Here is a 115343-nt window from a genome sequence, read left to right on the forward strand (position 1 = left end):
GTGGCGGGTGCGGGCTGCGCCGCCCGGGGCGGGAGGCGGGGGGCACGGGTGCGACACGCCGGGTGCGTATTACCTCGCGTGACGCCCGGTGACCTCCGCTTGCACCCGGTGAAGCGGCGTAACGCGCGGGACAGCGCCGACGGGATGCCGCTCCCTAACGTTGCCGGCACCCCCTACCCGAAGCACCCGAAACAGGAGAACCCATGTCCCGTCCCGCATCGCGAATCGTCGCCGGTGCCACCGCGTTGCTCATCGCCGCGGCAACCCTCGCCGCGTGCGCGTCGCAGCAGCCCGCCACCGGCGGCTCCAGCACCGAGGCCGGCGAACCGGTCACCGGCGGCACCCTGACCTACCTGGAGTACCAGACGTACACCAACCTCTACCCGCCGCAGGCCGGGTTCTACCCCAACGGCGGTCTCGTGAACAACATCACGGCCCGGCTGACGTGGCAGAACCCCGAGACGCTCGAGATCGAGCCGTGGGTGGCCACCGACTGGACGGTGAACGAGGATGCCACCGAGTACACGTTCGACCTCCGCGACGACGTGACGTTCTCCGACGGCACCCCGGTGGATGCCGCCGCCGTCGCGAAGAACTTCGACACCTACGGCCTCGGCAACGCCGACCTCGGGCTGACGGTGTCGGAGGCGATCAACAACTACGCCTCCAGCGAGGTGGTCGACGCCGACACCGTGGCGTTCCGCTTCTCGGCGCCGGCCCCCGGGTTCCTGCAGGCGACGTCGACGATCAACTCCGGGCTGCTGTCGCCGGCGACCCTCGATCGCTCGCTCGAAGAGCTCGGCGCGGGCAATGCGACCGACATCGTGGGTTCAGGACCGTTCGTCATCACCGACGAGAAGCTCGGCACGGAGCTCACCCTCGAAGCACGCGACGACTACGACTGGGCGCCGCCGAGCTTCGAGCATCAGGGCCGGGCCTACCTGGATGAGATCCACCTCATCGTCACGCCCGAGGACTCGGTGCGCATCGGGTCGCTCCTGGCGGGCCAGGCGGACTACATCCGGTACGTGCAGGCCTTCGACGAGGCCCGCGTCGAGTCGAGCGGTTTCGACCTCTACGCTCCGCAGACGCGCGGCGTCAACAACGCCCTGAGCCTGCGGTTCACCAACCCGCTGCTGAGCGACATCCGCGTGCGCCAGGCGCTCGTCGCCGGCGTCGACAGCCAGGAGGTCGTCGACACGGTGTTCACCGAGAACTATCCGCGGGCCACGTCCGCCCTCAGCTCCTCGGCGCTCGGCTACAAGGACGAGTCGGAGTACTACGCGTACGACCCCGACAAGGCCGAGGAGCTGCTCGAGGAGGCGGGCTGGGAGCCCGGCGCCGACGGCATCCGTGAGAAGGACGGACAGCGCCTGTCGCTGGACGTCTACGAGGCCAAAGCGCAGCCTCTCTCGAAGCAGACCCTCGAGCTCGTCTCGCAGCAGCTGAAGAAGATCGGCGTCGAGCTCAACGTCAAGTCAGCCGATGCCGGCTCGTACGCCGAGGACATCAAGGATCCGCTCAAGACGCCGCTCTACCACTCGATGGTCGGGCGCGCGGACCTCGACGTCATCAAGAGCCAGTACTACACGAAGAACCGCAACACGCTGCTCTCCGACGACGCCGAGCTCGACCGCCTGCTGGAGGTGGTCGCCTCCACCGCCGACCCCGACGAGCGCATCGCGGCGTCGCAGGCCGTGCAGGACTATCTCGCGGAGCAGGCGTACGTCATCCCGCTGTTCGAGGAGCCGCAGGTCTACGGCGCAGCCCCTCATGTCCACGGCATCGAGTTCGAGTCGGTCGCACGTCCGCAGTTCTACGACGTGTGGCTCGACGAGACGCAGTAGGACGCGGGAGCTGAGCCGATGAGCTACGCGCTCCGACGCGCTGGGCAGGCCGCGATCGTCCTGATCGCGGCCTTCACGGCCACCTTCATCCTGCTGCAGCTGCTGCCGGGTGACGCGATCCTGATCAAGTACGACAACCCGGAGCTGGGATTGACGCCCGAGCAGATCGAGTCGATCCGGGTGGCCTACGGCGCGGACTCGCCGTGGTGGGAGCAGTACTGGGCCACCTTGACCGGCTACGCACATGGCGACTTCGGCTACTCGACCCAGTACGGGACGGGCGTCCTCCAGCTCATCGGCGAAGCGCTGGGGCCGACGGCCGCGCTGGCCACGCTCGGGTTCGCGCTGGCCGCGGTCATCGCATTCGCCATCGCGTTCCTCTCGACGCTCACCCCGTTCGGGTGGCTGCGGCGGGCGCTGCAGGCCCTCCCGGGGGTGTTCGTGGCGGTGCCGGTGTTCTGGCTCGGCATCCTTCTCATCCAGGTCTTCTCGTTCGGTCTCGGGTGGGTCCCGATCGTCGGCGCCGACCCGGTCACCGGACTCGTCCTCCCGGTCATCACCCTGGCGGTGCCGATCTCGGCGCCGCTCGCGCAGATCCTGGTGCGCAGCATCGATGACGTGCAGCTGCAGCCGTTCGTGACGGTGGTGCGCGCGAAGGGCGCGTCGCCCTCGTGGGTGCTGTGGCGCTCGGTCGCGCGCAACGCGCTGCTTCCCACGCTCACGATCGCGGGAGTGCTCTTCGGTGAACTCATCGGCGGCGCGGTCGTGACCGAGACGGTGTTCGGCCGCCCGGGCATCGGCCGGGTCACCGAGCAGGCGGTCGCCAACCAGGACATCCCCGTGCTGCAGGGCGTGGTCGTGCTCGCCGCGCTGACCTTCGTCGTCGTCAACCTCGTCGTGGACCTCCTCTACCCGGTGCTCGATCCCCGGCTGCGCAGCGGTGCACGCGCGGCCCGTACCCCGTCCGCCCCCGCGCTCCAGGAGGCCACCGCATGAGCGTTCCCGCCCTCACCCTCGACCATGTCCCACTTCCTGTCGTTCGAGGCCCCTCCAGACGACCAGAAGCGGGACATGCTCCCCGGATCTCGGGACATGCTCCACGGATCTCGGGCCATGCTCCCGGGATCTCGGGACATGCCGCACGGCGAGAGGGGGCGAAGCGATGAGCAGCCAGCTGACGACGCCGGTGACGGATGCCGAGACCGCCCTCGCAGCCTCCGACGAGGCATCCGGAACCGTTCTCGACCCCCTTGCACGGGATGCCGGCGCTCCGGTCGGCCTGCCCGCACGACGGTCTTCGGCGGCGCGCCTCTTCGCGCGTGGGCTCCGGCCGTCGTGGACGCTCGTCGTCGCGGTGGCGGTCATCGCGGTGGCCGTGCTGTGGGCCGTCGCACCGTGGCTCTTCACGTCGTATGACCCGATCGTCGGGGTCCCCGCCGAGAAGCTGCTGCCGCCGAGCGCCGCCCACTGGTTCGGCACCGACGCGATCGGCCGCGACCTGTACGCCCGCGTCGTGTACGGGGCGATCCACTCGCTCTCGGGCGCACTCATCGCCGTCACGGTCGGGCTCGCCGCCGGAACGGTCATCGGCGTCGTCGCGGGCTCGGTCGGCGGGTGGCTCGACGACGTGCTCATGCGTCTGGTCGACGTGCTGCTGTCGATCCCGGGCCTCCTGCTGATGCTGTCGGTGATCATCCTGCTGGGCTTCGGCACCGTGAACGCGGCCATCGCCGTGGGCGTCGTCAGCGTGGCATCGTTCGCGCGGCTGTCGCGGTCGGAGGTCGTGCGGGTGCGCCGCACGGACTACGTCGAGGCCGCGTTCGGCAGCGGGGGCTCGTTCGTCTCGGTGCTCCGCCGGCACGTCCTGCCCAACTCGCTCACCGCCGTCGTGGGACTCGCGGCTCTGCAGTTCGGCACGGCCATCCTCGCGATCTCGACGCTCGGTTTCCTCGGCTACGGTGCCCCGCCGCCGACGCCCGAGTGGGGTCTGCTCATCGCCGAGGGCCGCAACTACGTGGCGACGGCGTGGTGGCTGACCACGCTGCCGGGCCTCGTGGTGCTCGTAGTCGTGCTGAGCGCCAATCGCATCAGCCAGTCGATCGGAAGGGGAGCGCGATGAGCGTCCTGGAGCTGCAGGGACTGCGGGTGTCGTACCGGTCGCGCACCGCGCGACGAGAGGTGGTTCACGGCGTGGACCTGTCGGTCGCCGAGGGCGAGGTCGTCGCCCTGGTCGGGGAATCCGGGTCCGGCAAGTCGACGACGGCGCACGCCGTGATCGGTCTGCTGCCCGAGGGCGGTCGCGTCGACGGCGGGTCGATCGCCATCGGCGGCGTCGACATCACCCCGTGGAGCCAGAAGCGCCTGCGCGCGGTGCGCGGGGCGCAAGTCGGCCTCGTGCCTCAGGACCCGGCATCCTCTCTCGACCCGGTACGGCCGATCGGCGTGCAGGTGGGCGAGATCCTGCGTCTGCATGGCGTGCGGGATGCCTCGACCCGTCGCGGCCGCGTGCTCGAGCTGCTCGAGCGTGTCGGCCTGGACGACCCGGTCCTGCGGGCCCGGCAGCATCCCCACGAGCTGTCGGGCGGCATGCGTCAGCGCGTGCTGATCGCCACCGCGATCGCGCTGCGGCCGCGGCTGATCATTGCCGACGAGCCGACCAGCGCGCTGGATGCCACCGTTCAGCGGCGCATCCTCGACCTCATCGACGATCTCCGCCGCGAGGAGGGCACATCGGTGCTCCTGGTCACGCACGATCTCGGGGTCGCAGCCGACCGCGCCCAGCGGATCGTCGTGCTGAACCAGGGCCGGGTGGTCGAGCACGGGCCGAGCTCGCGCATCCTGTCGTCCCCACAGGATCCCTACACGCGTCAGCTTCTCGCCGACGCTCCGGCGCTCGCGGCGGACGGCTTCCGGCGTCCCGCACCGCCGCTCTTCCTGCGGGATGCCGCGGCCGCCGCGGCGGAGGACCCGTACGCCATCACCGCCGAAGGCCTCGTCAAGGAGTTCAAGGTAGCGGGGCGCGGTCGTGAGCCCTTCCGGGCGGTGGACGACGTGTCCTTCCAGGTGCGGCGGGGGACGACGCATGCGCTCGTCGGCGAGTCCGGGTCGGGCAAGACCACGACCGCGCGCCTGATCACCCGATTCCTCCAGCCGGACGCCGGGCGCATCGAGCTCGACGGTGCCGACATCGCGGGCCTGCGGGGCGACGCGCTGCGGCAGCTGCGTCGCCGTGTGCAGCTGGTGTACCAGAACCCGTTCTCGTCGCTGGACCCGCGGCAGAGCGTCGCGCAGATCGTGGCCGAGCCGCTGCACAACTTCCGGGAAGGCTCGCGCACGGATCGCGCGGCGAGGGTCGCGGAGCTCGTCGACCGGGTCGCACTGCCCCTCGACGCGCTGGAGCGTTCGCCGCGGGAGCTGTCGGGAGGCCAGCGCCAGCGCGTGGCGATCGCACGCGCGCTCGCGATCCGCCCGGAGGTCGTCGTGCTCGACGAGGCCGTGTCGGCGCTCGACGTCACCGTTCAGGCACGGATCCTCGAACTGCTCGAGACGCTGCAGCAGGAGCTGGGCCTGACCTACCTGTTCATCTCCCACGACCTGGCCGTGGTGCGTCGTATCAGCCACACCGTGTCGGTCATGCGTCGGGGCCGGGTTGTGGAGTCCGGCAGCACCGAGGAGATCTTCACCACCCCTGTTCACGACTACACGCGCGAGCTGCTGGCAGCCGTGCCCGGACGATCGGAGGTCGCGGCATGACCGTGTCGTCTCTCGCCTTCTTCACCCGCCTCCTCGACGAGGCGCCCGCCGCCGAGCGCTATCGCCTCGCTACCGACCAGATCCGTCATGCGGAGCGGTTCGGCATCGCTCGCGCCTGGGTCGCCCAGCATCACTTCCGCGCCGCGGAGGGCGGCCTTCCGGCGCCATTCGTGTTCCTGGCCCACGTCGCCGCGGCGACCACGGAGATCCGCCTCGGCACCGGCGTCGTGACGCTGCCGTTGGAGGATCCGGTCCGCGTCGCCGAGGACGCCGTCGTGGCGGACCTGCTCTCGGGCGGTCGCATCGACCTGGGCCTGGGCAGCGGCGGCACGCCGTCGTCGTTCGTCCCCTTCGGGCAGGACGTCGCAGACAAGGCGGCCGTCTACGAGGCCAAGCTCGCCGTCCTGCTCGACGCGCTCGCGGGTCGCGAGATCGGCGGCGGGAACACCCTCCACCCGGCCGCGGTGCCGGTCGGGGATGCCGCGCCGCTGGCCGATCGGGTATGGCAGGCCACCTTCTCTCCCGGCGGGGGCACGCGCGCCGGAGTCCATGGCCACGGACTGCTGCTCTCGCGCACCCAGCCGCGTCCCGCCGAGGCCCCGCGCGCCGCGCTCGCCGACCTGCAGCACCCCATCATCGACCGGTACCTCGATGCGCTGCCCAGCGGCGTTCCGCCGCGGGTCACGGCATCCCGCACCGTCTTCGTCGCCGACGACCGCGCCGACGCCCTGCGGTTCGCCGAGGCGGGTCTGCGCCGGGCGGCCGAGGGCTTCCGGCGGTCGGGACAGCACATCCCCGGGGACACGCTGCAGGACCTCATCGTCGCAACCGACACGCACCTCGGCACCCCCGAGGACGTCGTCGCCTCTCTCGCCGGCGACAGCACCCTCGAGCGAGCCACGGAGGTGGCGTTCCAGGTGCACTCCGTCGACGCGCCGCACGACTTCGTGCTGCGGTCGATCGAGCTGTTCGCCACGGAGGTGGCTCCGGCCCTGGGCTGGGGCATCCGCGATCAGTCCCTCGAACCACTCGGACGTCTGGGAAAGGAGACCCCATGACCACCGCGACCATCGACGTCGTCGACGAGCTCGCCGGCGTGCGCGCCGGAGACGCGCTCGACACACTGCGCCGACGGAGGCCCGTCACCCGAGAGCAGCTGCAGGCGAGCTACGACGCCCTCTTCGCCCCGCGGGACGACAGCGCCTTCCCGCGTGCGGAGCGTCTGCTCGTCGCCGCGTTCGCGACCCGCTCCACCGCCGATGACGCCACGGCGCGCTTCTACGCGGACGCCGCGCGGGATGCCGACTTCCCACGTGCGGCGCTCGTACTGGCCGAGGCATCCGCCGCCGCGACCGCCGGTCCGTTCGGCACCTACCGCGAGGAGGGCCTGCGGACGGAGAGCACTGATGGGCGTCGCTACGAGCCGAGCCTTGCCGCCCGCGACGCGCTCGGCGAGCGCCTGGCTGCCGCGCTCGTGCACACCCACCTGCTGACGTTCCGGCCGCGCGAGGCGGACGACGCCGCTCAGGCTCGCCTGCTCGATGCCGGCTGGAACCCCGACGGGATCGTCACCCTGTCGCAGCTCGTCTCGTTCCTCGCCTTCCAACAGCGCGTGGCCGCCGGGCTCCGCGCCATCGCCCGCACCCAGGAGGTCCCCGCATGACCGGCACCACGACCGACACCGCCGCCGGGCCCCTCGTCTCATCCCACGGCGCGCCGTACCCGCACGCGTTCACGCGCGCCGAGGTGGGCTGGCTCCCGTGGCTGGCGCCGCTTGCCGTCGACGAGCTCACCGAACGGCACTATGACGGACTGGTCGACCGGCCGCGTGCGGGGAGCGACTACTTCCGGCTGCTCGCGCGCGACCCGGAGATCCTTCGCGCCCGCACGCTCGTCGACAAGGACATCTTCTACAACACCGCCGAGGGACTCCCGCGCGCCGAACGCGAGCTGGCAGCGACCGCCGCCTCTCGGGTGAACGGCTGCGTCTTCTGCGCGTCGGTGCATTCGCGTTTCGCCGCCCACTACTCGAAGGCGCCCGACCTCGTCGACCGGCTGTTGGTCGAAGGCATCGGGGCGCAGCTCGGGGAGCGGTGGGACGCGATCGTCGCGGCGGCGGCCGCGCTCACCGCCACGCCCCTGGCGTTCGACGACAGTCACGTCCAGCGGCTGCGGGCCGTCGGCCTCGACGAGCTGGAGATCGCCGACGTCGTGCACGGTGCCGCGTTCTTCAATTGGGCCAACCGGCTCATGCTGTCGATCGGACGGCCGGTCGCGCCGCCGGAGGAGCTCTCATGACCGGGCTCGAGGTGCTCGACGAGGTGCCCGAGCCGCGGCTGCGGGTCGTCGGAGTCTCGGGGTCGCTTCAGGCGCCGAGCCGTACGACGGCGCTGGTGCGCTCGGTCCTCGACGAGCTGAGTGGCCGCGTACCCGCGGAGACCCGACTCATCGAGGTCGCCGCTCTGGGGCCGGGCTTCGCCGGGGCGCTGCGGCGCGCCGACGTCGCCCCCGAGGTGGAGGCGGCGCTGCGGGCCATCGAATCCGCCGACCTGCTGGTGGTGGCCAGCCCCGTCTACCGCGCGTCGTTCACGGGACTGTTCAAGCATCTCTTCGACTTCGTCGGCCAGTACGAACTGGTCGGGACGCCGGTGCTGCTGGCGGCCACCGGCGGGGGAGAGCGGCACGCCCTCATCATCGAGCATCAGCTGCGCCCGCTCTTCGGGTTCTTCCAGGCCCTGACGCTGCCGATCGGGGTGTACGCGTCCGACGACGACTTCGCCGAGCATGAGCTGGTCTCGCCGGAGGTGGTGCGCCGCGTGCGACAGGCGGTCGACCGGTCCCTGCCGCTCGTGGAGCAGGCGGCGCTCGTGCGCACGTCGGAGTACGTCGCCACCTGGTGACACGGCGCCGCGTGGGGCGGCGGCATCCTCTCCCGTCCCACGCGGCTCGACGCGCGCCCGCGCAGCGTCTAGACTGGCGCCCGTGTTGACCTGTCGGTGTTGTCGCCTCTGCCGTTGAAGCCCCGCTTCACGCAGACCTCCGCGACCCCGACCGCATCCCGCGCATGAGCGCGGCAACACCACAGGACCCATCGTGCGCTACGCCGAAAACGTCGCCGACCTCGTCGGCAACACCCCTCTCGTCCGCCTGACCCGCGTCACCGACGGCATCGCCGCGACGGTGCTCGCCAAGGTCGAGTACTTCAACCCCGGTGGCTCCGCCAAGGACCGCATCGCCCGCCGCATCATCGACGCCGCCGAGCGCGACGGGCAGCTGCGGCCCGGAGGCACCATCGTCGAGCCCACCAGCGGCAACACCGGCGTGGGACTCGCGCTGGTGGCCCTGCAGCGCGGCTACCGCATGATCTTCGTCGTGCCCGACAAGTTCGCCGGGCCCAAGGTCGACGTGCTGCGCGCCTACGGGGCTGAGGTCGTCGTGACCGACACCAGCGTGCCACCCGAGGACCCGCGGTCGTACTACAGCGTGTCGGACCGTCTGGTGCGCGAGATCCCTGGGGCGTTCAAGCCCAACCAGTTCGCCAATCCGAACGGCCCGCGAAGCCACTACGAGACGACCGGCCCCGAGATCTGGCGCGACACAGACGGACGCGTGACCCACTTCGTCGCCGGGATCGGCACCGGCGGCACCATCACCGGCACCGGCCGGTACCTCCACGAGGTCTCGCACGGCGCCGTGCGCGTGATCGGGGCCGACCCGGAGGGCTCGATCTACTCGGGCGGGCCGGTGCACGGGTATCTCGTCGAAGGGGTCGGCGAGGACTTCTGGCCCGACAGCTACGACCCCTCGGTACCCGACGAGATCCACCGGATCTCCGATGCGGAGTCGTTCGCGATGACCCGCCGCCTGGCCCGCGAGGAAGGACTCCTCGTCGGCGGGTCCAGCGGCATGGCGGTCGCCGCCGCGCTGCGCACAGCGCGCGATCTGCCGGCCGACGCCGTCGTCGTCGTGCTGCTTCCCGACCACGGCCGCGGCTACCTCAACCGGTTCTACGACGACGACTGGATGCTCGAGCACGGCTTCGAACTCGGCGCCCCGGCATCCCCCTCCCCGCGCGAAGCCCCGGGTTCGTCGGCAGGCCCGGGTTCGTCGGCGGGCCCGGCCCCATCCCGCGAGACTTCAGTGGAGCGCCGAGACAGCGGTCCGCAGGCGCAGTCTCGGCGCTCGGTTGAAGTCTCGCGGGTAGGAGACGGCCGGGCGCGGGCGACCGGCGGCAACGCGTCAGCCGACGAACCGGCGACGACCCACCACGAAGGAGCACGAGCATGACCGAGCCCACCGCAGACTCCGGCTTCGAGACGCGTGCCGTCCATGCCGGGCAGGCCTTCGACCCCACGACGGGCGCCGTGATCCCGCCCGTGCACTTCTCCACGACCTACGCGCAGGACGGCATCGGCGGCCTCCGCGGGGGATACGAGTACGGTCGCAGCGGCAACCCGACCCGCATCGCCCTGGAGACCCAGCTCGCGGCGCTGGAGGGCGGCGCCCACGCGCTGTCGTTCGCCTCGGGGCTGGCGGCAGAGGACGCCCTGCTGCGGGCGGCGCTGAAACCCGGCGACGAGGTGCTGCTCGGCAACGACGTGTACGGGGGGACGTACCGGCTCATCGCGCGCGTGCTCGGCGGCTGGGGCGTGGGCGTGCGGGTGGTCGACATGAGCGACCTCGACGCGGTGCGCGCCGCGCTCGAGGAGCGTCCCGCACGCATCGTCTGGGTGGAGACGCCGAGCAACCCGTTGCTGCGGATCACCGACATCGCGGGCCTCGCGCGACTCGGGCGGGATGCCGGTGCACTCGTCGTCGTCGACAACACCTTCGCCTCGCCCGCCCTTCAGCGACCGCTGTCACTCGGCGCCGACGTCGTGGTGCACTCCACCACGAAATACCTCGGCGGCCACTCGGACGTCGTCGGCGGTGCACTCGTGCTCGACGACGACGCGCTGCACGAGCAGGTGAAGTTCCTCCAGTTCGCCGTGGGTGCGGTCTCGGGTCCGCTCGACGCGTGGCTGACGACCCGCGGCATCAAGACGCTCGCGCTGCGCATGCAGCGCCACAGCGAGAACGCGCAGGCGGTGGCCGAGTTTCTCGCGGGACACGGCTCCGTCGCGCGCGTGTACTACCCGGGCCTGCCCTCGCATCCGGGACACGAGTTGGCCGCGTCGCAGATGAGCGGGTTCGGCGGCATCGTCTCGGTCACGCTCGCGGATGCCGCATCCGCACGCCGGTTCGCCGAATCGACGCGCCTGTTCCAACTCGCCGAGTCTCTCGGCGGCGTCGAGTCCCTCATGAACTACCCCGATGCGATGACCCACGCTTCGGTGCGCGGCACGGAGCTCGCCGTTCCGCCGGAGGTCGTGCGCCTCTCGGTCGGCATCGAGTCCGCGTCCGACCTCATCGCCGACCTCGATCAGGCCCTCGCCCGCCTCTGACGACGGCGGTCGGCACGGCCCGCCGTCGGACGTAGCCGGGCCCTTCCCGCTGTCGAGCTTCGGGTTTGGGGCGCACCCCAACGGTTCGGGGCGCGAGAAGTCCGCCCCGAACGGGCGCGACGCGCCCCAAACCGTGCGTGGGTGCCGGAGGGGAGCTCGGTCGTGGGGCTCGGACGCAGCTGGGGCCGCCGAGGCCGCAGGCGCCCCGGCCCCTCGGGTTTGGGGCGCACCCCAACGGTTCGGGGCGCGAGAAGTCCGCCCCGAACCGGCGCCGCGCGCCCAAACCGTGCGGGGGAGGGGAGCTGGGTCGGGGCTCGGACGCAGCTGGGGCCGCCGAGGCCGCAGGCACCGCCGGCCCCTCGGGTTTGGGGCGCGTCGCAACGGTTTGGGGCGCGAGAAGTCCGCCCTGAACGGGCGCGACGCGCCCCAAACCGTGCGTGGGTGCCGGAGGGTAGCTCGGTCGGGGCTCGGACGCAGCTGGGGCCGCCGAGGCCGCAGGCGCCCCAGGCCCCTCGGGTTTGGGGCGCGTCTCAACGGTTCGGGGCCCGAGAAGTTCGCCCCGAACGGGAGCGACGCGCCCCAAACCCTGCGGGGGGTGCGCACACGAGCTCGGTCGTAGGGCTCGGACGCAGCTGGAGCCGCCGAGGCCGCGCGCCGCAAACCCTGCGGGGGCGCGCGCACGAGCTCGGTCGTAGGCTCGAACGCATGAGTGCGAGTCCCGGCATCCGTTCGTCCGTACTGGCGGAGCCGCTGCGCATCGGCACGACAACGGTGCCGAACCGCATCATGCAGACGGCGCACTCGAAGCAGTACTCGGACCGCGTCGAGTCCGACCGCGAGACGGCGTACTACGTCCGGCGGGCGCGCGGCGGGTGCGGCCTCTTCGTCGCCGGCAACCACTTCGTCCACCCCACCGGGTCGATCCGGGGATTCGAGGACGCGTACCGGCCCGAGGGCGTGGCCGCGTCCAAGAAGATGACGGATGCCGTGCACGAGGCGGGTGCGCGGATCTTCGTGCAGCTCAACCACCACGGCGCCCAGGCGCAGCCGGACGGTCCGGACGGCCCGCGCGCGGTCTACGCGCCCTCGCGTCTGCTCTCACCGTCGACGGCGCACGCCACGCGCGAGATGGACCACGCCGACATTGCGGCGTTCGTGGCGGGCTGGGCGCTCTCGGCCGAGCACGCCCGCGAGGGCGGATTCGACGGCGTCGAGATCCACATGGCCCACGGCTACCTGCTGCACCAGTTCCTCTCGCCGCTGTACAACGCCCGCAGCGACGAGTACGGCGGCGACCTCGAGGGTCGCACCCGCTTCCCGCGCGAGGTGCTGCGCGCGGTGCGTGCGCGGGTGGGCGACGATTTCACCGTCGGCATCCGGATCGTCGCCAACGAGCTCCACCCAGACGGCATCGACGGCGCCGGCATGCGCGAGGTGATCGCGCGGCTGCGCGCGGAGGCGCGTATCGACTTCCTCGATCTCGCGGCGGGCGGGTATCACAACGTCCATTACGTCTTCCCCTCATCGCCCATGCCGTTCGCCTGGCTGCGTGATGACGTCGCCGCCGTCAAGTCCGCCAACCCCGATGTGCCGGTGTTCGGCGTGGGTGCGGCGACGTCCGTCGAGGAGGCCGAAGAGGTCGTCGCCTCCGGCATCGCCGACATGGTGGCCCTGACGCGCGCCCAGATCGCCGACCCCGATCTCGGCCGAAAGCTCACCGGTCGTGAGCCGGTCGACGGCGCCGAGCGCGGCATCCGTCATTGCATCCGGCTGAATCAGGGATGCCTCGGCCGCGGCAGCCGCGGACTGGCGATGTCGTGCACGGTGAACCCGATTGCCGGGCGTGAGCTCGAACGGGGTCCGCGCCCGCGCACCTCCACGCCGCAGCGGTGGGTCGTCGTGGGCGGAGGACCTGCGGGAATGCGCGCGGCGGTGGAACTGGCCGTCGACGGACATGCGGTCACACTCTGGGAGCGTGCGGACGAGCTCGGCGGCCAGCTGCAGCTGGCGCGCCGCGTGCCGGGGCGGGAGAGCGTCGGGTTGCTCGTGGACGACCTCACGCGCGACCTCGCCGCCACGGGGGTGGAGGTCCGTCTCGGCGTCGAGGCCACGGTCGACGCGCTGCGTGCCGAGCGAGCCGACGGGATCGTCGTGGCCACCGGGGCTCGCGCTCCCGGGTCGACGTCCCTTGCGCTCGGCGGGGCCTATGCCGGAGGCTTCCCGGCAGGCGCGACCATCGACGCCTTCGCCGCGGCATCCCTCGTCCCCGGGATGCCGGGGGCGGGCGTCGAGAACGCCGCAGCCACGCTCGGCCGACGGATCGCGGTCGTGGACGCCGACGGCACCGCGTACGCGGCGGGGATCGTGCTGTCGCTCCTGCCGCACGTCGACGAGCTCGAGCTCATCACACCGTTCGAGTCGGTGTTCCCGCACATCGGCGCGGGATACGACCGGCCGCTGCTGCTGGAGCGTCTGGGGTCGCACCGTGGCTTCCGGCGGCGCACATCCCATCTGGTCGAGCGCGTCGACGACGATGCGGTGCTCGTGCGCGACGCGCTGACCGGCGTCGTCGAGAAAGTCGGCGGGATCGGGGCTGTGGTCGCGGTCGAGCCGCGGGAGCCGGTGCGTATCCCGGGGCTCACGGACGGAACGGATGCCGCGACCCGTGTCGTCACGATCGGCGACGCGTTCGCCCCGCGCACGATCGACGCGGCCGTCTTCGAGGCGGTGGAACTGGCGTACGACGTCGCGGGTCTCGCCCGGCTTCGAGGCTGACCGGCGCCGGTCCCGCGAGCCGCGACGCGGCTCGCCGAGCCCGCCAGGGCGCGGCCCGACCCACAGGATGGGCGCAGCCCCGGCGAAGGGTGGTGGCTACGCTGGGCGCGTGGACCCCGTCGCCGCAACGCTCGTCATCCTGGTCCTCGCGGTGGTCGCCTTCGTCAGCAACCGCGTGCCGATCGGCGTCGTCGCGATCGGGGTCGCGCTGGCGCTCTTCTTCACCGGCGTGCTCACCCTGCCCGAGGCTCTGGCGGGGTTCGGCGACCCGACCGTGCTGTTCATCGCGGCGCTGTTCGTGGTCAGCGAGTCGCTCGATGCCACCGGTGTCACCGCCTGGGCCGGGCAACTGGTGATCGGCCGCGCCGGCACTCGGCGGACGACGCTCACGCTGGTCATCACGCTGCTCGTGGCGGGGCTGACCGCTCTCATCAGCATCAACGGCGCGGTCGCCGCGCTGCTGCCGTTGGTCGTCGTGGTCGCGGCGCGAGCGGGCATCGCGGCATCGAAGCTGCTCATGCCGCTCGCCTTCGCCGCATCGGCTGGCTCACTGCTGCTGCTCACGGGGACGCCCGTCAACATCCTGGTGTCGCAGTTCGCCGCGGACGGCGGCGGGCGCCCGTTCGGCTTCTTCGAGTTCGCCCTGGCCGGCATCCCCGTCGTGATCGGGACGGTCGTGATCCTGCTGCTCGGCGGTCGGCTGCTGCCGGACCGCACCGGTGCGCTGATGCCGGTGGATCTGGTGCGACACGTGCGACTGCTGCGCCAGCAGTATTCGCTCACGCTCGACACCGGCACCCTGCTGGGTCCGACGACGGGAGTGACCGAGGTCGTCGTCGCGCCTCGGTCTCCGCTCATCGGCGTGCACGTCTGCGTCGGCATGACGACCTCGGACGGCGACCTCGTCGTGCTGGGAGCGCGCCGCGGCGACGAACCCCTCAAGGACACGGAGTTCCAGGTGCAGGCGGGGGACGCGCTGCTGCTGCAGGGCACATGGGACGACCTCGTGCGGCGCACGAGCGGAACCGGGGTGCTCGCCGTCGACGATCCAGCGCAGCTGCGACGGTCCGTGCCGCTCGGACGCGGCGCCAAGCGTGCGATCGGCATCCTGCTGGCCATGGTCATCCTGCTGGCCACCGGACTCGTACCGCCGGCGGTCGCGGCGCTGCTGGCCGCGTGTGCCCTGGTCGTGAGCCGCACAGTCACCGCGACGCAGGCCTACCACGCCGTCTCGTGGACGACGATCGTTCTCATCGCCGGCATGATCCCGCTGTCGACCGCGTTCATCACCACGGGCACGGCAGACCTCGTGGCGAACGGGATGCTGTCGCTTCTGGGCGATGCCGGTCCTCACGTCGCACTGCTCGCCCTCTGTGGGCTGACCCTGGTGCTGGGGCAGCTCATCAGCAACACCGCGACCGTGCTGATCGTGGCGCCCATCGCGATCGCGGTCGCGCAGGCGCTGGACCTGTCGGTGCAGCCCTTCATGATGGCGCTCACCGTTGTCGGCGCCGCTGCCTTCCTCACGCCCATCGCGACGCCCGCCAACCTCATGGTGATGGAGCCGGCGGGGTACCGCTTCAGCGACTACTGGCGCCTCGGCCTGCCGCTCGCGGTCTTCTTCCTGGCGGTGGCGGTGCTGTATGTACCGCTCATCTGGCCTTTCTGATCCGCCGCGGTCTCGGTCCGCGGCAGCGGCCGCCGCCCGTGCCCGCCTCGGCCGTGCGCGCCGCGGCCGCCCGTGCCCGCCGGTGGCCCGCCGCGGGCCTGGCCGCCGGCCTCGGCCGCCCGTGCGCGACCGCCCGTGCCCGCCGCGGCCGCCCGCGCCCGCCGATGGCCGCCCGTGCCCGCCCGCGGATCCGTTCAACAGGTCAACCGGGCCTCCGCAGGAGGGCCGAGGGCGTGAACGTCCTGTGGAAGCGCGGTTGACGTGTGGGATGACGCGGGCTCACGCGTGCTCGGCCCGAGGGCGTGCACGGGGGTTCGGCGCAGCCGCCGGCCCGCCCGCTGCGTGCGCCGGTGCCCGCCCGCGGATCCTTCAACAGGTCGACCGGCCCTCCACAGGAGGGCCGAGGGCGTGAACGTCCTGTGGAGGCGCGGTTGACCTGTGGGATGACGCGCACTCGCACGCGCACTCGCACTCGCACGCGCCCTCACGCGCGCACTCGCACGCGCACGCGCATGCGCACCCGCACTCGCACTCACGCGCGCCTGGCCGCGCGTCGCCCCGGGTGGCCGCCCCGGGCGCGCGCCCGACGTGGGATCAGGCGGCCGACCAGCCGCCGTCGCTGGGCAGGATGACGCCGTTGATGTTGACGCCGTCGTCGCTGAGCAGGAACGTGATCGACGCGGCCAGCGCGTCGGCCTCGACGGGCGTCGGCATGACGGCCATCGCGGCCTGGACGCGCTGGGCTCCCAGCGGCGACGCGAACGACGCCTCGATGTTGGTGATGGTCGGTCCGGGGGCGACGGCGTTGACCCGGATGCCGCTCGGGCCGTACATGAACGCGCTCGACTTCGTCAGGCCGGCGACGGCGTGCTTGGAGGCGGTGTAGGCAGCCCCGGCCGCGGAGCCGCGCAGTGCCGCCTCCGACGCGGTGTTCACGATCGAGCCCGCGCCCTGGGCGAGCATGCCAGGGATGACGGCGCGCATGAGCTTCATCGTGCCCTCGACGTTGACCCGGAACACCCGCTGCCATACCGCGTCGGTTACTTCGCCGACCGGCGTCATGTCGTCCATGATCCCGGCGATGTTGGCGAGGCCGTCGACGGTGTCGCCGGCGGCCTCGAGGATCCGTGCGATGTCGGCGTCGTCGGTGATGTCGGCGACGAGCGGCAGGATGTCGGCGCCGGGGTGGTCTGCGGCAAAGGCGTCCAGGCGCGCCTGGCTGACGTCGACGGCCACGACCCGGCCGCCCTCGCGAGCGACACGGGAGGCGGTCGCCCGCCCGATACCCGAGCCCGCGCCCGTCACGATAACGGTCTTGCCGGCGAACCGCCCCTCGTCCACACGCTCCGTCCACGTGCGCACCGCGACCGCGGGGGCGGACGGCGCGTCGGATCCCGCGGAAGCCGGGTTGATGGTGTTCATATTGCGATCCTCTCTACCGGACAACTATGTCCGGTAATAGGCTACACCCGTGCCGAGCCCAGCGACACCCTCTGTGCCACGCCGCGAGAACCGTGGTCCCGCCGCCGCCGCGGACAACCGGCGTGCGCTGATCGAGGCGGCACGGGAGGTGTACGCGGAGGGCGGCCTGGGTGCCCCCTTCAGCGCGGTCGCCAAGCGAGCGGGGGTCGGTCAGGGGAGCCTGTACCGCCACTTCCCGGATCGCACGGCGCTGGCCGTCGCCGTCTTCGAAGACAACGTGCGGGACCTCGAGGAGTACACCGCCAGGCCGGAGCGGACCATCGACGATCTGCTGGATCGCGTCGTGGATCAGGCTGTCGTCTCGACGGCGTTCATCGAGCTGCTGACCGCCGACCTCTCCGACGCGCGGACGGCGGCGCTGGGGGCGCGATTCCGGGCGCTGGTGGAGCGGCTGGTCGCCCGTGATCGCGCCGCGGGGCGCGTGGGCCACCACATCGAGACGGAGGATGTGACGATGGCGACCGGGATGCTGGCTATGGAGCTCGCCCGCACCCCGCCGGGCCAGCGTGCCGAGGTCGCCAGGCGAGCGCGCCGCCTCTTCACCGCGGCACTCGCGCCCAGGTGAACCGGGTTATGCTCTGGCCATGGGCAGGTTCATCTACGACACCAACACCAACTCGGTCGACATCGAAGACCGCACGCTCGCGCATCTGCGCATCGTCATGATGAACAAGCTCCGCCGCTCGGAGCCGTTCATGTTCGACGTCGAGATCGGCGACGGCAGCGGCCGCCGCAGCTTCTGGATCCACCCCTCGGTGCCGATCCAGTTCCACTTCTTCGGCAGCCGTCAGCCGCGCATCAACCGGCTCTGGGTCGAGGAGCTCATGCTCGCGGCGAGCGGGCCGAACGGTCTGACCATCCTGCCCGAGCCCGAAGACGACGAGCCGCCGACCCTCGAGGGGTGAACCTCAGGACTTGACGTCCTCCGCCTTGATCTCGGATCCGCCGACCGTGAGCCGGTCGACATCCAGGCTCTCGACGTCCACGTTGCCGAGCGACACGTTCGGGCTACCGGCGTCCTGCTGCCCAGGCTCGGGCGCTGCCACGGGCACCGGACCGGTGTCGAAGTGCTCGGCGATGAGCATGATGCCGCCGGTGGAGCTCGCAGAGTTCGCGAGCTCCTCGATCCACTCTCGGCTCAGCTCGGCCGGCTCGGGGTCGTCGAACACGAACCGCAGCGGGATCGACGGGTGCAGCCAGATCGTGCTGCGTCCTCGCGGCTGGTCGTCGGGATGCCTCCAGGACACCGTGAAGCTCTCGTCGCGCCGCAGCTTGGTCGCGATCACGACCTTCAGGTGTGCCAGTGCCCGGTCCTCGATATGGATCGGCATCGCGCCGCCGCCGTAGTAGATGGTGCCCACGGGCCAACCATAACCCCTTCGCCGGGTTCCCGCTCACCGCACTGCGGCGTCATGTGGAGCCCCGGATGATGAGGCGGGTGGGAAGCACCAGGGGAGCGGAAGGCAGCGGCGCGCCGGCCGCGGCATCCGCCAGTGCGCCCACCGCTGCCGCAGCCATCTCGCGGATCGGCTGACGCACGGTCGTCAGAGGCGGTGTCAGCCATCGTGCGCCACGCAGGTCGTCGAACCCCACGATCAGGACGTCGTCGGGGATGCGTCGCCCGGTCGCGGCCGCCGCAGCATAGACGCCCGCGGCCATCTCGTCGGAGCACGCGAACACTCCGAGCCGCTCGCCCGGACGCAGACCCCGCAGGAGGGGCATGATGGCCTCGCGCGCGCCCGGCCCGCTCCAGTCGGCCTGCAAGGCGACCAGGTCCGCGCCGGGGAGCGCGAGCCGCAAGCCCTCGCGGAAGCCGGTGTTGCGAGCCCGGCCGTACCGGTACGGCGGCGAACCGAGGACGATCGCGAAGCGCGTCGCTCCGCGCTCCACGAGGTGCTCCGCCGCTGCCATGCCGCCGTCCCGATCCGTCGTCCGTACGCTCGGCAGCCCGTGCGTGGTCTCGGCCTGCGGGTCCATGAGTACGAGTGGGATGGGCCCCCGTGCCGCCGCGACTGCGTCGAGGGGCGAGGCGCCGGGCGGGGATGCCGTGAGCGAGGCGAGCTGCGAGGCCGTCGGCGAGATGAGCCCCAGCACGACTCCGGCCGAGCCCCGGCGCCTGATGCGCGCCGGCCAGTCGTCGTCGGGGGTGTCGCGCTCCTGCGTGAGCACCAGGTCGTACCCCGCCTCGGCGGCGGCGCTGCGGGCGCCCGCGGTGACCTCGTCGGAGTACGGGGTGTGGAACCACCCGAGAACGAGGTCGAGCAGACGGCCGGCGCCGGGCGGACGGCCGCCCGCAGCGGTGTCCCGTGCGTAGCGCAGCGTGCTCGCCGATGCGAGCACGCGACGACGGGTGGCGGGCGCAAGATCCCCTCGACCCGACAGCGCGCGTGAAGCCGTGCCGACGCTCACACCGGCGTGCGCCGCGACATCGGCGAGGGTCACACGAGCCATGAGTCAAGTTTTGCGCAACTTCCTCGACCGCCGCCACGCGCAATGGCATCGTCGGTGCCTGGAAAGGGCCACCTCGATGACGACGACACCCCCGCTGCGGATCGCGCTGATCGGCACCGGCTTCATGGGCCGCATGCACACGCAGGCCTGGCGTACCGCCCCTCGCTTCTTCGACCTCCCGCGCGCGCCGCGTCCTGTGCTGCTGGTCGGGCGGCGCCCCGAGGCGACAGCCGAGGCCGCCGACCGGTGGGAGTGGCCGGAGCACACCACGGACTGGCGGGAGGCCGTGGACCGCGATGACATCGACGCGATCGACATCTGCACTCCCGGAGACACCCACGCCGAGATCGCCGTGGCCGCGCTGGCTGCCGGCAAGCACGTGCTGTGCGAGAAGCCGCTGGCCAACACCGTGGCCGAAGCGCAGGACATGACGGATGCCGCGACCGCGGCCGACGCGGGCGTCATCGCGATGTGCGGCTTCAGCTACCGGCGCACACCCGCCCTCGCGCTCGCGCGCGAGCTCATCGCGCAAGGCCGCATCGGCGAGATCCGCCATGTGCGGGCGCAGTACCTGCAGGACTGGCTGAGCGATGCCGATGCTCCCCACACCTGGCGACTCGACCGCGCTCGCGCCGGCTCCGGCGCTCTGGGCGACATCGGCGCCCACAGCATCGACACGGCGCAGTGGCTGACCGGTCAGGACATCGCGGCGGTCTCGGCCACCACGCGCACCTTCGTCACCTCCCGCCCGCGCCGGTCCGCGGTGGAGGGTCTGGGCGGAGTGGCCGCCGACACGACGGACCGGCTGCCCGTCACGGTCGACGACGCGGCGGCCTTCACCGCCCGCTTCGACGGCGGTGCCTTCGGCGTCTTCGAAGCCACCCGCATGGCCACCGGCCGCCGCAACGCGAACCGCATCGAGATCAACGGCGACCGCGGGGCGATCGCGTTCGACTTCGAGCGCATGAACGAGCTGGAGGTGTACGACGCCGCCGCCGATGTCGCACAGGGCTTCCGGCGCGTGCAGGTGACCGAGGCGCAGCATCCGTACGCCGGCGCGTGGTGGCCAGCCGGACACGGGCTGGGTTACGAGCACCTGTTCACTCATCAAGCCGTCGACTTCGTCCGGGCGATCGCCGGTGAGATCCCGGTCTCGCCGAGCTTCGCCGACGCGGCCCAGGTGCAGCGCGTGCTCGCCGCGGTCGAGCAGAGCGCCGCTACCGACAGCATCCTCACGCCGGTTTCGGTCGTCGAGCGAGCCCAGCGAGACGAAACGCCGTCGAACAACTCAGAAGGGAACCCCGCATGACCCGCACCGCCCTCGTCGTCCGTGGCGGATGGGAAGGACACCATCCCGTCGAGGCGACCGAGCTGTTCCTCCCGTTCCTCCGCGACAGCGGCTTCGAGGTCACCGTCGAGGAGGACCCCGAGGTGTACGCCGACGCCGATCGAATGGGTGCCACGGACCTCGTGCTGCAGTCCGTCACCATGTCGCAGGCATCCCAGGAGGCGATCCGCGGCCTGCGCGACGCGGTCGCGGCGGGGACCGGGCTCGCCGGCTGGCACGGCGGCATCGCCGACTCCTACCGTGCCAGCTCGGACTACCTGCAGCTGGTGGGCGGACAGTTCGCGACCCATCCGTCCAAGCACCCGGACGAGGTGCATGGCGATCAGTCCGACAACTACCTGGAGTACACGGTCGAGATCACCGACCTCGGCCGCACGCACGACATCACCGCCGGCATCGATGATTTCCAGCTCGTCACCGAGCAGTACTGGGTGCTCCACGACGACCTGATCGACGTGCTGGCGACGACCACCCATCCCGTCCAGCCGTACCATCCGTGGCATCGCCCGATCACCTCGCCCGCCGTGTGGACGCGCGAGTGGGGTCAGGGGCGTGTGTTCGTCGCGACCCCCGGGCACAGCCTGGATGTGCTGCAGGATCCGAATGTGCGGACGATCATCGAGCGGGGGATGCTGTGGGCGGCGCGGTGACCGGGGTCGGCATCGTCGGGCTGGGCTACATCTCCGGCCAGTACCTGCAGACGCTGCTCCCGGCATCCCGTGTGCGGATCGTCGCGGTCGCCGACCTCGACCCGGCACGGGCTGAGGCCGCTGCCGAGCAGATCCCCGGTTGCCGGGCGCTGACGACCGAAGAGCTCGTCGCGGACCCTGCCGTCGAGGTGGTCCTCAACCTGACGATCCCCGCCGCCCACGCCGAAGTGGCGCTGGCCGCCATCGCCCACGGCAAGGCGGTGTACGGCGAGAAGCCGCTGGCCGCGACGCTCGCCGACGCGACGCGCATCATGGATGCCGCGACCGCTGCGGGCGTCCGCGTCGGCTCCGCCCCCGACACGGTGCTCGGCACCGGCGTTCAGACCGCCCGTGCCGCCGTCGACGACGGTCGCATCGGCCGTCCGGTGTCGGCGTCGGCGATGTGGATCTCGCCGGGGCACGAGGCGTGGCATCCGCACCCCGACTTCTATTACCGCGAGGGCGGGGGCCCGCTGCTGGACATGGGGCCCTACTACGTCACGTCGCTCGTGCAGCTGCTCGGGCCGGTGAGCGCCGTCTCGGGAGCCGGTTCACGCTCCCGCGACCAGCGCGTCATCGCGTCGGGGCCCCGCGCGGGCGAGAGCATCGATGTCGAGGTCGACACGCACCTGACCGGCATCCTGCACCACGCATCCGGAGCGATCTCCACGATCACCATGAGCTTCGACGGCGTACGGTCCACGGCCGCCCCGATCGAGGTGCACGGGGTCGAGGGGTCCCTTCTCGTTCCCGACCCCAACATGTTCGACGGCGACGTGCAGCTGCACCCTCGCGGTGACCAGTGGTCGACGCTCGAGCCGTCGGCCGGGTACGCGGACTCGGGCCGCGGGATCGGGCTGCTCGACTTCGTGGCCGGTCCCGGGCGCGCCGACGGCGCGATGGCCCTGCACGTGCTCGAGATCATGACCGCCTTGGCCGTGTCGGCGGCCTCCGGCGCGCGAGAGAAGCTCCGCACCTCGGTCGAGCGTCCGTCGCTGGTGCCCCTGACCTCCGCCGAGACCTGGACGAGCCTGTGACCGCCGCGCGCGTCGTCGTCGACCTCGACGTCCCCGGTGATGTCATCAGCCGGCATCTCTACGGGCATTTCGCCGAGCACCTGGGGCGGTGCATCTACGGAGGGTTCTGGGTGGGTGAGGACTCGCCGATCCCGAACGTGCGCGGCATCCGCTCCGATGTCGTGGACGCGCTCCGTGCCCTCGGCATCCCGAATCTGCGCTGGCCGGGCGGGTGCTTCGCCGACGAGTATCACTGGCGCGACGGCATCGGTCCGCGTGAGAGCCGGCCGCAGATGGTGAACACGCACTGGGGCGACGTGGTGGAGAACAACCACTTCGGCACCCACGAGTTCATGGACCTGTGCGAGCTGCTCGGGGCCGACGCATACGTCAACGGCAACGTGGGCAGCGGCACCGTGCGGGAGATGAGCGAGTGGATCGAGTACCTCACGCGCGACGGCGACAGCCCCATGGCGCGACTGCGGCGCGAGAACGGCCGCGATGAGCCGTGGCGGGTGCCGTTCTGGGGCATCGGCAACGAGGCGTGGGGCTGTGGCGGGAACATGACGGCGCAGCAGTACGCCGCCGAGGCGCGCCGGTACGGGACGTTCTGCCGGGATCACGGCGACAACCGGCTCTACCGCATCGCTGCCGGCGCCGCCGACGATGACCTCGTGTGGACGCGCACGCTCATGGAATCGCTCGGATGCCTCACCTGCTCGCAGCAGCCGGCCCCGGTGTTCCAGGCGATCTCGTTCCACTACTACACGCATTCCGGAACCGGCATACGTACGGAGCCGGCGACGGAGTTCTCACCGGAGCAGTTCTACGGGACGATGCGGAAGGCGCTCGACATCGAGCGCGTCATCCGCGGCCACGAGGCGGTCATGGACTCCTACGACCCCGACCGCAAGATCGGTCTCGTGCTCGACGAGTGGGGCACGTGGTGGGACGTCGAGCCGGGCACGAACCCGGGCTTCCTCTTCCAGCAGAACACGGTGCGCGACGCGCTCGTCGCGGCGGTGCACTTCGACGCCTTCCACCGGCACGCCGGGCGGCTGGTCATGGCGAACATCGCGCAGACGGTCAACGTGCTGCAGGCGATGATCCTCACCGACGACGACGGTGCGATGGTGCTCACGCCGACGTATCACGTGTTCGAGATGAACCGCGGCCACCACGACGCCACGGCGCTCGCGGCGCACGTGCTCGACGCACCGGTCGTGGCGGGCGACGTGCCCGGGCTGTCGGCATCCGCCTCGACGCGCGACGGCTCAGCGCTGCTGTCGCTGTCGAACCTGTCGCTCGATGAGCCGCTCGACGTGCGCGTGGATCTCCGCGGGCGGGGTGCCGCCGTGCGCCGGGCCCGCGTGCTGAGCGGGACGGATGCCGCTGCGCACAACACGCCCGAGACGCCGGACGCCGTCGCCCCGGTGCCGTTGCCGGCCGCCATCGATGCCGGGGTGCTCGCCGTCACGCTGCCGCCCCACTCGTTCGCGACGGTCGAGCTGATCTCGCGTAACCGCGCTCCCGGGGTCGGGGGCGGGGCGGGCCAGCCGGGGCCGGGGCGGGGCATCCTGTTGCCGCGGTCGTTCAATAGTCAACCGCGCGTGCAGGATGCCCGGGCGCGGGTGGTCCTGTGGAACGCCGGTTGACCTGTGAACGCTGAGGTACGGGAACGCATGCCGATTGGCTGCGCCCGGGGCCGCCTGGGCGGCATCCGCTTGCGTGTTCGCTCAACAGGTCAACCGCGCGTGTGCAGGATGCCCGGGGTCGTGGTGGTCCTGTGGAAGGCCGGTTGACCTGTTGAACGGTGAGTTGGCCGGAACGACGGATGCCGGCGTGCCTGAGTCCGTCGCGTGTTCGTTCAACAGGTCAACCGCGCGTGTGCAGGATGCCCGGGGTCATGGCGGTCCTGTGGAACGCCGGTTGACCTGTTGACGGGCGGCCGCGCAAGGACGGATGCCCGGCGCCCCAGTCCGTCGCGTGTTCGTTCAACAGGTCAACCGCGCTTATGCAGGATGCCCGGGGCCGTGGTGGTCCTGTGGAAGGCCGGTTGACCTGTTGAACGGTGAGTTGACGGGCGGCGGCACAACGACGGATGCCGGCGTGCCTCAGTCCGCAGCGTGTTCGTTCAACAGGTCAACCGCGCGTGTGCAGGATGCCCGGGGTCGTGGTGGTCCTGCGGAACGCCGGTTGACCTGTTGACGGGCGGCCGCGCAAGGACGGATGCCGGCGCGCCCCAGTCCGTCGCGTGTTCGTTCAACAGGTCAACCGCGCGTGTGCAGGATGCCCGGGGTCGTGGTGGTCCTGTGGAAGGCCGGTTGACCTGTTGAACGGCGAGTGGCGGGACCGAGCGCGACGGGTCAGCGCGGCTCGGGCACGAGTGGGACGACGTCGGCGGTGGCCAGCCGTCCGGATTGCGCGGTCACCGGCTGCACCGGTCCGGTGAGGCCGATCCGCACCTCCGTCTCGCGTTCCGCGCAGGAAGGCCCGACCCACAGGTCCACGTCTCCGGGCTCGACGATGCGATGTCCGTCCCGACCGGTGAACGCCAGTCGCGCCGCGGGCACCGCGAACGTCACGGTCGCCGACGCCCCCGGCTCGAGCGTCACCCGCTGGTAGGCGAGGAGCTGGGCCACAGGCCGGGTGACCGACCCCACGAGGTCTCGCGCATAGAGCTGGACGACGTCCGTTCCGGCGCGATCGCCGGTGTTCGTCACCCGCACGCTCGCCGTGATGGTCCCGTCCGTGGGGGTCGGCGATGCGGTGAGGTCGTCGTGGGCGAACGTCGTGTACGTCAGCCCGAACCCGAAGGGGAGCGCCGGCGTGTTGTCGGCGCTGGTGATCTCGGTCGGCCCTCCGAGCACGGGGTGCAGGTAGGTGTACGGCTGGGCGCCGGCCGATCGGGGCAGCGACACCGGGAGCCGGCCGGATGGCGAGCGGTCGCCCGCGATGATGCCCGCCAGGGCCGGGGCGCCCTCCTCGCCGGGGAAGAAGGCCTGAAGCACCGCGGCGGCAGCGGACGGTCCTTGCAGCATCCACCCGATGGCGTACGGGCGGCCCGAGACGACCACCACGACAGTGGGGGTGCCGGTCGCGATGACTGCCTCGACCAGGCGCCGCTGCACTCCCGGCAGCTCCAGGTCGTCGACGTCGTTCCCCTCGCCGACGGTGCCACGCCCGAACAGCCCGGCCCGGTCGCCGACGACCACGACGGCGACGTCCGCCTCGGTCGCGGCATCCACCGCGGCCGCGATGCCCGCCGGGTCGGGGTCCTCCACGTCGCAGCCGCGCTCGACGAGGACCGCGGCATCCGGGAACTGCGCCCGCAGCGACTGCGCGATCGTGGGGATCTCGAAGCCGAGCAACACGCCGGGATGGTGTGCCAGCACGTGGTTGGCGAACGAGTAGCAGCCCATCAGCGACTCCGCCGCATCGGCGTTCGGACCGAGCAGCGCGATCGTTCGCGGCGCAGCCAGCGGAAGCACGCCGTCGTTGCGCAGCAGCACGATGGACTCCTCCGCAGCGCGGCGGGCAAGCTCCCGCAGCTCGGGTCCATCCAGGTCGACGGCGGCCGGCGGCGCGGAGGAGTCCTCGTCGAGAAGGCCGAGCTCCTCCTTCTGCGAGAGCACCCGCAGCACGGCGCGGTCGACGAGAGCCACCTCGTCCGGGTACGCGGCGAGGCGCTCGCGCAACGGCTCGACGAAGGCGTCGCCGGTGGGCAGCTCGACGTCGATCCCGGCGCGCAGCGCAAGCACGGCCGCCTCGCCCAGATCCGCCGCGACGCCGTGCAGCGTGTGCAGGAAGGCGACCGAGAAGTAGTCCGCCACGACCGTGCCGTCGAATCCCCACTCGTCGCGGAGGATGCCGGTGAGAAGCCCCTCGTCCGACGCGACCGGGACACCGTCGATCTCGGCGTACGAGTTCATGACCGACCGCACCCCGCCGTCGCGCACGGCCATCTCGAACGGCGGCAGCATGAGGTCCTGGAGCCGGCGCCGGCCCATGTGGACCGGCGCGTGGTTGCGGCCGGCCTGCGACGCGGAGTATCCCGCGAAGTGCTTCAGCGTCGCGTGGACGCCGGCAGACTGCACGCCGCGCACGTACGCGGTGCCGATCGTGCCGACGACGTAGGGGTCCTCGGCGATGCACTCGTCCACGCGGCCCCAACGCGGGTCGGTCACGACATCGAGCACCGGCGCCAGACCCTGGTGGATGCCGAGCTGCGCCATGGTGCGTCCGATCGCCGCACCGATCTCCTCGGTCAGGTCGGGGTCGAAGGCTGCGCCCCACGCCAGCGGGGTGGGGAACGTCGCCGCCTTCCACGCCGCGAGGCCGGTCAGGCACTCCTCGTGCACGATGGCGGGGATGCCGAGCCTCGTCTCCTCCCGAAGCCTGCGCTGCTCGCGCCAGAGCCACTCCGCACGTTCGACCGGGTCCACCGGCCGCGTGCCGTAGACGCGGGTGAGGTGCCCGATGCCGTGGGTCACGGCATCCTCGTATCGGGTCGAGGTCGCCATCTCGTTGGCCATCGGCGCGACGATCTCGTCGCCCTGGTCCACCCAGTACCCGACCAGCTGGGCGAGCTTCTCCTCAAGGGTCATCTGCGCGTGCAACGACCGCACCCGCTCGGAGACCGGCGGGAAATCCACCCCGCTCATCCCTTGACCGCCCCCGTGAGACCGCCGACGATGCGACGCTCGAACAGGCTGAAGAACGCCAGCGCCGGGATCATCGACAGCGACGTGAAGGCGAGCACCTTGGCCGTATCGACCGAGTACTGCGACGAGAACGCCTGCACACCCAGCGGCAGCGTGAAGTTCGCGCTGTCGTTGAGGAGGAACAGGGGCAGCAGGTAGCTGTTCCAGCTGCCGATGAAGGCGAGGATGCCGACGGTGATGACGCCCGGGACAGCCAGCGGCAGCACCATGCGCCAGAAGAAGCCCAGACGGCTGCAGCCATCGATGAACGCCGCCTCTTCGATCTCGTCGGGGATCGCGCGGAGGAACGGCACCAGGATGATGATCGTCGTCGGCAGCGCGAACGCGATCTGGGGAAGGATGACCCCGCCGAGGGAGTTGATGAGCCCGATGTCGCGCACGACGATGTACAGGGGCGTGATGGCGACGGTGATCGGGAACATGAGGCCGGCCGCGAACAGGGCATACATGGCGCCCCGGCCGCGGAAGCGGTACCGCGCGAGCACGTAGCTGGCCATGAGGCCCAGCGCGATGACGCCCGCGGTCGTGGCGACCGCGACGATGGCGGAGTTGAGCACCTGCTGCCAGAACACGCCGCCGGTCAGCACACCGAGGTAGTTGGCCCACACCCACGGGTCGGGCAGGCCTCCCGGGTCCGTCGTGATCTGCGAGTTGGTGCGGAATCCGCCGAGGATGATGTAGATGACCGGCCCGAGCATCAGCGCGATCACGACGAGCGCGACGAACCACACGGCCGGCGTCGCGCGGCGCATCCGCTGGCGCCGGGGAGCCGGCAGCTCGACGGTCGCCAATGCGGCGGTAGTCATTCGGCGTTCCTTTCGGTGAGGGCGCCCGCCGTGTCGCGGCGAAGCACGAAGCGCTGGTAGACGAGGGCGACGATGAGGGAGATGAGGAAGATCACCACGGCGACGGCGTTGCCGTAGCCGAAGTTGCCGGCGTTGCGGCCGTTGGCCACCATGTAGGTCGCCATCGTCGAGGTGCCCGCCACCGGCGCGACGTACTGCCCCCAGATGATGTAGACGAGATCGAAGAGCTGCAGCGCCCCGATGATGGACAGGAACGCCCAAATGCGCAGGGTCGGCCCGAGCAGCGGGATCGTGATCCGGCGCTGGATCTGCCAGTAGGTGGCGCCATCGATGGCGGCGGCCTCGTAGAGCTCGTCCGGAATGCCTTGCAGACCTGCGAGGAAGAGGATGACCGCGAAGCCCACGTACTTCCAGGTCAGGATCGCGACGAGCGTCCAGATCGCGATGTTCGGGTCGGAGAGCCAGTCGTGGGCGAGCCCTGACAGGCCCCACTTCTCGAGCACGCCGTTCAGGCCGCCGTTGGTGGCCAGCATCAGGCTGAACCCGGTGCCCACGACGACCTCGGCGATGACGTACGGCACGAAGATGAGCACACGGATCACGGACTGCCCGCGCATCTTGCGATTGAGCAGGAGCGCCAGCAGCAGCGCGAGCGGTCCCTGGATGAGGAGCGACGTGACCACGATGAACGCGTTGTGGCCCAGTGCCTCGAGGAATTCGGGGTCGGTGAGGATCGTGATGTAGTTCTTCAACCCGATGAAGTCGACCGCCGGCCCATAGCCGTGCCAGTTGAAGAACCCGTAGTACGCCGCCATGACGACGGGGAAGATGACGAACCCGACGAAGAAGACCATGGCCGGTCCGGCCAGGATCGCGATCTCCAGTCGGCCCTTCCACCCGAGTCCTCGCGGTCGGCGGCGCGGCGACGCCGAGGGCGGCGGTGTGACGCCGCCGCCCCCGGAACGCTGCGCGAGATCCGTCTCCGGGCGATCGTCCGTCTTCGGTGTCTCGCTTGTCTGCATGGGGTGTCGTCCTAGCCCTTCGCGCCGGCCTGGTTGACCGCGTCGATGAGCTCCTGCGGGGAGCTCTGACCGGCCAGCATGTCGACGACGGCCACGTTCAGTGCGTTCCCGACGTTCTGGCCGAGCACCGTGTCGAGCCACTGCGAGACGAACGGCGCCTTGTTGTAGGCCTCGAGGATCTGCTGGAGGTACGGCTCAGTGACGGCCTTCTGCGCTTCGGCGTTGACCGGCGGCGACGAGAACGCCTTGTAGTAGGCCGTCTGCTGGTCGTTCGAGGCGATGAAGTTCAGGAAGTCGACGCACTCCTTCGGAGCCTGAGCGGCGCACGAGTAGCCGTCGAGACCACCCATGATCGATCCGGGCTCGCCCTTGCCGCCGGGCACCTCGGGGAAGGGGTACCAGGCGAGGTCGGGAAGCGGCTTCTCGTCCGGCGTGAGCGAAGCGATCACGCCCGGGTCCCAGGCGCCCATGAGCTCGCCGGCGGCCTTGTGGTTGGCGACCAGACCGGCCGAGCTGCCCGCGCCCTGCTGAGCCGAGGTCGTCAGGAAGCCCTCGTTGAACGGCTCGGTGGCGGCGAACTCCTCGAGATCCTCAGCGGCCTTGAGCCAGCACGGGTCGCTGAAGTCCTTCGAGTCCCCGGTCTCCTCCACGGTCTTGGGAGCGCACTCGCGCAGCGCGAACCAGTAGAACCAGTGCGCGGCGGGCCATGCGTCCTTCGCGCCGAGGGCGAGCGGAGCGACGCCGGTCGCCTTGAGCTTGTCGTTCGCGGCGACGAGCTCGTCGATCGTCGTCGGGTTCTCGGTGATGCCGGCGGCGGTGTAGAGGTCCTGGCTGTAGAAGATCCCACCGGGCAGAACCGACAGCGGCATCGCCCAGATCTTGTCCTGGTAGGTCTCGGCCTTGAAAGAGCCCTCGGAGATGTTCTCTTTGGCCTCGCCCTCGATCTTCCCGGTGAGGTCCATCAGCTGACCGGCCTGCACCATGGCGGCCATCTTGCCGCCGCCGCGCTGCAGGAAGATGTCCGGCGGGTCGCCCGCGTTCAACGAGGTCTGCAGCTTGCCGTCGAGGTCCTCGTTCTGGATCGACTGCATCTTGATCTTGACGTTGGGGTTCTCTTCCTCGAACGCGGCGATCGCGTCCTTCCAGAACTGCTGACCCGGGCCGGTCGTGGAGTTCTGCCAGAGCGTCATCTCCACCGTGCCGTCGCCGTTGTCGCTCGATCCACCGGCGCTGCAGCCGGCGAGCGCGAGCACGCCGGCGACGAGCGCCGCAGATCCGGCGAGGATTCTGTTGCCCTTCATGTGATTCCCGTTCTCTTCGTTGAGGCGCACCTCTGCTGTGCGGTGCGTTGGTCGGCGCGATTGCGCATCGCGCTGTCGGCGTGCGAGCCGAGCGAGAAAAGTCTCAGCGGGCAACAAATCGTTGTCAAACGTTTTCGAAAACGATTTCCAATCCGTTACGCTTTCGAGATCATGAAGCGCCGGCCCACCATCACCGACGTCGCCGCCGCTGCCGGCGTCTCGGTCGCGACCGTTTCGAAGGCGGTTAACGGGCGGTACGGGGTCGCCAGCGAGACCGTCGACCGCGTGCTCGCCGTCGTCGCTGAGCTCGGGTACGAATCGAGCCTCATCGCCAGCAGCATGCGCTCGCGCACGACAGGCGTCATCGGCGTGCTGGTGGCCGACTTCGAGCCGTTCAGCGCGGAGATCCTCAAAGGCGTGGGCGAGGCACTGCGCGACTCGCGCTACGACCTGCTCGCCTACTCCGGCTCCCACGGCGCAGCGGAGGGATGGGAGCGCCGCTCGTTGTCGCGCCTGAGCGGCACCCTGGTGGACGGCGCCATCATGGTCACCCCGACGGTGGTGAACGTCAGCACGGAGGTGCCGCTGGTCGCCATCGACCCCCACACCGGCCCGGCAGACCTCCCCACGGTCGAATGCGACAGCTACGGCGGTGCGCTGCAGGCCACGCGGTACCTCCTGGAGCTCGGCCACACCCGCATCGGCTTCATCGCCGGCCGGCCCGATCTGCGCTCGTCGATCGCCCGTGATGCCGGTTACCGGCGGGCACTCACCGACGCGGGGCTCACGCTGGATCCGGCTCTCGTGGGTTCGGGCAGCTATCAGCCCGATGCGGTTCGCGTGGCCGCCGTCGAGATGCTGCGCCGGGGGGACCGGCCTACGGCGATCTTCGCCGCGAACGACATCTCTGCCATGGAGATCGTGAAGGTCGCCGCGGAGCTCGGGATCGACGTGCCCCGCGACCTTTCGGTCATCGGGTTCGACGACATCCCCGAGGCTTCCAAGACCACGCCGGCGCTCACGACGGTCCGCCAGCCCATGCAGACGCTCGGTGCCGAGGCGGCACGTCTGCTGCTCACCCTGATGGACGGTCACGCCCCCGCGGCCACCCGCGTGACGCTGCCCACGAGACTCGTGCCGCGCGCCACGACGGCGCCGCCCGCCTGAACGGGAGGGCTCAGCCCGGCGAGAAACCCGCGGGGTCGCGCAGCAGGTCGCTGAACGCGGCCTCGGCGGCGCCGATGAGGAGCCGATCCTGCCCGAGCGCCGCCGGCCGGATCTCGAGGTCCTCGCCGTTGGCGGGCATGGTCTGCGCGACCACGGCGCGGGTGAAGCCGTCGAGGTCGTCCGTCGCGAGCATCGCGAGGAATCCGCCGAGCACGACCACCGCGGGATTGAGGACGTTCACCGCGTTGGCCAGCGCAGTGGCGAGGATGCGGCGCTGCCGCGCGACCTCGTCCCGCACCTCGGGGCTGGTCGATGACCGGAGCATGTCGGCCAGCGCCGGCTCGTCGGCGTTGTCGTGCCCGAGGACGGCGAGCAGGCGCGCGCGGCTGACCTCGTCCTCGAGCACCCCGTCCCCGGCGCGGCGGTCGGCGGGGGAGGCGATCCCCGGCCGGTTCTGGCCGAACTCGCCGGAGTAGCCGCGTGCGCCGGAAACCGGCATCCCCTGCACGATGAGTCCCCCGCCGATGCCGCTGGCGCCGCCGTTCAGGTAGACGACGTCGTCGATGCCCCGCGCGGCACCGAACAGGTGCTCGGCGAGCACGCCCATCGTCGCGTCGTTGCCGACCACCGTGGGAAGACCGGTGGCCGTCTCGACCAGCTCCCGCAGGGCGGTGTCGGTCCAGCGCAGGTGGGGCGCATCGCGGACCAGGCCGTCCGAGGCACGCACGAGGCCCGGAACGGCGATTCCCACCCCGGCGAGGGCGGCATCCGCGAGATCGCCGGCGCGCCATGAGTCGAGGCGCTCGCCGATGAGCTCCGCGGTGCGCTCCGGGCCGATGAGGCCCGTCATCTCGACGCGCTCGCGTCGGCGCACCGTCCCGTCCAGGCCCACCGCCGCGATCGTGAGCGCGTCGACCTCGGGGTTGACCGCGATGGCGGTCACCCGCGGGTGCGCCGCGACGAGGGGGGAGGGGCGTCCGACGCGGCGACTCGGGTCCGGCGCGCGCTCCTCCACGAGCCCGAGGCTGACGAGGTCGCCCACGAGGTCCGCGATGGTGGAGCGATTCAGACCCGTCATGCCCGTCAGCGTCGCCCGGGACACCGGACCCTCGAGATGTGCCAGCCGCAGCAGCCGCGAGAGGTTGGCTTGGCGGCTGCCGACGGGCTCGTTCATACCCTCACTGTAGAGGGGCATAGCCGCCGGTCCCCGTCTCATCGCGGCAGGGGTTGCGCTCGGAGAGACGACGCGAAACAATGCGGGAAAGCGGTTGCCCATTGTGGATCGGCGCGATGAGCACCCATTCCCCTCAAACTCGAAGGAGAGTGCGAAGTGCGAACCACACCGCGGAAGCTCGTTCCGCTGACCGTGGCGCTGGCCGTCTGCATCCCCATGGTGGGCGTGAGTCCCGCCGTGGCCGTGGAGCCGGCGAAACGGCCGGCTGAAGCGGCATCCGACCTGCGTCCGATGGAGTATCTGACGCGGGGCCTCGTCGCCGCCCAGGGCGCGGAAGGCATCTTCCTGAGCTGGCGATTCTTGGGCGACGAACCTGACGGCATCTCATGGAACGTCTACCGCAAGGACGGCGACGCCGGCTTCCAGAAGATCGCGACGATCGCGCCGCGAGACGTCCAGCCCGAGAGCGACTACGACACGAACCCCGGTGTGGTGAAGGAGGACGTCACTCCGTCCAACTACACCGACCCCGACGGGACGGTGGCCTCAGTGTACGAGGTGGCGCCGGTCATCGATGGCGTCGAAGGCCTGCGCGCCGGCATGAGCGCACCGATGCTGTCGAGCCTGCCGGGCCAATCGGGGCAGGCCGGTCGGGGCGCCGTGCACTACATCCCGTTGAAGCCGGCCCCCGCACCCGTGCCGCTGGCCCACTTCACGTACCGTGGCCACCGGTTCGGCCCCGGCACGAACCTCAACGCCGCTGACATGGTGATCCCCGATACGGGCGGGCAGAACTGGTATGTGGTGGACATGGACCTGCTGCGGGCATTCCGTGAGCCGCACGACGCCAAGACGCCCGTCACGGCCGAGCAGCTGAGCGGCTGGGTCGCCGCGCTCAACGAGCACAACTCCGAGAACTGGCAGCCCAGCGCTCCGCTGAGCGCCGACGGTCTCATCGGCGACGCCCTGTACGCGGAGCTGGAGGGAAAGTTCATCCAGTACGTCGAGCAGCTCGACAGCGGCACGAAGCTCCCGTATGCGAAGACGCAATCCGGCGCGATCTACACGTCGCAGAGCGCCCCGTACTCGACGCACGACATGACTGTGGGCGACTTCGACGGAGACGGCGAGTACGAGATCGTCGTGAAGTGGCGCAGCACGCAGGTCGACCCGATGTACTCGGAGCCGATCTTCGGCGGCAGCAACACCACCACCGCGCCGGAGTACATCGACGTGTACAAGCAGGACGGCACGCTGCTGTTCCGCGTCGACATGGGCTACAACGTGCGGTCGGCCAACGACCACGAGACGACGCTGTTCGCCGAGGACTTCGACGGCGACGGCACGTCCGAGCTCATGCTGAAGACCGCGCTCGGCACGCGGATCGGCAACTGGGACGAGGCGACGCAGTCGGTCGTCTACCCGGACTCCGGCGTGGTCGGCGGGGAAGATGGCCTGCAGGCGACCACCGATAAGTTCAAGGAGTACTTCGCCACCGGAAACGAGCAGGCGCTGGACACCTACTGGTCGCTGCTAAACAGCTTCAGCATCTCGTACCGCAGCCCCACCGCCGGCGGCGGCAACGACGGACCGAACGATCCGGCACTGAAGCGGTGGATCAAGACGTACCACGTGGGTCCCATCGGCCCGGCGAAGGACGACCAGGAATTCTTCTCGGCCTTCGAATGGGATGCCGCGTCAGGCAAGGGCGTGCTCGTGGACAGCGAGCGGTACCCGTTCCCGTACGAGGCGAGCGTCGACGGCGAGAACTGGGCGATGACCCCAGCCACGCAACGCGGCAACTACTCGTACCTGGCCTTTCCCGGGCCCGGCGCGGGCACCTCGGCGAACGACTACAAGGCGCAGATCATGGCGGAGTCCGAGGCCTACTGGCTGGAGCACCCGTGGAAAGCCGCTTCGTACGGCGATGCACAGGGCAACCGGGCCAACCGTTACGTCGGTGTGGTGGCGGCCCTCGACGGGGTCAACAAGTACGCAGTCTCGCAGCGCGGCTACTACCACCGCACGACCCTCGCCGCCTTCGACATCGTGGACGGCCAGGTGCACCTGCAGGCGAGCTTCGACTCGGCGGACCCGCAGTACTGGTCGCTGGGCGGCACCGCCTACGACTACCAGAACCGTGGGAACCACTTCACGACGTCGGCCGACCTGGACGGCGACGGCTGGGACGAGGTGGTGCTCAAGGCGATGGTCCTGGGCCTGAACGCCGACAAGACCAAGATCCTGCCGAAGGTGCTCAACGGCGATGTGATGCCGACGATCGAGGGCCAGGACGGGGTTCCGCCGGTCCCGGGTGAATTCCAGTTCGCCACCGACGAGGTCCGCAACAACCCGGAGAACGTCTGGGCGCCTCTTCGCCACGGTGACCGCAGCGCGCTGCTGCCGGTCGACAAGGATGACAACATCCGCGAGTGGTCCGGCATGGAGGAGCATCTGCTCGACGACATCCGCACCGGCGTGCACAGCGGCTGGCTTCCCGGTCCTGCCGGCTACGACCCGATGAAGGGCAAGCGGCTGAACGAGAACGGTGAGATCGTCTACGAGAACTCGCTCCTCTACGGCGTCTACGCCGCCAGCGATGACGAGGGCAGTGTCGCGGGCAACTTCTCGAATCGCTGGCCTGGAGCCCAGGCGGGATCCGCCGGAGTCACTCGTGAGGTGCGCAGCATGGTCACCGGCGAGGTGCTGACGACTACGTCCAGCGCTCGCGGCATCCCGCAGGGTCAGAACGCCATCTGGTTCGGCGGCGGTCTGACGCACATGGGGGTCAATGGGGCGACGATCAACAGCATCGACGACCTGACCTTCACGCCGACGTCGTACCTCGCGACCGGCCTTACGTCGACGGGCAACAAGAGCACCCCGACGCTCAAGGCCGATCTGTTCGGCGACTGGCGCGAGGAGCTGGTGCTGCGCGCCAGCGGCAACCGGCTGGGCATCGTCACGACGCTGGCCCCCACCGAGTACGGCATCCGCACGCTGATGCACGACCCGATGTACCGCAACGGCGTGGCCAACAAGAACACCGGCTACGACCAGGTCGGCTTCGCCAGCTTCTACCTCGGCGACGAGGCGGAGCTGCCGTCGCAGCGCACCGATATCGCGGTGCCGTCGATGCTGCCGTCGCAGGTGACCGTGTCGGTGCCGCGCACCGAGGTCGTCTCGAAGCAGCGGGTGCCCGTCACGGTCTCGGTGGATGCCCCCATCACGGTCAGCGGCGCGACGGTGCGACTCCTGCTGGACGGCACGCCCGTCGGGGAGCCGGTCGAGCTCGACAAGCGCGGCGTCGCCCGGTTGCACATCGGACCGCTGGAGGCGGGGACGCACCAGCTCACGGCCGAGTTCACCGGGGTGCCGCGAAGCGGAGCCGGCGTCGACGGCGTGGCACCCTCGGTGAGTGAGCCGGTCACCCTGACGGTGCGAGCCGTCGGGCCCGGCAAAGGCTGAGCACACCCTGACGCGGTGGGGTCGGTTCGGACCGGCCCCACCGCGTACGTGGATCCAGGCGCTGGCGCCTTCCGTGCCGGCCGGGGTCAGGGGTCGGGAGGGGTCGGCGCGCTCGGGGTTGACGGGCGAGAGCCACCCGATCGCCGTCGCGAAGTCCAGCGTCTGCAGCACCTCGACGGCGCGGTCGTATCGCGGTCCCGCGAGCACGACGAACACGGCGCCGACCACGTCGATGAAGCCGACCGCGTCACCGCCGACGGTGACCAGGTACCGATCGATGTCGACGCGGTCCCATTGCACGTTCGCCGACTCGGGCGCGGGCGGCTGCGGCCGACGGCTCGGCAGTTCCTTCAGCGACGGCACCGTCCGCGAACGCAGTGCGCCCCGTCGTACCGGAGAGGTCGGTCTCTCGAGCACCATCGGGATCTCCTCTCCTCGTGAATGATCCTGGTCCCACCAAGATTTCGGTGCACGGGGCTTGACGCGCGCGGCACCGTACGGGTAGGGCGTCGCGGAGCCCAGGGGGAACGGATGCCGGCGCTGCGCTGCTCGCGCTGGACGCGGCATCCGTTCTGGTATAGGTTGTCGTCAGCAACATTTCCCGCAAAGGAGCGTCATGCCCACCCCCACTCGCGACGACAAGTTCTCGTTCGGACTCTGGACGATCGGCTACAACGGCACCGATCCCTTCGGCGGCCCGACCCGGCCCGCGCTGGACGTCGTGCACGCCGTCGAGAAGCTCGCCGAGCTCGGCGCCTACGGTCTGACGTTCCATGACGACGACCTGTTCGCCTTCGGCTCGAGCGACGCCGAGCGTCAGACGCAGATCGACCGCCTCAAGGGCGCGCTGGCCGACACCGGCCTCATCGTGCCGATGGTCACGACCAACCTCTTCTCCGCTCCTGTGTTCAAGGACGGCGGCTTCACCTCCAACGACCGCGCCGTGCGCCGGTACGCGCTGCGCAAGGTCTTCCGCCAGCTCGACCTCGGCGCCGAGCTCGGTGCCAAGACCTTCGTCATGTGGGGCGGGCGCGAGGGCGCCGAGTACGACTCGGCGAAGGACATCCGTGCGGCGCTGGAGCGCTACCGCGAGGCCGTCAACATCCTGGGACAGTACGTCGTCGACAAGGGCTACGACATCCGCTTCGCGATCGAGCCGAAGCCGAACGAGCCCCGCGGCGACATCCTGCTGCCGACCCTGGGTCACGCCATCGCGTTCATCGACTCGCTCGAGCGCCCGGAGCTGGTGGGCCTGAACCCCGAGGTCGGCCACGAGCAGATGGCCGGTCTCAACTTCGCGGCCGGCATCGCACAGGCGCTGTACCACGGCAAGCTCTTCCACATCGACCTGAACGGTCAGCGCGGCATCAAGTACGACCAGGACCTGGTCTTCGGCCACGGCGACCTGCACAACGCGTTCGCGCTGGTGGACCTGCTCGAGAACGGCGGCCCCGGCGGTGTGCCGGCGTACGACGGCCCCCGCCACTTCGACTACAAGCCCTCGCGCACCGAGGACGAGACCGGCGTGTGGGATTCCGCCGCCGCCAACATGCGCACCTACCTGCTGCTCAAGGAGCGTGCCGCGGCCTTCCGCGCCGATCCCGAGGTGCAGGAGGCGCTCGAGGCCGCACGCGTTCCCGAACTCTCGGTGCCGACGCTCGGCGAGGGCGAGACCTACGAGGACTTCCTCGCCGACCGCTCCGCTTATGAGGACTTCGACGCGAACGCCTACCTGGGCGGCAAGGGCTTCGGGTTCGTCCGGCTGCAGCAGCTCGCGACCGAGCACCTGCTCGGCGCCCGCGGCTGACCCTCCGGTCCCCCCCGGTCTCCACCCGAACCCGAACCCGAACCCTCCGTCTCCGCGAGACTTCATCGGGGCGCCCAGACTGCATGCGAGTGCTGCAGTCTCGGCGCCCCACTGAAGTCTCGCGGGGAGGACACGCGTGAAGGAGCGCACATGAGCCTCGTCATGGGAGTCGACTCGTCGACCCAGTCGTGCAAGGTCGTGATCACGGACTCCGAGGCGGGCACCGTCGTCCGGCAGGGACGCGCGTCGCACCCCGACGGCACGTCGGTGGACCCCCAGGCCTGGTGGACGGCGCTGCAGACGGCGATCGCCGACGCGGGCGGCCTCGACGACGTCGAGGCGTGGGCGATCGGCGGACAGCAGCACGGCATGGTCGTGCTCGACGCCGACGGGCGGGTGATCCGCGACGCGCTGCTGTGGAACGACACCCGGTCCGCCGGCGCGGCCGCCGACCTGACGGCCGAGTTCGGCGCCGAGGAGCTCGCCCGTCGCACGGGCCTCGTGCCCGTGGCATCCTTCACGATCACGAAGCTGCGCTGGCTGCGCGACCAGGAGCCCGACAACGCCGCGCGCGTCGCGGCCGTCGCCCTGCCGCACGACTGGCTGACGTGGCGGCTGCGCGGCTTCGGCCCCGAGGGCGAGGCACCCCGCGGCCCCGTGCTCGACGAGCTCATCACCGACCGCTCCGACGCCTCGGGGACCGGGTACTGGAACCCCCAGACCGGTGGCTACGACCGCGAGCTGCTGATCGCCGCGCTCGGGCGCGACGCCGTTCTGCCGCGCGTGCTCGGACCGGACGAGTGGGTGACGGATGCCGCCGGCCGGCGTGTCGGCGGGGGTGCCGGCGACAACGCGGGCGCAGCCCTGGGGCTCGGGGCCGGGCCCGGCGACGTGGTGGTGTCGATCGGCACGAGCGGGACGGTCTTCGCGGTGAGCGAGGAGCGCACGATCGACCCCACCGGGACGGTCGCGGGCTTCGCGGACTGCACCGGCCGGTTCCTCCCGCTGGTGGCGACGCTCAACGCCGCCCGCGTGCTCGACGCGATCGCTCGCCTCCTCGGCGTCGACCACGCCGAGCTCTCCCGCCTCGCTCTCGCGGCCGAACCCGGCGCCGGCGGACTGACCCTGGTGCCGTACTTCGAGGGCGAGCGCACCCCGAACCTTCCCGACGCGACTGCGTCGCTGACGGGCATGACGCTCGCCTCGACGACCCGCGAGAACCTGGCGCGCGCCGCCGTGGAGGGCATGCTGTCCGGTCTGGCGGCGGGCCTGGAGGCCCTCCGCGGTCTCGGGGTGCCGCTGGAGCGCGCGCTGCTCGTGGGCGGCGGCGCGCAGTCCGAAGCGGTGCGGCAGATCGCTCCGCTCGTGCTCGGGCTGCCGGTCGAGGTGCCGGAGCCCGGAGAGTACGTCGCGCGAGGAGCGGCACGGCAGGCGGCATCCGTTCTCGCGTCCTGAGGTCGCTGCGCCGGGCGGCCGGGACCATGCAGACCGCCGCGGTGCAGATGCATCGAACGACCGATGTATCGCGGTGGGCGGCATCCGTGTCTTCCCTGTATGGACGCAGCGATGGTCGCCGGCACGGTCTCGACCGTGTTGTTCGCCATGGCGAACCTGCCGATGGTGATCAAGGCGCTGCGCTCGCGCGATCTCCGCTCGTACAGCGCGAGCGCGCTCGTCCTCGGCAACGCCGGCAACGTCGTCCATACGGTGTACGTGTTGAGCCTGCCGTTCGGCCCGATCTGGGTGCTGCACGGGTTCTATCTCGTGACGATGGCGATCATGCTGATCCTCTTCGCGGTGTCGGCGCACACGTCGCCCCCAGAGGGGGTGCCGCAGCCGTCGTCCCGCCGCTTCGCGCGTCGTGCGGCGGTACCATTCCGGCATGGCGGACACCACCGCCGTGCTCGAGAGGGCGCGAGCGGCATATCGGTCCGGTGACTGGAAGACGGCGCGTGACGGGTTCACGGTGGCGCGTGCCGATGATGCGGCCACCGGTGCCGACCTGCGGGCGCTGGCATCGTGCGAATGGTGGCTGGGCGACCAGCGCTCCTGCCTCGAGCACCTCGAGGCCGCGTTCCGAGTGCTCTCCCGCGACGGTGACGAGGTGGCGGCGGCGGAGACGGCGCTCGTCATCGCGCAGGTGCGCCTGACATGAGCACGCCGGTGGCCGCGTCGGCTGAGCGCACGTCCGGCATCCGCAGCGTGCCGACGAGTACGTGGCAGACGACGGATGCCGCGACCGATGTCGCCCGCCTCGCCTCTCGGCGAGCAGGTGCACCGAATCGTGCAGATGCGTGGCGAACGGGATTGCGCGGTTCTGCCGACGCGCGTGCCCCTCACGCTCCCTAGCGTCGCTCTCAGACGCAACGCACCCACCAAGGAGACGACATGTCGACGACGGGCGAGACCACGCATTCCACCTCGATAGAAGCCCCCGCGACCGCGGCATCGGCCGATCCGGAGGCAGCGGAAGGGGCGGCCGCAGCCGCGTTCGCGGACCGGATCATGGGCGCCACGCTCGGATGGTTCGACCTGATGGCGATCCATCTCGGCTCGCAGCTCGGCTGGTATGCCGAGCTGGCAAGAACCGACGGCCTGGCCGCCACCGAGCTCGCCGAGCGCACCGGCTCCGACGCCCGCTACGCCCGTGAGTGGCTGGAGCAGCAGGCGGCGAGCGGCATCCTTCGCGTTCGAGAAGCCGGCGACCTCGCGGCCCGTCCGCTCGTCGCGGCGGCTGACATCGAGACGGTGGCGCAAAGCACGAGCGGAGTGGCCGATTCGGCCTCCGACCGGCGATTCCTTCTCGCTCCCGGCGTCGCGGAAGTGCTGCTCGATCACCGGAGCCTGTCGTTTCTCGAGCCGCTGGCGCGGATGGCAGCCGCTTCGGCCGTCCAGCTGGACGCCCTCGTGGAGGTGTATCGTTCCGGCGGTGGCGTGAGCTGGGAGCAGCTGGGCCGGCACGCGCGAGAGGCGCAGGCAGACATGAATCGGCCGTGGTTCGATCGGCTGCCCGACGTCGTGGCTGGTATCGAGCGCGTGGATGAGGTCCTCAGGCGACCGGGCGCGCGCATCGCCGACCTGGGCTCTGGAGGAGGGTGGTCGTCGATCGCGCTGGCCCGCGCGTATCCCGACCTTCACGTGGTGGGCTTCGACATCGACCAGCCGTCGGTCGAGGCGGCGCGGCGGAACGCTGCGGCGGCCGGAGTGGAGGACCGCGTGCAGTTCCTGCTGCGCGACGCGGCGCAGGTCTCCGCAGAGGGGCCCTTCGACGGCGTCTTCGCGTTCGAGTGCCTTCACGACATGCCGCATCCCGTCCAGGTCCTGACCGCGGCACGGCAAGCGGTGACTGCCGACGGGTTCGTCGTGATCATGGACGAGGCCGCGCAGGAGCGGTTCGCTCCGAACGCGGGCGACCTCGAGCGGCTGCTGTACGGGTTCAGCCTGTTCGTCTGCCTCCCCGACGGCATGTCGCATCAGCCTTCGGCCGGCACCGGCACGGTGATGCGGCCAGCGACCCTGCGCGACTACGCACGGGCGGCCGGATGGAGTGACATCCGCGTCGTCGTCCCCGAGTTCGGGCTCTGGCGGTTCTACGAACTGGTGTGAGCCGCGCGTCCCGAGCAGGTCTCGACGGCCTCCGCCGGACCAGCCGCCTGCGAAGGTGGTGGGCGCGTGCGCCCGGACGCGAGAATGGGCGGATGCCGCACGCCGACGCCGATTCGGAGCTCGACGAGATCGCGGGGGAGCTGTACACGCTCCCGCCCGCCCAGTTCACCGCGGCGCGCAACGCGCGCGCGAGTGACGCCGCCCCGGCCCTCGCGAAGCGCATCAAGGCCCTCCGCAAGCCGACGGTGGCGGCGTGGACGGTGAACCTCCTCGCCCGGGAGGGTCAGCTTGCTGACGCCGTCGAGCTGTCGGGTGCGCTGCGCGAGGCGCAGGAAGACCTCGACGCCGCCGAACTCTCGCGGCTCGGACGCCAGCGGCGGCAGCTGGTGGCCGCCCTGGCCAAGCAGGCGGTGGCCCTGGCCGAACAGGCGGGCGGCAGTGTGAGCGCGGCCGCGCGGGAAGACGTCGAGAAGACCATCAACGCGGCGGTGATGGATGCCGCTGCCGCCGCCGCGGTGCTGACCGGCCGTCTGATCACGCCCCTGGAGGCCGGCGACATCGAGCCGGGCGCGCTCGCCGAGGCCGTGGGCGGATCGCTGCCGGGGGTGAAGGCGCCGCGGCCGCGCGACGATCTCGCCGAGCGGCGCGCACGCAAAGCCGCCGAGAAGGCCGCTCGCGAGGCGGAACGGCTGGCGAACGAGGCCGAACGCGAGCTCGCCCGTGTCGATGCGCGTCGCGCGAAGGCGCAGGAGCGAGTGGACCACGTGCGCGAGCGGATGGACGATCTGCGCCGCGATCTGGAGGCGCTGGAGGCCGACGAGAAGTCAGCGCAGGAAAAGCTCGACGCCGTCGAGGAGGAGCGGGCGCAGGCGGCCGCCAAGGCGAGGGAGGCGGCGAAGGAGTCCGAGCGTGCGCACCGTGCGCTCGACGAGACCTGACGCACGAGCGATGGTGCACGTCGAAAGCCGGGGCGGCTTCACAGGACTCTCGTAGCCGTCCTGCCTACGGTGGGGATCATGGCGACTCCCGCACCGCTGGTGCCCGCGACGACGTCCGACGAAGGCGAGATCACTGTCTCTCCGAGCGAGCTGCGCGAGATCCGCGACGAGCTGCAGCGCTTCATGATGGAGTACCGGTTCGGTCTGCAGGAGGTCGAGACGAAGATCGGCATCCTGCGCGACGAGTTCCTGCTCACGCACGACTACAACCCGATCGAGCACGTCTCCAGCCGCGTCAAGTCGCCGGACAGCCTGGTCGAGAAGGTGCAGCGCAAGGGCATCGACGGCGACTTCGCCTCGATCCGCCGGCACATCACCGACATCGCCGGCATCCGCATCACCTGCAGCTTCACCGCTGACGTGTACCGGCTGTTCGACCTGCTCACCGCGCAGGACGACGTGCGCGTCATCCAGGTGAAGGACTACATCGCCGCCCCCAAGCCGAACGGCTACAAGAGCCTGCACGTGATCCTCGAGGTGCCGGTGTTCCTGTCCACCGGGCGCATCGAGGTGCCCGTCGAGGTGCAGTTCCGCACGATCGCGATGGATTTCTGGGCGAGCCTCGAGCACAAGATCTACTACAAGTACGCCACGCGGGTGCCCGAGGAGCTGCTGGCGAGCCTGAAGGATGCCGCCGACACGGCGGCCGAGCTCGATGCCCGTATGGAGCGCCTGCACCGGCAGATCCGCGGCGGCAGCGCGCGCCACGCCGCACCCGTGGCCGCCCGCGAGATCGCCGCCGGCGGGACGGCGCCCGCACCGGCGAGCCCGCCACCGGCCGTGCAGGATGAGAGCGGAATCCAGCCCGTCTGACCGATCAGCTCTCGAGCACCGCGGCGGCGGTGGTCAGGTACTCGTCCACGGATCGCGGGCCGAAGACGGCGGTGTTGGCGATGTAGCCCTGCGCCAGGGCTGCGATGGAGCGAGCGGTCTCTTCGGCCAGCGCCACGGCATCCTTCCCGTCGGCTTGAGCCTCCGCCCAGCCTCCGATGGCCACGGTGAGCGAGCGGCGCAGGCGGCCGGCCGTTCGGAGCATCTCTTCGCGGATGCCCGGATCGACCATGGCCTCGCCCCAGAACTGGAGCACGAGCGCCGGCGAGAGCCCCTGCTCGTCGAAGACCGACAGCATGCCCTGCAGTGCAGTGCGAGGCGACACCGCTTCGCCCCGTTCTCCCGCGGCCTCCAGCGCGTCGATCCGGGGCAGGAGGAAGCGACCGACGATGTAACGGGCGAGCTCGGCCTTGTTCGAGAAGTGGGAGTAGATGGCGCCGGTGGAAAGACCCGACTCCTCGACGATGTCGGCGATCGACGTGTCGCGAACGCCGTTGCGCTCGAGGCATCGCAGCGCGGCCCGGGCGATCTCGTCGCGCCGCGCCTCTCGGTACTGTTCCGATACTTTCGGCATGGAAACAGAATACTGATTCTGTTATTCTCACAAACAGAATATTCATTCTGTTTAGGAGGATGCGATGAGCACTCACACCGAGGCGCGTCCGCAGGACGCTCGCGTGCGGCCCACCCGCTGGAGCTTCGCCGCGCTGTTCGGGCTGATCGGGGCTGTCGTGGTGGGCATCGTCGTCATGGCGTTCGTGTGGCCGGCCGCCACCTCTCAGCCGCAGAACCTGCCGGTGGGCATCTCCGGACCCGCCGAGGCCGTGAACGCCGTCGAAGACAAGCTGGCCGAGCAGGATCCGGCGCCCTTCGTCCTGAACGAGGTCGACTCGCGGGAGGATGCGGTATCCCGCATCCAGTCGCGCGAGCTCTATGGGGCGATCCTCCTCGGTGATCAGCCGGAGGTGCTGATCGCCACCGCCGCGAGTCCGGTCGCCGCGCAGGGGCTTCGCGGCGTCGCCACGCAGCTGCAGCTGCAGATCGACACGATGGCGCAGTCCGCCCTCACGGAGCAGTTGACGGCGATCACGACGGCTCTCGCGTCGGGGCAGCTCCCGCAGCTTCCGCCCGGGGCGGGCCAGGGCGCGGCGCCCGAGGTCCCGACCGTCGAAGTCACCGACCTCGTGCCGCTCGCGGACGGGGACGCGACCGGCGCCGGGCTCGCGGCATCGGTGTTCCCTCTGGTGCTCGGCGGCATGATCGGCGGCATCGTGCTCGCACTGCGGGTGCAGGGAGCGGGACGGCGTCTGGTGGGGCTCGTGGTCTTCGGCGCCGCGGCCGGCGCCCTCATCACGCTCGTCATGCAGACATGGTTCGGCATCCTGGAGGGCGACTGGCTGCTCAACGCGGCGGTGATCGGGCTCGGAGTCAGCGCCACCAGTGCACTGATCATCGGACTGGCCTCTCTGATGGGACCGGCCGGCATCGTCGTCGCGGCGGTCATCACGATGCTCATCGCGAATCCCATCGCCGGCGCCGCCGCACCGCCGCAGTTCCTGCCGGTGCCGTGGGGTGAGATCGGGCAGTACTTCGTGCCGGGCGCGTCGGCGACGCTGCTGCGGTCGGTGGTGTACTTCCCGGATGCCGCGACCGCCGCGCAATGGCTGGTGCTGGCTGCATGGCTGGTCGCCGGGGTGATCCTGGCCCTCGTCGGCCACCACCGAACGCGCGCCGAGCTGACCCCGCGGGCGCGCGAGCTGGAGGGCTGAGCGCTCGGCGGGCGAGGCGAGGTGCCCGGCCGCGCCCCGCGGCGACCCGCGGCGCGGTAGCGTCACAGCGATGAGACCCTCGCCACCGCGGGCTCGCCGCCTGAGCTTCGCCGCAGCCTTCGTGGCCGCGACGCTCGCGGTCCTGGGCGGCGTCGTGGCCGCCGAACAGGTGCGGTTCGTCGGCGACGCTCTGGAGCGGCCCGGTCTGGACGCGTTCTACGCACAGCCGGCGGGCGCGAGCGAGGGCGCCCCTGGGTCGATCGTCAAGATCGACGCGCTGATGGGGGCGCCCTTCGCCAGTCGTGCCTGGCGCATCATGTATCGCACCACCGATGTGCATGGCGATCCGGCGGTGGCGACCGGCGTGCTGGTGGTGCCGCTCACGCCGGCGCCGCCGCGCGGCCGCACGGTGGTCTCGTGGGGCCATCCGACAACGGGCGCCGCGCGAGGATGTGCGCCGTCGTACGGGTTCGATCCGTTCCTCGGCATCGAGGGTCTGCGTTCCCTGCTGGATCGCGGCTACGCCGTCGTGGCCACGGACTATGTCGGCATGGGCACCGCCGGCACGGATTCGTACCTGGTGGGGGTGACGGGCGGCAACGCGGTGCTGGATGCCGCGCGAGCCGCGGGGGCGGTCGCAGACGCGCGCGCCAGCGACCGAGTCGTGCTCTGGGGGCATTCGCAGGGCGGCCAGGCGGTGCTCTTCGCCGCGCAGCGCGCGGCCGACTACGCGCCGGAGCTCTCGGTGCTGGCCGTCGCCGCCGCCGCACCCGCGGCCGATCTGCCGGGTCTCATGAGCGCGCATCTCGACGACATCTCGGGCGTCACCATCGGCGCATACGCGTTCACCGCCTACGCGGAGGTGTACCCCGCAGCGTCGTTGGACGACATCTTGACCCCGCGGGCCCAGGCGGTGGTCCCGCGGATGAACGAGCTCTGCCTGCTGTCGCACCTGCGCGAGCTGCATCGGATCGGCGCGCCCCTCGTGGGCGACTTCACCACCAGCGACCCGACGAGCACCGAGCCGTGGGCCACGCTGCTGGCCGAGAACTCCGCGGGCGAGACCACCTTCGCCGCGCCGCTGTTCCTCGCGCAGGGGCTGCGGGACGAGCTGGTCGTCCCCGCCGACACCGCCCAGTTCGCCGACGCCGAGGCATCCCGCGGGATGGACGTGACTTACCACGAGATCCCGTTCGCCGACCACGGGACGGTGGCCTACCTCGCCCTTCCGGCGATGCTGCGCTGGCTGGACCGGGTCGCATTCGGGTGAGGGCCGATGGCTAGTCTGATCGCGTGGAATCGCCTCAACCGCTGACGCTGCTGCTGATCCCGCTGCTGGCGGTCCTCGCGCCCCTGCTGGCCCGCGGGCTCGGCCGGTGGATGCGGATCCCCGTGGTGGTCTTCGAGCTGGTGCTGGGCATCCTTATCGGTCCGGCGGTGCTCGGCTGGGCGCAGCCCGGTGCATTCGTGGCGACCCTGTCGGAGTTCGGCCTGGCGATGCTGTTCTTCGTGGCCGGCACCGAGATCGAGTTCGGGGCCTTCCGTGGCCGGCTCGGTCGTCGCGCGACGGCGGGCTGGCTCATCAGCCTGGTCGTGGGAGTGGCCGCCGGTTTCGTGCTGGCACCCGGGGAGGCCGCGATCGTCATCGGCATCGCTCTCTGCTCCACGGCCCTCGGCACGCTGCTTCCGATGCTCCGCGACGCCGGTGAGCTGCGCACGCCGTTCGGTCAGGCGGTGGCCGCTGTCGGCGCCGTGGGGGAGTTCGGACCTCTCATCGCCATCTCGCTCTTCCTCGGCGGGCGCCAGCTCGGCGTCGCCACGATCGTGCTGGCGGCCTTCGCCGCCGTCGCCGCCCTGGGCATCTGGCTGGCCTTCCAGCTGCCGCGGGGCGCCATGCACGCGTTCGTGAGCTCGACGCTGCACACATCCGGGCAGTTCGCGATCCGGGTGGTCTTCCTCATTCTGTGCGCACTCATCGCTCTCAGCATCGTGCTCGACCTCGACATGCTGCTGGGAGCGTTCGCGGCCGGGATCATCTGGCGCCTCATCATGCGCGACGCCTCGGAAGCCGATCGTGAGGCGGTCGAGAGCAAGATCGAGGGGGTAGCCTTCGGCTTCCTCGTGCCCGTGTTCTTCATCTACACCGGCGTCACGTTCGACCTGCAGGCCCTGCTGGAGCAGCCCGTGCTGTTCCTGTTGCTGCCGGTGGCGCTCATCGGACTGCTGTTGGTGCGGGGGCTGCCGTCCATGCTCGCCGCTCCGGCGGGCTCCTCGCGGCGGGAACGCCTGTCGATCGCGCTGCTGGGCGCGACCGGGCTGCCGATCATCGTCGCGGTGACGGGAATCGGCGTGGACGAGGGCATCCTCTCCACCACGCAGCAGACCGTCCTGGTGGCGGCGGGCATGCTGTCGGTGCTGCTGTTCCCGCTGATCGGGATGGCCCTGCGCGGTGAGAGGGTCACCGCCCGGGCGGCACTCGAGGATGACATGGCATGACCGTTGAAGAGGTGTTCGACGCGGCGCGCCGACGGCTCGCCGACGCGCCGCGCGAGGCCCTGGGCGAGCTCGTCGTGCCGCGGCGGATCCTGGGCGTCGCGCGGGCCCCGCGCATCGAGCGTCGCGGCGCCGCATGGCACCTGGGCGTGCTGCTGCTCACCGACGATGCCGTGCTCGCGACCGGTGACATCATCCGGGCCCGGCAGGAGGCGCGACGCGGTTACACCGCCGAATCGCAGCGGCGCCGCGCGGAGCTGGCCGCGGCGGCGCGACGCGGCGGGTTCGCCGAGGGTGAGACCGTGCACATCGGCTGGCGACCGCTCGCCCTCGACGCCTTCGAGACCGGCACGTTCTCGAAGCACGAGCCGACCGGTCCGCTCATCCGGACGGGCGAGGGGCTCGGGGTGCGCTGGAGCGCGTCGGGTGCGCCCGTGCCGCTGGAGGCCTACGTCGCCGAGCGCGTGGCGCTGCTGCTGGATCCGCCGCCCGGAGCGTGAGGTCGCGGGAGTGCCGGCGGGCGGCGCCACGGTCCTCTCGCCGCACCGGCCATATCGGCCCCGGCCGGCGCTGTCAATGACGTCGTACCACGCTCGGTCGGCTCCTAGGTTGTCAGCATGGGCGCGCGAGATGTGATGCGGCAGATCCTGGTGATCTGCGCGTTCTGCTTCATGATCGTCGCGGCCATGGTCGGCACGGGCCTGCTCGGAGGAACGCCCGTGCAGGACCTGCAGGACGGCGCCCTCGACGCCGACGCCTCGTTCCTGGCGCCCGCGCGGCCGGCGTTCATGATCTGGTCGGCGATCTACCTGGGGCTGCTCGCCTACACGGTGTGGCAGGCGCTGCCGCGACAGCGCTCCAGCGAGCGGCAGCGGGTGCTCGGCTGGCTGATCGCGGGGACGATGGTGCTCAACGGTCTGTGGCTCGTGGCCGCGCAGTTCGGCTCGCTGGCCCTGACCGTGCTGGCGATCATCGTGCTGCTGGCCCTGCTGGGCGTGACGTTCCATCGCACCGTCATCGACCCCGCCGACGGCTGGGCCGACCGCGTGCTCGTCGACGGGGTGACCGGGCTGCACCTCGGCTGGGTGACTCTCGCCACCGTGGCCAATATCGCCGCGTGGCTGACCTCGATCGGTGAACCGGACTGGGAAGCGGCGGCCGACCTGTGGGGCGTCGTCGTCCTCGTCCTGGTGGGAGTCATCGGTCTGGGCATCACGGCGGCGAGCGGGTGGCGCATCGCGCCGGCGCTCGCGATGTCGTGGGGACTGTCGTGGCTCGGTGTCGCGCGGCTGACGGGCGAACCGCCGAGTGCCGTGATCGGGGTGACGGCGTTCGTCGTCGGGGCGATCATCCTGGTGACCGCCGCAATCGGCACGGTGATCCGGGAAGCGGCCGCCGTGCGCAACGCGAGCGCGTGACTACGCTGCCGCGAAGCGCGCGGCGAAGGCCTGCAGCAGTCGCGCGGGTTCGGTGACGGATGCCGCGAGCACGCGGCCCGCGATGGCGTCGAAGCGGTCCGCTTCGAAGTAACCGTCGTTGCGGTACACGGCCATACGCTCGGTGAACGCCTTGGTCGTCGGCTCCGGGTGGAACTGGGTCGCGTAGAGCCTGTCGCCCACGCGATACGCCTGCACGGGGCATCCGTCGTTCGACGCCAGCAGCGTCGCAGCCGGAGGGAGCCGCTCGGTGCCCTCCTTGTGCGCGGTGAGCGCTGTGAACCGGTTGGCGAGGCTCCCGAAGACCGGATCGGTGGCCGCCGCCGCGGTGAGCTCGATGGTGACGGGGCCGGTGTCTTCGGGAAAGGCGCGGCTGACCGAGCCGCCCAGGGCCCGCGTGGCGATGCCGATGCCGTAGCAGGTGAACAGCGCCGCCGGTCCGTCACCGGCCGCCGTCCGCTCGGCGATGCGGGTGAGGTCGCCCTCGAGGCGCCGCTGCGTCTGCGTCTTCGTCGATTCGGGGTCGGCGACGTTGAACGGGCTGCCGCCCACGAGGAAGCCCGCATAGCGGTCGAAGGCGTCGTCGGGAAGCGGCTCGTTGACGAGGTCGTGGTGTTCCAGCCGGCTCTCCTCCAGGCGCATCGCCGTACGGAAGGACTCGTACTCGGCAGCCGCTGCACCCTGCTGCGGGCGCACGCAGACATAAAGCAGTGGCGCGGCGGTCATGCTCGAATTCTAAGTCGCCGGTCTCCAGCGCGCGCCGCGCGAAACTTCATCGCGAGGGGATGTATCAGGCCCGGACTACCGCCCTCTGGCATGGTGTGGACAGAATGGGCGCTATGACGCATGCGGGCGCCGATGCTGGGCTCCCGCGGCTGGAGGATGCGCACGACGCATCCGCCCGCGCGCGGCCGGAAGCTCCGTTCGATGCGCTGGGGATCGTGGGGACGGCGAGTGGAGGGCCCGTGGGAACGGCACATGGGGAGACGGTGGAGAGCGTCGGCTCGGGGGAGCCGGCGCGATGGGAGCGCGCCGCGGCGCTGTTCCTGCGATGGCGCGAGGGCGACAGCCGGGCCATGGACGAGCTCGTCCGCCTGATGACGCCGCCGCTGTGGCACGTCGTGCGCGCGTACGGTCTGGACCACGCCCTCGCGCAGGACGTGGTGCAGACGACATGGCTGACGCTCGTGCGCCGTCACGAGACCATCCACGACCCGCTCGCGGTGTCGGGGTGGCTCACGATGTGCGCGCGTCGGGAGGCGTGGCGGGTCGGCAAGCAGCATCGTCGCGCGGATGCCACCGAGGCCGAGTCGCTGGAACCGCACCTGCCCGTTCACGAATCCGCCGAGCACACCGCCGCTCAGGACGACGAGACGCGTCGCCTGTGGACCGCGGTGGGAACGCTCAACGACCGATGCCAGCGCCTGCTGCGGATCGTCGCGTTCGAAGATCGTCCCGACTACGCCCGGATCGCAGAGGACCTGGCGATGCCCATCGGATCGATCGGACCGACCCGCCAGCGCTGCCTCGCCAAGCTTCGCGCCGTCCTCGAGGACGACGGATGGAGGGGGGACGACCAGTGATGGACACTGAGGACTTCGCGGCCGATGCCGCGCTCTTCGCGCGCATGCGCCGCATGTGGGAGGACGTGGATCCGGTGCCCGCCGACCTCGTCGACCGGATGGTGGCCGCCGTCGCGGTCGAGGACCTTTCGCGCGAGTATGCGCTGCTGACCCTCGTCGAGGGGACGCTGGCCGCGGTGCGCGGCGAGGCCGATACGGCGACGCTGCAGTTCAGCGACGGCACCACGAGCGTGCTGCTGCACGTGACGGTCACCGAGGGCGGCGGCCGGCGCGTGGACGGCTGGGTGGATGCCGCGGCCCTGGCCATCCGCCTGGTGCAGGGGGAGCGCGAGTGGTCCGCCGACCCCGGGGAGCACGGCCGCTTCGCCTTCGACGAGGTCACGCCGGGGATGGCGCGACTGCGACTGGTGGTGCGCGACGCGGACGGGGCGCTGCGCGACTTCCAGACGCCGCAGTTCGAAGTCTGACACGCACGAATCCGGATGCCGCAGCCTGGGGGCTGCGGCAGTCCGCTGTCTGAAAGGGGAACCACATGACCGACCTGCCTCCGGAGGCGCCCGGCGAAGAAGCCGGCCGTCCGCTCGACTGGCGCGCACGCTACGACGCGGCGCGGGCACGCGGCATCCCGCTGGATCCCCGCAGCGAGCCGGTGCCCGGTGTGAACGCCTATCCGACCGCCTACGACTCCGACCACCTCATCGTCACCGCGACGGACCGCCTCGCGGACGTGCTGGGCGAACTGCGCCTGGCGGCGTCGGACTTCGGATGGGGCATCGAGCTGGAGCGGGTGAGCGGCGAGACCGAGACGCTCGAGGCCGCCGTCGCCCGTGCACAGGCCGGTCGGGACCGCTTCAACCTGCCGACGTTCTATCGCGTGCGCATCTTCCCGCAGCCGAGGGCCGACAAGGACGACGAGCCGGTCCCGCCCATCGATGCGTGGCGACTGCTCCAGCGGGCGCGTGCCCGCTTCGGGCGCGATTTCCCCGGCGCATCCCTCGATCACGTGCTGTCGGTCGATCCGCTGCAGGTGAACCCGTTCGGCAAGACGAATCCCTTCGGGAAGACCAACCCCTTCGGCAAGACGAATCCCTTCGGGAAGACCAATGCTCCCGGCATCGAGAGCTATGCCGATCCGGGCAGTGGCGGACGTCAGGTCGTCGGCTATGTCGGACCCGCCCCCACGCGTCCACGGCTGCCCAAAGGCGGACGCCGCCCGGTCATCGCCGTGCTCGACACCGGATGCGGCGCCCATGACTGGCTCCCGGACGACATCGTCGATCGGCACCCGGTGGTCGACGGGACGCCGGTCGGGATCACCGACCCGGCGACCGATCCTGAAACGCATGGCGACATCTCGGGGCCCTTCGACGGCGGGATCGACGAGGCCGCCGGCCACGGCACGTTCATCGCCGGCATCATCCGTCAGGTCGCGCCCGAAGCCGACATCATCTCGGTCCGCGTGGCGGACAGCCAGGGCACGGTGCTGGAGAGCCAGTTCATGGTGGCGGTGCGCAGCATCGTGAAGTGGATGTCGATGAGTGCTGAGGAGGGCGGTCGCGCGATCGACGTGCTGAACCTCTCGCTGAGCTATTACCACGAGACCCCCGAGGACGAGCTCTTCGACCGGACCCTCAGCGAGCTGCTAGTGGCGGCGCGGCGGCTGGGCTGTGCGGTGGTCTGCTCGGCGGGAAACGAGGCGACCGATCGCCCTGCCTTCCCCGCCGCGCTGTGGGCGTGGCCGCACGCGGACTTCATCGTCGATGATCCCGCCGACGCCGCCCCGCACCTGTCGGTCGGTGCCCTGAACCCCAACGGCACGATGGCGCTGTTCAGCAACATCGGCCCCTGGGTGCGCACCTGTGCGCCCGGTGTGGCGGTGCTCAGCACATCCCCGCCCTTCGAAGGCGGCGTTGAGCCCGGATCGCGCGACGACCGGTGGGGAGTGCGACGCGAGACGATCGATCCCGACGACTTCAGCGGCGGCTTCGCGATGTGGAGCGGCACCTCCTTCGCTGCGCCATTCGTGGCCGCGTTGCTCGCCCGGCGCATCGCGGCCGCCCTCGCGCGAGGACAGCTTCAGCGTGCAGACGAACGCGTTGCGGCGATCAGGGAAGCAGAGGAACGGGTCCTCGAGGAGTTGTCCCGGCTGGGTCCGCGCAAGAGCTGAACCCGCGTCGCGCTCGCCCGGCTGACGCGGAGGGCCGGACCACGACAGTATGGGATCGTGCCGCCCTCAGCAGACGCGCTTCACCGAGAGGCCGTCGTCCTCGCCAACCGTGGTCGGTTCGCACAAGGACGCCGTCTCCTTGCGCGGGCCGCATCGTTGACGGACGACCCCGACGTGCTCGGGCGGATCGCAGGAACGAAGGCGTACATCGTCGCTCGCACGGGCGATCTCGCGGAGGCCAAGCGCATCTGCAGCGCCGCCCTCGAGATCCCTCACCTCGCCGCGCACACCCGCGCGATCCTGGCGGGCCAGATGGGGGCGCTGTGCGAGCAGGCGGGTGAGTTCGATGAGGCCGAGCGTTGGCTCACTCGCGGCCTCGAAGGGCTGGACGACGACCCGGTCGCACGGGCCAACCTCCTGGTGAACCGGAGTCTCATCAACATGCGCCGCCGGGCACTCCCAGAGGCAAGCGCGGATGCATCCGCCGCCACCGCGATCTTCGCGGCGTCCGGCATGAGGACCGATGAGGCGCAGGCGCGCCACAACGAGGGGTACATCGCCCTGCTCGAAGGGGATCTCATCCACGCGAACCAGCTCATGCTCGCGGCGCGGGCGACGCTGGCACCGTTGTCGGCGGTGAACGCCGCGATCTGCGACGCCGATCGCGCAGAGGTGCTGCGAGATGCCGGGCTGACGACAGAGGCTGAGGAGAATCTGCGTCGGACGGCCGCCATCTTCGGAACGCACCGGATGCCGCAGGCCCGGGGCGAGGCGGAGTTCCACCTGGCATGCTCGCTCCTGACCCACGATCCCGCCGCGGCCCGGGTCGTCGCGCGCGCCGCGGTGCGGCGGTTCCGGGCGCTGGGCAACGGTGCGTGGGCAGCACGCGCGGAGGGGGTGCGGCTGAGAGCCGAGCTCGCCGGCAGCCGGGTCACGCGACGCGGGGCACGGGTGTCGGGACATCGCAGGCCGCCGGCCCGGGAGGTGGTGGAGGCGACGGCATCGGAACTGGAAGCCCACGGTTTGCGCAGCGAGGCGGCAGCGCTGCGGATGACCCACGTCCTGGCGACATCCAGAAGGGCGGGCGTGCGCGATCGCGCGCCGATCCGCGTGCCGCATTCGGCCTCCATGGAGGTGCGGCTGCTCGCCCATGAGGCCCGTGCCGCGCGCGCCGGGGCAGCGGGGCGTCATGCTGAGGCACGGCGGCATGCCGCGGCGGGACTGGACGTCCTGAGCCGCTGGCAGGAGTCCTTCGGCAGTCTCGACCTGCAGACGGCGATCGCGATGCACAGCAACGGGCTGATGTTCGCGGGACTGGACTCCGCGATCCGATCCGGCCGCACCGACACCGTGTTCGAGTGGTCCGAGCGGGCTCGCCATCTCAGTCAGCAGGTGGTTCCGCTGCGTCCGCCGCCCGATCCCGCGGTGGCATCCGAGATGGCCGAGATCCGCATGCTGCGTGCCGACGACCCGGCATGGCTCTCCAACCCCCGCGTGATCGAGCTGCGCGATCGTGCGCGTGAGCGTCAGTGGTCGGGCACTGGTGCCGCAGCGATCGAGGAACGAGCGACGCTGGACGAGATGCAGGGCGCGCTGGATGCCGACACCGGCCTGCTGTCGTTCGTCTTCTCCGGAGACGCGCTGTCGGTCCTCATCGTCACCGGCGGCAAGACGTGGCTGCGGCCGCTGCCCGGGTGGTCGACGGTGCGCGACATGTTCCCCGCATTGCGCGCCGACCTCGACATGGCGGCGACGATCCGCGGGCCCATGGCCGACATCGTCGGCCGCTCGCTCGACAGCCGGCTGCAGACCCTCTCGGACGCGTTGCTGTCCGAGGCGGTCGGCCTGGCGCGCACGCGCCGTCTCATCCTCACCGTCCCGGGCGTGCTCAGCGGTGTGCCGTGGGCGATGCTGCCCGCGATGCACGGACGCGTCTTCACTCTCGCGCCCTCGGCGACACGGTGGCTGCGCACTTCACGCGTGGAGCGCGCGCCCGAGCGGGCGGCCTTCGCGACGGGGCCGCGCGTGCCCCGTGCGAGAGAAGAGGTCGACGCGGCCGCCTCGGTCTGGAAGACCGCGACTGTGCTGCCGGACGGCGACGCCACCGTCGCCGGTGTCACCGACGCCGCCTCGCGTGTCGACGTGCTCCACGTGGCCGCGCACGGACGGCACTCGGCCGACAACCCGATGTTCTCCGGTCTGGAACTGGTGGACGGGACGCTGTTCGGATACGACATCGACCTCATCCCGGCGCCGCCGTCGACCGTCGTGCTGTCCGCGTGCGAGGTGGGTCGCTCCTCCATCCGCTGGGGAGAGGAGGCCGTCGGCATGACACGGATCTGGCTGCACGCCGGCACGCGCAGCGTCGTCGCCGCGCCCGTCATCGTCGCCGACGACGATGCGTGCGAACTGCTGAGTGCCATGCACGAAGGGCTGGTCGCGGGTGAAGGTCCCGCCGAGGCACTGACGGCGGCGGCCCTGTCCACGGGGATCAGGGCGCCCTTCCAGGTGCACGGCGCAGGATTCTGAACTCTTCTGGCCGTCGATGTATCAGCCGGGAGGGGTGCGGCTCTTGTACATCGGGACGGCTCGCGTGGCCCGGTTTGGGGATCGGGACCACGGAGCGGAAGGCCACTTTCGGGGGGCGCAGATCGGGATGCGGGGTCTTCGCCCGTCCTCGAGGGGTGCCGTGCTGGGGACTGGGGCGGCACCCCTCGTACATCCCGCCGCGCCCGAACACGCGCACGGCCCCGATCAGCCGCGCGACGAGTTCGCGGTGCGGCCGCGGACGATGCCGACGAACGCATCCACCGCCGGCGTCGTCCGCTCCGCCACCCACGCGAGGGCGACCGTCGAGGTCGGTCCATCGCGCAACGGCCGATATACGGCATCCTTCCGGTGATGCAACCGGGCCAGCGACATCGGCACGATGACGATGCCGACGCCGGCCGCCACCGTCGCGATCGCCTCGGCCGTGTCCGAGGGCGGAGCGAAGCTCGGTTCCAGGGTGCCGGGGATCCGGATGCCGAGCACGTCGTCGTCCGGAACGATGAGGACCTCGCCCGTCAGGTCGTCGGCATCCAGCTCGTCCGCGGCCGTCAGGTGGGAATCCCGTGCGCACACGACCACGGGCACCTCGTCGTACAGCGGGATGACGTGCAGCCCCTCCCGCGGGATGGGCAGGCGCACGAGCGCGGCGTCGACCCTGCCGTCGACGAGGACCTGACCCTGATCGCGGACCTCCAGCGGGATCAGCTCGAGCGCCGTGTGCGGCATCCGCTCGTTCCAGGTGTCGATCCACTTGCCCGGCGTCGCTCCGGGGATGGCGCCCAGGAGGAATCTCGCGGGAGGTGCAGGAAGGGCGGGGGGAACCGGCGAAGGCGCCGGCGAGGGGTTCGGGCGCCGGGGACGCGCGCCCCTCGCCGTGGCGGCCGCACCCTTGCTTGGCGCCTTCGTGGCGCGGGGCCGCCGTCGTGAGGAATCCCGCCCCCTGCCGCTTGATCGCGAACCGCCCGTCGCCATACCGATCAGCGTAGCCGGGGCGATATGGTTCGCTCATGGTGGCGATCCTGGCGACGGTCTTCGCGGCGCTGGCGGCGCTGCTGCATGTGTACATCTTCGTGATGGAGAGCGTGCAGTGGGCGCAGCCGAAGATCTGGAAGCGCTTCGGCGTCGCCGATCAGGCCGCCGCCGACGCCACGAAGCCGATGGCTTACAACCAGGGCTTCTACAACCTGTTCCTGGCGATCGGCGTCGTGATCGGACTGGTGCTCCTGTTCGCGGGACAGGATGCCGCGCCCGTGCGTTCCGCCGGGCTCGCGCTCGTGCTGTTCAGCCTCGGCTCCATGGTGGCCGCCGCGCTGGTTCTGCTGACGACCGGCACCAGATACCTCCGGCCGGCTCTCATCCAGGGCACGCTGCCCCTCATCGGGTTCGTGCTCTTCCTGTTCGCCTGATCGCGGGGCGGCACAGCGCGGGGGCTCATTCGCACGCGCCCCATCGACCGGCCCCGTTCGCCTGGGCGCGGGCCTGCGCGTCCGAGAGGACCGCCGCGTGCGCCGTGTTCGGCCGGACGCGGATGGCCTCGGCGTCTCCGGCGGCCACCAGTTCGTAGTTGACGAAGCGGCCGTCCTCGGTCCACAGGTACAGCAGCGCCCGATCGTAGTGATCTCGCGGCTCGGCGTCGGGTGCGGCCCAGACCGTGGCACCGTCCGGCAGCAGGTCTGCCAGGTGCCGGCGGGCCTCGTCGGCCCAGCACCGGGGCGTCGGCGTGCCCTCGGGGGCGTCGACGCCGATCAGGCGAATGCGGACCGGTGCGTCCGCCGCGACCGACGGGTGGGGGTCGATCGCCCGCGCCTCGACGGTGTCGCCGTCGAAGACGTACGTCACCTCGAGGCGGAACGCGTCCGCCGGTCGAGCCGGCGCGACGGTGTCGCTGCCGCCGCTCACGTGCGAGGGAACGGGAGCGGACCGCGGGGCCCGCGAAGGAAGCAGCCCCGGAAGGGGGAGTCGCCGATTCAGCTGCCAGCTGCCGCCGCGCACAGTCTGATCGCCGACATCGGCGGGGTGGCCCTGCGCGACCGTCAGCACGATGACGAGGGCGACCACGACGACGGCAGCGAGCGTGACGGGGCTGAGGAGCTGTCGGCGGCGCGGCCCGAACCCGAGGTCGTCCTTCACGGCGCCAGGCTAGCCAGCTCGGCCGCCGTCAGGTGTGCGCTGTCCACAGGGTGCGACGGCGCAGCGGCGCCCCGTGCGGGCGGCACGGGGCGTCGGAATCGACTCAGGCGGCCAGGCGGAGTCCCCGCCTATCGGTCGCGACACGTTCGCCGTCGGCGATCGTCTCGTCGTCGCCGATGAGCGAGCCCCCGGCCACGCGGGCGTCATGCCCCACGTGGGTGCGCACACCGATCTTGGCGCGGGGCCCGATGGCCGCCCGCGGACCGATGTGAGCGTGCGGCGCGATCTCGGCATCCGGACCGATCACGGCATCCGTCTCGACCCATACGCCACGGCCGACGTGTGCGCCCGCGGCGATCTGCACGCCCGGTTCGACATACGCCCCCGCCTCGACGACGGCGCTCGGGTGCACCTTCGCTCCATGTGCGATCAGGCCACGACCGTTGACGTGCTTGCGATAGCGCAGCGTCTCGCCCTGGTCGTTCTCGATGTCGACGTAGTTCTTGCCCACTGTCCCCTCCTGCAGCCCCACTTGGGGCTGAGTATTGGAACAACCTCAGGCAAGGCTCATCTATTCCCGCGCATCGGATCGATCGGAACTACCCCATTGCCATCCGAGCGAGGCCGAGGTACAACGCGCCCGGTGCGGAGTCCCTCCGTTTCCGCCCGGCGATCAGGCGCTCACGAGTCGAACCCCAGGCCGAGCGCGTCGAGGGTCTTCAGCAGCAGGTTGCGCTTTCCGCGGTTGTGGTCTGCTCGGTCGAGCGACCACCGCGTGGCATTGATGCCGATCGCTGCGGCGGGCTCGGGCGGGAACGGCAGCGGGCGCCTGCGCACCATCTCGAGCTCGGTGCGTTCATTCGACACGCCGTCGAGCAGGTCGAGCATGACCTCGCCCGCGAACCGCGTCGATCCGACACCCAGTCCGGTGAAGCCGGCGGCGTACGCCACCCGGCCCTCGCGAGCGGTGCCGAAGAACGCGGTGAACTGCGTCGAGGTGTCGATCGCGCCGGCCCACCGGTGCGTGAATCGCACACCATGCAGCTGCGGGAAGGTCGTGAAGAAGTGGCTCGCGAGCTTCTGCCACGTCTCCGGGCGGTGCTCATACGCGGGATCCACCCGGCGGCCGTAGTGGTAGATCGCGTCATAGCCGCCGAACAGGATCCGGTTGTCTCGGCTGAGCCGGTAGTAGTGGAACTGGTTCGCCAGGTCGCCGATCCCCTGCCGGTCCTGCCAGCCGATCGAGGCGAGCTGTTCGGCGGTGAGCGGCTCCGTCATGAGGACGTAGTCGTAGACGGGCACCGTCATGAGGCGGTTGCGCTTGAGCAGCGAAGGGAAGACATTGGTCGCCAGCACAGCATGCGAAGCGATCACGCGGCCGTCGCCGGTCGCCACCGCGACGCCGGGGCCGCTCGTGTCGAGGCCGGTGACGTGTGATCGCTCGAAGATCTCGACCCCGCGCTCTTCGCACACGCGGGCCAGCTCGGCCGCCATGCGTGCCGGGTGCACTATTCCGCACGCGTCCTTCTCCCACACGGCGGCGAGGTAGGTGGGGGAGTGGACGGATGCCTGTGCCTCGGCCTGGTCGAGGTAGCGCACCCCTTCCGCGCCTTCGGCCGCCCACTCCTTGAGCCAGTCGACCTCATGCGGTTCGACAGCCGGAGCGAGCTGGCCGGTGCGCTCGAACTGGAAGTCCATGCCGTACTGCGCCTCGGACGCCTGGATCGCGTCGAGGTTCGCCATCCCGAGACGCTCGAGCAGCGGCATGTCGTCGGGCCACCGGGCCATGCCGTTCTCGTGGCCATGCGTCAGGCTCGCCTCGCAGAACCCGCCGTTGCGGCCGGACGCCGCCCAGCCCACGCGCTGGGCCTCGATCACGGCGATCTTGGCACCGGGATGGCGTTCGCTGGCGAGCAGCGCCGTCCACAGTCCGGTGTAGCCGCCGCCCACGATGACGAGGTCGGCGCGGTGCGTTCCGACGAGAGCCGGTCGGTCGGGCATGAGAGTGCGTGGCAGGTCGTCACGCCAGAACACCGAGTGGACGCTCTGCGCGAGGGAGTGCTCGACGACGGATGCCGGCGGCCGCTGTCGTTCGAAGACGGTCGTGCCCACGGTGATCAACTCCGTTAGGTAGGTTGCGTCCCATCTTCGCGCGCGGAGGCCGGTGGCGGCATCCGGAGCGACGTGACGCGCCCTTCGCACACGCTGCGGTGGTCCTGGGCGCTTCGGGGTCAGCGGAGAGCGGCCGCGGCGGCCAGCGTGTCCGCGTCGGCGACGCGGGCATAGGTGCCGTCCAACGCCGCCATGAACGCCGCGTGCACCTGGGCGCCGGGCACCGTCGTGGGCCCGAGGCGCAGGTCCGGTGCAGCGCACGCGTCCTGCGCGACCGAGAGCGAGAAGCCGAGATCGGATGCCGCACGCACGGTCGCGTCCACGCACATGCTCGACATCATTCCGGCCACCACGATCTCGTCCGGCTCCGCCGACCGCAGCAGCGACTCCAGTCCGGTGCCGAGGAACGCGTTGGGTCGATGCTTCACGACCACGTGCTCCTCGCCGTCAGGGGCCACCCGCTCATCGAACTCCACCCCGGCGGTGCCGGGTGCGAAGAAGGCGGCGTCCGCAGCGGTGGAGACGTGCTGGACGTGCACGACCCGCTCGCCGGCTGCCCGGAACGCCGTCAGCAGCCGTGCCGCCGCCTCGGCAGCGGCGTCCGGCTCGACCAGAGGATGCGCTCCACCGGGGAAGTAGTCGCGCTGGATGTCGATGAGGAGCAGGAGTCGGGCCACCGCAACAGCATAGGTGCCGCCTTCAGATCCGGTGGGGGAGCCCTCGCGGGCGACGAAGGTCCACGCCGTCGGGATGGTCCGGATATCGCTCCGGCGGTACCGGTTCAGCGCTGGCAGGTCGGGCACCAGAACACGATGCGTTCGCGCGTCGGATCGGCGCCCAGGCTTCCCCCTCGGATCAGTGTGCCGCAGCGGCGGCAGGGCCGACCCTCGCGCCGGTACACCCAGGTCGAGCGCCCCGCCCGCGGGTCGCCGGTGAAGGTGCGGCCCGCGCGGTCGCGATTGGCGCGGATCATGCGGGCGCCGAGATCCACCATGGCCGCGGCATCCGTCTCGTTCGCCGGGGTGGTCGGAAGCACCCCGCGCACGAACAGGATCTCGTTGGCGTACTCGTTGCCGAATCCGGCGATGTTGCGCTGGTCCTGCAGGGCGACGTGCACAGCACGCGGGTCGGCGTGCAGGCGCCGAGCTGCCTCCCCGGGATCCCAGGACGCCGACAGAGGATCGGGGCCGAGATAGCCGACGAGCTGGTCCTCGTCGGCGGTGGGGACGACCTTGATGTCGGCGAGGTCGAAGCCGACGGTCTCCCACTCGACGCCGTCGGGGGCGGTGGCGCCGATGACTGCACGCGCGCGGAATCCCGGGGCGTGCCAGCGCTCGCCGCGGCGGTACACGTGCCACTCGCCCTCCATCTTCAGGTGCGAGTGCAGCGTCCACGTGCCGATGCGGTGCAGCAGGTGCTTGCCGCGGGCGACGACCTCGTGCACGATCTCGCCCCGCAGATCGACGGTCGCCGCCTGGGGCACCCGCAGCTCGAACCGGGTCACCGTCGCCTGGGCGAGAGCCGCATCCAGCTTGCGGGCGGTCCGGTAGACGGTGTCACCCTCGGGCATCACGCCTCCCGGGGCTGCAGCAGGCGCCGCCGTCAGGCACGCGCAGCCTCGCGCAGGGCGTCCCCGGCGGTCAGGCGCCGAAGCGTCAGGCCCCGCGGGGACTCGACGAAACCGGCATCGCGCAGCGCGGCGCCCACCCCGGTGCTGTACACGAAAGCGCCGTTCACCTGCTCGATCGTGAGCGTGTCGAGACGCCGCGCGCGTGAGGTCGCCACGAGGTCGCGGGCCGCGGCCGTCAGTACGCCTTCGTCGCCGGTGAAGGCGAGGGCGGACTTGCCGCCGCGTTCGAGGTAGAGCGCGAGGGCGCCGTCGACCAGCACGACGAGAGCTCCGGCCTTGCGACCCGGCCGGTGGCCGACGCCCTCGATCGCCGGCCACGCCAGCGCGGCGCCGTACGGGTTCGCCGGGTCGGTCGCGGCGAGCGTCACCGCCCGCAGCGGCGGAGGGTCGGACAGGCCCGCGAACTCGCGAAGCCTGTCGACGGTCGAGGATGCCGCGAACTGGGCGGCGCCCAGCTTCTCGATCACGTAACCGCGGCGACAGTGACCGGCCTCTTCGAAGCCGGCGAGTACACGGTACGTCTGGGCGAAACCCCCGGGCACGCCCTCGGACTGCACCGCGCCGCGCGTGACCACCCCGTAACGGTCGAGCAGCAGGCTGGCCGAAGCCGTCGCGCGCAGCGCTGCGTCGGGCTCGGCGGCGGGAAGCAGCGACCAGCGTCCGCCGATCGCCGGCGGGCGGGGTGGAAGGGACGCGGCGACCGTCCGGACTGCGGCGCCACGGTAGAGGCGGGCCCGAGGGGCACGGCGGGAGACCCGGTGGGCCTGCGATCCGCCCGAGACCAGCGAGCGGACCGGGGCGAAGGTGTCGTTGGTGACGCGGCCGGCCCACGTCAGGCGCCACAGGGCTTCGATGACCGACTGCTCGTTCTCGGCGCCGGTGCTCTGCCGCAGCTGTGCGGCGAAGTACGCGCCGCCGCCGGCGAGGGCGGCGAGCAGCTGCGCGTCGAGCGAGCCGGGCGCCGGCTCTTCGGCGTCGTCGGGCAGCGCGACGGTCAGCGGCACCGCGTCGGCGGGATGCAGGGCGATCCACCCGTCGCGTCCCGGGAGGCTCCCGTGGCCGGACCACACCACCTCGCCCGTGGCGGTGAGCTCGTCGAGCATGCCGGGACTGTAGTCTGCCACGCGGGCCGGCAGCACGAGCGACTCCCAGGCGCTCGCCGGGATCGGCACCCCCGCGAGCTGTTCGACCACCGCCGCGACGCCGTCGACGCCCTCCAGTGGGCGCGTGACGTGCTGCCAGACCGGCAGGAACCGGGCATAGGCGTGCTGCGGCACCGGCTCGACGCTGCCGCGGATCGCCGCGAGCGAGCGCATCCGCAGCCGGCGCAGCACTTCGGTGTCGCACCACTCGGCTTCCTCACCGCGGGTCGTCGCGGCGCCGTCGCTCCCGGCGCCCCCGCTGGTCGACGCGTCCGGCAGGAAGAACCCGCTGGTCACCCGCCCCTGGGATTCCAGACGCTGCAGCGTCAGCCGCGCGACCGCGACGCCGATGCCGAGACGGTCGGCCACGGCATCCGCGGTGAAGGGCCCGTGGGTGCGCGCATACCGCGCAACGAGGTCGCCGAGCGGATCGGCGACCGGTTCGAGGAAGGCGGTGGGGATGCCGACCGGGAGAGCGACGCCGAGCGCGTCGCGCAGCCGGCCGGCGTCCTCGATCGCCGCGGTGCGGGTCGCGCCCGCGATCGTGACGGGAATCGCCCGGCGCGACTGGACGAGGGCATCGAGGAACCCGGATGCCTCCGCCTCTGTCGCCCCCTCGGTCGCCGGATGCGTCTCCGGTTCGAGCCGAGCGGCGACCTCGGTGGCATCGAGCGGGCCGAGCAGCCGCAGCAGGTCGGCGACGCCCTCGAGCCCGCGGGCGCGGCGCTCCGGGTCGAGACGCTGCACCTCGCGCTCGAACTGGGCGATGACGTCGGGATCGAGCAGCTCGCGCATCTCGACCTTGCCGAGCAGCTCCGACAGCAGGGCGGGGTCGACCGACAGTGCGGCAGCGCGCCGCTCCGCGAGCGGCGAGTCGCCCTCGTACATGAACGCGCCGACGTAGCCGAACAGCAGGTCGCGCGCGAAGGGCGACGGCTGCGCAGGCTCGGTCTCGATCAGGCGGATGCGCCGCTCGCCGATGCCACGCATCAGGCGCAGCAGCGACGGCACGTCGTAGACGTCCTGCAGGACCTCGCGGAGCGTCTCGAGGATGATCGGGAACGTCGGATAGCGTCGGGCCACCTCGAGCAGCTGCGCCGACCGCTGGCGCTGCTGCCACAGCGGAGTCCGCTTGCCGGGATTGCGGCGGGGCATCAGCAGGGCGCGAGCGGCGCATTCGCGGAAGCGGGAGGCGAACAGCGCCGAACCGCCGACCTCCTCGGTGACGATCTGGTCGAGTTCGTCGGGGTCGAAGACGAAGAGCTCGGCGCCCGGCGGCTCTGCCGTGGCATCCGGAATCCGGGCGATGATGCCGTCGTCGCTCGCGACCGCCGACCCGTCAACTCCCAGCCGCTCACGGATGCGCGCGTTCACCGCGAGAGCCCACGGCGCGTGCACCTGCATGCCGTACGGCGAATGCAGGATGACGCGCCAGTCGCCCACCTCGTCGCGACCGCGCTCGACCGTGAGCTGGCGGTCGGTGGGCAGGGTGCCCGTGGCCTCTCGCTGCTCGGCGAGATACGCGAGCAGGTTGTCCTGTGCGAATTCGTCGAGCCCCGCCTCGCGGAGGCGGGCCTCGGCCTTGTCGGGCTTGGCGGTGGAGACCTCGCGCGAGAATCGTCCCAGCGCCTCGCCGAGCTCTGCCGGGCGGCCGATGCCGTCGCCGTGCCAGAACGGGACCTTGCCGGGCTGCCCGAACGCCGGAACCACATTGACGCGGTCGTGGGTGATCTCCACGATGCGCCAGCTCGTCGTGCCGAGCGTGAAGACGTCGTTGACGCGCGACTCGTAGACCATCTCTTCGTCGAGCTCGCCGACGCGCGCGTTCTGGGACTCTCCGGCGATGAAGACGCCGAACAGCCCGCGATCGGGGATCGTGCCGCCGCTGGTGACCGCGATGTGCTGCGCGCCTGGTCGCCCGGTGAGCACGCCCAGATCGCGGTCCCACACGACGCGCGGACGCAGCTCGGCGAACTCGTCCGAGGGGAAGCGCCCCGAGATGAGGTCGAGCGTGGCCTCGTAGGCGGAGCGGGGGAGCGAGCGGAACGGAGCGCTGCGCTTGAGGGTCTCGTACCAGCCCTCCACGTCGAGCGGCCCCGTCGCGGCCGCGGCGACGGTCTGCTGGGCCAGGATGTCGAGCGGATTCTGGGGGATCGCGATCGCCTCGATCTGCCCGGCGAGCATGCGTTCGGTGACGATGGCGGTGTGCAGCACGTCTCCGCGGTGCTTGGGGAACAGCGCCGCACGGCTGACCTCGCCCACCTGGTGGCCGGCGCGGCCGATCCGCTGCAGGCCGGAGGCCGCGCTCGGGGGTGCCTCGACCTGGATCACGAGGTCGACGGCGCCCATGTCGATGCCGAGCTCGAGGCTCGACGTGGCGACGACGCAGCGCAGGACGCCCGACTTCAGCTCCTCCTCGACCTGCGCGCGCTGCTCCTTCGACACCGATCCGTGGTGCGCCTTGGCGAGCACCGGGTCGGCGCCGGCCGTGGCGCCGGCCTGAGCCATCATGGCGGCGGGCACCGTCGCGTCGGGCAGGTCGATTCCGAGGCGCTCGGAGTAGATCTCGTTCAGTCGCCCGGTCAGGCGTTCGGCGAGCCGACGTGAATTGCAGAACACGATGGTCGAGCGGTGCTGGAGGATGCGATCCACGATCGCCTCTTCGACGTGCGGCCACACCGACCCGGTCATCTCGGTCTCGCCCGCGCCGCTCGCGCGTGCGCCGGATCCCTGGGCGCTGCCGTCGGCGAACCAGTCCTCGTCGATCTGCTCGTCACCGAGGTCGTCCGCCGGTTCGAGGCGTTTCGTCTCGCTCGTTCCTCGCTCGCTCGACGACCGGGATTCGGCGTCGTCGGACGGGTACGCGCTGGGCGCCGGCGGCGGGTTGAGCATGTCGCCGATCGGCACGACGACCTTCATGTCGAAGGCCTTGGTGGCCCGTGGCGCCACGATCTCGACCGGCTCGGCACCGCCGAGGAAGCGAGCCACCTCGTCGATCGGGCGCACCGTCGCCGACAGACCGATGCGCTGGGCGGGCCGCCACTGGGCCGGGTCCTCGGTGAACGAGCGTCGCAGCGCGTCCAGGCGCTCCAGGCTCACCGCGAGGTGGGCTCCGCGCTTGGTCGCGGCGACGGCGTGCACCTCGTCGACGATGACCGTGTGCACGTCGCGCAGCGTCTCGCCGGCGCGGCTGGTCAGCATCAGGTACAGCGACTCGGGCGTGGTGATGAGGATGTCGGGAGGCGCCTGGACGAGCTTGCGGCGATCGGCGGCGGGGGTGTCTCCGGAACGGACCCCCACACTGACGTCAGGCACCGAGAACCCGAGGCGACGCGCGGACTGGCCGATGCCCACGAGGGGTGAGCGGAGGTTGCGCTCGACGTCGACGCCGAGGGCCTTCAGGGGTGAGATGTAGAGGATCCGCGTCGCAGGGGCGGCGGCATCCCCTCGCCTGCGCTTGCCCGACTGCTCGACCGGCGAGGCGTCGGCCTTGTCGTGGAAGACCCGATCGATGGCCCAGAGGAAGGCGGACAGCGTCTTGCCCGAACCGGTGGGCGCGACCACGAGGGCGTGCTTGCCGGCCGAGATCGCCTCCCACGCGCCCTTCTGCGCGTCAGTGGGGGCATGGAAGGCGCCGCGGAACCAGTCCTGCGTGGCAGGACCGAACCGTTCGAGGACGTCGCCCATCCCTCCATCTTCGTCGCGATCGCCGACATCGGGCCAGGGCTGGACACCGCGGCGGTGCCGGGGCAGGAGTCAGCGCTCGGACGGGATGATGATCCAGAGCAGGATGTAGGCCCACAGCGACAGGCCGAAGAAGACGACCGCGATCACCGTGAGGATGCGGACCAGCGTCACGTTCCACCCGAAGCGGTCGGCGACGGCGGCGCAGACGCCCGCGATCCACCGTCCTCGCTGAGGTCTCACCAGTGCGTTCATGACTCCATCCTCCGGCAGCGGCGGCCCGCGCGCACGGGGGCATACCCCCGGATCGATGCGGGGGCCGCGGCATCCGCTTGCGCCGATGCCGCGGCCCGCGCTGTCACCGCTCGGTGAGGTGCCCGTCGCGGTTCAGCTCGAGCGTCAGATCCACGCCGATGCGCTCCAGGAACGCGTCGTCGTGGCTGACGACCAGCACCGCGCCGCGGTACGCGGCCAGGGCGGCGACGAGCTGGTCGACCGTGTCCAGGTCGAGGTTGTTCGTCGGTTCGTCGAACACCAGCAGCTGCGGCGGCGGGTCGGCCAGCATCAGGCGGGCGAGGGCCACGCGGAACCGCTCCCCGCCCGACAGCGTGCCGACCGGGCGCTCGACCGCTGCTCCTCGGATGAGGAACCGTGCGAGCTGGTTCCGCAGCTCCACCATCGTCACGTTCGGCGCGGACGGCGCCACGTTCTCGAGCACTGAGCCGCCGTCGTCGAGCCCGTCCACACGCTGCGGCAGGTATCCGACGCGGTCGGTGTGGAGCGCGAGGTGTGAAAGCGGCGGGCTGAATCGGCCCGATTCGCCCTCGGAAGCGCTTGAGCCCTCGAAATATCCCGTCCGTTTCACCGCCGGCCCGATCAGCGTCTCCAGCAGCGTCGTCTTTCCGACTCCGTTCGGGCCGATCAGGGCCACGCGCTCGGGCCCCTGGATGATCCACGAGCGCTCGCCGTCGCCCAGCGTCGCGATGCGCCGGCCGGCCGGCACGCCGGGGTCGGGCAGGTCGATCTTCACGATGTCGTCGTCGCGCACGCGCCGCTCTGCGGCGTCGAGGGCCTCGCGAGCGGATGCCTCGCGATCGGCCTTCTCGCCGCGCAGCTTGCCGGCCGAGACCTGGGCTGCCCGCTTCCTCCCGTTCATGATGATCTTCGGCTCGCGCTTCTCGTCGAACGCCTTCTGGCCCATCTGCTGCCGTCGGGCGATCGTCGTCTCGGCCTCGATGCGCTGTCGCTTTTCGCGCTTGACCGCCTGTTTGGCCGCGCGCTCCGCGTCGCGGGCCGCGCCCTGCTCGGCATCCAGCCACGCACGCCATTCGGAGTACGGCCCGCCGAACACCGACAGCTCGTTGGCGTACAGCTCAGCCGTGTCGTCCATCAGTTCGAGCAGCGCCGTGTCGTGACTGACCACGACGAGCGCACCGCGCCAGCCGCGGACCATGTCGTGAAGACGCGCACGCGCTTCCCGGTCGAGGTTGTTGGTGGGCTCGTCCAGCAGCGCGATGGGCGCTCCGCGCAGGCGGATGCCGGCGATGGCGGTGAGCACGGCCTCGCCTCCCGACAGCTGGCCGACGCTGCGGTCCAGCATGTCAGGGGCGAGTCCGGCCTCGGCGAGCGCGGCGTGCGCCCGGGCTTCGATGTCCCAGTCGGCCCCGACGGCGTCGAAGTGACGCGGGTCGGGGTCCCCGGACTCGATGGCGCGCAGCGCTCGCAGCGTGTCGCCGACACCGAGCAGGTCGGCCACGGGCCGGTTCACGTCGAGCGTCAGCCGCTGCGGCAGGTACGTGGCCTCGGCCGTGCGGGTGATGTGCCCGGACGACGCGGTGAGCTCTCCGGCGACCAGGCGCAGCAGCGTGGACTTGCCGGCGCCGTTGCGGCCGACCAGGCCCGTGCGGCCAGAGCCGAACGAGCCCGAGACATCCGACAGTGCGACGGAGCCGTCGGCCCACGTGAGCGAGACGCGGTCCAGGACGATGGCAGGGGTGAGGGTGTGTGCGGGCATGAGGCCTCCTGTGTCAGTCGTGCGCTGACACCGAGGACCGCTGATACCCGGGGCTCCGGGACGCGAGAAGGCCGGGAGCGGCGGGAAGCGGGGATCGACGTGCAGCGCGAATCTTCGGGGCGCTGGCACGTCAGAACGACGGCAGCGCGATTACAGCGCGGACGCGTCGATCAGCTTCAATGGATTTCCTCACCGAGGGGACAAAGGCCGTACGCCACCATAGCGGACGCGCGAAGAGATGGCCAGGCGAGCCGCGACCCTGCTCTCGTGTCAGTTCGGTAACGGTGACTGATGCGCGAGACGCAGGCTGTCGCGGCCGGTTATGTTTCTCACCACCAGCCCAATCAGAAGATCGAAGGGAACCGATGGCCCCCCAATCCGCCGTCGCGGTCGCTTTGCTGGTCGCGCTCACGGGAGTCCTCGCATCGTGTGTGTCGGCCGCCCGGCCCGCTGTAGAGACGCCGGACCCGGAGGTGACCGCGACGCAACCGGCACCCACCACCACGTCCGAGACGCTCATGGTGGCTCCGGGGGCGAAACCCCCCGTCCTGGCGGACGGTGAGTGCGAGCAGATCCTTCCCCTCGACGTGGTCGCGAAGGCCACCGGGCGAGCCGTGGAACTGGATCGCGCGCCCGCTGGTGGGGGATATGACGCGTTCGCTGGCGCCGGAGGACTTAGTTGTATGTGGTGGTCAGACGGCGTCGACGTCCTGCACGTCGCAGTCTTCACCGCCGACAGTCTCTCGGAGGTCGACCTCGCGACCGTCGACGACTGGCGCGCGAATCCGGCGTGCGATTGGTACTGCTCTGTGATCACCGAGCAGGACGGCTTCGTCGTCATCACGACGATCAACCCGCCGCAAGGCGCTGAGTTCGAGGGGTCCCTGCACGATGAGGCTGTTCGGATTGCGGAGCAGGTCGCTCCGGTCGCCATCGCCAACGTCGATGCGGACGGCGGGTGGGTGAGGGACCGCACGGGCTGGCTCGATGTCGATTGCAGCGCTCTCGGAGGAGCCCTGGGCCCAGCGCTGAGTCGCACCTTCGTCGGCGAGGACTGGGGCGTGTACATCGATCCGCCGCTAACAGCCGGTCTGGTCGCCGACAAAGCCGCCCGGATGTGGGTGTGCCGGTTCGTGGACGCCTCCGGTCAGTACATCGAAGCGTGGGGCTACGCCGGCGCGGCTTGGGGATTCGATCCGTCCAGCGCGTCGGGCGCCCTGCCCGCACCTTGGGTCGGCGGCCCGACGGAAGAGGGCGTGCGCAACGATGGAAGCGTCGGACAGGGGTGGGAGATGAGCGACGGCGTCAACGTCGTGCGCCTCACCGGAGTTCCCGCCGAGCTCGGTCTAGGCGTCGGCGAGGTCGCCGCAGCCCTCGCGGGCTCGCTCACCCCCTGAGACAGCAACGTCAGGTGGCGGCGTCGAGAGCTCCGAGCTGCTTGTCGAGGAACGCGCGCACGTCGACGAGTTCCTGTTCCGAGATGCTGTGCGTGAGGCCCGGGTACACGCGACCGCTGAGCTCGACTTTCTCCGGAAGCCACTGCGTCGTGTACTCGACGAGGAAGCCCGGGATGACGTCGTCGTTGGTTCCTCGCCCCCAGAACACGGGCGGTCGGCGTTCGGCGAGCTCGGCATCGCTCGGCAGCTCGCCGGGCGTGACGTAGCCCGACAGGTTCACGGCGAAGGCGAACCGCTCGGGGTCCAGGCGCAGCGCCTGCACCGAGACCGCACCGCCCTGCGAGAAGCCGAGGAGTCCGACGGATGCCGCCTCCGGCGCGTGTGCGTCGACCCAGTCGATCACTGCCTGTGCCGCCCGCGTGACGTGCGACGCGTCGCGTCCGTCCAGGCCGTCGATCGGATACCACGACCGCCCGGGTGCCGGCCACGGCGGCGTGAGCGGCGCCGCGAGGCTTGCCACGATGAAGCTCTCGGGAAGATAGGCGCGCAGCGGGTAGAGGTCGTGCTCGTCCGCGCCGTAGCCGTGGAGGAGCAGGAGGAGATGCCTGCCGGCGAGGGCCGTGCGTTCGGCGGACCACAGCACGGCATCCGCATCGATCACCAGCGCATCCGGCATGAGCTCATCCTCGCACGCAGAGCCGACAAGCGATCGGGCCGACAGCCGATCGACCCGACCCGGAGCGCCGACACGAGCGACGGGGCTCGGCAGTCGGGGAGGCTGCGGGGTATACAGGAGGCATGTCCGTGCGCACTCCCGACCCCGAGCCTGCAGGCGACGAGCCGTTCGGCCCGCCCGCCGGGAACGTCTCGAACCCCGCCTGGCTCAGCGACATCGAGCTGGAGGAGGCGCGCCGGCGCCTGCCGATGCTCTACGTCGAAGGCATCCCCGTGCGCACCGACGGGATGGGGCAGGTCACCGCGGTGGGGATCCTGCTGCGGGCCACGCCCCTGGGCGAGATCACCCGGACCATCGTCTCCGGCCGCGTGCGCTACGGCGAGACCGTGCGCGATGCGCTCTTCCGCCACCTCGAGAACGACCTCGGGCCCATGGCGTTCCCGCTTCTGCCTCCGCAGCCGGTGCCGTTCACCGTCGCTGAGTACTTTCCGCTGCCGGGCGTCAGCGCCTTCCACGACGACCGGCAGCATGCGGTGTCGCTCGCGTTCGTCGTGCCGGTCACCGGGACGTGCGAGCCTCGCCAGGACGCGCTCGAGGTGACGTGGCTGACGCCGGAGGAAGCGGCATCCGATGCTCTCTCCGCGGAGATGGAGGGCGGACGTGGCACCCTCGTGCGGCTGGCGCTGGCGAGCGTCGGCGCGCTGCGGTGAGTTCGGCCGAGCCTCGCGTCACCTTCCTCGCCGCCGCCGTCGGTGCACCTAGGCTCGCAGAGTGACCCTCGAACCGCTGCCGTTTCCTGACGACTCGACCGCCTGGCCGGCCTTCGCCGCCGACCGCCCCACGGCGCGCATCCAGTGCGTGCGCGAGATCGATGGCCGCCTGAAGCGCGAGCAGACTCTCTCGACGCGGGAACGGCTGGAGCTGTGGAACGACGCCGATATCGCCCTGTCCGAAGCGCTCAGCGAGGCCTACGTGCTGAGCGAGGCACACCCGGACGCGGCGGTGCGCGAGATCGCCGAGGCGCAGGTGCAGGCCGTCGAGTCGCTGTCGGCGTCGCGGCTGCTCGATCGGGGGCTGTGGGATGCCTTCGCGCACGCGTCGGCCGAGGGCCTGGACGACGACGAGGCCCGGCTGCTTGCGCATCTGCTGCGCGACTTCCGACGCGGTGGCGTGGAGCTGGACGACGCCGACCGCGAGCGCGCGCGTCAGCTGGCGGATCGCGACACCGAGCTCTCGCTGGCGTTCTCGCGCAACATCCGCGATGGTCGCCGCGAGATCACCGTGCCGGTGGAGGGGCTTGCGGGAATGCCGCAGGACTTCATCGACGCACACCCGGCCGACGAGAACGGGCGGGTGACGCTGACGACGGACTATCCCGATCTGATGCCCGTCCGCGACTACGCCGTCGACCGAGCGACGCGGATCGCCCTGGTCAGCGCCTACAACGATCTCGCATGGCCCGACAACGACCCCATCCTGGCAGAGCTGCTCGACGTGCGAGCCGAGCGCGCGCGGCTGCTCGGGTACTCAGACTGGGCCGATTACGAGACCGAGACCCGCATGATCGGGTCGGGCGCCGAGGTCCCGGTCTTCCTGGAGAGGCTGGATGCCGCATCCCGCGCTGCCGCGGAGTCGGAGTACCCGCTCCTGCTGGAGCGTCTGCAACGTGATGTGCCCGAGGCCGACCGGGTGCTCATCGCCGACTTCTGGTATCTGCTGGGGGCGATCAAGCGCGAGCAGTACGACGTCGATGCGCAGCAGGTGCGCTCGTACTTCCCGTTCGAGAGCGTCACAGCCGGCGTGCTCGAGGTCACCGGCCGGCTGCTGAACGTCGAGTATGTGCCCGTGGACGTTCCCGCCTGGCACGAGGACGTCCGGACGTTCGACGTGGTGCGGGCCGGCGACCGCCTCGGGCGCATCCATCTCGACCTGCATCCGCGTGAGGGCAAGTTCAACCACGCCGCGTGCTTCCCGCTGGCGCCGGGTGTCGCCGGCCGGGTCCTGCCGGAGGCGGCGCTGCTGTGCAACTTCTCGCGCGGACTGCTGGAGCACGACGAAGTCGTGACGTTCTTCCACGAGTTCGGCCACCTGGTGCACGACATCCTCGGCGGCCGGCAGCGGTTCGCCCGCTTCAGCGGCGTGTCGACGGAGTGGGACTTCGTCGAGGCGCCCAGCCAGCTGCTCGAGGAGTGGGCGTGGGATGCCGAAGTGCTCGCCTCGTTCAGCCGCAACGCCGAGGGCGCGCCCATCCCCGCCGACCTCGTCGCGCGCATGCGCACCGCCGATGCGTTCGGGCGCGCGCTGGAGGTGCGGCGTCAGCTCGGGCACGCCAACGTCTCGTACCGTCTGCACGTCGACCGCCCGGCGGATCTGCAGGCCGAGACCGAGCGGATCTACTCCGCGACGAGCCCGGTGCAGCCGCTGCCCGGCCTGCACTCGTACGCCGGCTTCGGGCACCTCACCGGCTACGGCGCGTGCTACTACACGTACCAGTGGAGCCTCGTGATCGCCCGCGACCTGCTGAGCGGCTTCGGCGGGGGACTGATGGATGCCGAGGCGGCGCACCGCTACCGCACCGAGGTGCTCGAACGGGGCGGTTCGCGCGACGCGAAGGACCTCGTCGAGGCCTTCCTCGGCCGCCCGTTCACGTTCGACGCCTACCGGGAGTGGCTGGCCGGACGCTGACGTTTCGTCGGTTCACCCGCGGGAGGTATTGTTCAGCTACCCCCGCGCAGTAGCCCCTGCGCTCCCCGTGTCGTCGCCGGGAACCCTCGCGACGCGCGACCAGAATCGGAGACCCGACATGTCCGAGCAGGCCGTGAGCCCCGGAAACCCCGGCCAGGAAGATCCGTCGCCCTTCGAGGATCTCATCGGAGAGTCCTCGCCGGCCACGGCGACGCCCGATTTCACGACCACCTTCCGCGGCTACGACAAGGAAGAGGTGCACGCCGCGATCGCGGGCCTCGATGCGCGTGTACGCGCCGCGACCGACGAGGTCACTCAGCTGAAGCAGCAGCAGCGGCGTGCCGGTGCCGCCGTCGCGCAGAGCCGGGCGAAGGTGGAGCGCCTCGAAGCGGACCTGAAGGCGCTGACCGACCGACGCCAGGCGGAGATCGACGAGGCTGTCGCTGCCCGTGAGGCGGAGCTGGATGCCGCACTGGCGGCTCGCCAGGACGAGATCGACCGTCTGGAGGCGGCGCTGGCCGAAGCGGAGGACGTCCGTCGGGCAGAAGTCGAACGCGTCGCGGTGGAGGCGGCCGCCGAACGCGAGGAAGAGAGCGAGCTCGTCCAGCGTCTGCAGGCCGAGCTGGAGCTTGCCAACGCCAAGATCGCCGATGCCGAGCAGCGGGTTCAGGCGCTGAGCGACGAGCTCGTCGGCGCGACCACGGAGACGCCCAACCGCCAGCAGTTCGAGGAGGTGCTCCGGGTCGCCGAAGACCAGGCGAGCCTGCTCATCCGCAACGCGACGATCCAGGGCGACCGGCTGCTCGAGGCAGCCCGCGAGGAGATCGCGAACCGCCGGACGGCCGCCCAGGCTGAGGCCGACGACATCGTCTCGCAGGCGCAGCACGAGGCCCAGCAGGTGCGGCTCAAGATCGACACCGAGCTGACCGCCCACCAGGCGCGCATCGAGCGAGAGGCCGCGCATGCGGCCGAGAAGGTGGCGCAGGCCGAGCGCGAGGCCGCGGCGATCCGCTCCGAGGCCGAGAAGGGCGCGGCGGTGCTGCGTTCGACCGTCGCCCGTGAGACGGCCCGCGACCGGGCCGAGGCCGAGGAGGCGGTGCGCGAGCTGCGGCTGCGCGCGCTGGAGTTCGAGGCATCCCTCACCCGCCGTCAGGACGACGCGCACCAGGAGTTCCTCGTGCTGCACAATCAGGCGGTCGCCCACGCGGAGCGCATCACGCAGGACGCGAACGAGCAGGTCGCCGCGTCGCTCGAGCACGCCCAGCGCGTGTCGGCGAAGGCGGAGGACTTCGAGCGTCTGATGCGGGCCCAGTCGCAGCAGATCGAGGCCGACGCGCAGCTGCGTGCCCGCGAGCACCTCGAGCAGGCGCACGTGAAGGCCGAGCGCATCCTGGAGCTCGTCACCACCCACTCGCAGTCCGTGCTGCGCGACGCCGAAGACCGCACGCGTCAGTTGCGGTGGCAGCAGCACCAGCTCATGAGCTTCATGGCCGAGGTCAAGGAGCTGATCCGGCCCGAGGGCGTCCTCGCCGGGGCGACCGCCGAGACCGACGCCGACGAGGAGACGGATGCTGCTCCGGAGGTGGACGGAGACCCCGAGGAGTCCGAGCAGCACGACGCCTGATCGCCTCCCGTCGTTGAGCGAGGGAGCGCAGCGACCGAGTCGAAACGCGGGAGTGATCGGGCTCGGTCGTTGAGCGAGGGAGCGCAGCGACCGAGGCGAAACGCGGGGTTGTGCGGCGACCGGGGGCGTTTCGTCTCGCTTCGCTCGCTCAACGACCGGGGGTCAACGAGCGAGGGAGCGCAGCGACCGAGTCGAAACGCGGGGGTGTGCGGCGGGGGGCGTTTCGTCTCGCTTCGCTCGCTCAACGACCGGCGGGGCTGATGGGGCTCGGTCGTTGAGCGAGGGAGCGCAGCGACCGAGACGAAACGCGGGGTGTGCGGCGGGGCGTTTCGTCTCGCTTCGCTCGCTCAACGACCGGCGGTCAACGAGCGGGGGAGCGCAGCGACCGAGACGAAACGTGGGAGTGATCGGGCTCGGTCGTTGAGCGAGGGAGCGCCAGCGACCGAGACGAAACGTGGGGTTGCGCGGGGTGTGCGGGGCGTTTCGTCTCGCTTCGCTCGCTCAACGACCGGGGGTCGGGCTGATGGGGTTCGGTCGTTGAGCGAGGGAGCGCAGCGACCGAGACGAAACGCGGGGTTGTGCGGCGGGGGCGTTTCGTCTCGCTTCGCTCGCTCAACGAGCGGGGGTCAACGAGCGGGGGAGGTCTCCCGGGCGATCGCGGCGATGAAGGCGTCGATGTCGTTCTCGGACGTGTCGAAGCTGCACATCCAGCGGACCTCGTTCTTCGCGGCATCCCAGTCGTAGAAGCGGAACGACGCACGCAGGCGGTCCGCGACGCCGTCGGGCAGGGTCGCGAAGACGCCGTTGGCCTGCGTCGGCTGCGTGAAGGAGACGCCCCTGATGGAACCGTCGGCCAGACCCGCTTCGATGCCACGGCGCAGGCGCTGTGCCATCGCGTTCGAGTGCGAGGCGTTCCGCAGCCACAGGTCGCCCTCCAGCAGCGCCAGCAGCTGCGCCGAGACGAAGCGCATCTTTGACGCGAGCTGCATGTCGAGCTTGCGCAGGAACTTCAGGCCTTGTGAGGCCTCGGGGTTCAGCACCACGACGGCCTCGCCGAGCATCGCGCCGTTCTTGGTGCCTCCGAAGCTCAGCACATCCACGCCGGCGTCGCGTGTGAACGCCCGGAAGGGCACGCCCAGCGACGCGGCGGCGTTGGAGATGCGCGACCCGTCCATGTGGACGTTCATGCCCAGACTGTGCGCGTGATCGGCGATCGCGCGGACCTCGTCGACCGTGTACAGGGTTCCGAGCTCGGTGGACTGCGTGATCGACACGACGAGCGGCTGTGCCCGGTGCTCGTCGCCCCAGCCCCACGCCTCACGGTCGATGAGCTCGGGCGTGAGCTTGCCGTCCTCGGTCGGCACGGTCAGCAGCTTGATGCCGGCGACTCGCTCGGGCGCTCCGCCCTCGTCGACGTTGATGTGCGCGGTCCCGGCCGTGACGACCGCCCCCCAACGCGGGAGCATGGACTGGAGGCCCACGACGTTCGCACCCGTGCCGTTGAACACCGGGTACGCTTCGACGCCCTCGCCGAAGTGCCGGCCGAAGACGTCCTGCAGACGCTCCGTGTAGACGTCCTCGCCGTACGAGACCTGGTGGCCGTCGTTGGCGGCCGCGATGGCGGCGAGCACCTCGGGGTGGATGCCGGAGTAGTTGTCGGAGGCGAAGCCGCGGAGGTTCGGGTCGTGGATCGTGGTCACGAGCATCCAATCTAGTTCGCACGCAACGGACCGCCGCCGCGGCGGCGCGTCACAGCGAAGGGTCGGTGAGGTCGACGATGGTGTCGTTGAGCTCGGCGGCGTCGGTGAGCCACAGCCCCGCGAAGCGCTGCGCGAGCGCGTCCTCCAGTCCCGAGAGGCTCTTGACCCGGAAGATGACGGATGCCGCGGCCAGCGGCGCGCCGGAATCCTCAGCGGCCTTCGCGAACCCCTGTGCCTGTGCGCGCGCCCACGCCTCGCTCGCGGCCTTGACCGCGGCGTAGTTCGCGCCGCCGGCAAGGGGCCGCGCGACCGCCGTGGATGACACGATCGCGGTGCGGGCCGATGATGAGGCGCGCAGATCGGCGTCGAAGGCACGGCTGACGTGCCGCAGCGCGGTGAGGGAGCGCGCGAGGAACCGGTAGTCCTCATCGGTCTGGCCGGCGAATCCGCCGCCGCCCCGCCACGCGCCGACGAGGTGGAGCACGCCGTCGACGGCTCCTTCTGCGTCGTGGATGCGTGCGGCCAGCGCGCCGACGTCTGCCTCGTCCGTCAGATCGCACACCTCGGTGCGCAGGCTCCCCGACGCGCCGGCGTCGATGGGTCCGGCATCCGCGTCGGCGGCATTCAGGAGCTCCTTGAGCTTGCCGGGATCGTGCCCGACGGCGACCACCCGCGCGCCCGCGCGCCACAGCTCACGCGTCGCCGCGAGTCCGGAGGCGCTGGTCGCTCCCGCGATGACGACAAGCCTGTCTGCGACGGTCATGCTCCTACCCTCGCACGACGAGCGCGCCGGACGGGGTCAGGAATCACGTCCCGTGATGCCGGCGGTCGATTCGATGACCGGCTTCATCTTCTTGTCGAGCGCCTCGAAGAACATCGACAGCGGGAACTCGTCGTCGAGGACGGCGTCGGTGTAGCCCTTGGGCGCACCGGCGAGGATCTCGTCCGGCAGACCCCGCGCCCACCGCGAGGCCGGATGAGGCGTGAGCGTGCTCCGTACCAGGTCGTACGCCGCGAGCCAGTGCGCCGTCTTCGGGCGGTCGATCGAACGCCAGTACAGCTCGTCGATCGCGTCGCCCAGGGCCACCACGGCGGCCGGTACCTCGTCCCAGTCGAACGCGAGCGCGGTGTCGGTCCAGTGCAGCACGCCACGCTGGTGCAGCCACGCGAACAGCAGCTGGCCCCCGAGTCCGTCGTAGTTGCGCACCCGCGACCCGGTGATCGCGAACCGGAAGATCCGGTCGAAGAGGACGGCGTACTGCACGAGCCTCGCGTGCTCGAGCATCTCGGCCTCGGCGGCGTCCAGTTGCTCGCCGGCGTCGACGCGCGACGTCAGCCGCTTCTCGATCGCGACGCACTCGCGGAAGGCGGTGAGATCGCAGCGCAGCTCCTCGAGCGAGTACAGGAAGTACGGCATCCGCTGCTTGATCATGAAGGGGTCGAACGGGAGGTCGCCGCGCATGTGGGTGCGGTCGTGGATGATGTCCCACATCACGAAGGTCTTCTCGGTGAGCTCTTGATCATCGAGCATGCGCGCGGCGTCGGCCGGAAGCTCGAGCTTCGTGATCTCGGCCGCCGCGCGCACGACGCGGCGATAGCGCGCGGCCTCGCGGTCCTGGAAGATCGCGCCCCACGTGAAGGGGGGGATCTCTCGCATCGCCACCGTCTCAGGGAACAGCACCGCGCTGTTGGTGTCGTAGCCCGGCGTGAAATCGATGAACCGCAGCGACACGAACAGCTTGTTGCTGTAGTCGCCGGCTTCGAGTTGCGCGATGAACTCCGGCCAGATCACCTCGACGAGCACCGCCTCCACACGGCGGTCGGGGGAGCCGTTCTGCGTGTACATGGGGAAGACGACGAGATGACGGATGCCGTCGACCCGGTGCTGCTGCGGCTGGAACGCGACGAGCGAATCGAGGAAGTCCGGGATGCCGAACCCTTCGTCCGCCCAGCGCTCGAAGTCGCGGATCGACGCGGAGAGGTAGGCGGCGTCGTGCGGGAAGGCCGGGGAGAGGGCGCGGATGCTCGCCGTGATCTCCGCGACGCGCGCGCGGGCTTCGGCGTGGGCGGCGGCATCCGGAATCGATCCGTCGTGAACCTGGAGGCTCTGGATCGCGCTCGCCGCGACCTTGAGACGCGACCAGGCGTCGCTGGTCTCGGCCAGGCGCCCGTCCTCGACGACCTCGGGTTCGCCGACGATCGCCTTCGTGCCGTGAAGGGTGGTGTGAGACATCATGAACCTCCGATCTTCGAGTCCTCGGGCTCAGATTCTAGAGAATTTCCCCCACCCGTGTGGGATGGCAGGAAATTTTCCTGCGCGGCGATAGAGTGGGGCCATGCCGGCCCTGGATGATGCGATCGACGCGATGATCGTCAGCGAGGTGTCGCGCCATGCGCGTGCGACGCTGTCGGAGCTGTCCGCCGCGGTCGGCCTGTCGGTCTCGGCGGTGCAGACACGCCTGCGGCGCCTGGAGTCCCGCGGCGTCATCACCGGCTACCGCGCGGTTGTCGACCCGGAGGCGGTCGGCAAGCCGCTCGCCGCGTTCATCGAGATCACGCCGCTCGACCCCGGGCAGCCCGACAACGCGCCGGAGCTGCTCGAGCACCTCGACGAGATCGAGGCCTGCCACTCCATCGCGGGGGACGCGAGTTACATGCTGCTTGTCCGGGTCGCCTCGCCTCGGCGCCTCGAGGCCTTGATCCGCGACATCCGCTCCGCCGCCTCGGTGAACACCCGCACCACGGTCGTGCTCCAGACGTTCTACGAGAACCGCCCGGTCCTGCCCGCCTAGGGCAGGTGGATCTGGGCCGTCTCGATGGTCATGTACGGAATGCCGAGCGTGATCCACGCGTAGACCTTGAAGTTCGTTCCGTCGGCGCCGGTGAGCGGGCGCCCGTCGCTCGCGGTGAGCGTCGAACTCGCCTGTACCCGACCGACCGCGCCGAAGAGGTACTCGCGTCCCTTCTGCACGAGGAAGCGCTTGCGGAACGTGCGCGGCGTGTAGAGCGACCCGGGCAGCTTCGCCCGCTCGGGACCGTAGCTCTGGTCGCGCGTGATCCGTGCGATCGGCATGCTCGCGTAGTCGAGCAGGTCGTACCCGCCGGGGATCACCTGCCACGCGGCGAGCACGACGCTCGCGGTGAGGGTGACACTGCCGGCCGACAGGGTGGGGAAGTACTCCAGGACCGACGCGAGGATGCCGTCCTTCACGTTCACCATCGGCTCGAAGTCGACGGTGCCGAGCGTGAAGGTCGGCGAGTACACCACGCCGATCCCGGCCTCCGACCGCGTGTCGGCACCCGGGTCGGTCCACGGCACGATCGTGTAGGCGAACAGCTCGCCGCTGTCGGCCGACGCCCAGTCGGGGCGGACGCCGTTGCCGATCGCCGGCCACGCGAGAGCGTAGCGCTGGCGATCCGGCGGTGCGGTCAGCCAGTAGTCGCGGTAGTCCGCCCCACGCGGGATGTAGAGCGAGGCCGGCCAGCGGATGCTGTCGGCGATGTCCAACCGCGGTCTGCGGCCGAAGGGGCCCCGCCACGCGGCATCCTCCCACTCGCCCCAGAAGCCGCCGACGCCGCCCCCGCGGACCGGCAGCGACTCAGCGATCTCGGACTCCAGGCCGCTGGCACGCAATGCCTCTTCGATATGGCGGGTGTCGTGGGCGGGTGTCACCTGGTCCGCAGGGAGGGCCAGCATGGCCGGATCGATGTGTGACGGGTCGTGCCGCGGATCGTTCATCACGGGCTCCTCACCTTCGGGGGTTCACGGGGGAGAGTCCCACGCACCTGGGTCAGATACAAGGGCCCGCGGTTCACCGGGAGCGTGGGGCGCCTCGACGGCGGGATGCCGCGTGCGTGCCGGTAGTCTCAACGCATGGAGTCGGCGCCACCTCCGCCTGGCGACGCGCGCGGACGCGGCGTGCTCATCGTCCGCAACGCGGCGTCGGGGACCGCGGTCGTGCGGGCGGATCCTGCCCCGGTCTTCGCGGAGCGACTGCCCGCGGCGGTGATCCACGAGCTCGCCGACGGTGAGGACCTGGCCGCGGTGGTGCGGGCGGCGATGGCATCGGATGCCCCGCCTCGGGTGCTCGGCGTGTACGGCGGTGACGGCTCGGTCTCCCGCATGGCGGCGCTGGCGCGGGAGTACGACCTGCCGCTGCTGGTGATCCCGGGGGGCACGTTCAACCACTTCGCGCGCTCGGCCGGACTCACCGACGTCGACACGGCGATCGACGCCTTCGAGCGGGGCACCACCGTCGAGGTCAGCGCGATCGAAGCCCAGGCGGATGGTGAAGCGCCCGTGCTGGCGCTCAACGCGGTCTCGGTCGGCGCGTATCCGGAGCTGATCGAGGAGCGGGAGCGTCGTCGCGCGCGGCTGGGGAAGTGGCTCGGCGGCGTCGTCGCGGCGTGGCGGACGCTGCGCACGGCCGAGTCCTTGACGATCGTGCGGGAGGGCCGGCGGGCGCGGGTGTGGTCGGTCTTCATCGGAGTCGGTCGCAACGATCCGGAACGTGTGGCGACGATGCAGCGGGAGTCGCTGGAAGATCCCACGCTCGACGTGCGGATCCATCACGCGCGCGGCTCCCGGGTGCGCGCGATGGCGTCCCTCGCCTTCGGGCGGCGCACCGCGGCCGTGCTTCGGGCATTGCGGTTGATGCCGCCTCGCACCGACGTCGAGCGGCTCGTCGTGCAGGAGTTCGAGATGACGGTGCGCATCGAGGACGGGCATCCGTCGGTATACGTACACGACGGGGAGCTCGAACAGCAAGCTGACGGCGGCTTCCGCCTGCGCTGCTCGGTGATCCCGCGCGCCGTGACGGTCTTCGCACCCCAGGGCGCGTCCTGAGGCGACCGGTCGGGCGGCCCTCCGCGGAGCCGACGCGCGGGGCGGGAGGGCGCACCGGGCGCGGGTCCCACCCCGCGAGGCGGGTTCAGTCGTGCTGCGGGAAGCCCAGGTTGATGCCCCCGTGCGAGGGATCGAGCCAGCGGGAGGTGACCGCCTTCTCCGCCGTGAAGAAGTCGAACCCGTGGGGGCCGTACGCCTTCGCATCGCCGAACAGCGATGCCTTCCAGCCGCCGAACGAGTGGTAGGCCACCGGCACCGGGATCGGCACGTTGATCCCGATCATGCCCACCGTCGCCTCGCGCTGGAAGCGGCGTGCCGCACCGCCGTCGTTGGTGAAGATCGCGGTGCCGTTGCCGTATCGGCTCGCGTTGATGATGCCCAGGCCCTCCTCGTAGCCGTCCACCCGCACCACCGACAGCACCGGCCCGAAGATCTCGTCGGTGTACACCGTCGATTCGGTCGGCACGTTGTCGATGAGAGTCGGGCCGAGCCAGAAGCCGTTGGCGTCGCCGTCGACGTCCACCTCCCTGCCGTCGACGACCACGGTGGCGCCGTCCGAGCCTGCGACGTCGATGTACGAGGCCACCTTGTCGCGGTGCTGGCCGGTGATGAGCGGACCCATGTCGCAGCCTCGCGTGCCATCGCCCACCCGCAGGCCCGCCATGCGCTCGGCGACCTTGGCCACGAACGCGTCGGCGATGGCGTCGACCGCCAGCACGACCGAGATCGCCATGCAGCGCTCGCCCGCTGATCCGAAGCCGGCGTTCACGGCGGCGTCCGCGGCGAGGTCGAGGTCGGCGTCGGGCAGCACCAGCATGTGGTTCTTCGCACCGCCGAGGGCCTGGACGCGCTTGCCGTGGGCGGTCGCCGTCTCGTAGACATACTTGGCGATGGGTGTCGAGCCGACGAAGGAGATCGCCCGCACGTCGGGGTGCTCCAGCAGCGCGTCGACCGCCTCCTTGTCGCCGTGGACCACGTTGAACACACCGTCGGGAAGCCCCGCCTCGGTGAGCAGACCCGCGAGCCAGTTGGCGGCGCTCGGGTCCTTCTCGGACGGCTTCAGCACGACGGCGTTGCCGGCCGCCAGCGCGATCGAGAAGAACCACAGCGGCACCATCGCCGGGAAGTTGAACGGGCTGATGATGCCGACGACGCCCAGCGGCTGACGCAGCGTGTAGACGTCGACATCGGTGGAGACGTTCTCGGAGTACGCGCCTTTCGTGAGGTGCCCGACGCCGCACGCGAACTCCACCACCTCCATGCCGCGGGCGATCTCGCCGCGCGCGTCGGCGAGCACCTTGCCGTGCTCGGCGGTGAGGATCTCGGCCAGCTCCTCCTTGCGCGCGTTCAGCAGCTCGCGGAACGAGAAGAGCACCGCCTGGCGCTTGGCGACCGACGCGTCGCGCCACTGCGCCCACGCTGCGCTCGCGGCATCCACCACCGCGCCGACGTCTTCCCGCGTGGCGTAGCGCACCTCCTTCTGCACCGTTCCCAGCGCGGGATTGAAGACCTGACCGGTGCGGTCGGATGCGCCGGCCCACGGCGCCCCGTTCATCCAGTGGTCCAGAACCGCCGTCTCGGTGCGCGGCAGGGTGTCAGTCATCGTGTTCCTCCTTCGGAACCCTCCTCGTGAGAGGGTGTGCACGTGTCACGCGAGGTCTGCTTCGACGCTCGTCAGGGCTTCATCGTAGATCGCCATCGCCTCGTGCACCTCCCCGTCGGTGACGACGCACGGTGGCACCACGTGGATGCGGTTCTCGGCGGTGAACGGCAGCAGCCCTCGGGAGGTCAACTCCTTCTTGAGCCGCGCGACGACGTCCGCGCCGACCGGCTCGCGGGTGTCGCGGTCGGCGACGAGGTCCAGCGCCCAGAAGACCCCTTCTCCCCGCACCTCGCCGATGACCGGGTGCCGCGCGGCGAGCTCCCCGAGGCCCGGGCCGATCGCCTCTTCGCCCACGCGCCGGGCGTTCTCGACGATCCCCTCCGACTCCATCGCCCCGATCGCCGCGACGATGGATGCCGCAGCCAGCGGGTGACCCGAATACGTCAGTCCGCCGGGGAACACGCGCTCGTCGAACGTCGCGGAGATCTGCTCCGAGATGATCACTCCGCCCACCGGGACGTACCCGGAGTTCACGCCCTTCGCGAAGGTGATGAGGTCGGGTAAGACGTCGTGGCCCTGGAAGGCGAACCACCGGCCGGTGCGACCGAAGCCTGCCATCACCTCGTCGAGGATCAGCACGATGCCGTACTTGTCAGCCAGCGCCCGCACGCCCGCGAGATAGCCCGGCGGCGGCACCAGCACCCCGGCGGTGCCCGGCACCGACTCCAGGAGGAGCGCCGCGATCGTCGACGGCCCCTCCGACTGGATGACCCGCTCCAAGTGGTGCAGCGCGCGCTCGCACTCCTCCTCGGGCGTCGTCGCCCAGAACTCCGTGCGATACAGGAACGGCCCGAAGAAGTGCACGTGCCCGCGGGCGAACTGGTTCGGCATCCGTCGCCAGTCCCCGGTGGCCACAATGGCGGCACCGGTGTTGCCGTGGTACGAGCGGTACGTCGACAGCACCGTGTCGCGGCCGGTGTGCAGACGCGCCATGCGGATCGCGTTCTCGATCGCGTCCGCGCCGCCGTTCGTGAAGAACACCTTGGCGAAGCCGTCCGGTGCCTTGCCGAGGATCCGTTCGGCGGCCCGCCCGCGGTGGAGGTTCGCCGTGGCCGGGCCGACCGTGGCGAGTCTTTCGGCTTGCTCGCGGATCGCGGCGACGACGGCGGGATGCTGATGCCCGATGTTCACGTTGACCAGCTGGCTGGAGAAGTCGAGCATGCGGTTGCCGGCGTGATCCCACACCACGGTGCCGGAGCCGCCGGCGATGACGGGGAGGTCCAGCCCAGCTTGCGCTGACCAGGAGTGGAACACGTGGGCGCTGTCGAGCTCTTTCGCGACGGCGTCGAGATCTTCGGTCATGCCGCCACGTTTCCCGTTCTCCGGCCGACGGTCAAGGGCGGGCGTTCACGACTTGGCCGTGAGGTGCGTCTGCAGTGCCGGGATCACCGTCTCGCCGTAGACGCGGAGCGTCTCCTCCTTGCTGTCGTGCTGGAGGTACCCGGCGAACTGCGTCACCCCCAGTTCGCGCAGCTGCTCGAGCTTGGCGATGTGATCCGCGGCGGAGCCGAGGACGCAGAAGCGGTCGACGATCTCGTCGGGAACGAAGTCGACGTGGTCGTTCTCGGCCCGGCCGTGCGTGTTGTAGTCGTAGCCGGTGCGCCCGGCGATGTAGTCCGAGAGGGCGTCGGGGATGGCGCCGTGGTGGCCGTACTTCGCGACGATGTCGGCGACGTGGTTGCCGACCATCCCGCCGAACCAGCGGCACTGGTCGCGCATGTGCTGCCGGTCCTCCCCGATGTACATCGGCGCCGCCACGCAGAACGCGAGCGACTCCGGGTCGCGGCCGGCGGCGGCCGCGGCATCCTTCACCGTGCGGATCATCCACGCGGCGATGTCCACGTCTGCCAGCTGCAGGATGAACCCGTCGCCCACTTCACCGGCCACCTTCAGCGCCATCGGGCCGTACGCCGCGACCCAGAGGTCCAGCCGCGATCCGCGGCTCCACGGGAACCGCAGGGTGGCGCCCTTGTACTGCACCGACCGCGAGTTGGCCAGTTCCCGGATCACATGGATCGACTCGCGCAGCTCGGCCATCGTCACCGGCGACCCGTTGGTCACGCGGACCGCCGAGTCGCCGCGCCCGATGCCGCAGATCGTGCGGTTGCCGTACATCTCGTTGAGGGTCGCGAAGACGGATGCCGTGACCGTCCAATCCCGCGTGGCAGGGTTCGTGACGAACGGGCCCACCGTGACCCGCTTCGTCTCGGCGAGGATCGCCGAGTGGATGACGTAGGGCTCCTCCCACAGGAGGTGGGAGTCGAACGTCCACACGTGACTGAACCCGTGCGCTTCGGCGAGCTGCGCGAGCTGGACCACCCGTGCGGCGGGTGGATTGGTCTGCAGGACGACCCCGAAATCCATGGGTTTGCTCCTAGGTCCGCGACGTTTCGTCTCGCTCGTTCCTCGCTCGCTCAACGACCGGGAGATGCCGGTCGTTGAGCGACAGCAGCGCCCGGGAGTTCCGGTCGTTGAGCGAGCGAAGCGAGACGAAACGCGCCATGTCAGATGAGGTACTGCGAGAGACCGCGCTTGAGGAACCGCCCGTCGCCGGGCCGCCCGAGATACTCCCCGCCATCCACGATGACCTTGCCCCGTGAGAGGACGGTGTCGACGTGGCCGTCGATCTCGAACCCCTCCCACGCGGAGTGGTCCATGTTCATGTGGTGCGACGCGGCCGAGATCGTGGTGTGGCCGTTCGGGTCGTAGACGACGACGTCGCCATCGGCGCCCGGCTGGATGACGCCCTTCCTGCCGTACAGCCCGAACATGCGCGCCGGCGTGGTCGAGGTCAGCTCGACCCAGCGCTCGAGCGTGATCTTGCCCGTCACCACGCCCTGGTACATCAGGTCCATCCGATGCTCGATCGAGCCGATGCCATTGGGGATCGCGCGGAAATCCTGAAGCCCCAGGTCCTTCTGACCCTTCATGCAGAACGGACAGTGGTCCGTCGACACCATCTGGATGTCGTTGGTGCGCAAGGCCTGCCACATGTGGTGCTGATGGCCTTCTTTGCGGCTGCGCAGCGGCGTCGAGCACACCCACTTCGCACCTTCGAACTGGCCCCACTCCTGGCTGAACGCGCCCAGCTGCTCCTCGAGCGACAGGTACAGGTACTGGGGGCAGGTCTCGCCGAACACGTTCCACCCCTGGTCGCGTGCCCACGCGAGCTGGTCCACCGCCTGCTTCGCGCTCACGTGCACGACGTACAGCGGTGCGCCGGTGAGGTTGGCGAGCATGATGGCGCGGTGGGTGGCCTCCTCCTCCATCTGCCACGCGCGGGCGATGCCGTGGTAGTACGGCGCCTTCTTGCCGGCATCCGCCAGCTGCGCCGCGAGCACGTCGATCGCCGGCCCGTTCTCGGCATGCATCATCGTGAGCATGCCGGTCTCCTGCGAGACCTGCATCGCCTTGAGCACCTGCGCGTCGTCGGAGTAGAAGACGCCGGGGTAGGCCATGAAGAGCTTGAAACTGGTGATGCCCTCGTCGACGAGCCCCCGCATCGCGGCGAGTGAGTCGTCGTCGACGCCGCCGATGATCTGGTGGAAGCCGTAGTCGATGGCGCAGTTGCCGGCCGCCTTCTCGTGCCACGCGGCCAGGCCGTCCTGCACCCGCTCCCCGTAGCGCTGCACCGCGAAGTCGATGATCGACGTCGTGCCGCCCCAGGCGGCCGCGCGCGTGCCGGTCTCGAACGTGTCGGACGCGTTGGTGCCGCCGAAGGGCAGCTCCATGTGGGTGTGCGCATCGATGCCGCCGGGGATGACGTACTTCCCCGTGGCGTCGATGACGGTATCGACGGATGCCGCGACATCCGTGCCGAGCAGCTGCGAGCCGGGTGCGAGCACCGCGGCGATCGTCTCGCCGTCGATGAGCACGTCTGCGTCGCCTCGTCCCGTGGCCGAGACGACGGTGCCGCCCGTGATGAGTGTGGTGGTCATTCTGAGATGCCTCCGATCTCGGTCGTTGAGCAAGGAGCGAAGCGACGAGACGAAAAGCCTGCAGGCTGCTGGACCGTTTCGTCTTGCTTCGCTCGCTCGACGAGCGGGGTAGTGGTCACGGTTTCGCGATCGTCGTGTACGAGTCGGGGCGGCGGTCCCGGTAGAACTGCCAGTCGTCGCGCATCTCGCGCACCATGTCCAGGTCGAGGTCGCGCACCAGCAGCTCCTCGCCCTCGCCCGAGCCGCGCTCGCCGACGAAGTTGCCGCGCGGGTCGATCACCTGGCTCGTGCCGTAGAAGTCGACCGCGAGCTCGCCGTACTCGTTGTCCTCGCGGCCGACCCGGTTGGGCTGCAGCACGAAGTAGCCGTTCGCCACCGCAGCCGCCGGCCCCTCGATCTCCCACAGCCGGTTCGACAGGCCGGGTTTGGTGGCGTTGGGGTTGAAGACCATGTGCGCGTCGCCCAGGCCGAGCTCGCGCCACCCCTCGGGGAAGTGGCGGTCGTAGCAGATGTACATGCCCACGCGGCCCACGGCGGTCTCGAACACCGGGTAGCCGAGGTTGCCCGGACGGAAGTAGAACTTCTCCCAGAACCGGTCGAGATGCGGCAGGTGGTGCTTGCGGTACTTGCCGAGGATCGTGCCGTCGGCGTCGACGAGCACCGAGGTGTTGTAGTACACGCCGGTCTCGGCCTCCTCGTAGATGGGGAGCACCATCACGATCCCCAGCTCGTTCGCCAGCGCCGCGAAGCGCTGCACGATCGGCCCCTCGGCCGACTCCGCGTAGCGGTAGTACTTCTTGTCCTGGGTGATGCCGAAATAGGGCCCGTAGAAGAGCTCCTGGAAGCACACCACCTGAGCGCCCTGCGCGGCCGCGTCCCGCGCGAACCCCTCGTGCTTGTCGAGCATCGACTCCTTGTCGCCCGTCCAGGTGGTCTGCGAGATCGCCGCGCGTACCGTCGTCATGTCGCTCCGTCCGTTGTGTCGCGACAGTAGGGCCTCTTCCGTTCCGCGACAAGAGGGGCGCCGACGATACATCTGCAGACGGATGCCGCGGCATCCGCCCCTCGCGTAACGTGAAACGGTGTTCCGCCGCCTGAAGACGTACCAGCTCGTGGTCGATGTCACGGTCGCGGTCGTCTTCCTCGTCACCGCGTGGCCCATCGAGACGGTGGTGGTCACCGGCGCGTTCGGGCTGGAGTACCGGCTGGGATCGCTCGGGCACGGCCTCATCGGCTTCGTGCTGGCGGCGCTGTTCAGCGCGGCCCTCGCCCTGCGCCGGCTCTCTCCAGCGCTGGCGCTGGGACTTGCCTGGCTGGGCGCGGTCGTCCAGATGGGTCTCGGCCGTCCTCCGAGCTACGCCGACGTCGCCATCTTCGCCGTGCTGTACGCGACCGCCGCGTACGGCTCGCGCGCGGTGTACTGGAGCGGGTTCGCCTCGGCGCTGGTGGGCGCGATCGTCATCACCGTGTACCTGTTCGCCGGACCCTCCTTCGCCGGCGGCGGGCTGTCGTGGCACACCCTGCCCCTGGCGTTGGTCATGCTGGTCGCGGCGGCCTTCGCGCTCGGCCTCTCGTGGACCATCGGCGCCCTGGTGCGCACGGCGGTGCGGGCGCGGGAGAACCGCGAGGCTCAGCAGCGCGCCGAGGCGGAGACCGCAGCAGAGCATGAGCGCGTGCGCATCGCCCGCGACATGCATGACGTCGTCGCGCATTCGCTGGCCGTCGTGATCGCGCAGGCAGACGGTGCGCGCTACGCGGTGGCCGCGGGCGAGGCGAACCCCCAGGCCGCCTCGAGCACCCTCGATGCCGCGATCGCGGCCGAGGCGCTGACCACCATCTCGGCGACCGCCCGCTCGGCGCTGGCCGACGTGCGACTGCTGCTCGGCCAGTTGCGCCACCAGCAGGGCGACGGTCCGCAGCCGACGCTGGCCGATCTCGAGGAGCTGTACGCGCAGGTGCGTGCCGCCGGCGTACCGCTGCGGGTCGACGTCGACCCCGCCCCGCCGGGGGGGCCGCCCGCGGCCGTCCAGCTGGCCGTGTACCGCATCCTGCAGGAGGCGCTCACGAACGCGCTGCGGCACGGGATGCCCCAGGGCGAGGTCGCCGTCCGGCTGGCGTGGCTGCCCGACCGCGTCGAACTCGAGGTGAGCAACCCGCTCGCGCCCGGGCCCCGAGCGGCGAGGGCGGGGCACGGTCTCATCGGCATGCGGGAGCGGGCGCAGCTGGCCGGCGGCCGACTCGATGTCGTCGAGGACGACGGAGCGTTCACCGTCCGCGCACACGTCCCGGTCGGAGGTCCCGCATGATCCGCGTGGCGCTCGTGGACGACCAGGCGCTGTTCCGCGCGGGGATTCGCATGCTCGTGGACTCGCAGCCCGACCTCGAGGTCGTGGCCGAGGCATCCGACGGTCGCGAGGCCGTCGACGTCGTACGCCGCAGCCGGCCCGATGTCGTCCTCATGGACATCCGCATGCCCGTCATGGACGGTCTCGCCGCCACCGCCGAACTGCTGACCGACCCCGACCCGCCCCGTATCGTGATGCTCACGACCTTCGACCTCGACGAGGCCGCCGCCCGTGCGATCCGCCAGGGAGCCAGCGGCTTCCTCCTCAAGGATGCCGATCCCGAGTTCCTGCTCGCTGCGATCCGCACCGTGCACTCCGGATCGGCGGTGATCGCGGCATCAGCGACCCGCGATCTGTTCGAGCGGTTCACGGATGCCGCCCCTCGGCCCGTTCCCGCCGCCTATCGCGAGCTCACCGAGCGCGAGCGCGAGATCTTCGCGCTGGCCGCCCGCGGGCTCTCCAACGCCGAGATCGCCGCACGCGAGTTCCTCTCCGAGGCGACGGTGAAGACGCACATCAGTCGCATCCTCACCAAGCTGGGCCTGCGCGACCGGGTGCAGCTCGTGGTCTTCGCGTTCGAGCACGACCTCGCCTAGCCCGGACCCGGCGCGCCGCGGGATCATCCTCGAGATGTACGAGGATGCCTCCGCAGGCCGACGCGCGCGACACCGGGCCGTTCCTAACGTCGAAGGCATGGAACTCTCATCGACAGACCTGGGCCTGGCTGCCCGGGTGCAGCAGCTCACCAAGACCTACGGCGCGGGCGAGAGCACGGTGCACGCGCTGGACGGCGTGAGCGTCGGGATCCGCCGCGGCGAGTTCACCGCGATCATGGGGCCGTCCGGCTCCGGCAAGTCCACGCTGATGCACATCATGGCGGGCCTGGACGCCCCCACCTCCGGTCGCGCGTGGATCGGCGACACCGACATCACGGGACTCTCCGACCTCGAACTGACGATCCTGCGCCGGCGCCGCGTCGGCTTCGTCTTCCAGGCCTTCAATCTCGTGCCCACCCTCGACGCGATCGGCAACATCCTCCTGCCGTTCGACCTGGACGGTCGCCGGCCCACGACGCTGGAGCGCGCGCGCATCGACGGCCTCGTCGAGCGGCTGGGATTGACAAGCCGGCTCGGTCACCGCCCGCACCAGCTGTCGGGCGGGCAGCAGCAGCGGGTGGCGATCGCCCGGGCACTGGCCACCGCACCGGACCTCGTCTTCGCCGACGAACCGACCGGCAACCTCGACTCGCGCTCGGGACGCGAGGTGCTCGCGCTGCTGGCCGCCGCCAGCCGCGAACAGGGGCAGTCCATCGCGATGGTCACGCACGATCCGGTCGCCGCCTCGCACGCCGACCGCGTGCTGTTCCTCGGCGACGGCCGCATCGTCGCCGACAAGCCGCGTCAGAGCGCCGAGGAGATCTCGGCCTACATGCTCGCCACCGAGCTCGGCGCGGCACCGGCCGTCGAGGTGGCCTCGTGAGCGCCGTCGCCGAGACCCGGGTCGGACGGATGCCGCGGCCCGGCGCGGGAGGCGCGCGCGCGGCGACCGCCGCACCGGCGTGGCTGCGCGAACGGGGAATGGGCGCGAGCATCCTCGTGTCGGCGATCTCCACCGCGTTCGGCGCCGTCCTCTTGAGCGCCACCGGCTTCATCGCCGCGTTGCTTGAGGCGGACCCCTACATCGGTGACAGCGAGACGCTCGCCGTGGTGCTGGCCATCCTGAGCGTGCTGCTCATCGGGGTCGCCGTCTATGTCGCGGCCATCGTGACGGCCAACACGTTCGCCACGGTGATCGCCGGCCGCACCCGTCGCATCGCACTGCTGCGTCTGATCGGGGCGTCGGCGCGCTCGCAGCGAGCCGAAGTGGCGCGGCAGGGTCTGATCGTCGGGATCGTGGGCGCGGCCATGGGGCTCGTCGGCGGGATCCTGGTGTCGTGGGCCGGCGTGGTGGCGGCCACGCAGCTGCTGGGGATCGACGGAGTGGAATACGCCGTGGTGCGGCCGGTGCTGGCCATCCCCGCCATCGTCGTCGCCCTCACCACGTGGGCCGCCGCGTGGGTAGGGTCCCGTCGCGTGCTGACCGTCACGCCGCTGCAGGCGCTCGGCGGGTCGGTCGAGGCGTCCCACGACGCGTTCACCCGACGGGGCGTCCGCAACGGCGCCGCCGTGACGCTCTTCGCCATCGGCGGCATCCTGTTGGCGGGCGGCATCGTGCTGGGCCTTGCCAGCCCGCTCGGGGTCATCGTCGCCTTCTTCGGCGGCATCTTCTCGTTCACCGGGCTCGCGATGGGGGCGACGCTGGTCATGCCTCCGGTGCTGCGCCTCGTGGGCAGGCTCTTCGGCTCGTCCGCCACCGCGCGACTGGCCGCCGAGAACGCCTTGCGCTACCCGGAGCGTTCGAGCCGCATGGCCATCGGCGTGGTCATGGGCGTGACGCTGGTGACGATGTTCGCCGTCGCACTGGAGACGGTGAAGGCGGTGCTGACGGCCTCGGCGGGCGGAGAGGCGCCCGAGGAGCTCACCACGCTGCTCGACACGTTCGCCGGCATCATGATGGGGCTCGTCGCCGTCTCCGCCGTGATCGCGGCTGTCGGCCTCGTCAACCTCCTGACGATCGGCGTGGTGCAGCGCCGGCGCGAGCTGGGGCTGCTGCGGGCGCTGGGCGTCTCGACGGGGCAGGTGCGCCGCATGGTCCTGCTGGAGGCGGCGCACATCACCGTCGCCGCCACCGTGACCGGCCTCGTGCTCGGCGTCGCCTACGGCTGGGCCGGTGCGCAGTCGCTGCTCGGCTCGGTGCCGATGCCGCCGTCGTTCTCGGCGCCCACGCTGGTCGCCCCGGCCGTGCCGTGGCTTCCCGTGGTGATCATCGTGGCAGCCACGGCCGTGCTCACACTGGTCGCCGCCGTCGTGCCGACGCGGCTCGCGACGCGGGTGGCCCCGGTCGAGGCGCTCGCCGAGTGACGGTGGACGGCGGCTGCGGCGCCGGCTTCGCGCTGCGGCCGCCGTTCACTCCTGCGCGGACACCGCAAGGGGGGTGTGCGCACACGCGCCACGGGTGCAGGCTCACCCCATGCAGATCGACATCGTGGAGCACGAACCGCCCTATCGCGTCGGCGTCATCGTCGGCAGTCTGTCGCGCGAGTCCATCAACCGGCGCCTCGCCATGGCGCTGCAGCGGCTGGCTCCGCCGGAGCTCGACTTCTTCGAGATCTCGTACTCCGACCTTCCGCTGTACAACCGGGACCTGGATGCGGACTATCCGCAGGTCGCCCTCGACTTCAAGGCCGCCATCCGCTCGGCCGACGCCGTGCTGTTCGTGACTCCCGAGTACAACCGGTCCCTGCCCGGGGCGCTCAAGAACGCCATCGACTGGGGGAGCCGGCCCTGGGGCCAGAACGCGTGGTCCGACAAGCCGACGGCCGTGATCGGCGCTTCCGCCGGACAGATCGGGACCGCCGTCGGCCAGCAGTCCCTCCGGGCGACGCTGAGCTTCCTCAACGCCCGTCAGATGACCTCCCCCGAGGCGTACATCCACTTCACGCCCGGCCTCATCGAGGCGGACGGCGAGGTGACGGTGCCCGCCACCGAGGAGTTCCTCCGCATGTTCATGACGAAGTTCCTGGAGTACACCGCGCGCGTGCTCACCGTCATCCCGCAGGCGTGATCTCCGGGCCCTCGGGCTGCACAGGCGGCTCCGGGTCGTGCGCCCAGGTGGGGGCCAAGGCCCGGATGCGGGCGCCCCGCCACTGCCACGTCGCCCACAGCACCGGCCACAGCGCCGGCGCAGCACCGCCGCCGATCACGAGCCGATCCCGCCACAGCGTCCGTGCCGGATCGCCCGGCGCCGGAGAGACGGCCATCTGGTGGTCCCAGACGTCCAGGCTCGCCAGCGGCCCCGTCAACGGGATCCCGCTGTCGCGGAAGATCCGCACCGGCCCGTCCGGTCCGTCGACGGTGCGCTCGCCGGCGTGGATGAGCTGGCGCCCGATCGGCACCAGCCCGAGCGCCGACAGCTGCACCGGCACGTCGTCGCCCGCGGACAGTGACGTCGGCAGCCCGCTCGGCACGAGGGGCTCGAGGTCCACGAGCGGCCCGTAGAGCTCGGCCACCGCGCGTGGCGAGTGAAGCGCCCGCCACGCCGCGTCGGCGTCGCAGTCGATCACGAACTTCAGCATGATCCGCATGCTCCAGTGTCGCACCGGCGCCCAGCGCCCGGGATGCCGCCGCCTAGGCTGGACGGATGGCCGAGGGTCCGTTCGATCAGTACCGCTATCAGGTCCGCCACGAGTGGGGCGTCGACGGTCTGCGGCGCCTCGCGCCGGCCGACGTGGTCGTGGTCGTGGACGTGCTCCGGTTCTCCACGACCGTGACGGATGCCGTGGGACGCGGCGAGGAGATCCCGCTCGACGCCGCCGCGCACGCGGTGTCGATCAACGGCGCCGCCATCGCGCAGATCGCGGCGGAGACCGGCTCCGTTGTCCTGCTGGGATGCCTCCGCAACGCCTCGGCGGTCGCGGCCGCCATCCTGGACATCCAGCGTGGGCGCGGCGAGCGCACCAGCATCGCCGTGATCGCCGCGGGGGAGCGCGCGGGGAAGGAGCCTGCCGCTCCGGTGCGCTTCGCGGTGGAGGACCAACTCGGCGCCGGTGCGATCATCGACGCGCTCGGCGACCTGGGGATCGACCACACCTCGCCCGAGGCGGCGGCGGCGTGCGAGTCGTTCCGCGGCCTCCGTGGCGCCGCCCGGCACCTTCTGACCGCCAGCGGCTCAGGACAGGAGCTGCTGCTCCGCGGTGCATCCGCGTCGGACGCCGCACGCGACGAGGTGCTGAACGCGGCGGCGCTGGATGCGGCATCCGTCGTTCCCCGCCTGCGCGACGGCGTCTTCACGACGTACTGAGCGCGACGTGTGGCGCATTGAGCGCCACGTGTGGCGTGCGGAACGCCGCGTCGGGCTGCGCGTCTGTGCTCGTGCCCGTGGGGCTCAGTCCCGCGGCGTCATGGCCGCCAGGCGGGTGGCGCGGGTGATCTCGCGCCTGGTCCAGGTGAACACGTGGCGCTCGTCGAACCGCGGCGCGCACCTTGCGCACGACGTCGGACGTGTCGCCTTGCGGTGCCGGTACGCGATATGCCCTGCCGGGCAGACGCCGATCCACGGGGCGAGTTCGGTCGCCGTCTCGCCCTGGTGGGTCGTGCCGCCGACATAGCCGAGGTCCCGCGCGATCTCCTTCCATCGCGCGCCGTGACCGGCCCGCGGCCCCGCGAGCGCGTGCGCGACCTCGTGCAGCAGTGTCTGATGGTTCGTGTCGTCGTCGTACCGCGCCGCGAGGTAGCGCGACAGGCTGATGCGCTTGCGGGTGTAGTCGCACAGGCCGGCACGCCGCTTCGCGTTGTCGAACGCGAACGTCCACGACGGATCGAGGTGGGCGGCGATGAGGGCCTCGGCCCAGTGCCGCACGCGGTGCAGTTCCGACATACGGCGAGACTAGAACGTATCTCCGACACTCACGGTCGCGGCGTCCGATCAGCTGGCGACGGATGCCGCGGCACGGCGGCGATCAGCGGCATCGATGGCGAGCAGCGTCGACTCGAGCTGGTCCTCGGTGGCACCGGACTCCTGCCGCAGGAACAGCGCGCGCTTGAAGTCCTTGCGGGCGGCCTCGAAGTCCCCCGCGTCGAAGTTGACCTTGCCGCGGTGCTGGTAGGCGAACGCGGCGATGCCGGCCCAGCCCTGCCCCTCGGCCTCTTCGGCGCACATCGTGAGCTCCTGCTCGGCGGCGGCGTACGACCCGCGCGCCTGCATGACCGTCGCATGCAGGATGCGTGCCCGCAGCAGATCCTTGCGGGTGCCGGCCATGCGGGCCACGCGCACCGATTGCTCCGAGATGACGAGGGCGTCCTCCGCGCGGTCGAGCACCTTGAGGAGCCAGACCCGTTCGAGCAGGGCCGGCAGACTCCGCTGCTCGCCGATCTCCTCGAGCCGTTCGCGGCACTGGCGGGGGTCCACCTGCTCGCGGAGAGTGTCGGGGTCGTACCCGCGGATGTAGCTCACGTCTGACTCCCTTCGCCGCGCCGGTGGGCCCTTCCAGTGTGCCTGCCGGTCGCCGCACGGCGGCCGTGCCACGCCGGGTGGCGGCATCCCTCCCGGACGCGCAGGCGTCACCGGGTGAACACGGATGACGACGGCTTGGGCGACGGGGTCGCGTCGGCGTCGGTGGCCACCCGGGCGCCCCGCGCGAACTCGTCGACCTCGCGGCCTTCGGCGACCTTCGCGGGGTGCGGGCCGGCGGCCATGAGCCGCGGCAACCACTCGGTCGGAAGGGGGGCGCGGGAGGCCGCGATCACGAGATTGCCGAAGCGCCGGCCCTTGAGCGTCTGCACCTCGGCCAGCACGATGACGTGGTCGAGCACCGCCTGCACGGTGGCGACCTCGCGGCGCGCGAATGCCAGGCCGGCGCCGTCGGCGACGTTCACGAGGAGCACGCCATCCGGAGCGAGGAACCGCACCGCCTCGGTGAAGAACTCGACCGTGGTCAGGTGCGCCGGCGTCTGCGCTCCCGAGTAGACGTCCGAGATGAGCAGGTCCGCCGCGCCGACGAGCCCGGCAGGCAGCCGGCGGAGCGTCTCGCGCGCGTCGCCGATCCGCACCCGGATGGCGGCGCCGCGGGGCAGCGGCAGGTTCTCGCGCACCAGATCCCACAGCGCCGGCTCCAGCTCGACGACCTGCTGCCGCGACCCGGGTCGTGTGGCCTCGACGTAGCGGGGGAGGGTGAGGGCGCCGGCGCCGAGGTGGATCGCGGTGAGCGGCTGCCCCGGCATCCGCAGCCGGTCGATCACCGCGGCCATGCGCGCGACGTACTCGAAGTGCAGGTGCGTGGGATCGTCGAGGTCGACGTGCGACTGCGGTGTGCCGTCGACGTCGAGCTCCCAGCCGCCGCCGAAGGGCGACCTCACGATGCGGGCGACGGTGCCGTCCGAGAGCCGGATCGCCGGGGGCGCGTCATCCCTCGCGCGTGCCATGGCTCCACGTTAGCCGCCGGGATCCCGTCCCGTGCCGCCGCGAGGCCGCCTGGCCCCGGCCCGGCGGCACGAACTCCTCGGATTTCGCCGCGGACGCCGGGATTCGGGCCGTTTCCGGGCCGAATCGCCGCGTCTGTGAGGAGTTTGTGCCCCGCGGTGCCCGGGTCCGCCGCTCCCGAGGTTCGAGGGGGTTCTGCCTGGCCCCGGCGCTGGTCCCGTCGGGATGCCGCTGTGCCTGCGGCACGAACTCCTCGGATTTCGCCGCGGACGCCGGGATTCGGGCCGTTTCCGGGCCGAACCGGCGCGTCTGTGAGGAGTTTGTGCCCGCCTGCCCGGGGTCCGCCGCCCCCGAGGTTCGAGGGGTTCGTGCCTCGCCCCGACGCTGGTCCCGTCGGGATGCCGCCGTGCCCGCGGCACGAACTCCTCGGATTTCGCCGCGGACGCCGGGATTCGGGTCGTTTCCGGGCCGAATCGCCGCGTCCGTGAGGAGTTTGTGCCCCGCGGTGCCCGGGGCCCGCCGCACCCGAGGTCCCGCCGGGATGCCCATGCCCGCCGCCGCAGTACCGTGGACCCATGGCGGCCATCGACCTCAACGCGGACCTCGGCGAGACGGTCGAGGGCCTGCCGACGGCCGACGACGAGGCGATGTTCGCCGTCATCTCGAGCGCCAGCGTGGCATGCGGCGGGCACGCGGGGGATGCCGCCGCGATGAGGGACGCGGTGGCGCGGGCGCGCCGGTTCGGCGTCGCCGTCGGCGCGCATCCGTCGTACCCCGATCGCGGGAACTTCGGGCGCGTTCCGATGGCGATGGATGCCGAGGATCTGGCCGCCGCCGTGTCGGCACAGCTTGCTTCGCTGCGCCGCGAAGGGGCCGACCTCCGCTACGTCAAGCCGCACGGCGCTCTGTACCACGCGGTGAGGGCGGATCGGCGGCAGGCAGACGCCGTGGCCCGCGCGGTCGCGGAGCTGTCCGAGACCCTCGGCCGGCCGCTGCCGATCCTGGGCCTGCGCGGCGAGATCGCCGGCGCCGCCGCAGCGGCCGGTCTCCCGTTCGTCCACGAGGCGTTCCTCGACCGCGGCTACCTGCCCGACGGCTCGCTCGTGCCGCGCACGCAGCGGGGCGCGCTCCTGGACGACCCGGACCAGGTCGCGGCGCGAGCCGTGCGGCTGGCGCGCGAGCATGTGGTCGAGGCGGTCGACGGCACCGTCGTCGACGCGGATGCCGCGTCGCTGTGCGTCCACGGCGACTCTCCTGCCGCGGTCGAGATGGCCCGTGCCGTCCGCGCCGCGCTGGAGGCGGCCGGCGTCGAGGTGCGGGCGCCGTGGTGAGACCGTCGCGCCGGTGCGAGGACCGGCGATCGGGATGCTGACCCCTCGGGTGCGTCCGATGGGGGACCGTGCCCTCCTGCTGGAGGTGGGGTCCCTCGATGACGTGCTGAACCTGCACAGCGCGCTCGTCGCAAGCCCTCCGCCGGGCGTCCTGGACGTGGTGCCCGCTGCGCGCACCGTCCTCGTCCGGGTGAATCCGGGGGTGCTGCCGCTCACCGCGGCCCGGGCATGGGCGCTGGCGTCCGCCGCCGAGCCATCAGCGGGGGCCGTCGCGGAGCCGGCGGAGGTCGAGCTCGACATCGTGTACGACGGGCAGGACCTCCCCGAGACGGCACGAGTGCTGGGCGTCGCACCCGATGAACTGGTCCGTCGTCACTCCGCGGCCCGGTGGCGGGTGGCCTTCAGCGGCTTCGCCCCCGGCTTCGGGTATCTGGTGAGCGACGACTGGCCGTTCGACGTGCCGCGGCTCGATTCGCCGCGCACGCGCGTTCCGGCCGGCGCCGTGGGGCTCGCAGGGAGCTTCACCGGCGCGTACCCTCGCGAGACGCCGGGCGGCTGGCGGCTCATCGGAACGACGCCGGCGCGCCTCTTCGACCCGGATGCCGCGCGCCCGGCGCTGCTCGCACCCGGAACGCTCGTCCGGTTCCGTCCCCTCCCGGCTCGCGACGCGCTGCGCGCCGCGCCCCAGCCGAGGGAGTCCTCCGCAACCGCGGCGTCACCCGGCCTCGCTCGCGGCCGCCAATCCAGCGGCCGAGGCCTCACGGTTCGCGAGCCCGGCCTGCTGTCCACGGTGCAGGATCTCGGGCGCCGCGGCGCGGCATCCGTCGGCGTCGCCGAGTCCGGGGCGCTCGACCGCGCTGCCCTGCGCACCGCGAACCGGCTGCTCGGCAACCCCGAAGGGGCGGCGGGCATCGAGGTGACGATGGGCGGCTTCGCCGCCGTCGCGCAGCGCGACCTGTGGGTGGCCGTCACCGGGGCGTGGGGCGAGCTGCGGCTGGACGCTCGTGCGGTCGACCCGTACACGGCGCACCGGTGGCCCGCCGGCACCGAGCTGCGGCTGGGCTGGTTCAGCCACGGCGCGCGGGCGTACCTCGCGGTGCGAGGCGGGCTGGACGAGCCGCTCGTGCTGGGCTCCCGTTCCACCGACCTCATGGCGGGGCTCGGGAGGGGCCCGCTGCGCGCGGGAGACGCGGTCGCGGTCGGCGCCGAGGTCGCCGGTCCCATCCCGGTCGCACCGCCCGCCGCGTGGGGCATGCCGCGCGACGACGAGCTGGAGCTCGAGCTCGCCGACGGGCCGCGGTCGGACTGGTTCGAGCCGGACGCGCGCCGGACGCTGTTCGAAGCGGTGTGGACGGTGTCCAGCGACGCCGACCGGATCGGCGCCCGCCTGGACGGGCCCGAGCTCCGCCGTGCCCGCACCGGCGAGCTGGCGAGCGAGGGGATGGTGCCGGGCGCCCTCCAGGTGCCGCCGAGCGGCCGCCCCACCGTGCTGCTCGCCGACGGACCCGTGACGGGCGGCTATCCGGTCATCGCCGTGCTGACGGATGCCGCGCGGGACCTCGTCGCGCAGGCTCGGCCGGGCACGCGCATCCGGTTCCGGCACCAGCGCCCGTCGCCGTGACCGTGCCGCACCGCCCGGTGCCGGGGCATCCGCCCTCGCGCCTCACCACGCGCGAAGGCGGTCGGCGACCTTCTCGAAGTCCTCGTCGGGAAGGGCCAGCCGCACCGCCTCGGCCACGGTCAGCTCCTCCCCGGCCGCCTCTCCCGCGCTGACGCTCTGCGGATCGCGGCCGCGCAGGATGTCGAGGTACGGCGTGTGCACGGTGAACGCCTCGACGTCGAAGATGCCGATGCGGCGGCGGATCTCACCGGCGGCGACCGCGAGCGCTCCCGCGCGCCACCCCTCCCCGTGCGCCGCCGCGACCGCGCAGACGCCCTCGAGTCCGTACGCGACGCCCTCTTCGTAGTGCAGGGTGACCGACAGCAGCAGCGTGTGCACGAACTCCCGCTCGGCCTCTTCGATGTGTCCCAGCTGGAAGTTCAGGCGCGACCGCAGGTTCCCGGCGACCGAGGTCGTGAACAGGTCCCCGCCTGACTCGGCGACCGAGGTGGCCCGGTCGAAATGCGCCAGCGCGTCATCCGTGGCGCCACGTACCCAGGCGAGCCGGCCGAGGGAGACCTCGGTGATGGCCTCGGCCCACGCGTTGTCGCGCTCCCGCAGCATGACCACCGCCTGCCGCAGCTCCTCCTCGGCCTTCTCGGCGTCCAGCACGGAGAACTGCACGCGCGCCGTCGCGCGCGCGGCCAGCGCCATCGCCGCGGCATCCTCGTCCCCGCTCTCGGTGAACAGCCGCACGCATTCGCCCAGGCCCGCGACGACCTGCTCGCTCGGGCGCTGCCACATCTCGCCCCACAGCGCGAAGAACCACGCGATCGCGCGGGTGTGCTGACTGATGGGATGCTCGTGCTGCTTCTCCAGCAGTTCCAGCATCCACACCCGAACCTCGGCGAAGAATCCCGAGATCCACCAGTAGATCAAGAGGCTCCAGGCGAAGTCGCCGGCGTCGTCGAGGCGGTTGGTGTGGATGAGGTGCCGGACGGCGGCGCGGAGGTTCGGCAGATCGAGCCCGAGGCGCGCCGCCGCCTCGGCCTGGCCGCGGCCGCCCAGGTCGGGAGCGACCGTCCGCACCAGCTCGCAGTAGTAATCGGCGTGGGCGCGGCGCAGCAGGTCGGCGTCGCCGTGCGCCTTCAGCTGGCCCACCGCGTACTCCCGCACGATCGCGAGGAGGGAGAACACCCGTCGGCCGCCGAGCTCGTGCTGCTTGATCAGCGACGCGTCGACGAGCGCGGCCAGCCCGTCGATCGCCTGGCCGTCCCACGGCCGCCCGGCTCCGAGCGCCTCCACCGCCTCGAGGGTGAAGCGCGTCGCGAAGACCCCGAGGTCATCGAGCATCTGCCGCTCGTGGTCCGGCAGCAGGCTCACGCTCCAGTCGATGGTGGCGCGCATGGTGCGGTGGCGCTCGGGGAGGTCCCGCACGGCCGCCGTGAGCAGCGGCAGGCTCTGCTCGAGGCGCTGGGCGATGCCGGCGGGGGTCAGGATCCGCACCTTGGCGGCGGCGAGCTCGATCGCCAGCGGGATGCCCTCGAGCGTGCGGCAGATGTCGGCCAGATCCCGGGCGTTCTCGGCCGTCACGTCGAAGTCGGCGTCGATGGCCCGGGCACGGTCGACGAACAGCGAGACGGCGGCCGATCGCGTGGCTCTGTCGATGCTCGCCGGCCCGTTGCCGGGCGGAGTCGTCAGAGGCGGGACGTCGTAGACGCGCTCGCCGCGGATCCGCAGCACGATGCGGCTGGTGACCAGGAACGTCGCCGTCGGGGCGACCGCGTAGAGCCGCACCAGCACGGGTGCGGCATCCACGATCTGCTCGAAGTTGTCGAGCACGATGAGCACGCGGCGATCCTGCAGCGCGTGGGCGATGCGTTCCTCGAGCGCGGCTTCGCCGTTGTCGCGGATGCCGAGGTAATAGGCGATCGTCGGCAGCAGCAGTCCCGGCTCGAGCACTCCTTCCAGCAGCACGAAGTACACGCCGTCGGGGAAGAGGTCCTCGCACGCGAGCGCCGACTCGATGGCCAGCCGGCTCTTGCCGATGCCGCCTGGTCCGATGAGGCTCACGACGCGATCGGTGCCGCGGGCGAGCAATGTGCGCACCGCCTCGATGTCGGCTTCGCGCCCGATGGTCTTCGTGTACGGCACGGGCACGCGGCCGATGAGCGTCGGGGTGGGCTCTTCGGGCTCCGCCGCGGCCGTCAGGCGCGACTCGTCGAAGCGTTCGGCCAGGAGCATGGCCAGATCCCCGGCGACGTGGTCTTCCAGGTCCTGCGCGGTGCGGAAGTGGAGGTACGCGGCGGTGTCGTCGGCCTGGATGCGGGCGATGAGCTGCGCGAGCCGTTCGTCGCGGGTGTCGGCATCCTTGACGTAGATGAGCTTGGGCATCTCGCGGGGGGCGAGGTTGTACTCGTCCTCGAGACCGGAGACCTCCTCGTCGGGTGCGACCCACCCGTAGCTGGCGCCGTAGATGCCGACGAAGACGTCGCTCTGCGCGAGGTAGGAGCGATAGAGGTCGCGCGGCGGGTGGGGGCGGGCTCCGAGCTCGAACATGACCGGCGCCAGCCGCAGGCGCTCGATGGCGGTGCGCACCGCCTCCCGCTCCTCGGCCAGCTCCCGCAGGGTCGAGCTGACGAACACCCGGATCCGCTGATCGGGAGTGCGGATCACGGGGCGTCCTACCCCAGTCATGTGCACATCATGGCCCCGTCGCCCCGATTCCGCCATGCCCCCGGCATCCCGCCGTCCCTCGGGTCGCGCCCGAGCCGCGAGACTTCATCCGAGCGCCGAGACTGCGGTTGCGCACCGAAGTCTCGGCGCTCCAGTGAAGTCTCGCGGTGACGAGGGGGGGTGACGAGGGGCGGTGACGAGGCGGGGAGGGCGGCGGCGGGTTATACCGCAGCATCTGAAAGTCGTCAAGAATTCGACTGGACACGGCGCGTCGCGCGACGTATAGTGGGTCTTTGCGCTCTTGGATTCCCCCTGCCCTCATATGGTGGTCGGCTGTGTCTGCGCCCACTCGCGTCGAGCGAGGCGTGCGTCGCGGACTTCGGGGACGACTGAGCACTCCACCTGATCACAAGGAAACGAGCCCCACGGGCCCACGGAGGTAATCCCCTTGGCTGCTGCGCGCAACGCATCCAACCCCACCACCACCCCCAAGAACGGTCGCGGAGCATCCCGCCTCTCGTTCGCCAAGATCTCCGACACGCTGACGGTCCCCGACCTTCTCGCGCTGCAGACCGAGTCCTTCGACTGGCTCGTCGGCAACGAGGCGTGGAAGGCGCGCGTCGCCGACGCGAAGGCCGCCGGACGCACCGACGTGCCCGAGGTCAGCGGCCTCGAGGAGATCTTCGAGGAGATCTCGCCGATCGAGGATCTCAGCGAGACGATGCAGCTCTCGTTCACGAACCCCTACCTCGAGCCCGAGAAGTACTCCATCGAGGAGTGCAAGGAGCGCGGCAAGACGTACGCGGCCCCGCTCTACGTCGAGGCCGAGTTCATGAACCACCAGACCGGTGAGATCAAGACCCAGACGGTCTTCATGGGCGACTTCCCGCTCCAGACCGACAAGGGCACCTTCATCATCAACGGCACCGAGCGCGTGGTCGTCTCGCAGCTCGTCCGTTCGCCCGGCGTCTACTTCGACAAGACCCCCGACAAGACCTCCGACAAGGACATCGTGTCGGCGCGCGTCATCCCCTCGCGCGGCGCCTGGCTCGAGTTCGAGATCGACAAGCGCGACCAGGTCGGCGTGCGCATCGACCGCAAGCGCAAGCAGTCGGTCACCGTCTTCCTCAAGGCCCTGGGCCTGACCTCGGAGGACATCCTCGCCGAGTTCGCCGGCTTCGACTCGATCGAAGAGACGCTGTCCAAGGACACGATCCTCACCAAGGAGGACGCGCTCCGCGACATCTACCGCAAGCTCCGTCCGGGCGAGCAGGTCGCCGCCGAGGCCGCCCGCGCGCTGCTGGACAACTTCTACTTCAACCCGAAGCGCTACGACCTCGCCAAGGTCGGCCGGTACAAGATCAACCACAAGCTCGGTCTCGACAAGCCGCTCACCGACTCGGTGCTGACCGTCGACGACATCGTGGCCACCATCAAGTACCTCGTGCGCCTGCACCGCGGCGACGTCACCTTCGAGGGCGTGCGCGGCGGCAAGCCGGCCGAGATCCGCCTGGATGTCGACGACATCGACAACTTCGGCAACCGTCGCATCCGCGCGGTCGGCGAGCTCATCCAGAACCAGGTCCGCACCGGTCTGTCGCGTATGGAGCGCGTCGTCCGCGAGCGCATGACCACGCAGGACATCGAGGCGATCACGCCCCAGACCCTGATCAACGTGCGCCCCGTCGTGGCCGCGATCAAGGAGTTCTTCGGCACCTCGCAGCTGTCGCAGTTCATGGACCAGAACAACCCGCTCGCGGGTCTGACCCACAAGCGCCGCCTGTCGGCGCTGGGCCCCGGCGGTCTGTCGCGTGAGCGTGCCGGCGTCGAGGTCCGTGACGTGCACCCGTCGCACTACGGCCGCATGTGCCCGATCGAGACGCCGGAAGGCCCGAACATCGGCCTCATCGGCTCGCTCGCGTCGTTCGCCCGCATCAACGCGTTCGGCTTCATCGAGACGCCGTACCGCCGCGTGGTCGACGGTAAGGTGACCGACCAGATCGACTACCTGACCGCCTCCGAGGAGAGCGACTACATCGTCGCGCAGGCCGGTGTCGAGCTGAAGGCCGACGGCAGCTTCGCGCAGGATCGCGTTCTGGCCCGTCGCGGTCAGGGTGGCGAGGTGGACCTCTTCCACGCCGACGAGATCGGCTACATGGACGTCTCGCCGCGCCAGATGGTGTCGGTGGCGACCTCGCTCATCCCGTTCCTCGAGCACGACGACGCAAACCGCGCGCTCATGGGCGCGAACATGCAGCGTCAGGCCGTGCCGCTGCTGCGCTCGGAGTCGCCGGTGGTCGGCACGGGCATGGAGGGCTACGCCGCCATCGACGCCGGTGACGTCGTCACCGCCGACAAGCCCGGTGTGGTCGTCGAGGTCTCGGCCGACGTCGTGACGGTGCAGCTGGACGAGGGCGGCACGCAGGACTACTTCCTGCGCAAGTTCGACCGCTCCAACCAGGGCACCAGTTACAACCAGCGCGTGGTGGTCTCGGCCGGCGACCGCGTCGAGGCCGGCGAGGTCATCGCCGACGGCCCGGCGACGGAGAACGGCGAGCTCGCCCTCGGCAAGAACCTCCTGGTCGCCTTCATGACCTGGGAGGGTCACAACTTCGAGGACGCCATCATCCTCAGCCAGGACCTCGTGAAGGAAGACACGCTCTCCTCGATCCACATCGAGGAGTACGAGGTCGACGCTCGCGACACCAAGCTCGGCAAGGAGGAGATCACCCGTGACCTCCCCAACGTCAGCCCGGACCTGCTGAAGGACCTCGACGAGCGCGGCATCATCCGCATCGGCGCCGAGGTGCGTCCGGGCGACATCCTCGTCGGCAAGGTGACGCCCAAGGGCGAGACCGAGCTGTCGGCCGAGGAGCGCCTGCTCCGCGCGATCTTCAACGAGAAGAGCCGCGAGGTGCGCGACACGTCGCTGAAGGTCCCCCACGGTGAGCAGGGCACCATCATCGCGGTCAAGGAGTTCAACGCGGAGGACGGCGACGACGAGCTCGGCTCGGGCGTCAACCGCCGTGTCGTGGTGTACATCGCCCAGAAGCGCAAGATCACCGAGGGTGACAAGCTCGCGGGCCGCCACGGCAACAAGGGCGTCATCGCGAAGATCCTCCCCGTCGAGGACATGCCCTTCCTCGCCGACGGCACGCCGGTCGACGTCATCCTGAACCCGCTGGGCATCCCGGGCCGCATGAACTTCGGTCAGGTGCTCGAGACGCACCTCGGGTGGGTCGCGAAGCAGGGCTGGAAGGTCGACGGCAACCCCGAGTGGGCCGCGCGCCTGCCCGAGGGTGCGCGCGAGGCGGCGCCCGGCACGAAGGTGGCCACGCCGGTGTTCGACGGCGCGTTCGAGGAGGAGATCGCGGGTCTGCTCGACTCGACGCTCCCCACGCGCGACGGCGAGCGCCTCATCGACTCGTCGGGCAAGACGCAGCTGTTCGACGGCCGCTCCGGAGAGCCGTTCCCGGCTCCGATCTCGGTCGGCTACATGTACATCCTGAAGCTGCACCACCTCGTGGACGACAAGATCCACGCGCGCTCGACGGGCCCGTACTCGATGATCACCCAGCAGCCGCTCGGTGGTAAGGCGCAGTTCGGTGGTCAGCGCTTCGGTGAGATGGAGGTGTGGGCCCTCGAGGCCTACGGCGCCGCGTACGCCCTCCAGGAGCTCCTCACGATCAAGTCCGACGACATCCTCGGCCGCGTCAAGGTGTACGAGGCGATCGTCAAGGGCGAGAACATCCAGGAGCCCGGCATCCCCGAGTCGTTCAAGGTGCTCATGAAGGAGATGCAGTCGCTCTGCCTGAACGTCGAGGTGCTCTCGGCCGACGGCACGGCGGTCAACCTCCGCGACACCGACGACGAGGCCTTCCGCGCTGCGGAGGAGCTCGGTATCAACATCTCCAGCCGCTTCGAGTCGTCGTCCATCGACGAGATCTGATCCGGCCAGGCAACGCAAGAATTCCGACACAGGAGAACTAGTGCTCGACGCAACAACTTTCGATGAGCTTCGCATCGGCCTGGCCACCGCCGACGACATCCGTCGTTGGTCCTACGGCGAGGTCAAGAAGCCCGAGACCATCAACTACCGCACGCTCAAGCCTGAGAAGGACGGCCTCTTCGGCGAGCAGATCTTCGGACCCTCCCGTGACTGGGAGTGCGCGTGCGGCAAGTACAAGCGCGTCCGCTTCAAGGGCATCGTGTGCGAGCGCTGCGGCGTGGAGGTCACCAAGTCCTCCGTCCGCCGTGAGCGCATGGGCCACATCGAGCTCGCCGCGCCCGTGACGCACATCTGGTACTTCAAGGGCGTGCCCTCGCGCCTCGGGTACCTGCTCGACATGGCGCCGAAGGACCTCGAGAAGGTCATCTACTTCGCCGCCTACATGGTGATCTCCGTCGACGAGGAGGCCCGCCACCGCGACCTCCCCACGCAGGAGAACAACATCCGCCTCGAGCTGAAGACGCTCGCCGACCGCCGTGACGCGCGTGTGGCCGCCCGCCTCCAGAAGCTGGAGGAGGAGCTCGCCGCGCTCGAGGAGGAAGGCGCCAAGGCCGACCAGAAGAAGAAGGTCAAGGACGCCGCCGAGAAGGAGATGGCGGCGATCCGCAAGAACTCGGACGAGCAGATCGCCCGCCTCGAGCGCGTGTGGGAGGACTTCCGCACGCTCGAGGTCGGCCAGCTCAAGGGCGAGGACGAGATCTTCCACGAGCTGCAGGACCGTTTCGGTCAGTACTTCGAGGCCCACATGGGCGCCGAGTCGATCAAGCGCCGCCTGGAGACGTTCGACCTGCAGGCCGAGGCCGACAGCCTCCACCTGCAGATCTCGGAGGGCAAGGGCCAGCGCAAGATCCGCGCGATCAAGCGCCTGAAGGTCGTCAACTCGTTCCTGGCGACCGGCATGAGCCCGGCCGCGATGGTCCTCGACGTCGTTCCGGTGATCCCGCCGGAGCTGCGCCCGATGGTGCAGCTGGACGGTGGCCGCTTCGCGACCAGCGACCTCAACGACCTCTACCGTCGTGTGATCAACCGCAACAACCGCCTCCGTCGCCTGATCGACCTCGGTGCCCCCGAGATCATCGTCAACAACGAGAAGCGGATGCTGCAGGAGGCCGTCGACGCGCTGTTCGACAACGGCCGCCGCGGGCGCCCCGTCACCGGCACCGGCAACCGTGCGCTGAAGTCGCTGTCCGACATGCTCAAGGGCAAGCAGGGCCGCTTCCGTCAGAACCTGCTCGGAAAGCGCGTGGACTACTCGGGTCGTTCGGTGATCATCGTCGGCCCGCAGCTCAAGCTCCACCAGTGCGGTCTGCCCAAGCAGATGGCGCTCGAGCTGTTCAAGCCGTTCGTGATCAAGCGCCTGATCGACCTCGGTCACTCGCAGAACATCAAGGCGGCCAAGCGCGCCGTCGAGCGCACGCGTCCCGAGGTGTGGGACGTGCTCGAGGAGATCATCCGCGAGCGCCCCGTGCTGCTCAACCGTGCGCCGACGCTCCACCGCCTGGGCATCCAGGCCTTCGAGCCGCAGCTCGTCGAGGGCAAGGCCATCCAGCTGCACCCGCTCGTGTGCGCCGCGTTCAACGCGGACTTCGACGGTGACCAGATGGCCGTGCACCTGCCGCTGTCGGTCGAGGCTCAGGCCGAGGCCCGCATCCTGATGCTCGCGTCGAACAACATCCTCAAGCCCTCGGACGGCCGTCCGGTCACCCTGCCTTCGCAGGACATGATCATCGGCCTGCACCACCTGACCACGGTCAAGGAGGGCGCCGCCGGCGAGGGTCGCGTGTTCGGCTCGGTCGGCGAGGCGATCCTGGCCAAGGACGAGGGCACCCTCGACCTGCAGGCGAAGGTCCGCATCCGCATCCCGGGGCTCACCTTCCTCGAGGGCGAGGCTCCCGAGGGCTACGAGCGTCACGGGCTGGTGGACGCGTCGCTGGGCCAGGCGATCTTCAACGACACGCTCCCCAAGGGCTACCCGTTCGTGCGGGAGCAGGCCGACAAGGGCAAGCTGTCGCAGATCGTCAACAAGCTGGCCGAGGAGTACCCGAAGGTCGAGGTCGCCGCGTCGCTGGACCGCATCAAGGACGCCGGCTTCTACTGGGCCACCCGCTCGGGTGTCACGGTGGCGCTGAGCGACATCCTCACGCCGCCGAACAAGGCCGAGATCGTCGCGGGCTACGAGAAGCAGGCCGCGAAGGTCCAGGGCCAGTTCGAGAAGGGTCTCACCACCGACGCCGAGCGTCGGCAGGAGCTCATCAAGATCTGGACCGAGGCGACCGACGAGGTCCAGAAGGCGATGCGCGACCACTTCCCGGCCGACAACACCATCAACCGCATGGTGTCCTCGGGTGCCCGTGGTAACTGGCTGCAGATCCGCAACATCGCGGGCATGCGAGGCCTGGTGAACAACCCGAAGGGTGAGATCATCCCGCGCCCGATCATCTCCTCGTACCGCGAGGGTCTGTCGGTGGCGGAGTACTTCATCGCGACGCACGGTGCCCGTAAGGGTCTGGCCGACACGGCCCTCCGTACGGCCGACTCGGGTTACCTGACGCGACGTCTCGTCGACGTCTCGCAGGATGTCATCATCCGCGAGGAGGACTGCGGCACGACCAAGGGCCTCGAGTTCACGATCGCCGCTCCGGGTGCCGACGGCACGCTGGTGCGCGACGCGAACGTCGAGAACTCGGTGTTCGCCCGCACGCTGGCGGCGGACGCCGTCGACCCGAAGGGCGAGGTCGTCGCCTCGGCCGGTGAGGACGTCGGCGACGTGCTCATCGACAAGCTCGTCGAGGCGGGTGTCGAGTCGATCAAGGTCCGCTCGGTGCTCACGTGCGACTCGGCCGTCGGTGTCTGCGCGAAGTGCTACGGCCGATCGCTTGCGACCGGCAAGATCGTCGACATCGGCGAGGCCGTCGGCATCATCGCGGCGCAGTCGATCGGTGAGCCCGGCACGCAGCTGACGATGCGTACCTTCCACACCGGTGGTTCCGCGTCGGCCGACGACATCACGCAGGGTCTTCCCCGCGTGCAGGAGCTGTTCGAGGCCCGCACCCCCAAGGGCGCGTCGCCGATCGCCGAGGCCGACGGCCGCATCACGATCGACGAGACCGAGAAGTCCAAGAAGGTCATCCTCACGCCCGACAACGGCGACGAGCCCCACGTCTACCCGGTGCTGAAGCGTGCGACGCTTCTCGTCGAGGACGGCCAGCACGTCACCGTCGGTCAGCCGCTGCAGGTCGGCACGCTCGACCCCAAGGAGGTCATGCGCGTGCAGGGCGCCCGCGAGGTGCAGAAGTACCTCGTCAACGGCGTTCAGGGCGTGTACCGCTCGCAGGGTGTGCCGATCCACGACAAGCACATCGAGGTCATCGTCCGTCAGATGCTGCGGAAGGTCACCGTGGTCGACCACGGCGACACGACGCTGCTGCCGGGTGAGCTGGTGGACTTCAAGCGCTACCAGCAGATCAACCGCGAGGCCGTGGCCGAGGGCAAGCGCCCCGCGTCGGGTCGCCCGGAGCTGATGGGTATCACGAAGGCGTCGCTCGCGACGGAGTCGTGGCTGTCGGCCGCGTCGTTCCAGGAGACCACCCGCGTCCTCACGCAGGCGGCCATGGAAGGCAAGAGCGACCCGCTCGTCGGCCTCAAGGAGAACGTCATCATCGGAAAGCTCATCCCCGCCGGAACCGGCCTTGCGAAGTACCGCAACGTCACGGTCGAGGCGACGGAGGAGGCCAAGAGCGAGCGGTACCCCAACCGCATCTTCGCCTCGGACGGCGCCTACACCGATGCCGACCTGAGCTACGTCGACTTCGACAGCTTCTCCACGGACGGCTTCTCGACCGACTACAACTGACGCGGACGGATCGCGCGATCGATCCGCACGTGACACGCGAACGGCCCCGGCTTCTGCCGGGGCCGTTCGTCGTTCCGGGCGACGGGATGCCGCGTCAGTAGTCCGTCGTGCCGCCGCCCTGTCCGGAGGTGGACGTCGATCCGCCACTGCCGGGCGTGACGTTCTCCTTCACGCGCTCGGCGGTGCTCTGCGCCTCCTCCTTGACGGTCTCGGCGGAGGACATCGCGGACTCCTTGACCTCCTCGACGGCGTCCTTCGCCGGCTGCTTGAGGTTCTCCGCCACCTCCTGCGCGGCGCCCTTCGCCTCATCGACCGCCTTGTCCACCAGCGGCTGCGCCTGCTCACGCAGCGAGGCGCCCCAGCGGGTCTCGGCCCGCGTCGTGGGGATGAGGCTCGCGATCAGGAAGCCCGCCCCGGCCGCCAGCAGGCCGACCACCAGCGGTGCGCCCTGCGTGGTCTGCTTGGCCTTGTGCGGCAGGTCCTTGACCGCCTCGCCGGCGGCGCCCATCGCGTCGCCCACGGAGTGACCTGCGGACGCAGCGGAACTGCCCACGTCGTCGGCGACGCCCATGACCCGGCCCTTCATGTCGCCGATCACCTGGCGTGCCCGCGTCCGCTGGCGCTCCATGATCTTCGGGGGCGAGACCTTGTCGGCCAGCGCATCCACGTCGCGCCCGAGCTCGTCGCGCGTCACCTCGATGTCGGCGCGGATCTGGTCTGGGTTGCTCATTATCGGTTCTCCTGATTCCTCTTGAGCGCTTCGGGGATCTCCTTGACCGTCTCGACGGTCTGCGGCGCTCCTTCCACGGTCTTCAGCCGGCTCCGCCCGACGGCGAACAGGATGCCGGCGATGATGGCCCAGATGACCGCGACGATCACGCCGGACCATCCCAGGCCCACGAGCAGGCCGAGGGCCCACCACAGGGCGAGGCTGAGGAACAGCACCGCCATGCTCGCCGCGTAGCCCGCGCCGCCCATCAGCCCCGCGCCCTTGCCGGCGCGCTTGGCGGACTCTCGGAGCTCGGCCTTGGCCAGCTCCAGCTCTTTGCGCATCAGCTCGGACAGGTCGCGGGACACCTCGCCCACGAGCTCGCCGAGCGATGTCTCCGCCGCCTTCTGCTGCGACGGGGTGGGCATATCGGTCATCGCTGCGCCTCTCCGCCGGGCGACCACTCGCCGGTCGCGCTCGCATCGGCCAGGCCCTGGCCGGAGGTGCCCGTGCCCTCCGCGCCCGGTGCCAGCGGGTCGCCCTGCTCGGTGGTCAGCGCGTCGGCGATGGGCGTCTCACCGGCGCCGCTGCCGGCAGCCGAACCGCTCCACTCCGAGCCCGCGCCGGCGGCCCCGGCCGCGCCCGCCGCTCCGCCGGGGATCGCCCCGGATCCGGAGACCCCGCCGGCCATGCCTGTGCCGGAGCCCATGCCTCCCGACATCCCGCCGGTCATGCCGCCCGACATCCCGCCGCCCGCTCCGCTCATGGAGCGGCCGCCGCCGGACGTGTCCGAAGCACCTCCACCGTTGTCGGCCATGAGCGCCCGGGTGAGGCGCCCGGCGACGATCCCGACGCCGAGGGCGATCGCCAGGAACGCTCCGGTGTGCCTGCGAGCGAACCCGCGCACCTCGTCCACCACCTCCGCCGGCTCACGCTGTTCGAGCCAGTCCGCCACGCGGCGCGTCTGCGTGCCGACGGTGCGGACGGCGCTGGTGGCCATCCCGCTCGAGCCCGAGCCAGAGCCCGAAGCGAGCCCGACCAGCTCGTCGCCGGTGCTGCGCAGCGCACCCGCGGCCCGCCGCTGCTGCGTGGAGGCCTGCTCCGACAGCTGCGCACGCGTCTCGTCGAAGAACCCGCGGGCAGCTCGCTTCGCGTCGTGTGCGACGTTGCCGGCTTCCTCACCGGCCACGCCTGCGACGTGCATCGCCCCGGCGTCGACCTCGGCGACGGCCTCGACGGCACGCTCCTTCATGTCTCCCGAGCCCGCGCTCTGGTCCGCGGACGATCCGGTCTCGTATGTCGACATGCTCCTTCTCCACTCTCACGTGCGGCGTCGGACGGGCCTGTGCCCGCCCTGCGGAATCCGCCGTGGCGAAAACCGTGCGTCATGAGCCCCCGTTGCACCGAGGGGGTCGAACTCGTCGCGACGGGGGAGTATCCTGCCCCGCCGTCGTCGCTTCGGATGCCGCGACCGCGGGGGAGCACTCGGGCGCGCACTCCGCGCCCGTCCGGCGGCGCGCACGGCGGACGACGACCATTCCTCGCGTGCCCTCGCGCGCCGCGACGAGGCATCCGTGACTGCGGCTTACCGTGGGACGCGGAGGTCGGGGCATGGCGCGGATCGGGGGTCGCAACTCGTGGATCGCCGTACCCGCCGGCATGGTGTGCGCGGCGGTGGTGGGAGCGCTCGTCTGGCTCTCCCTGCCCATGGTTCCGGTGACCATCGCCTGGATCGGCGACACGCTGCGCAGCGCCACCGCACCCGCACCCGCGGCCACGCGGGCGGCCACGCCGGCGCAGGCGGCGGCCGACGGACGTGCGGTGGACTGCCGGACGATGTACCCCGACGACCTGTGGAACGAGCTCACCTGGCGTCCTGGCTCGCTGCTCAGCCAGTCCGGGGCGCCCCCGGCCACCTCGGCGGCCTCGTTCGCCGATGCCGCCGCGGCGCGGGTGGTGGTCACGTGCACGTGGCGGTTCGAGGCCGGCGGCATCGTGTCGACGCTCTCGCGCGTGGACGCGGAGGCATCCTCCATCGCCGAGGCCGCGCTGTCGGGCGCGGGCTTCACGTGCCGCGCGGACGGTGCCCAGCTGGTGTGCACGCGCACCCAGGGCGCCGTCATGGAGGAGCACACCTTCCGCGACGGCCTGTGGCTGGTGAGCGTCGAGACGGACTGGCAGCCGGAGGACTACGGGTCTCGGCTGGATCGTGGAGTGTGGGGCTGACCCTTCCCGGATGCCGGGCGGCGAATCTCGTCGGCACTCGCGCGGCATGGCGCCCCGCGATCGCGGCGGTTGCAGGCTACCCTCCCACTGCGGGGATCTGCCCCGCGTGAGGAGTACCTGCGATGAGTGACCCCAAGTCGTCTTACGGCGAGCCCGTCGACGAGCCTCGCGGCGTCGACGACGTCGTCGGTCGTGCGAACGAAGGCCTCGCCGAAGCCGAGGCAGCCGGCCGCGGGGCCGTCGCCGACGAGCACTCCGCCGAGACCCCCGCCCCGGCCGTCGACGAATCCGACGCCGGAGCCCCCGTGCCCGACGAGGACGAGCGTGACGGCGCCGCAGTCGCCGCGCCGGCAGCCGCCGAGCCCGCAGCCGCCGAGCCCGATCCCTGGGACTCGCCCGAGGCGGCATCCCTGAACTACTCGTCGCCGGCCGTGCCCGCCGATGAGCCCCCCACCGTCGTGGCGGCCCCCGTCGTCACGCCGAGCGAGCCCGTCGTGGCCGAACCGGTCGCCACCGCCGCACCGGCGCCGCAGCCGATCTTCGTGCAGGCGCCCGAGGCGCCGCGTCCCCGTGGGAACCGTGCCGCGGCCGGCGCCATCGGCCTGCTCGCCGCACTGTCGTTCGCGGTGCTGTACCTCGCCGCTCGGCTCGGATTCGCCGCGCTGGCAGGTGACGTGACCGGCGCGAACGTCGGCACCTCGGCCCTGGAGGTCCTCGCGACGGCCGCGTTCTGGGTGCCGGTGGTGGTGTTCTTCATCGCCTTCTGGCTGCTGGGTGCCATCATCAACCGCGGCCGCTGGGGCGCGTGGGTGATCTTCGGCCTGCTGGTGGGCGTCGCCGCCTACGGGGGACACATCCTCGGTGCGCTCTTCCAGGCGCCGTTCTGGGCGCTCACCGCCAGCGAGGGCGCGCGCGTCGTCGAAGCCGAGCTGCTCGCGCCGCTCGCGATCGCCGCGTTCGTCATCGGGCGCGAGCTCACGATCTGGTTCGGTGCCTGGGCCGCCGCGCGTGCCAAGCGCGTGACCGAGCTCAACATCGAGGCCCAGCGCGAGTACGAGCGCACCCTCGAGGCGGGGCCGCAGCTGGTCCGCCCGTAGCCGTCCGGGGGTCGTGGCGCGGACGTAGGCTGGCGTCATGACCCCTGACGGCGGCTCGTCGGTGCCCGGCGGGTCGGTGAGACCCGTCGTTGCGCTCGCGTTCGCCGGCATCGCGTTCGTCGCCCTGACGATCTTCGGCCTGGGCATGACGAGCCTCGTCACCGGTGCCGACGTCATCGCGACGCCCGGTCTCGGTCAGGTGCCGGGCATCGCCGGGATCGTGTGCGCGCTCCTCGCCTTCGCGGCGGGGGTGTGGGCGGCGATCGGCCGCGGGCAGCAGCCGGATGCCGCGGCACGTTCGGCGACCGGACCGCTTGTCGCGGGGCCCGACCGCCGGTCGGGCGATGCGGCATCCGTGTCCGAGAAGGACCTCCTCCCTGCGCACCCCTCTCAGCCCTCCTACTGGGGGGCCGCCTGGACCGCCGCCGCCTGCTTCCTCGCGTATGTCTGCGCCGTGTGGGTCGCAGCCGCGGTCACCGGCGCCGACCTCGCCGTCGCGACAGCGGTCGCCGGGCGCCTCGCGACGTCGTGGTTCGGACTCGTCGTCGCCGCGGCGGCATTCGTGTGCGCCTGGTCCGCGATCGCGCTCGTGCGCACGCGCGCGCACCGGCCCCGGTGGCCGTGGGAGGACGAGGACGACCAGTGACGCGGTGACAGCTCAAGGCGCCCGCCGCGGCATCCCGGCGCGACACGCCGTCGCGTACTACCGTGGAGCCGTGGAGCGGTCGCTCGAGACCCAGGTCAGCCAGGCGGTGGACGCCTGGCTCGCGTGGCTTCCCCGGTGGGAGCCCGCCACGCACCGGGGCCGGACGGCGCCGTGTCGACGCTGCTTCGGGTCGCCGGTGCTCTCGGCGGCGGGGCTGGGCGCCGACGTGCCGCACGGCGTGCAGCACGGCCTGTCGACCCGGATCAAGACGATCGTCGACCGTTCGGTGGCGGAGTACACGGCGCTGAACCTGCCGATGCTGCAGGCCGAGCTCGACCAGCAGGCGGCCCGCAACCGGGCCCGCACCTACCGGCCCGCGGAGGGGCTCGCCCCGGAGTTCGAGGGTCTGCCGCTGGATCCCGACCCGGTGCCCGGGGCGCCGTTCCTGTTCACCATCGCGGGCCTCGCGGAGGAGGCGGATGCGGACGTGCCGGCGCTGCCGCCGCTCACCGACGAGGCGAAGGCGGCACTGCGCCAGGAGGTCGGCCTCGCCGACGACTACGCGAACCTCGTGGGCCGCGAGGTGTGCACGATCCTCCTGCATCACCGGCTGAGGATCCAGGCCGCCATCGCCGAGTACGTCGAGCCCCAGATCGAGGCGATGCTCGCCGATCTCACGAAGTCCCTCGACGCGCCGTTCGACCCGCACGATCCGGGCGACGGCCACCGTCTGGACTGATGATGCGCTGCGGTGCGCGGGGCGCGGCAGGCGTCACGGCCGATGGCGGCGAACGGCCGGGGCGCACAGGGCGTCATCTCCGCCGCGAAGCCGGTGGTTTCGCAGGTCGTTTTGTTAGCATGGCCAGGTTTGTTGCCGTCTCTACGGCGCGCGTCGTGTCACGCTAGCGGAGTCCGAGGAGGTCAGGTGGCTACACGGCTCCCGTCGGCGCCTCCGATCCTTCCCGGCCTCGCCTACATCCGGCCGCTGGGTTCCGGCGGCTTCGCCGACGTCTTCCTGTACGAGCAGGACATGCCGCGGCGCAATGTCGCCGTCAAGGTGATGCCCAGCGACGTGCGCGACCCCGAGCTGCGTCGCATGTTCAACGCCGAAGCCGACGTGCTGGCGCACCTGTCGGCGCACCCGTCGATCGTCACGGTGTACCAGGCGAGCATCTCCGCCGACGGCCGCCCGTACATCGTGATGGAGTACTGCCCCG

94 protein-coding genes and 1 pseudogene (1 of these 95 running past the window's edge) are annotated in these 115343 nt (G+C 71.0%); 58 read left to right on the forward strand and 37 right to left on the reverse strand.

Features of this window, described 5'->3' with window-relative positions:
- Positions 1–203: 203 nt before the first annotated feature.
- The 12 genes from C9992_RS15020 to C9992_RS15075 all read left to right on the forward strand — a co-directional run bounded on the left by C9992_RS15020 (position 204) and on the right by C9992_RS15075 (position 15488).
- Positions 204–1847 (forward strand): TIGR04028 family ABC transporter substrate-binding protein, encoded by a 1644-nt coding sequence (locus tag C9992_RS15020; protein ID WP_106816462.1) that lies wholly within the window; start codon positions 204–206, stop codon positions 1845–1847.
- A gap of 18 nt (positions 1848–1865) precedes the next feature.
- A complete protein-coding gene (locus C9992_RS15025) occupies positions 1866–2843 on the forward strand; it encodes an ABC transporter permease (protein ID WP_106816463.1) in 978 nt (325 codons plus the stop codon).
- Positions 2844–3009: 166 nt separating this feature from the next.
- Positions 3010–3966 carry an ABC transporter permease gene (locus tag C9992_RS15030; RefSeq protein ID WP_106816464.1) on the forward strand — a complete coding sequence of 319 codons (957 nt, stop codon included), beginning with the start codon at positions 3010–3012 and terminating at the stop codon, positions 3964–3966.
- Positions 3963–5600 (forward strand): dipeptide ABC transporter ATP-binding protein, encoded by a 1638-nt coding sequence (locus C9992_RS15035; protein ID WP_106816465.1) that lies wholly within the window; start codon positions 3963–3965, stop codon positions 5598–5600. Before C9992_RS15030 ends, C9992_RS15035 begins: the two co-directional genes overlap by 4 nt.
- A complete protein-coding gene (locus C9992_RS15040) occupies positions 5597–6658 on the forward strand; it encodes a putative FMN-dependent luciferase-like monooxygenase (protein WP_106816466.1) in 1062 nt (353 codons plus the stop codon). The genes C9992_RS15035 and C9992_RS15040 overlap by 4 nt, the downstream gene beginning before the upstream one ends.
- The gene (locus C9992_RS15045) at positions 6655–7263 is read left to right on the forward strand and encodes a CMD domain protein (protein ID WP_106816467.1); all 609 of its coding nucleotides are present in this window, start codon (positions 6655–6657) and stop codon (positions 7261–7263) included. The genes C9992_RS15040 and C9992_RS15045 overlap by 4 nt, the downstream gene beginning before the upstream one ends.
- Entirely contained in the window at positions 7260–7898 is a 639-nt protein-coding gene (locus tag C9992_RS15050; RefSeq protein ID WP_106816468.1) for an alkylhydroperoxidase domain protein, read from the forward strand. The genes C9992_RS15045 and C9992_RS15050 overlap by 4 nt, the downstream gene beginning before the upstream one ends.
- A complete protein-coding gene (gene msuE, locus C9992_RS15055; protein WP_106816469.1) occupies positions 7895–8500 on the forward strand; it encodes an FMN reductase in 606 nt (201 codons plus the stop codon). Before C9992_RS15050 ends, msuE begins: the two co-directional genes overlap by 4 nt.
- 193 nt (positions 8501–8693) lie before the next feature.
- Entirely contained in the window at positions 8694–9887 is a 1194-nt protein-coding gene (locus C9992_RS15060; RefSeq protein ID WP_235008267.1) for a pyridoxal-phosphate dependent enzyme, read from the forward strand.
- Entirely contained in the window at positions 9884–11044 is a 1161-nt protein-coding gene (locus tag C9992_RS15065) for a cystathionine gamma-synthase (RefSeq protein WP_106816470.1), read from the forward strand. The genes C9992_RS15060 and C9992_RS15065 overlap by 4 nt, the downstream gene beginning before the upstream one ends.
- Positions 11045–11749: 705 nt before the next feature.
- Positions 11750–13819, forward strand: a complete 2070-nt coding sequence (locus C9992_RS15070; protein WP_106816471.1) for an oxidoreductase — start codon at positions 11750–11752, stop codon at positions 13817–13819.
- A 109-nt stretch (positions 13820–13928) separates the two neighbouring features.
- Positions 13929–15488, forward strand: a complete 1560-nt coding sequence (locus C9992_RS15075; protein ID WP_106816472.1) for an SLC13 family permease — start codon at positions 13929–13931, stop codon at positions 15486–15488.
- A gap of 594 nt (positions 15489–16082) precedes the next feature.
- Here C9992_RS15075 and C9992_RS15080 read toward each other — a convergent pair.
- Positions 16083–16910: an SDR family NAD(P)-dependent oxidoreductase gene (locus C9992_RS15080; protein WP_106816473.1), complete on the reverse strand. Its 828-nt coding sequence runs from the start codon at positions 16908–16910 to the stop codon at positions 16083–16085.
- 49 nt (positions 16911–16959) lie between these two features.
- On the opposite strand from C9992_RS15080, the gene C9992_RS15085 reads away from it, so the two are divergent.
- Together C9992_RS15085 and C9992_RS15090 are read left to right on the forward strand one after the other, a co-directional pair.
- A complete protein-coding gene (locus C9992_RS15085) occupies positions 16960–17535 on the forward strand; it encodes a TetR/AcrR family transcriptional regulator (RefSeq protein WP_106816474.1) in 576 nt (191 codons plus the stop codon).
- 19 nt (positions 17536–17554) lie between these two features.
- Complete coding sequence (locus tag C9992_RS15090; protein ID WP_106816475.1) at positions 17555–17875, forward strand: DUF7882 family protein; 321 nt, start codon at positions 17555–17557, stop codon at positions 17873–17875.
- 153 nt (positions 17876–18028) lie between these two features.
- On the opposite strand, the pseudogene C9992_RS15095 reads toward C9992_RS15090, so the two are convergent.
- Positions 18029–18331, reverse strand: a pseudogene (locus C9992_RS15095) (DUF7882 family protein); the annotation flags it as partial.
- Positions 18332–18380: 49 nt separating this feature from the next.
- Complete coding sequence (locus tag C9992_RS15100; RefSeq protein WP_106816476.1) at positions 18381–19421, reverse strand: LacI family DNA-binding transcriptional regulator; 1041 nt, start codon at positions 19419–19421, stop codon at positions 18381–18383.
- A gap of 76 nt (positions 19422–19497) precedes the next feature.
- On the opposite strand from C9992_RS15100, the gene C9992_RS15105 reads away from it, so the two are divergent.
- Genes C9992_RS15105 through C9992_RS15120 form a run of 4 tightly spaced genes read left to right on the forward strand, consistent with a single transcriptional unit; the run spans position 19498 to position 24129 of the window.
- Positions 19498–20730: a Gfo/Idh/MocA family protein gene (locus C9992_RS15105; RefSeq protein WP_106816477.1), complete on the forward strand. Its 1233-nt coding sequence runs from the start codon at positions 19498–19500 to the stop codon at positions 20728–20730.
- Positions 20727–21419: a ThuA domain-containing protein gene (locus tag C9992_RS15110; RefSeq protein ID WP_106816478.1), complete on the forward strand. Its 693-nt coding sequence runs from the start codon at positions 20727–20729 to the stop codon at positions 21417–21419. The genes C9992_RS15105 and C9992_RS15110 overlap by 4 nt, the downstream gene beginning before the upstream one ends.
- A complete protein-coding gene (locus C9992_RS15115; RefSeq protein ID WP_235008268.1) occupies positions 21416–22495 on the forward strand; it encodes a Gfo/Idh/MocA family protein in 1080 nt (359 codons plus the stop codon). The genes C9992_RS15110 and C9992_RS15115 overlap by 4 nt, the downstream gene beginning before the upstream one ends.
- Complete coding sequence (locus C9992_RS15120) at positions 22492–24129, forward strand: alpha-N-arabinofuranosidase (RefSeq protein WP_106816480.1); 1638 nt, start codon at positions 22492–22494, stop codon at positions 24127–24129. Before C9992_RS15115 ends, C9992_RS15120 begins: the two co-directional genes overlap by 4 nt.
- Positions 24130–24840: 711 nt before the next feature.
- On the opposite strand, the gene C9992_RS15125 is transcribed toward C9992_RS15120, so the two are convergent.
- The 4 genes from C9992_RS15125 to C9992_RS15140 are packed head-to-tail and all read right to left on the reverse strand — an operon-like array spanning position 24841 to position 30327.
- Positions 24841–27138, reverse strand: a complete 2298-nt coding sequence (locus C9992_RS15125; RefSeq protein ID WP_106816481.1) for a beta-xylosidase/alpha-l-arabinosidase — start codon at positions 27136–27138, stop codon at positions 24841–24843.
- Positions 27135–27950, reverse strand: a complete 816-nt coding sequence (locus C9992_RS15130) for a carbohydrate ABC transporter permease (RefSeq protein ID WP_235008283.1) — start codon at positions 27948–27950, stop codon at positions 27135–27137. Before C9992_RS15130 ends, C9992_RS15125 begins: the two co-directional genes overlap by 4 nt.
- Positions 27951–28000: 50 nt before the next feature.
- Positions 28001–29026 carry a carbohydrate ABC transporter permease gene (locus C9992_RS15135; protein ID WP_106816483.1) on the reverse strand — a complete coding sequence of 342 codons (1026 nt, stop codon included), beginning with the start codon at positions 29024–29026 and terminating at the stop codon, positions 28001–28003.
- A gap of 11 nt (positions 29027–29037) precedes the next feature.
- Positions 29038–30327, reverse strand: a complete 1290-nt coding sequence (locus C9992_RS15140; protein WP_106816484.1) for an ABC transporter substrate-binding protein — start codon at positions 30325–30327, stop codon at positions 29038–29040.
- 171 nt (positions 30328–30498) lie between these two features.
- Between C9992_RS15140 and C9992_RS15145 the strand changes: the two genes are divergently transcribed.
- The gene (locus C9992_RS15145) at positions 30499–31494 is read left to right on the forward strand and encodes a LacI family DNA-binding transcriptional regulator (protein WP_106816485.1); all 996 of its coding nucleotides are present in this window, start codon (positions 30499–30501) and stop codon (positions 31492–31494) included.
- A gap of 10 nt (positions 31495–31504) precedes the next feature.
- Here C9992_RS15145 and C9992_RS15150 read toward each other — a convergent pair whose 3' ends face one another.
- Positions 31505–32668: an ROK family protein gene (locus C9992_RS15150; RefSeq protein WP_106816486.1), complete on the reverse strand. Its 1164-nt coding sequence runs from the start codon at positions 32666–32668 to the stop codon at positions 31505–31507.
- Between the two features lie 156 nt (positions 32669–32824).
- Here C9992_RS15150 and C9992_RS15155 point away from each other — a divergent pair, with 156 nt between their 5' ends.
- The 8 genes from C9992_RS15155 (at position 32825) to C9992_RS15195 (ending at position 43360) form a co-directional block, all read left to right on the forward strand.
- Positions 32825–36136, forward strand: a complete 3312-nt coding sequence (locus tag C9992_RS15155) for a rhamnogalacturonan lyase family protein (protein ID WP_106816487.1) — start codon at positions 32825–32827, stop codon at positions 36134–36136.
- A 616-nt stretch (positions 36137–36752) separates the two neighbouring features.
- Positions 36753–37943, forward strand: coding sequence for a xylose isomerase (xylA, locus tag C9992_RS15165; RefSeq protein WP_106816488.1), 1191 nt, complete (start codon positions 36753–36755; stop codon positions 37941–37943).
- 150 nt (positions 37944–38093) lie between these two features.
- On the forward strand, positions 38094–39398 hold the full coding sequence (gene xylB / locus C9992_RS15170; protein WP_106816489.1) for a xylulokinase: 1305 nt from the start codon (positions 38094–38096) through the stop codon (positions 39396–39398).
- Positions 39399–39497: 99 nt separating this feature from the next.
- On the forward strand, positions 39498–39881 hold the full coding sequence (locus C9992_RS18265) for a hypothetical protein (RefSeq protein WP_200826359.1): 384 nt from the start codon (positions 39498–39500) through the stop codon (positions 39879–39881).
- Positions 39826–40098 carry a hypothetical protein gene (locus C9992_RS15180; protein WP_146145341.1) on the forward strand — a complete coding sequence of 91 codons (273 nt, stop codon included), beginning with the start codon at positions 39826–39828 and terminating at the stop codon, positions 40096–40098. The genes C9992_RS18265 and C9992_RS15180 overlap by 56 nt, the downstream gene beginning before the upstream one ends.
- Positions 40099–40331: 233 nt before the next feature.
- A complete protein-coding gene (locus C9992_RS15185; RefSeq protein WP_106816491.1) occupies positions 40332–41549 on the forward strand; it encodes an SAM-dependent methyltransferase in 1218 nt (405 codons plus the stop codon).
- Positions 41550–41641: 92 nt separating this feature from the next.
- Positions 41642–42487: a transposase gene (locus tag C9992_RS18515; protein ID WP_106816492.1), complete on the forward strand. Its 846-nt coding sequence runs from the start codon at positions 41642–41644 to the stop codon at positions 42485–42487.
- A gap of 78 nt (positions 42488–42565) precedes the next feature.
- The gene (locus C9992_RS15195; protein ID WP_235008269.1) at positions 42566–43360 is read left to right on the forward strand and encodes a GTP pyrophosphokinase; all 795 of its coding nucleotides are present in this window, start codon (positions 42566–42568) and stop codon (positions 43358–43360) included.
- A 4-nt stretch (positions 43361–43364) separates the two neighbouring features.
- Here the strand turns inward: C9992_RS15195 and C9992_RS15200 are convergent, their stop codons facing one another.
- Positions 43365–43952, reverse strand: a complete 588-nt coding sequence (locus tag C9992_RS15200; protein ID WP_106816493.1) for a TetR/AcrR family transcriptional regulator — start codon at positions 43950–43952, stop codon at positions 43365–43367.
- Between the two features lie 64 nt (positions 43953–44016).
- Here C9992_RS15200 and C9992_RS15205 point away from each other — a divergent pair, with 64 nt between their 5' ends.
- The 5 genes from C9992_RS15205 (at position 44017) to C9992_RS15225 (ending at position 49058) form a co-directional block, all read left to right on the forward strand.
- A complete protein-coding gene (locus C9992_RS15205; RefSeq protein ID WP_106816494.1) occupies positions 44017–45147 on the forward strand; it encodes a hypothetical protein in 1131 nt (376 codons plus the stop codon).
- A 70-nt stretch (positions 45148–45217) separates the two neighbouring features.
- Positions 45218–46417: an alpha/beta fold hydrolase gene (locus C9992_RS15210; protein ID WP_235008270.1), complete on the forward strand. Its 1200-nt coding sequence runs from the start codon at positions 45218–45220 to the stop codon at positions 46415–46417.
- A 23-nt stretch (positions 46418–46440) separates the two neighbouring features.
- Entirely contained in the window at positions 46441–47643 is a 1203-nt protein-coding gene (locus tag C9992_RS15215; protein ID WP_106816495.1) for a cation:proton antiporter, read from the forward strand.
- On the forward strand, positions 47640–48140 hold the full coding sequence (locus C9992_RS15220; RefSeq protein ID WP_106816496.1) for a glutaminase: 501 nt from the start codon (positions 47640–47642) through the stop codon (positions 48138–48140). The genes C9992_RS15215 and C9992_RS15220 overlap by 4 nt, the downstream gene beginning before the upstream one ends.
- Before the next feature lie 117 nt (positions 48141–48257).
- The gene (locus C9992_RS15225) at positions 48258–49058 is read left to right on the forward strand and encodes a tryptophan-rich sensory protein (RefSeq protein ID WP_106816497.1); all 801 of its coding nucleotides are present in this window, start codon (positions 48258–48260) and stop codon (positions 49056–49058) included.
- Here the strand turns inward: C9992_RS15225 and C9992_RS15230 are convergent, their stop codons facing one another.
- On the reverse strand, positions 49059–49802 hold the full coding sequence (locus tag C9992_RS15230) for a glutamine amidotransferase-related protein (protein ID WP_106816498.1): 744 nt from the start codon (positions 49800–49802) through the stop codon (positions 49059–49061).
- Positions 49803–50041: 239 nt separating this feature from the next.
- Between C9992_RS15230 and C9992_RS15235 the strand changes: the two genes are divergently transcribed.
- The 4 genes from C9992_RS15235 (at position 50042) to C9992_RS15250 (ending at position 55355) form a co-directional block, all read left to right on the forward strand.
- Positions 50042–50659 carry an RNA polymerase sigma factor gene (locus tag C9992_RS15235; protein ID WP_235008271.1) on the forward strand — a complete coding sequence of 206 codons (618 nt, stop codon included), beginning with the start codon at positions 50042–50044 and terminating at the stop codon, positions 50657–50659.
- Positions 50659–51126, forward strand: a complete 468-nt coding sequence (locus C9992_RS15240) for a hypothetical protein (RefSeq protein ID WP_106816499.1) — start codon at positions 50659–50661, stop codon at positions 51124–51126. Before C9992_RS15235 ends, C9992_RS15240 begins: the two co-directional genes overlap by 1 nt.
- 65 nt (positions 51127–51191) lie before the next feature.
- Positions 51192–52826: a S8 family peptidase gene (locus tag C9992_RS15245; protein ID WP_106816500.1), complete on the forward strand. Its 1635-nt coding sequence runs from the start codon at positions 51192–51194 to the stop codon at positions 52824–52826.
- 156 nt (positions 52827–52982) lie between these two features.
- Positions 52983–55355 (forward strand): CHAT domain-containing protein, encoded by a 2373-nt coding sequence (locus C9992_RS15250; protein ID WP_235008272.1) that lies wholly within the window; start codon positions 52983–52985, stop codon positions 55353–55355.
- 225 nt (positions 55356–55580) lie between these two features.
- Here the strand turns inward: C9992_RS15250 and C9992_RS15255 are convergent, their stop codons facing one another.
- Positions 55581–56159 carry a LysR family substrate-binding domain-containing protein gene (locus C9992_RS15255; RefSeq protein ID WP_106816615.1) on the reverse strand — a complete coding sequence of 193 codons (579 nt, stop codon included), beginning with the start codon at positions 56157–56159 and terminating at the stop codon, positions 55581–55583.
- Positions 56160–56383: 224 nt separating this feature from the next.
- Between C9992_RS15255 and C9992_RS15260 the strand changes: the two genes are divergently transcribed.
- A complete protein-coding gene (locus tag C9992_RS15260; RefSeq protein WP_200826361.1) occupies positions 56384–56782 on the forward strand; it encodes a DUF1304 domain-containing protein in 399 nt (132 codons plus the stop codon).
- Between the two features lie 25 nt (positions 56783–56807).
- Here C9992_RS15260 and C9992_RS15265 read toward each other — a convergent pair whose 3' ends face one another.
- The 8 genes from C9992_RS15265 to C9992_RS15300 form a co-directional block, all read right to left on the reverse strand.
- Positions 56808–57506 (reverse strand): thermonuclease family protein, encoded by a 699-nt coding sequence (locus C9992_RS15265; RefSeq protein ID WP_106816502.1) that lies wholly within the window; start codon positions 57504–57506, stop codon positions 56808–56810.
- 103 nt (positions 57507–57609) lie between these two features.
- Complete coding sequence (locus tag C9992_RS15270) at positions 57610–58017, reverse strand: transferase (RefSeq protein ID WP_106816503.1); 408 nt, start codon at positions 58015–58017, stop codon at positions 57610–57612.
- A gap of 170 nt (positions 58018–58187) precedes the next feature.
- Positions 58188–59618, reverse strand: a complete 1431-nt coding sequence (locus tag C9992_RS15275) for an NAD(P)/FAD-dependent oxidoreductase (RefSeq protein ID WP_106816504.1) — start codon at positions 59616–59618, stop codon at positions 58188–58190.
- Between the two features lie 119 nt (positions 59619–59737).
- Positions 59738–60421: a cysteine hydrolase family protein gene (locus tag C9992_RS15280; protein ID WP_235008274.1), complete on the reverse strand. Its 684-nt coding sequence runs from the start codon at positions 60419–60421 to the stop codon at positions 59738–59740.
- Entirely contained in the window at positions 60400–61188 is a 789-nt protein-coding gene (locus C9992_RS15285; RefSeq protein ID WP_106816505.1) for a DNA-formamidopyrimidine glycosylase family protein, read from the reverse strand. The genes C9992_RS15280 and C9992_RS15285 overlap by 22 nt, the downstream gene beginning before the upstream one ends.
- Before the next feature lie 32 nt (positions 61189–61220).
- Positions 61221–66077: an ATP-dependent helicase gene (locus C9992_RS15290; protein WP_106816506.1), complete on the reverse strand. Its 4857-nt coding sequence runs from the start codon at positions 66075–66077 to the stop codon at positions 61221–61223.
- Positions 66078–66146: 69 nt separating this feature from the next.
- Entirely contained in the window at positions 66147–66329 is a 183-nt protein-coding gene (locus C9992_RS15295; RefSeq protein WP_106816507.1) for a PspC domain-containing protein, read from the reverse strand.
- Positions 66330–66432: 103 nt separating this feature from the next.
- Positions 66433–68088 (reverse strand): ABC-F family ATP-binding cassette domain-containing protein, encoded by a 1656-nt coding sequence (locus tag C9992_RS15300; RefSeq protein WP_106816508.1) that lies wholly within the window; start codon positions 68086–68088, stop codon positions 66433–66435.
- Positions 68089–68561: 473 nt separating this feature from the next.
- On the opposite strand from C9992_RS15300, the gene C9992_RS15305 reads away from it, so the two are divergent.
- A complete protein-coding gene (locus C9992_RS15305) occupies positions 68562–69485 on the forward strand; it encodes a hypothetical protein (protein WP_146145342.1) in 924 nt (307 codons plus the stop codon).
- Between the two features lie 10 nt (positions 69486–69495).
- On the opposite strand, the gene C9992_RS15310 is transcribed toward C9992_RS15305, so the two are convergent.
- Entirely contained in the window at positions 69496–70161 is a 666-nt protein-coding gene (locus C9992_RS15310) for an alpha/beta hydrolase (RefSeq protein WP_106816510.1), read from the reverse strand.
- Between the two features lie 122 nt (positions 70162–70283).
- Here C9992_RS15310 and C9992_RS15315 point away from each other — a divergent pair, with 122 nt between their 5' ends.
- The 3 genes from C9992_RS15315 to C9992_RS15325 all read left to right on the forward strand — a co-directional run bounded on the left by C9992_RS15315 (position 70284) and on the right by C9992_RS15325 (position 74470).
- A complete protein-coding gene (locus C9992_RS15315; RefSeq protein ID WP_106816511.1) occupies positions 70284–70871 on the forward strand; it encodes an NUDIX hydrolase family protein in 588 nt (195 codons plus the stop codon).
- Between the two features lie 61 nt (positions 70872–70932).
- Positions 70933–72846 carry a M3 family metallopeptidase gene (locus tag C9992_RS15320; RefSeq protein ID WP_106816512.1) on the forward strand — a complete coding sequence of 638 codons (1914 nt, stop codon included), beginning with the start codon at positions 70933–70935 and terminating at the stop codon, positions 72844–72846.
- A gap of 118 nt (positions 72847–72964) precedes the next feature.
- Complete coding sequence (locus tag C9992_RS15325; RefSeq protein ID WP_235008275.1) at positions 72965–74470, forward strand: coiled-coil domain-containing protein; 1506 nt, start codon at positions 72965–72967, stop codon at positions 74468–74470.
- 626 nt (positions 74471–75096) lie between these two features.
- Here C9992_RS15325 and C9992_RS15330 read toward each other — a convergent pair.
- The 3 genes from C9992_RS15330 to C9992_RS15340 are packed head-to-tail and all read right to left on the reverse strand — an operon-like array spanning position 75097 to position 78403.
- Positions 75097–76170, reverse strand: a complete 1074-nt coding sequence (locus C9992_RS15330) for a threonine aldolase family protein (protein ID WP_106816618.1) — start codon at positions 76168–76170, stop codon at positions 75097–75099.
- A gap of 49 nt (positions 76171–76219) precedes the next feature.
- Positions 76220–76933: an SDR family NAD(P)-dependent oxidoreductase gene (locus C9992_RS15335; RefSeq protein ID WP_106816513.1), complete on the reverse strand. Its 714-nt coding sequence runs from the start codon at positions 76931–76933 to the stop codon at positions 76220–76222.
- A 36-nt stretch (positions 76934–76969) separates the two neighbouring features.
- Complete coding sequence (locus C9992_RS15340; protein WP_106816619.1) at positions 76970–78403, reverse strand: DUF6421 family protein; 1434 nt, start codon at positions 78401–78403, stop codon at positions 76970–76972.
- Positions 78404–78506: 103 nt separating this feature from the next.
- On the opposite strand from C9992_RS15340, the gene C9992_RS15345 reads away from it, so the two are divergent.
- Positions 78507–78962: an Lrp/AsnC family transcriptional regulator gene (locus C9992_RS15345; RefSeq protein ID WP_106816514.1), complete on the forward strand. Its 456-nt coding sequence runs from the start codon at positions 78507–78509 to the stop codon at positions 78960–78962.
- On the opposite strand, the gene C9992_RS15350 is transcribed toward C9992_RS15345, so the two are convergent.
- On the reverse strand, positions 78959–79909 hold the full coding sequence (locus tag C9992_RS15350) for a hypothetical protein (protein WP_106816515.1): 951 nt from the start codon (positions 79907–79909) through the stop codon (positions 78959–78961). The genes C9992_RS15345 and C9992_RS15350 overlap by 4 nt on opposite strands.
- Before the next feature lie 135 nt (positions 79910–80044).
- Here C9992_RS15350 and C9992_RS15355 point away from each other — a divergent pair, with 135 nt between their 5' ends.
- The gene (locus C9992_RS15355; RefSeq protein ID WP_106816516.1) at positions 80045–81016 is read left to right on the forward strand and encodes a diacylglycerol/lipid kinase family protein; all 972 of its coding nucleotides are present in this window, start codon (positions 80045–80047) and stop codon (positions 81014–81016) included.
- Between the two features lie 85 nt (positions 81017–81101).
- Here C9992_RS15355 and C9992_RS15360 read toward each other — a convergent pair whose 3' ends face one another.
- From C9992_RS15360 to C9992_RS15380, 5 genes are all read right to left on the reverse strand, one after another.
- Complete coding sequence (locus tag C9992_RS15360) at positions 81102–82619, reverse strand: CoA-acylating methylmalonate-semialdehyde dehydrogenase (RefSeq protein WP_106816517.1); 1518 nt, start codon at positions 82617–82619, stop codon at positions 81102–81104.
- 45 nt (positions 82620–82664) lie between these two features.
- Positions 82665–83981, reverse strand: a complete 1317-nt coding sequence (locus tag C9992_RS15365) for an aspartate aminotransferase family protein (RefSeq protein ID WP_106816518.1) — start codon at positions 83979–83981, stop codon at positions 82665–82667.
- Between the two features lie 45 nt (positions 83982–84026).
- Complete coding sequence (locus tag C9992_RS15370) at positions 84027–85043, reverse strand: TIGR03842 family LLM class F420-dependent oxidoreductase (protein ID WP_106816519.1); 1017 nt, start codon at positions 85041–85043, stop codon at positions 84027–84029.
- A gap of 140 nt (positions 85044–85183) precedes the next feature.
- Positions 85184–86617 carry a dihydropyrimidinase gene (gene hydA, locus C9992_RS15375; protein ID WP_106816520.1) on the reverse strand — a complete coding sequence of 478 codons (1434 nt, stop codon included), beginning with the start codon at positions 86615–86617 and terminating at the stop codon, positions 85184–85186.
- A 115-nt stretch (positions 86618–86732) separates the two neighbouring features.
- Positions 86733–87581, reverse strand: coding sequence for a nitrilase-related carbon-nitrogen hydrolase (locus C9992_RS15380; protein WP_106816521.1), 849 nt, complete (start codon positions 87579–87581; stop codon positions 86733–86735).
- Between the two features lie 118 nt (positions 87582–87699).
- Here C9992_RS15380 and C9992_RS15385 point away from each other — a divergent pair, with 118 nt between their 5' ends.
- The 5 genes from C9992_RS15385 to C9992_RS15405 all read left to right on the forward strand — a co-directional run bounded on the left by C9992_RS15385 (position 87700) and on the right by C9992_RS15405 (position 92625).
- On the forward strand, positions 87700–88923 hold the full coding sequence (locus C9992_RS15385) for a sensor histidine kinase (protein WP_106816522.1): 1224 nt from the start codon (positions 87700–87702) through the stop codon (positions 88921–88923).
- A complete protein-coding gene (locus C9992_RS15390) occupies positions 88920–89558 on the forward strand; it encodes a response regulator (protein ID WP_106816523.1) in 639 nt (212 codons plus the stop codon). The genes C9992_RS15385 and C9992_RS15390 overlap by 4 nt, the downstream gene beginning before the upstream one ends.
- 97 nt (positions 89559–89655) lie before the next feature.
- Positions 89656–90441: an ABC transporter ATP-binding protein gene (locus tag C9992_RS15395; protein WP_106816524.1), complete on the forward strand. Its 786-nt coding sequence runs from the start codon at positions 89656–89658 to the stop codon at positions 90439–90441.
- A gap of 98 nt (positions 90442–90539) precedes the next feature.
- Complete coding sequence (locus C9992_RS15400) at positions 90540–91922, forward strand: ABC transporter permease (RefSeq protein ID WP_200826363.1); 1383 nt, start codon at positions 90540–90542, stop codon at positions 91920–91922.
- Between the two features lie 109 nt (positions 91923–92031).
- A complete protein-coding gene (locus C9992_RS15405; RefSeq protein WP_106816525.1) occupies positions 92032–92625 on the forward strand; it encodes an NADPH-dependent FMN reductase in 594 nt (197 codons plus the stop codon).
- Here the strand turns inward: C9992_RS15405 and C9992_RS15410 are convergent.
- On the reverse strand, positions 92609–93136 hold the full coding sequence (locus C9992_RS15410; RefSeq protein ID WP_235008276.1) for a hypothetical protein: 528 nt from the start codon (positions 93134–93136) through the stop codon (positions 92609–92611). The two genes, C9992_RS15405 and C9992_RS15410, sit on opposite strands and share 17 nt — an antisense overlap.
- Positions 93137–93201: 65 nt before the next feature.
- Between C9992_RS15410 and C9992_RS15415 the strand changes: the two genes are divergently transcribed.
- On the forward strand, positions 93202–93861 hold the full coding sequence (locus C9992_RS15415; RefSeq protein ID WP_106816527.1) for a 2-phosphosulfolactate phosphatase: 660 nt from the start codon (positions 93202–93204) through the stop codon (positions 93859–93861).
- 84 nt (positions 93862–93945) lie between these two features.
- On the opposite strand, the gene C9992_RS15420 is transcribed toward C9992_RS15415, so the two are convergent.
- The 3 genes from C9992_RS15420 to C9992_RS15430 form a co-directional block, all read right to left on the reverse strand.
- Positions 93946–94437 (reverse strand): SprT-like domain-containing protein, encoded by a 492-nt coding sequence (locus C9992_RS15420; protein ID WP_106816528.1) that lies wholly within the window; start codon positions 94435–94437, stop codon positions 93946–93948.
- A 48-nt stretch (positions 94438–94485) separates the two neighbouring features.
- Entirely contained in the window at positions 94486–95013 is a 528-nt protein-coding gene (locus C9992_RS15425; protein ID WP_106816529.1) for a hypothetical protein, read from the reverse strand.
- Positions 95014–95120: 107 nt separating this feature from the next.
- Positions 95121–95981, reverse strand: a complete 861-nt coding sequence (locus tag C9992_RS15430; RefSeq protein WP_106816530.1) for a spermidine synthase — start codon at positions 95979–95981, stop codon at positions 95121–95123.
- 573 nt (positions 95982–96554) lie between these two features.
- On the opposite strand from C9992_RS15430, the gene C9992_RS15435 reads away from it, so the two are divergent.
- Positions 96555–97310, forward strand: coding sequence for a LamB/YcsF family protein (locus C9992_RS15435; RefSeq protein WP_106816531.1), 756 nt, complete (start codon positions 96555–96557; stop codon positions 97308–97310).
- A gap of 58 nt (positions 97311–97368) precedes the next feature.
- Entirely contained in the window at positions 97369–98931 is a 1563-nt protein-coding gene (locus C9992_RS15440; protein ID WP_235008277.1) for a 5-oxoprolinase subunit B/C family protein, read from the forward strand.
- 42 nt (positions 98932–98973) lie between these two features.
- Here the strand turns inward: C9992_RS15440 and C9992_RS15445 are convergent, their stop codons facing one another.
- On the reverse strand, positions 98974–101586 hold the full coding sequence (locus C9992_RS15445; RefSeq protein ID WP_160150905.1) for an ATP-binding protein: 2613 nt from the start codon (positions 101584–101586) through the stop codon (positions 98974–98976).
- Between the two features lie 448 nt (positions 101587–102034).
- Here C9992_RS15445 and rpoB point away from each other — a divergent pair, with 448 nt between their 5' ends.
- Positions 102035–105535 carry a DNA-directed RNA polymerase subunit beta gene (rpoB, locus tag C9992_RS15450; protein ID WP_106816533.1) on the forward strand — a complete coding sequence of 1167 codons (3501 nt, stop codon included), beginning with the start codon at positions 102035–102037 and terminating at the stop codon, positions 105533–105535.
- A gap of 40 nt (positions 105536–105575) precedes the next feature.
- Entirely contained in the window at positions 105576–109448 is a 3873-nt protein-coding gene (rpoC, locus tag C9992_RS15455) for a DNA-directed RNA polymerase subunit beta' (RefSeq protein WP_106816534.1), read from the forward strand.
- A 94-nt stretch (positions 109449–109542) separates the two neighbouring features.
- On the opposite strand, the gene C9992_RS15460 is transcribed toward rpoC, so the two are convergent.
- Genes C9992_RS15460 through C9992_RS15470 form a run of 3 tightly spaced genes read right to left on the reverse strand, consistent with a single transcriptional unit; the run spans position 109543 to position 111463 of the window.
- Positions 109543–110178: a DUF3618 domain-containing protein gene (locus C9992_RS15460; RefSeq protein ID WP_106816535.1), complete on the reverse strand. Its 636-nt coding sequence runs from the start codon at positions 110176–110178 to the stop codon at positions 109543–109545.
- On the reverse strand, positions 110178–110594 hold the full coding sequence (locus tag C9992_RS15465; RefSeq protein ID WP_106816536.1) for a phage holin family protein: 417 nt from the start codon (positions 110592–110594) through the stop codon (positions 110178–110180). The genes C9992_RS15460 and C9992_RS15465 overlap by 1 nt, the downstream gene beginning before the upstream one ends.
- Positions 110591–111463, reverse strand: coding sequence for a hypothetical protein (locus tag C9992_RS15470; RefSeq protein ID WP_106816537.1), 873 nt, complete (start codon positions 111461–111463; stop codon positions 110591–110593). Before C9992_RS15470 ends, C9992_RS15465 begins: the two co-directional genes overlap by 4 nt.
- Before the next feature lie 305 nt (positions 111464–111768).
- Here C9992_RS15470 and C9992_RS15475 point away from each other — a divergent pair, with 305 nt between their 5' ends.
- The 5 genes from C9992_RS15475 to C9992_RS15495 all read left to right on the forward strand — a co-directional run.
- On the forward strand, positions 111769–112383 hold the full coding sequence (locus tag C9992_RS15475) for a hypothetical protein (protein WP_106816538.1): 615 nt from the start codon (positions 111769–111771) through the stop codon (positions 112381–112383).
- Positions 112384–112505: 122 nt separating this feature from the next.
- Complete coding sequence (locus C9992_RS15480) at positions 112506–113480, forward strand: ABC transporter (protein WP_106816539.1); 975 nt, start codon at positions 112506–112508, stop codon at positions 113478–113480.
- A 37-nt stretch (positions 113481–113517) separates the two neighbouring features.
- Positions 113518–114126: a hypothetical protein gene (locus C9992_RS15485; protein ID WP_235008278.1), complete on the forward strand. Its 609-nt coding sequence runs from the start codon at positions 113518–113520 to the stop codon at positions 114124–114126.
- Between the two features lie 70 nt (positions 114127–114196).
- Complete coding sequence (locus C9992_RS15490; RefSeq protein WP_106816540.1) at positions 114197–114865, forward strand: spermidine/putrescine ABC transporter substrate-binding protein; 669 nt, start codon at positions 114197–114199, stop codon at positions 114863–114865.
- A 186-nt stretch (positions 114866–115051) separates the two neighbouring features.
- Positions 115052–115343, forward strand: the 5' end (the start) of a protein-coding gene (locus C9992_RS15495; RefSeq protein ID WP_106816541.1) for a serine/threonine-protein kinase. Its footprint extends 845 nt past the window's final position; 292 of the gene's 1137 nt are visible here — the first part of the coding sequence; its start codon is at positions 115052–115054; the stop codon falls past the right edge of the window.

Source organism: Microbacterium timonense (assembly GCF_900292075.1).
GTDB classification, from domain to species: Bacteria; Actinomycetota; Actinomycetes; order Actinomycetales; family Microbacteriaceae; genus Microbacterium; species Microbacterium timonense.

Bases quoted from the DNA above. Each gene is read 5' to 3' on its own strand.
- C9992_RS15020 (WP_106816462.1), top strand. From the start codon at position 204: ATGTCCCGTCCCGCATCGCGAATCGTCGCCGGTGCCACCGCGTTGCTC.
- C9992_RS15025 (WP_106816463.1), top strand. From the start codon at position 1,866: ATGAGCTACGCGCTCCGACGCGCTGGGCAGGCCGCGATCGTCCTGATC.
- C9992_RS15030 (WP_106816464.1), top strand. From the start codon at position 3,010: ATGAGCAGCCAGCTGACGACGCCGGTGACGGATGCCGAGACCGCCCTC.
- C9992_RS15035 (WP_106816465.1), top strand. From the start codon at position 3,963: ATGAGCGTCCTGGAGCTGCAGGGACTGCGGGTGTCGTACCGGTCGCGC.
- C9992_RS15040 (WP_106816466.1), top strand. From the start codon at position 5,597: ATGACCGTGTCGTCTCTCGCCTTCTTCACCCGCCTCCTCGACGAGGCG.
- C9992_RS15045 (WP_106816467.1), top strand. From the start codon at position 6,655: ATGACCACCGCGACCATCGACGTCGTCGACGAGCTCGCCGGCGTGCGC.
- C9992_RS15050 (WP_106816468.1), top strand. From the start codon at position 7,260: ATGACCGGCACCACGACCGACACCGCCGCCGGGCCCCTCGTCTCATCC.
- msuE (WP_106816469.1), top strand. From the start codon at position 7,895: ATGACCGGGCTCGAGGTGCTCGACGAGGTGCCCGAGCCGCGGCTGCGG.
- C9992_RS15065 (WP_106816470.1), top strand. From the start codon at position 9,884: ATGACCGAGCCCACCGCAGACTCCGGCTTCGAGACGCGTGCCGTCCAT.
- C9992_RS15070 (WP_106816471.1), top strand. From the start codon at position 11,750: ATGAGTGCGAGTCCCGGCATCCGTTCGTCCGTACTGGCGGAGCCGCTG.
- C9992_RS15080 (WP_106816473.1), bottom strand. From the start codon at position 16,910: ATGAACACCATCAACCCGGCTTCCGCGGGATCCGACGCGCCGTCCGCC.
- C9992_RS15090 (WP_106816475.1), top strand. From the start codon at position 17,555: ATGGGCAGGTTCATCTACGACACCAACACCAACTCGGTCGACATCGAA.
- C9992_RS15100 (WP_106816476.1), bottom strand. From the start codon at position 19,421: ATGGCTCGTGTGACCCTCGCCGATGTCGCGGCGCACGCCGGTGTGAGC.
- C9992_RS15105 (WP_106816477.1), top strand. From the start codon at position 19,498: ATGACGACGACACCCCCGCTGCGGATCGCGCTGATCGGCACCGGCTTC.
- C9992_RS15110 (WP_106816478.1), top strand. From the start codon at position 20,727: ATGACCCGCACCGCCCTCGTCGTCCGTGGCGGATGGGAAGGACACCAT.
- C9992_RS15125 (WP_106816481.1), bottom strand. From the start codon at position 27,138: ATGAGCGGGGTGGATTTCCCGCCGGTCTCCGAGCGGGTGCGGTCGTTG.
- C9992_RS15130 (WP_235008283.1), bottom strand. From the start codon at position 27,950: ATGCGCCGCGCGACGCCGGCCGTGTGGTTCGTCGCGCTCGTCGTGATC.
- C9992_RS15135 (WP_106816483.1), bottom strand. From the start codon at position 29,026: ATGCAGACAAGCGAGACACCGAAGACGGACGATCGCCCGGAGACGGAT.
- C9992_RS15140 (WP_106816484.1), bottom strand. From the start codon at position 30,327: ATGAAGGGCAACAGAATCCTCGCCGGATCTGCGGCGCTCGTCGCCGGC.
- C9992_RS15145 (WP_106816485.1), top strand. From the start codon at position 30,499: ATGAAGCGCCGGCCCACCATCACCGACGTCGCCGCCGCTGCCGGCGTC.
- C9992_RS15150 (WP_106816486.1), bottom strand. From the start codon at position 32,668: ATGAACGAGCCCGTCGGCAGCCGCCAAGCCAACCTCTCGCGGCTGCTG.
- xylA (WP_106816488.1), top strand. From the start codon at position 36,753: ATGCCCACCCCCACTCGCGACGACAAGTTCTCGTTCGGACTCTGGACG.
- xylB (WP_106816489.1), top strand. From the start codon at position 38,094: ATGAGCCTCGTCATGGGAGTCGACTCGTCGACCCAGTCGTGCAAGGTC.
- C9992_RS18265 (WP_200826359.1), top strand. From the start codon at position 39,498: ATGGACGCAGCGATGGTCGCCGGCACGGTCTCGACCGTGTTGTTCGCC.
- C9992_RS15180 (WP_146145341.1), top strand. From the start codon at position 39,826: ATGGCGGACACCACCGCCGTGCTCGAGAGGGCGCGAGCGGCATATCGG.
- C9992_RS15185 (WP_106816491.1), top strand. From the start codon at position 40,332: ATGTCGACGACGGGCGAGACCACGCATTCCACCTCGATAGAAGCCCCC.
- C9992_RS18515 (WP_106816492.1), top strand. From the start codon at position 41,642: ATGCCGCACGCCGACGCCGATTCGGAGCTCGACGAGATCGCGGGGGAG.
- C9992_RS15195 (WP_235008269.1), top strand. From the start codon at position 42,566: ATGGCGACTCCCGCACCGCTGGTGCCCGCGACGACGTCCGACGAAGGC.
- C9992_RS15200 (WP_106816493.1), bottom strand. From the start codon at position 43,952: ATGCCGAAAGTATCGGAACAGTACCGAGAGGCGCGGCGCGACGAGATC.
- C9992_RS15205 (WP_106816494.1), top strand. From the start codon at position 44,017: ATGAGCACTCACACCGAGGCGCGTCCGCAGGACGCTCGCGTGCGGCCC.
- C9992_RS15210 (WP_235008270.1), top strand. From the start codon at position 45,218: ATGAGACCCTCGCCACCGCGGGCTCGCCGCCTGAGCTTCGCCGCAGCC.
- C9992_RS15220 (WP_106816496.1), top strand. From the start codon at position 47,640: ATGACCGTTGAAGAGGTGTTCGACGCGGCGCGCCGACGGCTCGCCGAC.
- C9992_RS15225 (WP_106816497.1), top strand. From the start codon at position 48,258: ATGGGCGCGCGAGATGTGATGCGGCAGATCCTGGTGATCTGCGCGTTC.
- C9992_RS15230 (WP_106816498.1), bottom strand. From the start codon at position 49,802: ATGACCGCCGCGCCACTGCTTTATGTCTGCGTGCGCCCGCAGCAGGGT.
- C9992_RS15240 (WP_106816499.1), top strand. From the start codon at position 50,659: ATGGACACTGAGGACTTCGCGGCCGATGCCGCGCTCTTCGCGCGCATG.
- C9992_RS15245 (WP_106816500.1), top strand. From the start codon at position 51,192: ATGACCGACCTGCCTCCGGAGGCGCCCGGCGAAGAAGCCGGCCGTCCG.
- C9992_RS15260 (WP_200826361.1), top strand. From the start codon at position 56,384: ATGGTGGCGATCCTGGCGACGGTCTTCGCGGCGCTGGCGGCGCTGCTG.
- C9992_RS15285 (WP_106816505.1), bottom strand. From the start codon at position 61,188: ATGCCCGAGGGTGACACCGTCTACCGGACCGCCCGCAAGCTGGATGCG.
- C9992_RS15290 (WP_106816506.1), bottom strand. From the start codon at position 66,077: ATGGGCGACGTCCTCGAACGGTTCGGTCCTGCCACGCAGGACTGGTTC.
- C9992_RS15295 (WP_106816507.1), bottom strand. From the start codon at position 66,329: ATGAACGCACTGGTGAGACCTCAGCGAGGACGGTGGATCGCGGGCGTC.
- C9992_RS15300 (WP_106816508.1), bottom strand. From the start codon at position 68,088: ATGCCCGCACACACCCTCACCCCTGCCATCGTCCTGGACCGCGTCTCG.
- C9992_RS15310 (WP_106816510.1), bottom strand. From the start codon at position 70,161: ATGCCGGATGCGCTGGTGATCGATGCGGATGCCGTGCTGTGGTCCGCC.
- C9992_RS15315 (WP_106816511.1), top strand. From the start codon at position 70,284: ATGTCCGTGCGCACTCCCGACCCCGAGCCTGCAGGCGACGAGCCGTTC.
- C9992_RS15325 (WP_235008275.1), top strand. From the start codon at position 72,965: ATGTCCGAGCAGGCCGTGAGCCCCGGAAACCCCGGCCAGGAAGATCCG.
- C9992_RS15335 (WP_106816513.1), bottom strand. From the start codon at position 76,933: ATGACCGTCGCAGACAGGCTTGTCGTCATCGCGGGAGCGACCAGCGCC.
- C9992_RS15340 (WP_106816619.1), bottom strand. From the start codon at position 78,403: ATGTCTCACACCACCCTTCACGGCACGAAGGCGATCGTCGGCGAACCC.
- C9992_RS15345 (WP_106816514.1), top strand. From the start codon at position 78,507: ATGCCGGCCCTGGATGATGCGATCGACGCGATGATCGTCAGCGAGGTG.
- C9992_RS15350 (WP_106816515.1), bottom strand. From the start codon at position 79,909: ATGAACGATCCGCGGCACGACCCGTCACACATCGATCCGGCCATGCTG.
- C9992_RS15355 (WP_106816516.1), top strand. From the start codon at position 80,045: ATGGAGTCGGCGCCACCTCCGCCTGGCGACGCGCGCGGACGCGGCGTG.
- C9992_RS15360 (WP_106816517.1), bottom strand. From the start codon at position 82,619: ATGACTGACACCCTGCCGCGCACCGAGACGGCGGTTCTGGACCACTGG.
- C9992_RS15365 (WP_106816518.1), bottom strand. From the start codon at position 83,981: ATGACCGAAGATCTCGACGCCGTCGCGAAAGAGCTCGACAGCGCCCAC.
- C9992_RS15370 (WP_106816519.1), bottom strand. From the start codon at position 85,043: ATGGATTTCGGGGTCGTCCTGCAGACCAATCCACCCGCCGCACGGGTG.
- hydA (WP_106816520.1), bottom strand. From the start codon at position 86,617: ATGACCACCACACTCATCACGGGCGGCACCGTCGTCTCGGCCACGGGA.
- C9992_RS15380 (WP_106816521.1), bottom strand. From the start codon at position 87,581: ATGACGACGGTACGCGCGGCGATCTCGCAGACCACCTGGACGGGCGAC.
- C9992_RS15390 (WP_106816523.1), top strand. From the start codon at position 88,920: ATGATCCGCGTGGCGCTCGTGGACGACCAGGCGCTGTTCCGCGCGGGG.
- C9992_RS15395 (WP_106816524.1), top strand. From the start codon at position 89,656: ATGGAACTCTCATCGACAGACCTGGGCCTGGCTGCCCGGGTGCAGCAG.
- C9992_RS15400 (WP_200826363.1), top strand. From the start codon at position 90,540: ATGGGCGCGAGCATCCTCGTGTCGGCGATCTCCACCGCGTTCGGCGCC.
- C9992_RS15405 (WP_106816525.1), top strand. From the start codon at position 92,032: ATGCAGATCGACATCGTGGAGCACGAACCGCCCTATCGCGTCGGCGTC.
- C9992_RS15410 (WP_235008276.1), bottom strand. From the start codon at position 93,136: ATGCTGAAGTTCGTGATCGACTGCGACGCCGACGCGGCGTGGCGGGCG.
- C9992_RS15415 (WP_106816527.1), top strand. From the start codon at position 93,202: ATGGCCGAGGGTCCGTTCGATCAGTACCGCTATCAGGTCCGCCACGAG.
- C9992_RS15420 (WP_106816528.1), bottom strand. From the start codon at position 94,437: ATGTCGGAACTGCACCGCGTGCGGCACTGGGCCGAGGCCCTCATCGCC.
- C9992_RS15430 (WP_106816530.1), bottom strand. From the start codon at position 95,981: ATGGCACGCGCGAGGGATGACGCGCCCCCGGCGATCCGGCTCTCGGAC.
- C9992_RS15435 (WP_106816531.1), top strand. From the start codon at position 96,555: ATGGCGGCCATCGACCTCAACGCGGACCTCGGCGAGACGGTCGAGGGC.
- C9992_RS15440 (WP_235008277.1), top strand. From the start codon at position 97,369: ATGGGGGACCGTGCCCTCCTGCTGGAGGTGGGGTCCCTCGATGACGTG.
- C9992_RS15460 (WP_106816535.1), bottom strand. From the start codon at position 110,178: ATGAGCAACCCAGACCAGATCCGCGCCGACATCGAGGTGACGCGCGAC.
- C9992_RS15465 (WP_106816536.1), bottom strand. From the start codon at position 110,594: ATGACCGATATGCCCACCCCGTCGCAGCAGAAGGCGGCGGAGACATCG.
- C9992_RS15470 (WP_106816537.1), bottom strand. From the start codon at position 111,463: ATGTCGACATACGAGACCGGATCGTCCGCGGACCAGAGCGCGGGCTCG.
- C9992_RS15475 (WP_106816538.1), top strand. From the start codon at position 111,769: ATGGCGCGGATCGGGGGTCGCAACTCGTGGATCGCCGTACCCGCCGGC.
- C9992_RS15480 (WP_106816539.1), top strand. From the start codon at position 112,506: ATGAGTGACCCCAAGTCGTCTTACGGCGAGCCCGTCGACGAGCCTCGC.
- C9992_RS15485 (WP_235008278.1), top strand. From the start codon at position 113,518: ATGACCCCTGACGGCGGCTCGTCGGTGCCCGGCGGGTCGGTGAGACCC.